The organism is Arthrobacter sp. R4, assembly GCF_051365025.1.
Taxonomy (GTDB): Bacteria; Actinomycetota; Actinomycetes; order Actinomycetales; family Micrococcaceae; genus Arthrobacter.
This window is the reverse complement of record NZ_JBLWIJ010000010.1, coordinates 1-112,918: the sequence shown is the minus strand read 5'-3', so window position 1 is coordinate 112,918 and position 112,918 is coordinate 1. Positions and strand designations below refer to the sequence as shown.

Below are 112,918 nucleotides of genomic sequence, written 5' to 3'. Positions count from 1 at the left end.
GACGGTGCGGAGGTCGCCGCTCTTTTGGCCCTGGGCGGCGGCCCACCCAAGACCGATCAGCCACGCCCCGATCGCCCTCGCGGTGAGCTCGGACAGTGGCCACGGCCACCACGTCGCGGCAGGAATGGGTACTGCCAGGAGCGCCACGCCGTACAACAGCAGTACGCCGGCAATTCCCACCAGGAGCACCCGGAGTGCAGGCGGTAGCACTGGCCGTCCCGCCGTTATGGACTTCGGGACAGGACGGCGGGACCGGACCTGTCTCCAGCTGATGACGACCATTGCCACGGGCACCATGGCGTAGATTGCCAGCCACGCCCACGTGGCTATCTGGGCAGTGGGAGCAGCGTCTGGTGACAAGTGGAATCGATCAAGATGAAGCAGCGTGACTCCGAGGGTCAATGTGGTGAAGACGAACACGGGCCAGACTGCCAGCCTCGCTGACTCCCAACTTGCTGAGCGGGCGCCGGTTACCTCAAGGCCGGCGGCCGACCAGTATGCCGCACCGAGGAAGACCGCGGTCATGGGCGGATTAACTGTCCACGCGAAGAATTCATCAGTCTGCAGAGTAAACACGAACAGCACGAGCCCGGCAAGAAACACGAGGAACGCAGCGACGTAGAGCAGCCACCGCATCGGCGGAATCAGCGGTGTGACCTCACTTGAAGCGGACATCACCGGGCAGTTCCTCTCGCGAGGCCGCCTCACCAGGGGCGGGGGGCGGGACAGGCAGGGGGTTCTCCGCCAAGTAGGTGTGAAGCATCGAGACCACTGTGGCGCCGTCCCCGACGGCGGTCGCCACTCTTTTGATCGAACCGGCCCGGACGTCACCGATTGCGAAAATGCCGGGCATGCTGGTTTCCAACGCCAATGGCTGCCTGTCCGGCCTGACGGACCCGGCATCCCTGTTTTCCCGGCTGACGCCCGTGCGCAGAAAACCGGCCGGGTCACGCTCTACGGTGTCGGGCAGCCACGAGGTCCGCGGCACCGAACCGATAAGCACGAACAAGCCACCCGCCTCGATCTCCTCGCTCGGGGTTGCGTCGGGAGCTCCGGGCGCGGCAACCTCGACGGCGGCAAGGAATCCATCCCGATCGCGGGCCCCCACGATCACACTGCCATAGCGGATCGCAACGTTCCGGGTGGCCTCAAGTTGGGAGATGAGGTAGTCCGACATACTGACCGAAAGAGTGGGTCCTCGCACCAGGAGCGTCACGTGCTTAGCGTACTTCGCAAGGTGCAGAACCGCCTGGCCGGCCGAGTTGCCCCCACCCACGACGCAGACGTGCTTTCCGGCCATCGACGGCGCCTCGGAGACTGTGGCCCCGTAGAAGACGCCTCTGCCGACCAGATCCTCCAGCTGAGGCAGGCCGAGGCGACGGTAGTCCACGCCGGTAGCTACCACCACTGAGCGGCACCGTACGACGCTGCCATCGGAAATCGACACGGGGTAGCATGCTCCGTCTACGCCAATCCCCTCCACCTTCCGCAGGAACAGAAAATCCGTGCCCAAAGTCCAGGCCTGGTGAAATGAGCGGTAGGCCAGGTGGGCGCCGCTCACACCGCGGGAGAAACCAGGGTAGTTGCGGATCAACGAGCTCGTGCCGGCCTGGCCTCCCACAGCCTCGCCCTCCACCACCATGGTGGAGAGGCCCTCGGAGGAGGCATACACGGCGGTCGCAAGACCGGAGGGGCCAGCTCCCACGACCACCACATCGAAGATCTTGTCCGCTGGTGGCGGCCGCGTCACCCCCATCGCTTCGGCGATCTCCAGGTCGCTGGGGTTCTCGAGGACAATTGGTGGGACGGTGAACTCCAGCACCATGACCGGCAGCTTGGGGTCGCGCAGGTCCACGCTCTCCAGCGTCCGTTTCGCCGTCTCTGACCCGGCAGGGTGGAAAACCACCGGAATGTGGTTTCGACTCAAGGAGTCGCGCAACGTATGAGTTCTTTCGTCGCCTACATCCCCGATCAGCCGGACCGCCTCAAACCCGACCCCTTGGGCCAGGTGCCAGTCGTCGAGGGCGTCGGTAATCGCCCCATGGAATTCTTCGTCGCGCAATCGTTCGGGACGTATGATCACCAATTCGGCGTATCCCTGCGCGATCGCCCGGAATACAGTGGGGGCGCTGGCGAAGTCACCCCATATCACCACAACGCCACGCTTGGCGGCCGGGTGATAGCCATAAGCACGGCGCAGGAATTCCAGTCCACCGCGGTCAGCCGGTCCGTAGCACCCGAGTATGAGGGCGACCTGGCGATTCCAGCGCCGGAGCCCCTCCAGCACCGCCCTCCCGTGGGCGTAGTCGGCGCAGGTCACCACCTCGTAGTCGGCACCGTACCGTCGACGTAACTCATCTCCAAGAACGCGCCGAGAGGTCGGGTCTGTGGTGGCAATCAGCATGATCGGAACCGAGGGATCCATGGCCGCCGTCTTTCCGGTTCAATGGTTCGGTGGCGCTCACGATACTCGCGCCATGACATTGGGGACAAGGGCCTTTGTTCCCCCGATTCCGCCATTCCGAGGGCGCTGGGATTCTGCCAGAATAGCTCCCTACAGTGGGCAAGCTGGATGCAGAACCGGAACGATGGATGGAGGACCCCATGGAGGATCGCCCAATTCCGGGAATCAACCTCGCCGCCACACCCAGCGGAACAGGGTGCCAGGAGTGCCTTAGCGGTGACGGCCCGGGGTGGTGGCTGCATCTTCGCCGCTGCGCCCAATGCGGCCACATCGGATGCTGTGATTCATCACCCTCACAACATGCCAGTGCCCACGCGCGCACCGCTGGTCACCCCATCGTGAGGTCCTTCGAACCTGGGGAGGACTGGTTCTATGCGCACACCACGAAGAAGTTCTTCCGCGGCCCGCGGCTTCCGGATCCTCAGTCCAAACCAGCGGACCAGCCAGCGCCTGCGCCGGCAGACAAGGTACCGGCAGACTGGCGGGAGCGCCTGCACCGGTAACCCCTGACCGGGCATCAAACGTGCTGTCGCCAAGGTTCGGCGAAGGATGCTGGCTAGGCTGGGTGGATGGCAACAGTTATCCTCGTGCGGCATGGCCGCACCACGGCCAATGCCGCCGGCCTGTTGGCGGGTCGGGCGGCCGGCGTCAGTTTGGACCAGCTCGGGCGCGAACAGGCAGCCTTGACCGGAGACCGGCTCGCGGCCGTGCCCGTAGTTGGGGTGGTATCGAGCCCCCTCGAGCGTTGTCAGCAGACCGCCCAGCTCATCCTTGATCGCCAGGCTGGCACTCCGTACGCGCCGTTGGAACCCGATCTTACCGAGTGTGATTACGGCCAGTGGCAGGGCCGCACGCTCAGTGATCTCGCAACCGAAGATCTGTGGTCAGCTGTGCAATCGCAGCCGTCCTCCGTCATCTTTCCCGGCGGTGAATCCATGGCCGCAATGCAGGCCCGGGCGGTAGCAGCAATTCGACGCCACGATGCAGCCTTCGAAGCAGAGTACGGGCCAGGGGCCGTATGGGTGGCGGTGAGTCACGGTGATGTCATCAAATCAATTGTCGCGGACGCGCTCGGCATGCACCTCGACCTGTTCCAGCGAATTAACGTGGGCCCTGCCTCCGTATCGATCGTCCACTATGGTGCTGTTCGGCCGACCGTCTATGCGACGAACACCGACGCCGGCGATCTGTCCTGGCTGTCGAAGGGCATCAACTCCGGCGATGCGCAGGTGGGCGGCGGCGCAGGGCAGAAGTCGCAGTAAACCTCGTGTGCCTAAAATACTGTCATGCCCACACTTGTTCACGAGTTTGCCTGGCCTGACCGGGTTGTCATCGGCACTATCGGCGTTCCGGGGGCGCGCACGTTCTACCTGCAGGTTCGCTCAGGTAAGCAAATCGTGAGCATCGCACTGGAGAAGCAGCAGTCGGCTCAGCTCGCCGAGAAGATTGACGAGATCCTCGATCAGCTCATCACCCTCGAATCCAACCCCTTCAGCGTTCCCAAAGGAACTCCCATCGAGCTCGTCGACAATGACCAACTCGAGGCGGTCACGGAGCAATTTCGAACAGGGGCCATGACCTTAGGCTGGGACCCGACGACCGCGCAGGTGGTTATAGAGGCATACTCAATCACCGAAGTCGATGCTGATGACCCCGTCGAATCACTTGCGGAGAACGGCGCTGATGTGCCCGAAATGTTGCTGGTGCGGATGCCGGTTGGCACCGCCCGGGCATTCGCCAAGCGGACCCGGGAGGTGGTCGGCGCCGGGCGCCCGGCATGCCCGCTCTGCGGTTATCCCGTGGACCCTGACGGGCACGTCTGCACCCTGCCGGAAGTCTGATGCCGGCGTCCGACCTGCTGACTGACGAACTGCTCCTCATTGGGCGCATCACGACGGCGTCGAACGCCACCTTCCTGGGCAGCATCGGCGACACCACGGTCGTTTATAAGCCGATAGCCGGGGAGAAACCGCTGTGGGATTTTCCCGATGGTTTTCTTGCCCACCGGGAGGTCGCCGCCTACCTGGTTTCTGAGGTCCTCGGATGGAACGTTGTGCCACGCACATGGCTGCGGGACGGTCCGTTAGGCAGGGGAATGGTGCAGCTGTGGCAGGAGTCAGACCCCGACCAGAACGCAGTGGAACTCATTGCGGCGGACGACGTACCGGAGACCGGGTGGAAACAAGTCCTTGAGGGTCAGGATGAGGACGGACGGATGGTGGCCCTCATCCACGAGGACTCTCCGGCGCTCAGACGCATGGCGGTGTTCGACGCGGTCGTGAACAACGCCGACCGCAAAGGCAATCACGTGCTGGCCATGAAGGACGGACACCGGCACGGCGTGGACCATGGGCTCACTTTCCACCGTGACCACAAGCTGCGGACAGTGCTGTGGGGGTGGCTGGGAGACGCTCTGACCGTCGAGGAACTTGAGGGCATCGACCGTGTCACCGAAGGACTGGACGGTGGGCTGGGCCGAAACCTGGCGGACTTGCTCAGCGCCGAGGAAATCGCTTCGCTCACTGCACGCTGCACCCGGTTGCGGTCGACCCGGCAGTTTCCGGCTCCGAGTGGTGAGATGCCCGCGGTGCCTTGGCCGCTGTTCTAGGCATGTTTATGTACACGAATGCCCCGCACGCTTGGCGTACGGGGCATTACAAGGCTGAGGGGACCTTGTCGTGTGCTAGAAGTCCCAGTCCTCGTCTTCTGTGTTAACGGCCTTGCCGATCACGTAGGACGAACCTGACCCCGAGAAGAAGTCGTGGTTCTCGTCGGCATTCGGGGACAGGGCCGAGAGGATTGCCGGGTTCACGTCGGTGACGGAAGCCGGGAACATGGCCTCGTAGCCCAGGTTCATCAGCGCCTTGTTGGCATTGTAATGCAGGAACTTCTTGACGTCCTCGGCCAGGCCCACACCGTCGTAAAGATCGTGCGTGTACTGGACTTCGTTTTCGTACAGCTCGAAGAGCAGTTCAAACGTGTAGTCCTTGATTTCCTGCTTGCGTTCCTCGGACAGGCCTTCGAGGCCCTTCTGGAACTTGTAGCCGATGTAGTAACCGTGCACGGCTTCGTCGCGGATGATTAGGCGGATGAGGTCAGCTGTGTTCGTCAGCTTGGCCCGCGAAGACCAGTACATGGGCAGGTAGAAGCCCGAGTAGAACAGGAAGCTTTCCAGCAACGTGGACGCTACCTTGCGCTTCAGGGGGTCATCGCCCTGGTAGTAGTCCATGACGATCTGAGCCTTCTTCTGAAGGTTCTCGTTCTCGGTGGACCAGCGGAATGCCTCGTCGATCTCCTTGGTGGAGGCCAGCGTGGAGAAGATGGAGGAGTAGCTCTTGGCGTGCACGGACTCCATGAAAGCGATGTTCGTGTACACAGCTTCTTCATGCGGGGTGAGCGCATCCGGAATCAGGGAGACGGCGCCGACGGTGCCCTGGATGGTGTCCAGCAGCGTCAGGCCAGTGAAAACGCGCATGGTGAGCTGCTGCTCAGCCGGCGTCAGCGTATTCCAGGACTGGACGTCGTTGGACAGCGGCACCTTCTCGGGCAGCCAGAAGTTGTTAACGAGGCGGTTCCAGACATCCACGTCCTTGTCGTCCTGGATGCGGTTCCAGTTGATTGCCTCGACATGCGTCAGCAGCTTGACCTTCTCGGTCATGTCATCCCCTAAACGTTGGGTTGTTCTTTGAAGTTAAGCGTACGACGGCGGGCGGGCGCCCGCCGTCGTACTGTCACAATTTAGTTGAACCTACAACTACAGCATGCAGGAAACGCAACCCTCAACCTCAGTTCCCTCCAGCGCGAGCTGGCGGAGACGGATGTAGTAGATGGTCTTGATGCCCTTTTTCCAGGCGTAGATCTGGGCCCGGTTGATGTCGCGCGTGGTGGCGGTGTCCTTGAAGAACAGCGTCAGGGACAGGCCCTGGTCCACGTGCTGCGTGGCAGCGGCGTAGGTGTCGATGACCTTCTCGTAACCGATTTCATACGCGTCCTGGTAGTACTCCAGGTTGTCGTTGGTCAGGTACGGCGCCGGGTAGTACACGCGGCCCAGCTTGCCTTCCTTGCGGATCTCGATCTTGGACGCCACCGGGTGGATCGAGGAGGTGGAGTTGTTGATGTAGGAGATCGAGCCCGTGGGCGGAACAGCCTGCAGGTTCTGGTTGTAGATGCCGTGCTCCATGACGGAAGCCTTCAGCTCACGCCAGTCATCCTGGGTGGGGATGTGGATATTCTTGAACAGCTCCGCAACCTTCTCGGTCTGCGGCACCCATTCCTGTTCGGTGTACTTGTCGAAGAACTCGCCCGAAGCGTACTTGGACTTCTCGAAACCGCCGAAGGTCTGCCCGGTCTGGATAGCCAGCTTGTTCGAGGCGCGGACTGCGTGGAACACCACCGAGTAGAAGTAGATGTTGGTGAAGTCCAGGCCCTCTTCGGAACCGTAGTGGACCCGCTCGCGGGCCAGGTAGCCGTGCAGGTTCATCTGGCCGAGGCCAATGGCGTGGCTCTGGTCGTTGCCGCGGGCGATGGACGGCACCGAGGTGATGTTGGACATGTCGGACACTGCAGACAGCGAGCGGATGGCCGTCTCGATGGTCAGGCCGAAGTCCGGGCTATCCATGGTCTTCGCAATGTTCAGCGAGCCCAGGTTGCACGAGATGTCCTTGCCGGTCTGGTCGTAGGACAGGTCATCGTGGTACGTGGTGGGCTGGGAGACCTGGAGGATCTCGGAGCACAGGTTGGACATGATGATCTTGCCGTCGATCGGGTTGGCCCGGTTCACGGTGTCCTCGAACATGATGTACGGGTAGCCGGATTCGAACTGGATCTCGGCGAGGGTCTGGAAGAACTCGCGCGCCTTGATCTTGGTCTTCTTGATCCGGGAATCGTCCACCATCTCGTAGTACTTCTCGGTGACCGAGACGTCGGAGAACGGCATGCCGTAGACGCGTTCGACGTCGTACGGCGAGAACAGGTACATGTCCTCGTCCTTCTTGGCCAGCTCGAAGGTGATGTCCGGGATGACAACGCCCAGCGAGAGGGTCTTGATGCGGATTTTCTCGTCCGCGTTCTCGCGCTTGGTGTCCAGGAAGCGGTAGATGTCCGGGTGGTGCGCGTGCAGGTACACGGCGCCGGCACCCTGACGGGCACCGAGCTGGTTGGCGTAGGAGAAGCTGTCCTCGAGGAGCTTCATCACGGGGATGACACCGGAGGACTGGTTCTCGATCTGCTTGATCGGGGCGCCGACTTCGCGGATGTTGGTCAGCGCGAACGCCACTCCTCCGCCGCGCTTGGACAGCTGCAGCGCGGAGTTGATGGACCGGCCGATCGACTCCATGTTGTCTTCGATGCGGAGCAGGAAGCAGGAGACCAGCTCGCCGCGCTGGCGCTTGCCGGCGTTCAGGAACGTGGGAGTGGCCGGCTGGAAGCGGCCTTCGATGATCTCGTCCACCATCTGCAGGGCCAACTGCTCGTCGCCACGGGCGAGGTGCAGGGCCACCATGCAGACGCGGTCCTCGTAGCGCTCAAGGAAGCGCTTGCCGTCGAACGTCTTCAGCGTGTAGGACGTGTAGAACTTGAACGCGCCCAGGAAGGTCTCAAAGCGGAACTTCTTCTTGTACGCGCGGTTGAAGAGCTCGCGGATGAAGTTCATCGTGTACTGGTCGAGGGTTTCGCGCTCGTAGTACTGGTTCTTCACCAGGTAGTCGAGCTTCTCTTCCAGGTCGTGGAAGAACACGGTGTTGTTGTTCACGTGCTGCAGGAAGTACTGATGCGCGGCTTCGCGGTCGGCCTCGAACTGGATCTCTCCGCTGGGGCCGTACAGGTTCAGCATGGCGTTGAGCTCGTGATAGCCCAGACCCTTGTAGGCGGCCGGCATCTCGGGCTTTTCGACGGCGGCACTCCGCTTTTCAGCGGCGGTGCCCTGGCCTTCGGCCCTGGTTACTTCTGTATCTGCGACAGTCGTGTCCAAAACGTGTCCAATCCATTGTTGACGCGGGCAACGTCGTCTGGCGTGCCCATAAGTTCGAAGCGGTAAAGCGTGGGAACTTTGCATTTGGCGGCGATGATGTCCGCAGCCATGCAGTAGTTGTCCCCGAAGTTTGTGTTGCCTGCACCGATGACGCCGCGGATCAGTTTCCTGTTCTGCGGGTTGTTCAGAAAGCGGATGACCTGTTTGGGCACCGATCCTTCTCCCCCGGTGCCGCCATAGGTCGGCACCACCAAAACAAAGGGCCTGGTGGCGAGAAGGGGTGCGTCTTTCGGGTAAAGCGGGATCCTGCCCGATTCACGGCCAAGCTTCGCAACGAAGCGGCTGGTGTTCTCGGAGGTGGAGGAAAAATAGATGAGCTGGCTCTGCGTTGTGACAGTATCCGGCGAAAACGCCTGGTCCTTGCCGGCACCATCCCGTCCGGCGCGCTGAGCCGCGTCAACGGGATGGTCGGTTTCACCAGTTGCTGTGAAGGAAGCCCCGGCTGTTGCCAGTGCCACGGGAGTCACCTCAGCTGCATCGAAGGTTGCCTGACGGCAGGAAAAAGTAAGGCCTAGGCCACGGAGGAGACGGCAGAGAGTGCCAGTTCCTCGATCTTGTCCGGGCGGAAGCCTGACCAGTGGTCCTGGTCCGTGACCACAACAGGAGCCTGCATGTAGCCCAGCGCCTTCAGGCGATCGAGTGCCTCGGCATCCTGGGAGATGTCCACGCTCTGGTAGGCGATGCCCTTCTTATCCAGTGCGCGGTACGTTGCGTTGCACTGAACACAAGCCGGCTTTGTGTAAACCGTAACGGTCATGGTCCCTGTCCCCTTTGTCGAAATATCGCTCTTCTTAGGCGGGCCGTTCCGAACTGGAATCCATGTCCGTTACTGCCGGCCTGCATTGCCGCTTCCGCGGCCCGTCTACAGTTTGATGTCCTGCGCTGGTGTCCCGCTCAAGCTGTATGTAGATACTACATGTAGTGCAGACGGCTCTTCGGAACCCCAAGATGATGTATTACAAGTATGTCATTTAATGCACTTTTAATCCACAGGCAGGACCCCGCAAAATGTCCGGAAATCCGCTGATTTCAGGGACGAAATCCACACCCTGTGGAGTACTTAGCCACATTTAAGCCCCAGCGTGTCGTTCCGTGGACGGCGTGTCGCGCCTTGTGCCGGGGGCACTACATGTTGTGTTGGACACGCCAAAAGGGGCCCCGAAGCGACCTTCGGAACCCCTCAGGGTGATCAATCCCACGGACAAGCAAGGCCATCCGCGTGATCGTGGCAACTAGAGCTGCGCCTCCCGGCGGTCAAGCACAATCTGCTGGACGTCCAGGTAGCCAGACTGGAACCCCGCCCGCGAGTAGCAGAGGTAGAACAGCCACATCCGTTGGAAAACCGTGTCGAAGCCGAGCCCGGCCACTTCCTGCGAACGGGCCATGAAGCGTTCCTCCCACAGCCGCAGGGTGGCCGCGTAGTGGTCCCCCATGCCCATGCGCTCCCGGACCCGGAGGGTGGTGTGCTGCTGCGTCACGCCCTCGATGGCCCGCACCGAGGGAAGGAAGCCGCCGGGGAAGATGTACTTATGGACCCACGTGTAGGCGTTGCGGGTAGCCAGCATGCGCCCGTGCGGCATGGTGATGGCCTGGATGGCCACCTTGCCGCCGGGGGCCAGGACGCGGTCAATCGTCTGGAAGTAGATGGGCCAGTATTCGTATCCGACGGCTTCGATCATTTCAACCGATACGACGGCGTCGAACTCGCCTTCCACGGCCCGGTAGTCCTGTAGCCCCACTGTCACCCGGTCCGCGTAGCCGGCAGCGGCGATCCGCTCCTGGGCCAGGGCCTGCTGCTCACTGGAAAGGGTGACGCTGTACACGGTGGCGCCGCGCGCCGCTGCCCGCAGTGCCAGCTCGCCCCAGCCTGTGCCGATCTCCAGCACACGCGTCCCTTCCCGCACTCCCGCCTTGTCCAACAGCCTGTCGATCTTGGCCTGCTGTGCTTCCGCCAGCGAATCCCACGGCACGGACGTCAATGCTCCGGCGTCCGCCGGGAACAGCGCCGACGAATAGCTCATGGTGGCGTCCAGGAATTTTGAGAACAGTTCGTTGGAGAGGTCGTAGTGCCGGGAGATGTTGCTGCGGGTGTTCTGCTCGTCGTTGCGCTCCTGCCGCGGCGTCCGGGGCAGGTAGAGGGTGCGCAGCTTTTGCAGCGGAGTCGGGATCAGCGTGTCCACGGACGCCGCGAAGACTTCCAGCACGCCGGCGAGGTCCGACGCCTCCCAGTCCCCGGCCATAAACGATTCCCCCAGCCCGATCAGGCCGTTGTCCCCGATCCGGGCCTCAAACGCCTCTGGCCTGACCATGGTCATGACGGGCGCGGCGGGACCGCCGGTCCCGAGGACTGAACCGTCCGGGTAGGCCACACGCAGGGGCAGATGGCGGGCGGCACCCCTGAACAGCAGGCCCGCGGCCTTGCCCGCCACTAATGCTTTAGTGCCCGACGGCGCGTGGGCCACTCCGGGCCAGACGTCCGGATCGATGGTGGCCGGGGCTGCCGGTACCCCGGCAATGTTCCAATCAGTCACCCGGGAATGGGTTGCGGGCTTGGGGTTGGAAACCTGCGCGGCTGCAGCGGTTCCGTTCTCATCGGTCATTGTCATTGAACTGCCTCCTGTGAGGGGTGATGTGGTCTTTTGACGACGGGCAGGCGTTTTGCCCAGAGCTTCACGCCCTGGATCCTGATCAGGGCGGAGACCAGCAGCGGCGCCGCCGGAACCGCCAGTGCCGCTGCAAGGATGTTCCTCGTGGTGGCGGGGCGCCTTTCACCGTCCATGGTGGCGATGAACGGCCGGTGTCCTTCGCGCTCCAGCACGATCGCTACAGCCAGCCGCTCATGCGGTGCAGGCAGCTTCATCCGGTACTGCCCGTCAACGTCGTTGAACGGTGAAACATAGAAGGCCTTGGGCACCCTGGCCCGGCCGGAGGAGTCGGTCTCCAGGAGGTAGCAGTGCCGTTCGCCGTAAGTGTTGTGCACTTCGGCGATGACGCACTGCAGGTCCCCGGACTGCCGAAAGCACCAAAAGAGCGTGAGCGGATTGAAGACGTACCCCCAGACCCTGGCGCTGGTCAGCATCCGGATGTTCCCGCCGTCGGGCTCAATCCCCCGGGTCCGCAGGAACCGCTCAACATTGGCCCGGATGGTTGCCGACGGGTCACCCAGGTGGTCGCCGGCCCGGAAGACGGCCAGCGGCTGCAATAGCCATGGCAGCCGAGGGAGCCGGTCGACGTCAACAAACCAGCTGTAGCTCCGGTACGTGAAGGCGTTCTTCAGCGGGGTTTGACGCACATGGGATATGGAGGTGCGGTAGATGGCTGCCGATGAACTCATGCGCCCTCCAAAGCCAGCAGTCCTGGCTCCCCCGCCGTCCCGGCCGCAGCCCAGGTCCGGCCCAGCATGGCAGCGGCGCGGACGCCGGACAGGGCACCGTCCTCATGGAAACCCCAGCCCAGGTAGGCTCCGGCAAAAGCGATGCGGTTGTTGCTGAGTGCCCTGATGCGCTGCTGGGCCTGCAGGGAGTCGGGCGTGTACTGGGGGTGTTCGTAGACCATCCGTTCGAGCACCTGGTCATCGGCAATGAGTTCGGACTCGCCCAGGCTGACCAGGTAGGGCCGGCCGTCGGCGGGCTCAAGCCGCTGCAGCCGGGTGAGGTCGTAGCTGACAAGGACCTTGTCGGGGCGGGCGTCGCAGCCGGGGAGCCGGTAGTTCCAGGACGCCTTGGCATTGTCGGCGCCGGGAAGGACCGCCGGGTCGCGGTGGAAGACAGTGTGGTTGACGGAATAGGGCATCCGGCCGAGGGCTTCCTGCTCCTCCGGAGTGGCGTCCGCGAGGAACCCGAGTGCTTGGGCGGGATGAGTGGCTATAACCACGGCGTCAAAGTTTTCCACGCCGTTCCCGGTGGTAACTTCCACGCCGTCGTTATGCCTGCGGACGGATGTTACCGCCGTTCCGAGCCGGATGTCCGGTAGTGTCGCGGCAAGCTTCTCCACGTACCTCGCTGAGCCGCCCGTCACGGTGCGCCACTGGGGCGAGCCCTTGACGCCCAGCATGCCGTGGTGCGCCAGGAAGGTAAACAGATACCGGGCCGGGTAGGACAGCGCTGTGGTGGGGTCGCAGGACCAGACGGCGCTGACCACAGGAGTCATGAAATGCGAGATGAAGTAGGGGCTGAAGCGCTCCCGCTGCAAAAACTGGCCAAGAGTCAGCTCCGGCGTGGCGGTGTCCGGGAGAACGGGCGACTCCGGCTCTGCCTGGATGAGTGACCGGGCCCGGCGGTAGAAGCGCATGACCTCCACCAGCATCCGGAGGTAGCGTCCACGCAGCAGGCTGGACGGGCGGGCAACAATCCCCCTGGCGCCGTCGCGCGCCCCGGCGTACTCCAGGCCGCAACCGTCGCAGCGGATGGACATGCTCATTTCGGAATCCTGGGTTTCCACGCCCAGCTCGGCGAACAGCCTCAGCAGCGTGGGGTAGGTCCGCTCGTTATGGACGATGAAGCCGGTATCAATCCCCAGGGCTTGGCCATCCTGCTGAGGCACGCTGTGCGTGTGGGCATGGCCACCCAACCGCGTGTCCGCTTCGAAGAGGGTCACGTTGTCCTGCCGGTTAAGGACGTAGGCCGCCGTCAGGCCGGCCACGCCGCTGCCGATGACCGCTATGCGTCTGCCCGCGCCGCCACTTCGGGTGGGGATCAGTGACAATTTTTGCTCCTCTGCTGAACATTGCCGTTGGGTAGTCAAGGGCAGTTCGGAACGGTGAGAGGCCCGGATGGGTAAAACTGCCGGCTTCTTTTTCGCCGGCAACCCGGCAGAGTAGTGTGGGCGGGTGGTTAATCCCGTACATCTGAAGACACTGCTCGAAGTGACGCGGCTCGGCTCATTTGCGGCAGCAGCAGCCCGGCTCGGGTACACGGCGTCGGCGGTTTCACAGCAGATGTCCGCCCTCGAACGGGACACGGGGGTAGTCCTCTTCCAGCGCTCGGCCCGCAGCGTGGTCCCCACGGAGGCAGCCGAGGTGATGACCCGGCACGCCGCCAAGGTCCTCACGGACATCGAGGCGCTGATGGCCGCCGCTTCAAGGACCCAGGACAGCGCCAGCCAGGAGCTCAGGCTGGGAATCTTTCCCAGCCTGGCTACCTACGTCCTCCCCCGGATCCTGCAGAATCCGGCCTGGAAGAACCTGGGGATCGACCTCAGGGTCTCAGTGGCGGAGCCGTCCCAGACCATCCAGGGACTGCGGACCGGCGGGGATCTTGATGTGGCGCTGGTCTTCCAGGTGGGCCAGTCCGGGCTCGCGTGGCCGCACACCATCAACAGGCAGTGGATCGGTGACGACAACTTCCGCGTGGTGCTGCCCGCCGGCTGGGGTTTCCGTTCCGATGCCAAGGTCGCCGCGGACCATCTGTCCGAGATGCCGTGGATCATGCACCACCCCGGCACTCCCGACGCGGTGGTGATCGAGCGGCTCTTCGCAAGCTGCAACCTGCATCCGCGGGTGGTGGCCCATAGCGACGACTTCCATGCCAGCCTGGAGATGGCGGCGGCCGGACTGGGCGCCGCCCTGGTGCCGGAACTGGCGCTGCGGCACCGGCCGGCCGGGGTGGTGGTGCTGGACGTTCCGGAGATCCGGCTGGCCCGCAACGTTTTCGCGCTCCTGATCAATGAGAAGAAAACCGCCCGCGTGCAGCTGTTCGTGGACCTGCTGGCCGAAACATTCGCAGGCCTGGGGACAACAGGCAATTAGGGCCGAATGCTGGAACGGACCGCTTTTCGGGTCTATGTTGAAGATATGAACAGGGTAGCGAGCCAGCACTTTGGAGAAATCGAGCTCAACCACGGCGAGGATCACAACATTGCCGCTAAACATGAGCTCGGCGGAACCACACTGGAACTCGACCTGAACATCAACGCGCACGACCACTTTGACGAAGCAGCCATGCACAAGGTGGACTACCGGCTCCGCTACCTCCCAGAGCTCGTTGACGAGGTCCGCGACATGATCGCCGAAGAGCTGGAGCAGGAGGGCACCAGCCCCCAGGAGTACCTGCGCTTCCACTGCAACGCCCTCAAGGACGAGCACCTGAAGAAAGTCTTCGGCGTCGAAGACCGCAGCCAGCTCACCAACGCTGTGTTCCTCAAGGCCCTGAAGCTCGGCCATGTCGGCATCTATCCGGGGCAGCCGGAGCGCTATTTCGTCCTTGATTTCACGCTCGGCTCGCACTTCACTGACGAGGTCCTTGTGGTGTCAGCCGACGAGGACGGCGTGGTTGACGACGAAATCCTCTGGGAATCCTGAACAAAACCACTGCATAAAGCCCGACGGCGGCCGGTCACTTAGGTGACCGGCCGCCGCTTATTGGGGTGCTTTAGTTACTTGGCTGCTACTGCTGTGCTGCCTGCAGCAGTTCGGCGCGGACCGTCTTGGTGGCCTTGACCAGGTTGCGCAGGGACTCTTCGGTCTCGGCGTAGCCGCGGGTCTTCAGGCCGCAGTCCGGGTTGACCCAGAGCTGGCGGGACGGGACGTGCTTGACGGCGGTGCTGAGCAGTTCGGTGACTTCCTCCTCGCCGGGAACGCGCGGCGAGTGGATGTCGTAGACGCCCGGGCCCACGCCGCGGCCGAAGCCGTGGGACTCGAGGTCGTGGACAACCTCCATGCGTGAACGGGCGGCCTCGATGGAGGTCACATCCGCGTCCAGTCCGTCGATGGCGTCGATGATGGCGCCGAATTCGGAGTAGCACAGGTGGGTGTGGATCTGGGTGGCGTCAGCAGCACCGGCGGTGGACAGGCGGAACGAGTTCACGGACCAGTCAAGGTACGCTGCGTGGTCTGCCTTGCGCAGCGGGAGGAGTTCGCGGAGGGCCGGCTCGTCCACCTGGATGACCTTGATACCGGCCGCTTCGAGGTCAGCGATCTCGTCGCGAAGCGCCAGTCCAACCTGGTTGGCGGTCTCGCCGAGCGGCTGGTCGTCGCGGACGAAGGACCAGGCCAGGATGGTGACCGGACCGGTGAGCATGCCCTTCATCGGCTTGCTGGTCAGGGACTGGGCGTACTCGGCCCAGGCAACCGTGATGGGGGCGCTGCGGGTGACGTCGCCCCAGAGGATGGACGGACGGGTGCAGCGGGAGCCGTAGGACTGGACCCAGCCGTGGACCGTGACGTCAAAGCCTTCGAGGTTCTCGGCGAAGTACTGCACCATGTCGTTGCGCTCAGGCTCGCCGTGTACCAGGACGTCGTAGCCGAGCTCTTCCTGCAGCTCCACAACGCGCTTGATCTCGTCCTTCATGAGCTGCTCGTACTGCTCGTTGGTGAGGTCACCCTTGTTGTTGCGGGCTCGGGCCGAGCGGATTTCGGAGGTCTGCGGGAACGAGCCGATGGTGGTGGTGGGAAGCGGCGGAAGGTGCAGGGCCTCTTCCTGGGCGGCTTCGCGGACCGAGTACTCGGAGCGGTTGAAGTCTGCGGCGGTCAGTGCTTCGGTGCGGGCGCGGACGTCGTCGCGACGGACTCCTTCAGCGGTTGCACGGGAAGCGATCACGGCGGAAGCTTCATCGATGGCGGCCTTGGCCGAAGCGGGCTCGGCGAGGTAGGCGGCGAGAGTCTTGACTTCCACGGCCTTCTGGTCGGAGAACGCAAGCCAGCTGCGCAGCTGCTCGGACAGCTGGGTTTCCTCAGCGACGTCGTGCGGGACGTGCTGGGTGGACGTGGAGGTGCTGACGGCAAGCTTGCCGGCTGCGGCCTTCAGCTCGTCCAGCTTGGCAGCGGACGCGGCGAGGTCGTTGCGCCAGATGTTGTGGCCGTCAACCACACCGGCAACCAGGGTCTTGTCGCCGAGGCCGGCGAGGGCTGCTGCAGACGGTACTGCGCCCTTGAAGATGTCAATGTGCAGAGCATCAATGTTGGTCGCGGCAAGGGTGCCGAGCTGCCCATCAAGCGAGCCGTACGGCGTGGAGACGAGGATCTGCGGACGCTTCGCAGCCGCGGTGAGGACCTCGTAAGCCCGGGCGACGGCGGCCTGGATCTCCTCGGCGGAGGTGTCCTGGTCGACCACCAGTGCAGGCTCGTCGAGCTGGATCCAGCTGGCGCCCGCTTCGGCGAGCTTTTCGAGCAGCTGGACGTAGACGGGCAGGATGTCCTCGAGTCGGGACAGCGGCGCGAAACCGGCCGGTGCGTCGTCTGATGCCTTGGACAGCAGGAGGTACGTGACCGGGCCAACGATGTACGGGCGGGTCTCGATGCCGTTGGCAAGGGCGAAAGCGAACTCTTCAACCTTGGCGGTGGACGCGAGGGTGAACTCGGTCTCCGGGCCGATCTCCGGAACCAGGTAGTGGTAGTTGGTGTCGAACCACTTGGTCATTTCCAGCGGCTGCTGTTCCTTGTTGCCGCGGGCCAGGGTGAAGTAGCCGTCGATGTCCAGCTGTCCCTCAGCGTTGAGGAGCTTGCCGAAGCGGGCCGGGACCGCACCGAGGTGTGCCGTGGTATCCAGGACCTGGTCGTAGAAGGAGAACGTGCCAGGCACGGCGGCAGCCTCGGTCAGGCCGAGTTCCTGCAGGCGCTTGGCGATGGTGAGCTGGATGTCCTTGGCGGCGGCGTCGAGGGCAGCGGCGTCGATTTTGCCGGCCCAGTACGCTTCGACGGCCTTCTTCAGTTCGCGGCGGCGGCCGATGCGCGGGTAGCCGAGGAGCGAGGCAGCTGGAAACGGAGTGTTAATTTCAGTCATGGAAGATTCCTTGGAGTGGTGAGACGGTTCGGGAGGTCTTGGCAGATATCTGGGAATCAGCTGGCCAGCTGGCGCCGGGCAACGGCGCTGCGGCGGCTGGCTGAGCGTGAGTGGCGCGGAAGAGCCAGTTTGTCCAGCACCTCAAGCGCGCTCTGGTGTTCGTTGAAGGTGTAGAGGTGGATGCCCGGTGCACCGGCTTGGAGGGCCGCATTGGCCAGGTCCACCGTCGCCCGGACGCCGATCCGGAGCCGTTCGGCGTCGGTGTCGGCTGCGGCGAGGCGTTCCATGAGCTCGGGGGACGGCTCAACGCCGGTCAGTTCACCAAGCCGTGTGACGCGGCGGAGGCTGGTGAGGGGCATAACGCCCGGAATGATCGGGATGGTGACGCCGGCCCGGCGGGCCCGGGTGACCAGTTCCGCGTACTGCCCCGCGTGGAAGAAGACCTGGGTGATGGCAAAGTCTGCCCCGGACCGCTGCTTGGCCAGCAGCACCTCAACGTCGTGTTCCTCGCTGGGCGACTCCGGATGCCGCGTGGGATAAGCGGCGACGCCGACAGCGATCTTGCCAGCGCACAGCAGGGCCGAACGCCGCTGCTCCACACGCCTGATCAGTTCAATCAGATCCTGCGCGTAGGTCAGCGATCCCTCCGCGGGCTTCCCGCCGTCCTTGGGCATGTCGCCGCGGAGGGCGAGGATGCCGCGCACGCCGGTGTCCAGCAGTTCACCGATGATCTCAGCCAGTTCCAGCGGGGTGTTGCCGACGCAGGTCAGGTGGGCCAGGGGCCGCAGCGTGGTTTCCTGGACCAGCCGGTGGATGAGTTCGAGCGCTGTGTCCCGGTTGGAGCCGCTGGCACCGTAGGTGACGGCGACGTAGTCCGGGTCGGTGGTCTCAAGCTCACGGATGGTGTTCCACAGCGATTCCGCGGCAGCCGGGGACCGGGGCGGGAAAAGCTCATAGGAAAGCGCCACCGGGGCGGTATCTGAGAGGTTGGGATGGGTGTCAATAAGGCTTGGTGGTGACATTTGCGTCCTTGGCTTTGGGCCATTGGCGGCAATATACGTCGACGTTGCGACTGTATTGCCGTCAATGAATTGAGTTTGGGGAACACGGAAGGAACTCCACTAGGACGCAGCCGCGACTGTTACGCCTGGAATGAAGTTGTCCGTGAGCAAATGTCAGGCCCACATGGGGGCACCCACACCCTCCGCAACGGAGGATCGCTGACACGTTACCGCGGTAACTTGTATAGAACTCTAGGAGTCCTTCCGGAAGCGTTCAAGTTGACCGCCGAATTAAGACGCAGCTTTACGCCGTATTTCACCGTGCCGCAGAATTTTGTTCGCCACTGTGGCGGCTACCAGGGCTTGTCCGGTCCTGCACCGTAATCGCCGTCCCTGAGGTACTCGTCGCGCTCCTGGCCGTTGTTGCGTTCCAGCTGGGAGTTCCGGGCGCTGTCTTTGAGCTCCTCGAGCTGGGTTTGCTGCCCAGGATCGGGCTCTGCCGGAGCTTGCGGCTTTTCGCCTTCGGGCTGCTCCCCCGCACCCTCCCCGGCCCTGGCGTCCTCGGATTTTTGCCGGAGCCGGGCTTCTGCCTGGTCCAGCTTCTCTCCCGGGGCCGGGGCGGCCGACTGGTCGGAGGCCGCCAGGCAGCCGTCAGGCGCGGCGTCCACAACGGCCAGCGCTTCGGCGAAAAGCTGCCCCGCCGCCGTCGGGTCCTTGGCAGCCAGCCGGGCATCACCAAGCCGTTCGATGCTGAGTACCAGGTTGACGCGGATGACGCAGTCATCATTTGGCCCGGTGAGCGCCAGGGCCTCCTCAAAACGCTTCCGTGCTGCCTCGAAGTCCCCGGCCAGGGCCCGGGCGTCCCCCTCGGCGAAAGGTGCCTTGTGCGGTTCGATGACATTGACGGTGCCCAACCCCGCCGCCGCGGAGCCCACCGCGTCGGCGTCACGGTGTTCAAATCCCGTGGCCGCCTGGCCCGCGAGAACGCCGAGGCTAAGCAGCTTAAGTGACAGGCAAAGGACCAGGAGCACGGGCAAACCGGACCAGAGAAGAAGGAGCCTCCGGCGCCTGAGCATGGTAGGTGCCGTCGAAGAATGATCCGGGTTCACTTAGATGCCCCCTGCACAGGTTGACGGTCACGGCTGGACGGCGAAGTTTGTGACGGCCCGGGCTGGCTTGGCGGCCCTGTGTGACCCAACTTCCTGTGCTGACTCAACGGCCGGAGTTCACGCAACTGCCGCAGCAGCAGGACCGTTTCCCGGAGGGCCAGCAGGAACGCCCCGGCCGCCAGGATCCAATACAGTTCCATCCGCCCTTCAAGGCTGTTGCCCCCTTCCCCGCGGTGCAGGGCGCCGGGATTGGCGTCCTGCAGCATGGGCGCGGCAGCGTCACCTGCCGAACGGTGCACATAGGGAACCTCGAGGTCGGCTGCGATGCGCCGGAGCTGGGCCTCGTCCAGCATGGAGAGGGCGTCCCGGCCGGTCCCGCCGCTTCGGTCGCGGATGTAGCCTGCGTCGTCGGGGCCTGGCCCGGTGTTTTCCTTCATCCGTCCGCCCTCGGCTGTCCCGTAGCCCAGCACGGCTCCCCCGCTGACCAGCCCCGTGTCCACGCGCATCGGTGCTGGAACCTTTCCGCTGGTCTGTTCCCCGTCACCGAGATAGAAAACGATGCGCGGCCGTTCGGGATGGCTGTCGCGGGCAGCCCGGAGCCGCTCGTCCAGCAGTTTCGCCGCCACGGTGACGCTGCTTCCTTTGGAATAGGCCGCGACCTGCGGTTCCAGCACGGTGACGAGGGTGTCCAGTGCGGACGTGTCAGTGGTCAGCGGCATCCGGACGGCAGCGTTGGTGTCAAAGGTGATCAGCGAAAAGCGCGCACCGGCCAGGCGTTCGGCAATGGCACTGATGTCCGCACGGACTCCCTCCAGCCGTGGCAGGGAATCTCCGTAGTCCTCGGCTGCGATGCTGCTGGTGGTGTCGACAACAAAGAAGACGTTGATTTCCGCCGTCGCCGCCTCCGCGCTTCCGCCCGGGATGCCGGGCCGAAGCGCCGCCCCCACAACGAGCAGCACGAGTATCCCGCGGAGCACCCCGTCGCGGCCTGAGCCCGGCCCCCGGCGGGGGTTCCGCCGTCGGACACTGATGACCTGCCAACCCAGGAACAGCACGACGGCGGCGGCCAGCGGCAGCATCACCCACGCTGGCAGTACCGGAAGCAGCGTCATGGCCTGAGCCGCCAGGACGCGCCGGCCAGGACCAGGCCGGAGAGGAGGGCGAGCGCCAGGGGAAGGTCCGGACGGTCCGAGACCACGGCACGGGGCGCACCCTGGATGGCGGCTGTTTCTGTTGCCTGGACATCCCGGACGATGCCTGCCACGGCTTCCGGGCTGTCCAGCGCGTAGTAGGCTCCGCCGGTCGTTTCGGCCGTGGCCCTCAGCAAGGCACCCGGCTGTTTGGAGTCAGTGCCGTAGTCGAAGTCGCCGGGGTTCAGGGCGTAGACGCGGATGTCCCGTTCCTTGGCGAGCGCACCCGCCTGTTCCAGCGTGAAGATCGGATCGCCGGAAAGAAAGTTGTCGGTCGCCAGCACTACTGACCGCGAGCGCGGAGGCGTCTTGGCTCCAGGCATTTTGCCCTGGGGCGTGGCGTCGGTAGCAGGGAAGCTCTCCACGCAGCTGGCCAGTCCGTCGCCGATCAGGGACGAGCCGCGCCCATTCCAGGTGCCGTCCAGGAAGCCTGAGCTCCCGGCTTCACCGTTGAAGGCGTCCTTCGCCATTGTCAGTTGCTCCTGCACATAGCTGTAGTCATCGGTTAGGGGAAAGACCTGGACCGCGCTGCTGTCGAAGATCGTGAGCCCAATCCGTTCACCGTCGAAGTCGGCGGCTAGTTCGGTGAAGACCTCCACCACTTCGGCGTCGGCGCTGCTCATGGATCCGGACGCGTCCAGGCACAGGATGATGTCCCGGTTGTGTTGCTCGGGCCGGATGGTGGTCATGTTTACGGGCCGGGCCGCGGCGATGGCAGCCGAGACCACCAGGGTCAGGGCGGCGACCGCCGCGACCGCAAGCCAGCGCCGGTACCGCCGGAGGGCGCGCTGGTACTCGGGCAGCGCGGTGAGGCGGTCCGCGTTGGCAACGGGCCGCCGTCGGGCGTTGTCCCGGGAGTCTTTGCGCAACACCAGCCAGGCGGCACCGGCTGACGCGGCCGCTGCGATCGGAAGGAGCCACCAGAACATCAGTTCCATGCGCGCACCGCCTGGCGGGCCGTCTCGGCTGACCGGGCCAGCGGCGGCAGCGGTTCCGCGCCGAACTCGCCGGGGTAGAGCCGGCCAACGGCTGTGGCCGCTGCGGGCAGGGGATGGCTGTCCAGCTCCGCCAGCGTCATCCTGGGGGCATCAACGCCCGTGACGTCGCGGGTAAACTTCCGGACCAGGAGGCTGAGTTCCTGGTGGGATGCCCGGGACGTCAGCCGTCCTGCTGCGGCATCGGTTTCCACGGCATCGATCCTCTGCAGGTACGCTTCCTTGAGGCTGTGGATGTCCGACGGCGGCGTGAACCGCGGCGCTGCCGCCGGCACCGGGCGTTTACGGGTGCTCAGGTAAACGAAGAAGTACCAGCCCACGACGAGGACCAGCAACCCGATCCCTGCCCACAGCCAGAGCGGGCTGTACTGGAGCGGTGCGTAGAACCCGCCGTTATCCTGCACGCCGGTGCCGTTCCAGCAAGGCAAACAGTTCCGTCATGACATCCTGGCTGTTGGCCACGTGGCCCTCCGAAATCCCGACGCTGCGCAGCATGGCATGCCGGCCGGCGTCCCGTCCCGCTGTGGCCGTTGCGTATGCGGCAGCTACTGCGGGTGACTCGGCGATCCGGCTGGGCAGCGGCGAAGTGTCCGCCACACTGAACGCATCTCCCGCCCGCCCGGCGCCGGCAAGGTCGGCGTCGCGGATGGTGAGCCAAAGGATCTCGTGCTGCGCCCGCAGCCGGCGGAGCAGCTGCTCCAGGCCAGGGTTCGCGGCCAGCTCGTCTCCGACGACGAACAGCAGCTTCCGTCCTTTAACAGTGCGCGCCACATGGCGCAGTTGCTCTTCGAGCCGGCTGGGACCGCTGTCCAGGCTGGCCCGGGAGCGGACCTCCTGCAGCAGCCGTTCCAGGTGGGCTTCCCCAGCCTTGGCCGGAATGGTGCGGGAACCAAAGGCATCGCCACAGACCAGTCCCACCACGTCGCCGTGCCGGTGTGCCAGGTAAGCCATGACGCCAAGGGCCATCACGGCGATGTCCTTCTTGGGTTCGCCGTCGCGGGATCCGGCCGCCATGTTCCGGCCGGTATCGGCAATCAGCATAAGGGTCTGCCGCCGTACGGCCACATACCGCTTGATCAGCGGGGAGCCGTGGCGGGCGGAGGCCTTCCAGTCGATGTCCCGGACCTCATCCCCCGGAACATATGCCCGGAGGTCATCGAAGTCCAGGCTGCGGCCCCGGAAGACTGAACCGTATTCGCCGTCAAGGATGCCGCGGGCTTTCCGGTGGGCGAAGATGGACATCTTCGACTTCACGCGTGTAAGCAGGCTGGTCACCTGGGGCTCAGGGTATCTGGACGGATGCCACGATGGCATCGACTACGGTCTCGACCGGTACTTCCTCCGCCACTGCTTCGAAGCCCAGGATGAGGCGGTGCCGCAGTACCCGGTGCGCGAGGGATTTGACGTCCTCCGGGATGACGTGGTCGCGGCCGTTGATGAGGGCCACCGCCCGCGCCGCCTGGCTGAACGCGATGCTGGCGCGGGGGCTGGCGCCGAATTCGATGAAGCCTGCCAGCCGCCGGTCGATGTACTGCCCGGCATTACGCGTCACGAACACCAGGCCCACGATGTAGTTGATAATGGCCGGATCGATATAGATGCGCTTCACCAGTTCCTGGACCCCCACCACGGCATCCAGGGACGCAGCCGCCGCCGGAATCTGCTCCGGAGTGTAGACCCCTGCGTCGATGCGCCGAATGATCTCTGCTTCCTCTGCCGGTGAGGGGTAGTCCAGCACGTCCTTGAGCATAAAGCGGTCCATCTGGGCTTCGGGCAGCTGATAGGTGCCCTCCTGCTCGATCGGATTTTGCGTCGCGAGCACCAGGAACGGCGACGGAAGCTTGTACTCCTGTCCCCCGATGGACGTCTGCCGCTCCTGCATGGCTTCCAGCATGGCGCTCTGGGTCTTGGCGCTTGAGCGGTTGATCTCATCGAGGAGGACGATGTTGGCGTGGACGGGCCCCAACTGGGTAATGAAGGTTCCCTTGGCGGCGTCATAGATCTGAGTGCCGACGATGTCACTGGGCAACAGGTCCGGGGTGCATTGGATCCGGCGGAACTCGGCGCTCACGGACTCCGCCACCGTCTGCGCCGCCGTGGTCTTGGCCAGGCCCGGCACGCTCTCCAGCAGGATGTGCCCGCCGGTCATCAGGCCTATCAGGAGCGATTCACGCAGCCGGGACTGCCCTACGACCTTCGCGTCGAAGCTTCGGGAGATGTTCGCCACGACTTGCTGCGCGCGGGCCAGTTCCGCCGGTTCTATTCTCGCGGATGTACTGGTCTGAAGCACTGGATTCCCCCTGGTTGGCCGGGGCGGCAGGCCGTTGCCTGCCGACTGCACCCCGCCCGCCATACTATCCAAGCCACCAGTGGCAACCCGTGCAATGGGGACCCCTCCCCATCCGTGGCCCTCAGGTCTATTCTGTTGCAATGAGCGAGCTTCCAGCCAGTTACAAGCAGTTCCTCGCCGACAAGAGCGAGAGCTTCATCCTTGCCGTCAAGCCTGTCCTGCAGCAGTCCGCTGCCGACCAGTTGCACGGGGTCCGGGTCACCTACAACGTGGGTCCCACCGGCCATCAGGCCCACCTCGACGACAGCATTCCTTTTGGAGTGGTGGTCGAGGATATCGACTGAGTGCCACGCACCGGAAGCCAGCGGCTTCCGGAGCCTATGCAGCGTTCCTGCCCGGCACTACTATTTGGCATATACGCCACGTGTGGTCTCACGCCCGTTGTCCGGTACCCGCGGACTGAAACGGGCGTCTCAGCCCAGCTCGGGCCTTGGCACCGGACTTGCGCCGGAACTCCGGGTAGTAGGAGTCCGCTATGGGCAATGGCAGATTTGCAGCCGTCGCAGTGGCCAGCGCGGCTTTGATCCTTGGATCGCTTCCAGGGCTGAGCGTGTGGCAGACAGCATCGCCTGAGCTGCAGGCAGCGCCCGTCGTCGTCGACGGAGAAGCTTCGGCGCTGGCGGCAGTGATCCCGGCAGTTCCCGGACAGCTGCACGTGACCACGGCGGGTGACTATTCCTCGAGTGCGGCCGCTGCGGGTGTCCTGGCAAGGATCGGTGCCATCGCGCCCGACCTCCATTTTGCCCTCGGTGACCTGTCGTACGGGGCCACGGGCGCGGAACAGGCCTGGTGCGATCTTGTGACGTCGAATGCAGGTGCGGGGTTTCCGTTCGAACTGGTGTCAGGAAACCACGAAAGCAACGGCCAGAACGGAAACATCAACGACTTTGCCGCATGCCTGCCAAATCAATTGCCGGGCGTGATCGGTTCTTATGGCCGTCAGTACTATGTGGATGTCCCTCAACAGGACCCCGTCGCCAGGTTCATCATGATATCCCCGGGTATTCCCTTCTCCGATGGAACCTGGAACTACTCGGCCGGCAGCACACGCTACAACTGGACGTCAGCAGCCATCGATGGCGCCAGGGCCGCCTCCATCCCCTGGGTCGTTGTCGGAATGCACACGCCGTGCCTGTCCGTGGGGCAATACAGTTGCGTAGCCGGGGCCGACATCACCAACCTGATGGTGACTAAAAAGGTGGATCTGGTGATGAACGGCCACGAGCACCTGTATCAGCGCAGTAAGCAACTTGCCACCGGGACCGGCTGCACCGGGCTCGTCCCGGGTACCTATGACGCTGACTGTGTGCGGGACGCCGACAACGCACTTTCCAAAGGCACAGGAACCGTCTTCACGACGGTGGGCACCGGCGGAGTGGCCTTGAGGGATGTCAACGCCGCGGATCCTGAGGCTCCCTATTTCGCTGCCTATTCGGGGCTCAACGCCAGCCCAAGCCACGGGTTGCTGGACCTGCAGTTCACTGAGACCTCACTCACGGGACGTTTTGTAGCCACGGCAGGCAGCTTCCAGGATGATTTCAGCATCGTTCCCGGCACTGGAAACGCTTCACCCGTAGCTTCCTTCACCAGCAGCTGCACGGCGCTGCAGTGCAGCTTTGACGGCTCCGCGTCCTCGGATCCGGATGGATCCATAACGTCGCATGCGTGGGACTTCGGTGATGGAACCACCGCGAGCTCTGCCACGGCATCACGGACCTATGCCGCAGCCGGGACGTACACTGTCACGCTCACCGTGACTGACAACGCCGGTGCCACGGCCTCCACCGCCACGCAGGTGACCGTCGGGGCCACGCCCCTGTTGGCCTCGGACGCGTTCGGCAGGACAGTCACCAACGGGCTTGGTTCCGCAGACGTCGGCGGGCCCTGGACGACTACCGGCAGTTCCTCTGCGTACTCCGTGTCCGGCGGAACGGGCAGGATTCGCATCTCTGCGCCCGCCGTGGGGAACAACGCGTACCTTGGCTCGGTCTCGTCAGCTGCCACGGACTTTTACATTTCTCTGGCAACGGACAAGCCCACGACCGGCAGTGGACTTTACGCCTCCCTGATCGGGCGCCGGGTCATCGGCAGTGGTGAATACCGGGCCAATGTGAGCCTCAAGTCCACCGGTGCCGTCAACCTCAGCCTTGTGCGGGCTGCCGCCAACGGCGCGGAGACTACTATTGCGAGCGCAGTGACAATAGCAGGCCTGAACTATGCGGTGGGCGACCGCCTGGGCATCCGGCTGCAGGTCACGGGCACTAATCCCAGCACCATTCGAGCCCGGGTGTGGGAACTTGGAACAGCCGAGCCGACCACCTGGCAGCGTACGGCCACCGATTCGACATCGGCTCTGCAGGTGCCGGGCAGCATAGGGATCGTGACATACCTCTCCGGCAGCGCGACGAATGCCCCTATAACTGTGCTGCTTGACGATCTCCGCGCAGCTGCGCCGTAGGCGGGCTTGACGACAGCGGGGGCTCTCGCTGCGCCGGGCAGGTTCACCCCTTCATGGCCCCCGTCAGTGCGAAGGAACTGCCGGCGCCCCGCGCCACGATGACATACAGGGCGAGGACCGGAACTGAATAGAGGATGGAGAACGCCGCCAGCTGGCCGTAGGCCACTGCGCCGTGCTGTCCGAAGAAACTGAAGATGGAAACTGCGGCGGGCTGCCGAGCCTCGGACAGCAGCAGCACAAACGGGACGAAGAAGTTCCCCCACGCCTGGATGAAGACAAAGATGAACACCACGCCCAGGCCTTGGCGCATGAGCGGAAGGACGATGGTGCGCAGGGCGGTCAGCCCGGAGGCGCCGTCGACCCACGCGGCCTCCTCGAGTGAAAGAGGCACTGCGTCCATAAAATTCTTGGTCATCCAAATGGCCATCGGGAGCGTGGTTGTGGCCATGAAGAAAATTGTGGCTGGCATGGAGTCCAACAGTTCGAGCTGGACGAACAGCCCGTAGACCGGCACCATGATGGCGGTGACGGGAAGGCACGTGCCAAACAGGACGGCGTACAGGAACGGCCTGTTAAACCTGGACTGGTAGCGGGAGAGCGGGTAGGCCGCCAGCACTGCGGCGGCGAGGTTGACTGCCGCAGTGCCTGCGGAGAGCACCATGCTGTTCCACAGGGGCTGGAACAGCAGGCCCGGCGTCATGACCGCGACAAAGTTCTCCAGCGACGCTTCGCCCGGAACCCGCGTCTGGTGGCCCGCACCCGCGTCCACGGACGCGAACACCAGCCACAGCAGCGGCAGCACAAAGCATGCCCCGATCAGCAGCAGGGCTGCGTCCGCCGGAAGCCTGGCACGCCGGCGGCTGCGGGAGGGCCTGGCCTGCCGTGCACGCCGGGAGGCCTGTGCCGCCGTCGTCATGGCTTGCCCTGACGGAGGAGGCGGACGTAGGCCGCGCCGAAGATAGCCCCGATCAGGATCAGCACGGACGCCACCGCCGTGCCATAACCGATGTCCCCGAACTTGAATGCCTCAACGTACGCCAGCACGGGCAGCGTTGTGCTGGAATTCGAGGGCCCGCCGGCTGTCATGACCCAGACGAGCGTGAAGACGGCCAGTGTCTGCAGCGTGATGAGCATCAGGTTGGTAGCTATACTGCTCCGGATCATGGGGAGCGTGATGAAGGCCAGGCGCTGCCAGCCCCCGGCACCGTCCATCAGCGCCGCCTCTGTCACGTCCGCAGGGATGTCGTCGAGCGCGGCGCGGTACACCAGCATGGAAAAGGCGGTCCCCCGCCAGACATTGGCCAGCATGATCGCCACCATCGGGAACGAGTAAAGCCAGTCCGGCTGGCCAAGGCCCAGCCAGCCCAGCAGCTGGTTCAGCGTCCCGTCGCGGCTGAAATACGCGTACGCGGCAAACGCTGCCACAATCTCCGGAAGCACCCAGGCGGCCACCACCGCAGTTCCGACGACGGCGGCAATGGGCTTCCGCGCCTGCTTCATCAGCACCGCGATGGTGAGTCCGAGCAGGTTCTGCCCCAGGATGGCCGACCCGCCGACGAAGAGAACGGTCAGGCCAAGCGAGAGCGGCAGGACCGGGTCCGTCACCAGCCGCTGGTAGTTATCCAGGCCCACCCAGCCGGGACTGCGCGCGTTGCGTCCGGTCAGTGCGGCGTTGGTGAAGGATGCGTGGAACGCCCACAGCACGGGACCGGCCAGGAATACCAGCAGGAGCAGGATTGCGGGAAGCACCGGCAGCAGGCGTGCCTTGCGCCGCAGCCGGCCGGGCATCCGCGGTGTGGACCGCGGACGCTGGAGGGGAAGAACCGGCACAGGCTACTTCTGGACGGTCTTGTCGCCGCCCACGATGCCTTCCACTGCGGCGTCGTAGTCCGCAGAGGCCTGTTCGGGGGTCTTCGAGCCGGTGATCACCGCTTCGGTGGCTTCCTGCACGGCGGCGGAGATCCGCGGGTAGTCGGCTGTTGCCGGACGGTAATGCGTGACGGACACAAGCTCGGAGACGTCTTTCACGAACGGATTTGCCGACTGGTAGCCGGCGTCGGACGCGACGTCCTCGCGGACCGCGATCTGGGAGCTGGCGACGTTGAATGCCAGCGAGTTCTTCTGGTTCAGCGCGGTGGCCAGGAAGTCAAAGGCCAGGTCAGGGTCCTTGGTCCCTGCTCCCACGGCCAGAGTCCAGCCCCCGGACATGCTGACCCCGCCGGGTGCCTGGCCGTCCTTGGTGGGGAACGCCGCCACGCCCATGTCCGTGCCGTACTCCGGCCATTCGTAGCTGCCGCCTTCCTGCCAGAACGACGGCGCGTAGGACCCTTCCACGGTGGCCCCCATCTTCCCCTGCGGGAGCCATTCCCCGAACACCTTCTTCCACACGTTCGCGTCGAGTGCTTCGGCCGGGGAAACAGCCAGTTGTTCGTCGTAGAGGGTCTTGAGGAACGCCAGAGAATCCGTAAAGCCGTCCGAGCCCACTACCCATTTTTTGGCGTCTGCGTCATACAGTTCGTCGCCGGTGCCGTACAGCAACTCATAGAAGCTCTGCATCACGGTACCTTCCCCGGTGCCCTTGCCCGCATACATGTTGAAGGGCACCACCGTGGGGTCGCTGGCTTTGATTTTCCGCGCGGTCTCAAGGATGTCTTGCCAGGTCCGAGGCTCCCACGGGAGGCTGACGCCGGCAGCGGCGAGGACTTTCTTGTTGTACCAAATGGCACGCGTATCGGTGCCGAGCGGCACCGCGTACGTGCCGCCGTCGTCGCCCAGCCCCGCAGCCTTCGCGGCGTCGTCGAAGGTGTCCCAGTCCTTCCAACGCGCCAGGTGGTCGTCAAGCTTCAGCAGGAAGCCCGCATCCACGTCGGAGCGGACTTTGAAGGTGTCCTCGTAGAAGACATCCGGAGCGGTGGACGGCGACCGGAGGGCAAGGGCCAGCTTCGTGCCGTAGTCGTCATCGTTGGCCTGGATGGGCTGCAGTTCCACTGTGACGCCGTCGTTGGCGGCTTCGAACTCAGCCTTGGCTGACTGGAAGAGGTCATCCAGTGCGACGAAGGAATCCGTCTTCTGGTAAACCACCTTCAGGGTCTTGGCCTGGTCAGCGGGGGCCGCCGGGGAACAGGCACACAGCGCCAAGGCTGCGGCAGCGATCAGGGAGGTTATGCTCAGGGCCCGGCGACGCATGGTGCTCCATTCAGTAAATGGCTGCAGTCCCCGTTGTCTGCGGGCCCCCAGCCGCGGCGATATCCAAATGCTAGATGTGCACCCTGCCGCGGGCAAGGCGCCGCGGGTTCAACTCTCCAAAAGGAGGCGCTGTGCCCGGGGTGCCAGCGTATGCTCCAGGACGAGGCAAGCCGCACCGATGGCGCCCACGTCCTCTCCTACCCCGGTTCCTACTACCTCGATGGTGTGGATGAGGCGGGCTGCGCTGTTGGCGTCCAGGAGGGCCGGGATCTTATCCAGGTACCGCTCAGACAGCCGGCTCCAGTATGGCCCGCCGAAGACAACGCGCTCCACATCAAGGGTGTTGGTGACCACCGATACGGCGCGGGCCACGAGCACTGCCGATTTGTCGATGATGGCGAGGGCCTGCGTGTTTCCTTCATCAGCGAGGTCGCAGAGCCGCGAGAAGCTCTGCTGGACAACGGCACCGCTGTTGTCCGTGCGGGAACCGTCGAGAATGCCGGCGGCTTCTGCCTCAGCCACCAGCACCTGCGGGATCGCCGAGGACTTCACGCAGCCACGCAGGCCGCAGTCGCACACGGGGCCATCTGGATCCACCACGATATGCCCGATTTCGCCGGCATTGCCCGACGTTCCACGGACCACCTCATCATTGAGCACAATGCCGCAGCCTATACCGGTACCCATGTACATAAAGATGAAGCTGCCCGCGCCGCTGGGGCCGCCCGCCCACGTTTCGGCGACGGCGGCGCTGGTAACGTCCTTATCCACCAGGACCGAGTAGCCGGTGGCCTCGGCCAGTGCATTGCGGAGTTCAACCCTGTCCCACCCAGGCAACAGCGGCGGATCCACGACCGTGCCGTTGTCGAGGTCGATGGGGCCGGGAGCGGCCAGGCCCAGACCTGCGATCTTGGCAGTATCCACTCCGGATTCAGTGACAAGCTGCCCAATCTCCATGGCAATGGTTGAGATCACGGCTGCAGGATCGTTCCCGCCCGGCGTCTTGATCCGTGAGTGCTGCACCACGGCGCCTACGAGGTCGAGCACTACGAAGGTTGTCACGGCGGGGTCCAGGTGGACTCCGATCGCGTACATGCCCGAGGGGTTCAGGCGCAGTATGGTGCGCGGCTTGCCCGGGCCGCTGCCTTCCTTGCCGGCTTCCACGATCAGGTGCTGGTCCAGCAGCCGGCGGGAGATGTTGGAAATTGTCTGCGGTGAGAGGCCCACAATCTGTGCGAGCTCCACCCGGCTGAGGCCACCGGAGGACCTGCGGATGGCGTCAAGAATGACCGTGAGGTTGAAGTCCCCCATCCGCGGCAGGTTGGTGCCGCGCCTGGGCGATGGCTGCCGGATCTCGGACACGGATTTCCCCTAAACGTCTTCGTCACTAAATGATGTCTGAATGGTACGTTACCCCTTGTCATCCGCCCATATGTGGAGGCGGGGTCGCGGCGCGGCCCCTTGCTGCCGGGATGACCGCCTCGTGCTGACCGCAACCGTGAACTTCGGGTTTTGGCCCTTGACTGCGGTGGGGCCCACCAGCCGTTCGAGCGCGGGCAGGTAGTTCAGGTGCCGGTTGAAGACCGTCCATAGTTGACCGCCCGGGGTGAGGACCCTGCCTGCAGCTTCAAACATCTTGATTCCGGCGCCCGCATGGACAGTGGCGCCAAGGTGGAAGGGCGGGTTCAGCAGGATGAGGTCCACGCTGGCGTCCGGGAGCGTGCTCATTGCATCGTCCTGGAGGACTTTCACGCGGTCCGAAAGGCCGTTGGCTGCAGCGGTACCCGCGGCGGATGCGACGGCGGCGGCCGACTGGTCGGTGGCGGTGACCACGGAACCCGGATTCTGTCTGGCGTACATGGCGGCCAGGATCCCCGTGCCACAACCCAGGTCCACTGCGTGCCCGGCAGCGGGCATCGCCGGCAGGAACGTCAGCAGGAACCTCGTGCCGATGTCCAGCTTGGGCCCTGCAAAGACGGCGCCGTGAGCGGCGACGTCCAGGTCGAGTTCGGCCAGGTGCTCCACCACGGGAACCGGCTCCGGCCCTGACGCTTCCCTTGCGTCCGCTGCGACGATGACTCGGGACTTCTGCCGGGCAAGCTGCGGCTGGACGGACCCGAAATGCCGTTCCAGCACTGCGTTCATGCCTAACGACATGTGCTTGGCCCGGCCCCCGGCCAGGAGCACCGCCCCGGGTGCGGCGTATCGTGCCACTGCCCCGGCGATGTGGTCCAGTTCTGCCAGGGTCTTCGGCAGTTGCAGCAGGACGAGGTCTGCGCCGGTGAGCAGTTCCTTCCCCAGCGGCAGCTGCTCGAAACGCTTCCCCGTCCCCGGTTCCGGCGGCGTTGAGTCCAGGCCGAGGGCCGCGGCGTTATTCCTGAGGGCCCGCTCGCCGGTGATGAGGTCCTGGTGGACGCGCACCGTGCGTATACCCAGCGTCGCCAGGGCACCCAGCGTGAGGGCACCATAGCGGTCACCGATGACGGCCACGTTGCTGCCGGCACCTGCCCGGTCCGCCGCCGTCTCCAGCAGGAGCCTGTCCGTGGCATCCCAGGCCTGGAGATTCGGGGCCTCCACGTCCGGTCGCCGCCGGAGCGCCCCGAAAACATCCTCAAGAGTGTTTTGTACCACTGGCTGGTGCCGCCTTTTCACTGGATAGGGCCGTAGAGGTTTCGTAGTGAACTCCGGGCAACTTCAGGATGGCCGCCACAGCTGCCCGCCCTGCCCGGTTGGCGCCGATGGTGGACGACGACGGCCCATAGCCCACCAAGTGGACGCGGGGTTCCGCCGCCACTTGCGTGCCGTCCATGGCGATGCCGCCGCCGGGACCACGGAGATGCAGCGGAGCGAGGTGTTCGAGTTCGGCGCGGAACCCGGTAGCCCACAAGATCACGTCAGCGACGAGCAGTTCACCATTCGGCAACCGGACGCCGTCGGGTTCGATGGACGTGAACATCTGACGCCGGTCCAGCGCACCCCTCCTGGCCGCGGCGCGCAGGGCGGGCGTCCAGATCAGGCCGGTGACCGCCACCACGCTTTGCGGCGGCAGCCCCTGGCGCACCCGCTCCTCCACCAGCGCTACGGCGTTGTGGCCAGCCTGGGCGTCGAACTCGGCGTCCCTCCATTCTGGCTCCCTGCGGGTAAACCAGCTCGTGGTGGTCACTTGGGAGATTTCGTCCAGGAGGCCGACGGCGGAAATACCTCCGCCAACCACGATGACGTGCCGGCCGCGGAACTCCTCCGCTGCAACATAATCGGCCACGTGCAGTTGCCTGCCCCGGAAGGTGAACTGTCCCGGGTAGATGGGCCAGAACGGCCTGGTCCAGGTGCCCGTGGCGTTGATGACCGCTTTCGCGGACCAGTCGCCGTCGGAGGTGGTGATACCCAGCCGGCCGTGGGGGTCTGCGTCTTCCCGCGTGACCCCCGTGACTTTGACCGGCCGCCTGATGGCTAGTCCGAGGTCCTGCTCATAGCCGGCAAAGTAGCGTGCCAGGAACTCCGAGCTGGGTTCTGCCGGGTCCACCACTGGCTTGGCGATGCCCGGGAGGTCGCTGATACCGTTGACCGTGGCCATCCGGAGGCTTTTCCAGCGGTGCCGCCAGGCACCTCCCGGGCCCTCCTCGGCGTCGAACACGGCATATGTCGCGGCGCCAAGGGCACCGGCAGGGCTGAATCCCCGGCGCTGCAGGTGATATGCCGCCGAGAGCCCGGCCTGCCCAGCACCGATCACCGCAACGTCCACCAACTGCTTCTCCATCGCTTCGGGCTCCCGGCTAGGCCTTTTTCACCACGGAGGATTTGAGCTGCATGGGACCGACCCCGTCCACTTTGCAGTCGATGTCGTGGTCACCCACGCCATCCAGCAGCCGGATGCCGCGCACTTTCGTGCCTACCTTGATAACACTGGAACTGCCCTTGATCTTGAGGTCCTTGATGACGGTGACTGTATCGCCGTCGGCCAGGACGTTGCCTACCGCGTCCTTGATCACTCGCGCTTCCGTCGCTGCCCCGTCGTCGTCGCCGACGGCTTCTGGGGCCCACTCATTGCCGCATTCCGGGCAGACCAGGAGTGCGCCCATCTCGTAGGCGAACGGGCTTGAGCAGGCAGGACAAGGAGGAAGCGTGTCAGTCACCTCCCAATGATAATCGGGCTTCATTACTTGCCAGCGCAGACAGAAAAGTGTCCCGCAATCGCTGACATGTGCCCACCGCCGCCGTACTGTAGGCGCATGGCGGAAGAGAGGTCACCCATCATGAAAAACACCACTGCTGCATCAAGGCTGGCCAGGGCGCTGGGCATTGTCCTGGGAACAAAGGAAATCCCGTTCCGGCTCAAGGCGTGGGACGGATCCGAGGCTGGCCCGTCTGCGGCCCCCGTGCTGGAGTTCCGTAACCGGCGCGCCCTTCGGCGGATCCTCTGGTCCCCGGGCCAGCTTGGGCTGAGCCGGGCATACGTTGCCGGCGACATCGATGCGCCAGGGGACATCTTCGCAGCCTTCACGGCCCTCAGCTCCATGGGAAAGTTCGCCGAGCCAGGACCGTTCAAGCCCCTCACGCCGGCTGAAGTCTGGACATTGCTGAAGACGGCTATCAGGCTCGGGGCCTTGGGACCCAATCCGACCCCTCCGCCGGAAGAGGCGCGTGTCCGGAAGGCAGGGCGCATGCACTCCAAGCGCCGGGACGCCGCCGCGATCTCGCATCATTACGACGTCGGCAACGACTTCTATGCACTGGTTCTGGGACCGTCCATGGTCTACTCCTGCGCAGTATGGGGCACCAGCTTAGGGTCGGATCCCTCAGGTGATGGTCCCGGGGACGGCTCCCCCGACAGCCTGGTGGCCGGGCTCGACGCCGCCCAGGAAGCCAAGATCGACCTCGTGTGCCGCAAGCTCGGGCTGCAACCAGGCATGAGGGTGCTGGACGTCGGCTGCGGCTGGGGCAGTTTCGCCCTCCACGCCGCGGAACGTTACGGGGTCAGCGTGGTCGGGGTAACGCTCTCGAACGAACAGGCAGTCATGGCGCGCAAAAGAGCAGCGGACGCCGGCCTGACGGAAAGAATCGATATCAGGGTCCAGGATTACCGCGACGTGGACGACGGCCCCTTCGACGCCATCAGCTCCATCGGCATGTCCGAACACGTGGGCCGCGAACAGACCCCCCGTTACGTTTCCCGGCTGTACAGCCTGCTCCGGCCCGGCGGCCGGCTGCTGAACCATGCCATCTCGTGGAATGCCGGGCCTACCAGCCCGGACCCGGACTCATTCATTCCCCGCTACGTTTTCCCGGACGGCGAAATGATCAGCCTGGGCGAGATGGTCAGCGCCCTGGAGGCCGGCGGCCTGGAAATCCTCGACGTCGAGGCCCTGCGCAGGCATTACGCGCTGACGCTGCGTGCGTGGGTGCGCCGTCTCGAGGCCAACTGGGATGAGGCTGTGAGGCTGACGAGCCTGGGGCGGGCGAGGATCTGGCGGCTTTACATGGCGTCCAGCGCCCTCGGCTTCGAAGCCGGAATTACGGGCGTAAACCAGGTTCTCGTACAAAGGCCGGGTGGCGCCGAACCCCCGCTTCGCCGCTCCGACTGGACCTGATTCCGACTGGACGCGATTCCGACCGGACCTGATGTGGACCGGCGGGAACCCAGCCGAGACCCCGGCAACAAAAAAACCACCCGCCGGGTGGTTTTTTTGTTTTTGGTGGAGCTGAGGGGACTCGAACCCCTGACCCCCTGCATGCCATGCAGGTGCGCTACCAGCTGCGCCACAGCCCCAAACTTCTGTTTCCTGGGAACTCTCGTTCCCGGAAGCAACCTGATTAGCTTAATGCAGATTTGCCGTAGACGCCAATCGAATACGTTGCTTCCGGGTGCGGCGCGCCCAACGCAGTTCCGCAGGCTGGACGGCGGGACACATTCCGTGGCCGGAAACAAAAACTGGAGTCCAAGCCTCATCGATAAGCTCCAACTCAAGCCCCCGGGGAACCGAATGAACAGCCGCTCCCCCTCCGGCATCTGACTGAACAGCAGGTGCCGCGCCTAGGGGGTGCGGCACCTGCTGTTTGACTCGACGCAGGAAGGGTCAGTGCGCTCCGAGGGTGATGGCGATTTCGTTGGGCACTACGTCCAACTTGGCCGATCCGGTCACCTTGCCGGTGGTCAGATCAACCGAATGTACGGTGCTTGCTGCCGGTTCGGTGACGTAGGCGGTGTTACCTTTGACGACGATGGCGGGGTGGGCGTCCTGCCAATCGACAGGACCTTCCCAAGCCCCGATCACGGGGAATTCGTTGACGATCTTCCCGTCCTTGGGATCCAGAACATGGATCGATCCGTTCGTGGAAAGTATGTAAGCCAGATCCCCGGGTCCACGGGCAATATCCCGGAACGTGTACTTCACTGTCTCGGGAAGCTTGACGACGTTGAAGCTGTGCTTCTGGGTGTCGATGAGGGCTACTGAGTTCAGGAGGTAGCCCTCAGCGTCTGGATCGGTTTTGTAGTCCCCGACCACAATAGGGCTTGTTTCGGAGACGAACGCGTTGCCCATCCGGCCGTACTTATCCGGCGCTTGGAACTTTTCGAACTTGCCTTCGTGGAACAGCAAGGCACCGTCCTCGCAGCCAAAGATCACAGCTTCGCCTGCTGCAGTACCTTCGCCATGGATGGCGGGGCATTCCTTGCTCTCAGCTAACTTGTCCCAGTGGCCATCGTGTGATTCGAGTGCAACCGCACCGGTGCGGGAGGTCTTGTCACCGACGGTGGTAAGAAGTTTCCCGTCCTCCAACACGATTGATACTCCATGGTGCGGAGCGTCAGCTTTGTAAGTTTGCGTTTCGGGCAGGGCGCCGTCTGCTTTGGCCAGGTCTGCAGTTTTCAGGATGGTTGTGGTACCCGTGCCGTCGTCGAACAGGACGGTGTTGCCTGCATGCCGCACGACGTGGCCGGGAGCCGATGCCTCCACTACGAGATCCGTGAGTTTGGGTTCCACCGTGTCCAGTAGTTGGAAGCCGGCTTTCGTGGTGACGAAAACGTGCCGCCCGTCGCCAGCGGCATTGAGCCTGGTGAATTCCTCCGAGTCGAACTTCTTGACGACGTTTAGAGTCTTCCCGTCGAGGATGCTGATGCCTCCCGGGTAGGAGATGGCGACACGTCCGAGCGCGTCAGCCGAAGCGGAGGCGGCAGGGGTTTGGGTATTACTGGCAGGCGTGCTGTTGGCGCAGGCGGACGCCAAGAGCGTCATCCCTGCAACAAGGGCGATGCCTCCCAGGCGCGTATTTCGTTTGCAGATCATATTTCGGTTCCTCATTCTATTTTTGTCAGGCAGGGTTCTGCCTGGGCGTGTGTTATTCGATGTGGTCAAGTCCTGAGTCCTTGGACAATCCGCTCCGTGTTGGCACGCATCATGTCCAGGTAGGTTGCTGCGCCTCCGTCGGGGCCGGTCAGCGATTCGGTGAACAGTTCAGCGACCCGCACATTGAGGCCAGCCTCGCTGGCGAGTACTTGCACCAGGCGGTCGGGCTGGGACGATTCGGCAAAGATGGTTGGGACACCGGCGTCACGGACGGCCTCGCTGAGCTTGCGCAGATCGGCAGCGCTGGGGGCTGCCAAGGTGGTCCCCCCAGGGATGACGGCGCCAACAACGCGGAAATCGAACCGTTCTGCGAGGTAGCCGAAAACATGGTGGTTCGTCACCAAGGCCCGGCGCTCCTTGGGAATGGCAGCAAAAGCATCTGTCATCTCGATGTCCAGCCGGGTGAGTTGATCCCGGTAGGCGTCTGCGCTGGCAGCCAGCCGCCCGGCGTCGATTCCTTCAATGTTCCGCGCGGCGGTTTCCATGGCGTTGACGACATCGAGCATGGCGGCAGGATCGGTCCAGAAATGGGGGTCAGGGGTGCCTTCAGCATCTCCGGAGCTGTAGGGCAGGACCTCGACCACGTCCCCCGCCACCAACATTGGCGCACCGGCCTTTGCAGCCCTGTCGAGGTGCTGTTGCAGCCCTCCCTCCAGGCCGAGGCCGTTGGACACCACCAGGTCCGCACTGCCCATGAGGGACGCTTCCTGGGCCGATATTTCAAAGGAGTGCGGATCAGCATTTGGCTGCATGAGAGTAGTCACCTGGACCTGGTCTCCAAGGACCTGTCGCGTCACATCACCCAGAATGTTGGTGGTCACCACAACCTGGGGCTTCTCCGGCGTGATCGGTTGTGAGCAACCGGAAAATATCAGCGCAGCCGCAGCGGCGAGGGCAATCAGCGGCGCGCGCTTCATCGACCGGTCTCCACGAGATGCACGGGCTTTGTGGGCAGCTTGAGGGTCCGGGCAATCCGTGCGTCATCGGCGTAGTCAATTTCATAGACAATGCCCTCCGCCGGTGCGCTGACGTAGGCGCGCTGGCCATCGAGGGTGAGCTGCACTTTTCCAGCCAAGGCTGAATCCGCGAGGGTTGCCGCCAACAGCGGTTCGGTGACCGCGATGCGCTCTTTTGTCGATGCGTCATATACCTGGACCGTGCCGTCAGCGCCAACGACAACTACATGGTGGTCAGGGTCGTCAACTGTTGCCGCGGCGAGTACCGGGGTAGAGGTCGGCAGCCACTCCCAAGCCCGCTGGCGGGTGTTCAGCAGCCAGACTCCGGCATCAGTACTGAGCCCGGCGACCGTGGGCCTGCCCTTCCGTCCATCGAATTCCGTTGCCGGGGCCGCCCCGGCCGGGTAGGGAACCCGTTCGAAGACCGGTGTCACCCCCTCCGTCGTGGCGATCACTGCGCCATCCGCGCAACCGATGACCAGACCCAGCCGGGTGGTGATGCTTCCTGCTGCCGCCGGGCATTCGGTGGTAGCCAACTCCTTGCCGGTAGCGTCGACGGCACGCAACCGCGCAGCCTTCCCTGTGTTGTCGGGCTCGGAGACTACGGCCCCCTCACCCAGGGGGGCGAGGATGCCGGCGTGCGGTTCGGTCTTGAGGCGAAGGGTTTCGGAGATAGTCCCATTGGAGAGCGCCGAGTTATCCAGCAGGATAGCCTCCCCGGAAGAAGGGAAGAACAGCCCCGTTGTACCGGCCGTCGAAAGCATGCCTGTGGCGATAGTGGCTGTGCCCTCGCCTGCAACCCTTCCCAGAGTCTTGGGTTCTGTCCGGTAATAGTGGAAGTGGTCCACGTGATCCCAGGTCCATACGCCGCTATCCACAATGTCCACGCCGGAGCTGGTGGCTGCAAAGACGTAGCGGCCATCAGTACTAACATGGGCCGGCGGACCTACGTGCCCCAACCGGGACTCTGTTCCGGTGAGGAGGTCCAGCATCGAGGCTTCGCCTTCGGCGTCGATCGCCACAAGATGAAGCTGCGGTTCAGCGACCTCGGCCACTCCCGCAATCGCTCCATGCCCATCACCACCGGAGGCCGATTTGCTCGTGTCAGGTTGCGGTTCGGGCTGGGTTGGCGCACTGCCACACCCCGCGACAAAAAGAAGGGCCAGGGCGGCCAGGACTGTTTGCGCTGTTCGGAGATTCATTATTACTTTCCAGTGAGGGATAGAGAAGCGGGGGCCGGCGTAGGCTCGTGAGTGGTTGCCTGCCTGCTTCGCCAGCCGTACAGGCGAGCTCCGGCAGTGGAAAAGACAGCCAGTGTGATCGCGGCTGCGGAGATGGAAGCGCCTGCCGCAGTGCCGGCGTACCAGGAGCACAGCAGTCCGAGACCCACCGCCAATGCGCCAAAAGAGGATGCGCCCACCATGCGGGCGGGAATGCTGCGCGTCCAGGGGCTGGCAGCTACTGCGGGTGCGAGCAACAGCCCAACCACAAGCAAAGATCCGACGGCCTGATATGAAGAAACAACAGCAAGGGTCACGAGTCCCACCAGTGCCAGCTGGGCGAAATGGGGACGAAGGCCCAACGTCACGGCAATCCGGGTATCAAAAGCAGCGGCGACGAAGTTGCGATGGAGGACGACGGCGATAGTGACTGTGATAGTCGCGGCGGCGAGAAGTCCAAGCAAGTCCCCATCGTCCAAAGCGAGAATGTCGCCAAAGAGCATGGCTGTCGCATCGGTAGCGAAAGAGCGTGAATGGGACACGATGATGACGCCGAGGGAGAGCATCGCCACGAACAACAGACCGATGCTCGTGTCGTAGGAAAGGCGACCCCGCCGCTGCAGCGCGCTGATCATCGCGCTCATGATGATGGCGCTCACCGCCCCACCAACGATGGCAGGGGCACCGGTAACTGTTGCCAGAGCTACGCCGGGCAGCATGCCGTGACCTATCGCTTCTCCAAGGAAGGCCATGCCGCGGATTACCACCCAGGTGCCTACGACACCACAGATGAGGGCGACGAGGACGCCGCCAAGGAGAGCCCGCAGAAAGAAGTCTGCGGTAAAAGGTTCGGTCAGCCATTGCACGTGACCACCATAGCCACTATTGATAATGATTATCAATTTCAGCTAAGGTTGAAGAGTGATCCCTTCCGACTATGCCCTTCGCGCTCGACACCTTTATTTCAATTTCGGAGAATCTCCCGCCTTGGCGGACGTTGACATCGATCTGCGATGGGGAACGGTAACGGCGATCGCCGGGCCTAATGGTGCAGGCAAATCCACGCTTATCGAGATCCTTGCAGGCGTACGTAAGCCTCTCCGGGGCACTCTTCATCGCGCCGACGACGTGGCGCTGATGGTCCAGCGGGTCACAACTCCTGATGCACTCCCGCTCACGGTTCGTGACGTGGTGATGATGGGTACGTGGGGTGCATCACCAGGCCGTGCCTCCAAAATCACCAAAGAGGAACGGACAATACGAGTTGCCGACGCCCTGGAACGGGTCCAGCTCACAAACCTCGCATCTTCGCCATTCAACGCCCTTTCCGGCGGCCAGCGCCAACGCGCGTTGCTGGCTCAGGGGATCGCCCGTCAGGCGCGCATCTTCCTGCTCGATGAGCCTGCCGCCGGACTCGACCTCGAGAGCCGCGAGCGGACACGGTCCATACTTGCAGGAGAGGCCAATCGCGGAGCGGCTGTGGCCTGCGTCAGCCACGATGAAGAGTCAGTCGCTGCGGCCGACTGCGTTGTCAGCCTGGAAGGTGGACGCAGAGTCATCTGAGAAGTCGGGTCAGACCGTTGCGGAACGAACCGCTGAAGCCCCACTCCCGATTCCGTGCATGGCCCACTGCACCGATGATCCGCAGATAACCAAAAACCAAAAAAGGAGAGCTACCAAGTTTGGTAACTCTCCTTTAGGTTTTGCTACTGGCCCATTCCGCACCAAGTGTTTGCGGATGTTTCGAACAAAACCAATATGGTGGAGCTGAGGGGACTCGAACCCCTGACCCCCTGCATGCCATGCAGGTGCGCTACCAGCTGCGCCACAGCCCCAGATTTCTTCATTGCTCCAGCGTTTCCCCCGAAGCAACTCAAATATCTTAGAACAGCATTTCCGAAAATTCCAAATCGGGCATATTCGGCCTGCCAGTGCTGCTCCCGGCGTTTTCGCGAAGCGCCTACTCCGCCTCGGAAGCAGCGGCAGCCTTGGCGGAGGTGTCCTCGCCCAACTGGAGGTCCACCACCGGGCAGTCCTTCCACAGCCGCTCCAGGGCGTAGAAAACACGGTCTTCCTCGTGCTGGACGTGGATGACGATGTCGGAGTAGTCCAACAGCACCCAGCGGCCGCCGGAGCGTCCTTCACGACGGACGGGGCGGAGGTCCTGCTTGGACAGTTCCTCTTCAATGCCGTCAACGATGGCGTTGACCTGGCGTTCACTCGGTGCGGAAGCAATGAGGAACACGTCGGCCAATGCCAGGCGCTCACTGACATCCAAGGCCACGATGTCCTGGGCTATCTTGTCCGCGGCCGCTTTGGCTGCGTGGCGGGCTGTGGCGATGGATGAATTTGATGCAGTCACGGGACTCCTTGTAGTTTTCAAAAACGATGATTGGTGGCCGCAGCCAGGTCAGCGCGTGATGCCGCTGATAATAAGCATGATCCCGGAGACCAGGGCGAGGATTCCGAAGGCCAGGACGCAATACTGAATGACACGCATCCTCTTGGCACGGGCGAGCCCTGCTGTTGCCGCGTCCAGCGGCTCCAGTCCGTACGCCGAACTTGCCGGTATCCGTGGCAGGTCATCAAAAAGATCTTCCGACTGCCCGGCCGCTTCAGCCGGGCTGAAGATCACCGGCTTTGGCCGGGTGGAAGCCTTGGCTGCGGCCTCTGCGCGTGCGATCACTCGTGAGCGGCCACTTGCACCAGGGGCGTCGGCGTCGTCGGCTGTCCGCGGGGCCTCAGCCGGACGGCGACCCTTGCCGGCTGATGGCTGGAGTGTGGGTCCCGGATTGGTGACGACCGGGACATAGGACGTTGCCGGCGGCTTCATAACGGGACGGTCAATGCCCGGTACCTTGACGAACTCCAGCGGCGTGACCATGGCGAGGTTGCTTGCCGCGGAAGGGGCAGGGCGGGGCGGGGCGTCCTGAGCCGGCGGGGCTGCCTGTTCTGCCAGTTTCTGCTTGGCCATGGCACGGCGGTTCAGTACAGCCGCACGCTCGGCCAAAGCAATCTGCTCAGCAAGGATTTCCGGGTCCACAGCCTCCGGGTCCAGGGAGGCGATGTGTTCCATTTTGGCCAACTGGTTCTTAGCCTGTTCGGCGATCAGGGACCTGGCCGCCAACGCCTGTTCAACGCTCATGCCATCCGGGATACGTGGGCTGGCAGGCGAAGCAGGGGACTTACGGGACGCGGCAGCTTGTGGTGCTGCCGGAACCGGTGTGGCCTCAGGTTGAGGTGTTTTCGAGGCAGCGCTTTGGCCGGACTCGGGAAGCGCAGGAGCAACAACAGGGTTGGCAGAGGTAACGGCCTGTTCCTTGAGCTGCTGGAGCCGCAGCTGCCGGCGGGTGGGCGGTCCGCCGGCCGCGAGCTGTCCCTCTTTCTCTTCGAGTTCCTTGATGGTGCGCAGGGCCGCCCTGTCCCGTGCCCTGATCTGCGAGGAGCGCTGCGCCTGTGCATGGTCAGCTGCAGGGCTTGCCGGAGGTTGTTTAGAGGCAGGCGAAACCTGGCCCGGACCGGTGGATCCGTTAGCCTGCTTCTCATCTCTGGCCCGCCGAAGTTCACGGCGGCTGCGGACGGGGGGCTGTTCCTGACTCATTGAGAACTCATTCAGTACTGGCTGGTTCGTCTGTTTTGGTAGTTGGTTCACCATTGGCGGCGCCCTCGGCATACAGTCCATATTTGGCGATGTACTGAACCACTCCGTCCGGCACGAGGTACCAGACAGGATTGTGCTGGGCTACCCTGGCGCGGCAGTCCGTGGAGGAGATGGCCATGGCCGGGACCTCCAGGAGACTGACGTCCTTCCGTCCCATGCCGTCCAGCACGTGCCCGGGCCTGGTTACCCCAACAAAATGTGCCAGCGACCAGAGCTCGTCGATGTCTTTCCACGACAGGATCTGCGCCAGGGCGTCGGCGCCGGTGATGAAGAAAAGGTCGGCGTCCGGACGCTGGGTCCGAAGGTCACGCAAGGTATCAATGGTATACGTTGGACCGGGCCGGTCCACATCCACCCGGCTCACGGTGAAACGCGGGTTGGATGCCGTAGCGATCACCGTCATCAAGTAGCGGTGCTCCGGCAGGCTGACCTGCTTGTGCGTTTTCTGCCATGGCTGGCCGGTGGGGACGAACACCACCTCGTCCAGGCCGAATTTGGCGGCTACTTCGCTGGCCGCGACCAAGTGGCCGTGATGGATCGGATCGAAGGTCCCACCCATCACGCCCAGCCGCAGCCGCCCTTCGGCACCTTGATGGCGCAGAATGCGGGAAATGTTAGTGGCCCTGGCCGTGATCGTGCTTGTTGGGGTGCTGGCGGTGCGGATCAGCGTGCTCTTCCGTGGCGGTGTGGCGGTTCCCGAGGTTGGAGTAGGACAGCGTGACGAACATCAACACCAGCAGGATGGCGAAAATGGCCACACCGAAGACCCACGGTTCAGCCCACAGCGGGGCGAGTTCGTGTTCTTCGCCTTCGGCGATGGTCGTGGCGATCTGCTGGAGCAGCATGTTCTCCCCTAGGGTTCAAAGGATGTGGCAGCGGATATCCCCGCCGTTCCGGACTTCTGTCTATGTTACCGCGTTGCTACCCGCGGACTTGGCCCTCGCCCTGCACGATCCACTTGGTGGTGGTGAGCTCGGTCAGCCCCATAGGCCCGCGGGCGTGCAGCTTTTGGGTGGAGATTCCCACTTCGGCGCCAAGGCCCAGTTCGCCGCCATCAGTAAAGCGGGTGGATGCGTTGACAATGACTGCCGCGGAGTCCACCTCCGCGATGAACCGCTCGGCGTTGGCGAGATCGTTGGTGAGGATGGCTTCGGTGTGGCCCGTGGACCAGGTGCGAATGTGCTTGACGGCCTCGTCCAGGCTGTCCACCATGGCTACCGCCAGGTCCAGGTCCATGTACTCCGTGCCCCAGTCCTCGTCCGTGGCCGGCTCGGACACAATCGATGCAGGCAGTGCCGCCCGGATGCGCTCGTCCGTGTGCAGCGTGACGCCGGCCTCACGGAGGGCCGCTGCGACCGCGGGGAGCACGGTGGATCCCGAGTGAACCAGAAGCGTCTCCACGGTGTTGCACACGCTGGGACGCTGGGTCTTGGCGTTCAGGAGGATTTCCACGGCCATGGTTTCACTGGCCGATTCGTCGATGAAGATGTGGACGTTGCCTTCGCCGGTCTCGATGACGGGCACCGCGGAGTTGGTGACCACGGTCTGGATGAGTTCCCGGCCGCCGCGGGGAATCAGGACGTCGACCTTTCCGCGGGCGCGCATCAGGGCATTGGCGCCTTCGCGGCCGTACTCGTCGACGGTTTGCACGGCGTCGGACGGAAGTCCGACGGAGTCCAGGGCTTCGCGCAGGACCTGGACGAGGGCCTCGTTGGTGGCTGCAGCGGCAGTTCCGCCGCGCAAGATCACAGCATTGCCACTTTTGAGGGCGAGGCCGGCGATGTCCACGGTGACGTTGGGGCGAGCCTCATAAATGGCTGCCACTACCCCCATGGGAACGTTGATCTGGCGCAGGCGCAAGCCATTGGGGAGGGTCTGCCCGCGGACGACGTTTCCCACGGGATCAGGCAGGCTGGCGAGTTTTTCCAGTGCGGCCACGAGTCCATCGATCCGGCCGTCCGTGAGGGTGAGCCGGTCCAGCAGGGCAGCGGAGGTGCCGTTGGCTTTCCCAGCGGATATGTCCTTCGCGTTAGCGGCAAGGATCACGTTCCTGCGCTCCAGCAGGGCGGCACCGATAGCCCGCAGGCCACGATCCTTCCACGCGCGGTTTGCCCGCGCCATCCTCCGGGCAGCCTGGCGTGAGCGGTCTGCGATGGCATGGACCGCGGCTTCGACGTCCTCCACGGACAACGGCACGGCAGCGGCGTGCGGCAGGTTGCCGGGCTCAGGAGCAGCGGGGGCAGCAGAGATGTCCCCGGACGTCGCAGCGGTGTTGTGGATCAGTGCCTCAGTCATGTTCCAAGTTTAGGCGAGGTCAGGCTCAGACAAGCACCAGGTCATCAACATGAACAACTTCACGGTCATAACCACGGCCCAGGGCCCTGCCCAGTTCCTTGGTGGAACGGCCAAGCATCTGCGGCAATTCGGCAGCTGAGTAGTTGACCAGTCCGCGTGCAATCACGGTGCCGTCCGCGCTGACCATCTCAACGGCGTCGCCTGCTTCAAAATCGCCGTCGACGCCGGAGATGCCGGCCGGGAGCAGCGATGTGCGGCGGTGCCGGACCGCTTTGACGGCGCCGTCGTCGAGGATCAGCCGGCCATGGACCGATGCAAGGTGTGCCAGCCACAGGAGGCGGACGGGCTTGCGGGCGCCGTTCACCGTGAACCAGGTGCCTACGTCTTCCCCGGCCAGAGCGGCGGCGGCGTTGGCCGTGGAGGTGACCAGTGCGTGGATGCCGGATCCGGCGGCGATGGTGGCTGCTTCGACTTTCGTGGTCATGCCGCCGGTGCCAACGCCGGCTTTGCCTGCCTTGCCGATGGTCACGCCGTCGAGGTCGTGCGGGCCCTCCACCAGGGGAATCCGTTTCGCCCCGTGCGACGGCGGTCCGTCGTAGAGCGAATCGACGTCGGAGAGCAGGACAAGGGCATCGGCCCGGACCAGGTGCGCAACGAGGGCGGCGAGGCGGTCGTTGTCGCCGAAGCGGATTTCATGCGTGGCGACGGTGTCGTTTTCGTTGACCACCGGGACCACACCGAGGTTGAGGAGCCTGTCCAGGGCACGGAAGGCGTTGGTGTGCTGGCTGCGGCGCATCAGGTCGTCAGCGGTGAGGAGCACCTGGCTGACCGTGACCCCGTGCGCTCCGAACGCCTGCGTGTATCGGGCCATGAGCAGGCCTTGGCCGACACTCGCCGCAGCTTGCTGCGTAGCGAGGTCACGCGGCCGCTTGGCCAGCCCCAGCGGGGCCAGACCGGCAGCAATGGCACCAGAGGATACGAGGATGATCTCGGTGCCGGAGTTCCGCTTGGCTGCCAGCGCGTCGGCGAGTCCGGTCAGCGACTCCTCGGAGATGCCTCCCTTAATGCTGGTCAGCGACGACGAACCGACTTTGACAACGATCCGGCGCGCGCCCGAGAGCACGCTCCTGTCCGCGATGCCCCGGGCGGGCACAGTGGTGGCGGCGCTACTGGTCATCTTCTGCGCCCAGTCCACTCTCCTTGAGCGGCTTCGCAACGCGGCGGCTACTGACGGACTCGGTCCAGATCCCGGCCTTGCGCTCGGCTTCGAGTTCGGCGCGGGCGGCCGCCTTGGCGTCCTTGCGTTCCTGCTGCTCGTCTCGCTTCTGGCCGCGCGTGGGGCGGTCGCCGATGTCGGCGAAGCGGACGTCCGTACCGCGGGGCGAAGCCAGAAGCTCCGCGCCGGCCATCATGGTGGGCTCCCAGTCGAAGACGACGCCGTCGTCCTCGCCGATCACCACGGTGTCGCCGGGCTTGGCGCCCTGCTTGAACAGTTCGTTTTCGACGCCGAGCTTGGCCAGGCGGTCCGCAAGGTAGCCGATGGCTTCCTCGTTGGTAAAGTCGGTCTGCTTGACCCAGCGCACCGGCTTTTCGCCCAGGACGCGGAACAGCGGCTCGAGGTTCTTCTCTTCACGGCGGATCTTAAAGCCGGACTCGTTGACGGCCCGCGGCTTGAGCACAACCGGCTGGACCTTCGGCGGCGCGGAAGCAAGGGAGTCGCGGGCGGCCTTAACGATTTCAGCCATGGCGAAGCCCAGTTGGCGCAGGCCTTCGTGGCTGGTGGCGGAAATTTCGAAGACGCGGTAGCCGCGGGATTCAAGTTCAGGCCGGACAAATTCCGCCATGTCCTTGCCGTCCGGGAGGTCCACCTTGTTTAGGGCAACCAGGCGGGGGCGGTGGTTCAGCGGGACCACTTCACCGTCCTGCCCGGCGTAGCTCATATCGACGGCGTACTTCTCCAGTTCGGCCTCGATGACGGCGAGGTCGGACAGGGGATCACGGTCCGATTCGAGGGTTCCGCAGTCCAGGACGTGCACCAGCGCGGCGCAGCGTTCCACGTGCCGCAGGAAGTGGTGGCCCAGGCCCTTGCCCTCGGACGCGCCTTCAATCAGGCCGGGGACGTCGGCAATGGTGAAGCGGACATCGCCTGCCTGGACAACGCCGAGGTTGGGGATCAGGGTGGTGAAAGGGTAGTCGGCGATCTTGGGCCGCGCCGCGGACATGGCGGCGATCAGGCTCGACTTGCCGGCGGACGGGAAGCCAACCAGGGCGATGTCCGCAATGGACTTCAGCTCCAGCACGACGTCGCTGGACTCACCTTCGATGCCCAGCAGCGCGAAGCCGGGCGCACGGCGCTTCTGGGAGGACAGCGCGGCGTTGCCGAGGCCGCCCTGGCCGCCGGCCGCCGCGACGTATTCCGTTCCTTCGCCGACGAGGTCCGCCAAAACGGTGCCGTCCTTGGACTTGACCACGGTGCCGTCCGGGACGGGGAGGATGAGGGTTTCACCGTTTTTGCCGCCGCGCCAGTCCCCCATGCCTGGTCCGCCGTTGGTGGCGTGCCGGTGCGGGGCGTGGTGATAGTCCAGCAGGGTGGTGGTCTGGTGGTCCACGCGGAGGATGACGTCGCCGCCGTCGCCGCCGTTGCCGCCGTCGGGCCCGCCCAGGGGCTTGAACTTCTCGCGGTGGACGGAGACACAGCCGTGGCCGCCGGTACCGCCGGATACGTGCAGTACTACCCGGTCTACAAAGCTCGCCACGTGGATCTCCTCAGTGCTGTTTCCTGGACGCTGCAAAGCGCCAAGACGATTGTAATGCGGTTAAAAGAACAGTGGAGCGGACCAAATGGCCCGCTCCACCGCTTCAGAACTATGAGTTACTCTGCAGCTGCAGCAGCAACGATGTTGACAACGCGGCGACCGCGGCGGGTGCCGAATTCAACGGCGCCCGGGGTCAGTGCGAACAGGGTGTCGTCGCCGCCACGGCCTACGCCGGCGCCCGGGTGGAAGTGGGTGCCACGCTGGCGGACGATGATTTCGCCTGCGGAAACTACCTGGCCGCCGAAGCGCTTGACGCCGAGGTACTGGGCGTTGGAGTCACGACCGTTGCGAGTGGAGCTCGCGCCTTTTTTATGTGCCATTTGAAATGCCTGCCTCTAAATTCTGGGGAATCTGCTGAAAACCTGAACAGTAACGAAGGTTACTTGATACCAGTGATCTTGACCTTGGTCAGTTCCTGACGGTGACCCTGGCGCTTCTTGTAACCGGTCTTGTTCTTGAACTTCTGGATGACGATCTTCGGACCACGGAGGTCATTGAGGATCTCAGCCGTAACAGTTACCTTGGCCAGGTCCGCAGCGGCGGAGGTGACCTTGTCACCGTCTACCAGGAGCAGTGCGGGCAGCTGAATGGTGCTGCCGGCTCCACCGGGGACGCGGTTCAGGGTAACGAAGTCTCCAACGGAAACCTTCTCTTGGCGGCCGCCTGCGCGGACAATCGCGTACACCACTTGGGAACTCACTTCTCTCGACGTTTATTACTAGATTTGCGTGCGGAACCTGGGCCTATATTTGGCTGGGCTCTCGCTGTGCCTCAACGCCGTGGGGTCGTAACCCAAGTGTTGGCGTAAGCACCGAAGATCTAGAATACGCTAATTTTGCCTTCGGCCGCAAATGAGGCTGGTTCCGGCGGGCTGTCCGTGATAAGCGCCACAAGCGTGCGCAACACTGACAATCCGGAACCGTGCCCGACTATCGTACCGGCTGGATGCGCCGGGGAGCGTCAGGCGTGCAGCCGCGGCGCGTCGAAGAAATCAACTTCGAAACGGCACGACTGGTTGAAAGCGACGACCATGGCAGCACGCTCGTCCTCCGAGCCCCGGCGTCCGGCTTCGTCGGCCAGGGCAATAGCTGCACGGGTGGCCTGCGCGAAGTCCTCGTCGGCGTACGTCCGCAGCCACTCGGCGTACGGGTGGTCCGCCGGGGCGCCCGCAGCAAGGAATTGCGCGTGGAGGGTCTGTCCGACTTCGGCGTAGAGCCAGAAGCAGGGCAGGACCGCTGCCACCAGCACCGCGTAACTGCCCGATGCGGAGGCGGCCAGCAGGTGGTCCACATACGACTTCGTGACAGGACCGAGGACGGGCTCCACGGTTCGCGTACTGAGCCAGGTCCGATGCAGCTCCGATTCAACCTCCAGGCATTGCTGGGCTGATCGGGCCCAAAACAGCTGTGCGGCTTCGGTGGGGGCCAAGGCGCTGGCCCGTGCCAGCACCCGTGAGTACCCATTGAGGTAGATGGCATCCTGGGCCAGGTAGTAGGCGAACTGCTTTTCGGGCAGGCTTCCTGCCACGAGGTTCCGGATGAACTCGAGCTCATAGATGGCGGCGAGGTCTGCGGTGGCCTCCGCACGGAGGAGCTCGGCGAAGCCGCCCTCGCCGAGCTGGGCCGGTTCCAGGGCAGGCCCTGTGGCCGCCTGCAGGTGGTGGAAGTGGTGGACGGGACCGTTTCCCGCACCGACGTCCAGGCCGTCCGAGGACACCAGGGCACCTGCCAGCCAGGGCTTGACGTGCCGCAGTGAGGCCTCCCAGTCCCCCAGGCGGGCCTGTGCCGTTGCCATGGCCGACGAGAGCGAGCAGCCCGTCCCGTGGCTGTTCCGGGTGGGGATCCTGTCCCCCGGAACCTCCACAATTTCCTGGGCAAGCAGTCCGCCGGTATTGACGAGGGCATCCGGGCAGGCGGCGCCGTCGAGATGTCCCCCCTTCACCAGGATGGTGGAGCCGGTGTCCGCCGCCAACCGCCGGCCCTGTTCCAGCGCTTCTGGCCAGGAGCCGGCCTGGGCCTCTCCGAGCAGCATGGCCAGTTCAGCGAGATTGGGCGTGATCAGGTCCGCCAGCGGGAGCAGTCCGCGGAGGGCAGCCTCGGCAGACGCCTGCAGGAGCCTGTCGCCGCTGGTAGCCACCATGACGGGGTCAAGGACTACGACGCCGGGACGCACCTTTTCGAGCCAGCTGCGGACCGCGGCCACCACCTCGGCATCGCCCAGCATGCCGATTTTGACGGCATCAATGGTGATGTCATCGCTCACGGCTTCCAACTGCTGGACCAGGAAGGCGGCCGGCGGTACGTGCACCGCGCGGACGCCCTGAGTGTTCTGCGCTGTCAGCGCGGTGATCGCGGCCATCCCGTAACCGCCAAGGGCTGCGATGCTTTTCAGGTCGGCCTGGATGCCGGCGCCGCCGGACGGGTCAGACCCTGCGATGGACAGCACCCGCGGAACGTCCCGGAGGACCGGGGCCGGCGCTGCCGGGCTGAGTACAGGTGCCAGGGGCAGGACAGTAGTTGAAGACAAGGAAGACATCCCTTCGCCGGTGCTAGCCGGACAGGTTCAACGGGTGTGGATCTCAGCCGGCCCTTGCGCGGCACCCCGTGTCGGTAACCAAGCCTAGCGTTTCAGTGCCCGGCCCGGTGTCAAATGGCCCTGTCGAATGAAGCCGTTAACGCGCGATGCCCGGACGCGCCCCTGCGAAGGGTCGTGTCCGGGCATCCTGGCTGATGTCCTTTGCGGAGGATCAGAGCTCGGAAGCAGGTACTCCTACCCCGAGGATGATGGGCGCCTCTGCCTGTTTCTTGTCGCCTGCGGCCGTTGTGGCCGGCTCAGGCGCCTTGGCCGCGTGGGAGTGGCCGCCGGCTGCTGCGTGCGTTGCCTCGTGGTGTTCTACCGAGGTTGCGTTTGCCGCGCCCTGGGCCCGGCTGGCGCTGCGGTTGCGGCGGGGCCTGCGGGTACGGGACTGCTCAGCGGTGTGGTCTGAGTAATCCTTCTCCTCTACCGCAGCATGCGGCACATCGGTGCTTGGCTGCGGGGCAGCCTGCGCAGGCTCCGGAGCGGCAACGGCGGGCTCGCCGAGGTGCGCGAAGGCTTCAGCGAGCCTGTCGAGCGTCAGGGCCGGCTGCTGCGGCTGGTCTGCCGCGTGCTCCACGAACGGCAGCACCACCTGTTCCCCGCCAAAAGTGAGCACGGCAGCAGGACGTCCGGACGCGTCGGCGTCATGCTGGCGGGCTGTTGCCGGTGCCTGGCCTGTTTGTGCCTGGCCTGTTGCTGCCGGGGCGGCGTGGGCCTGCTCCGTCGTCGTCCGTGCTGCCGCTGCAGCAGGGCTTCCGGCCGCCGCGGCTCCAGCAGCGTGGGCTACCTCGTCGTCGTGCAGGTGCGCTGCGTGCGCCGCCGCGGCGATGTTGGCCAGGGCCAGCCTGGTGGCCTCAGCCTTGGCGTGCCGCTCGGCGTCGCTGGGATCCGGGTGGACTGTGTGGACCTGGACCGGTGCGGACGGTGCCGCCTCCAAGGGAACGCCTCCGCGTCCACGGCGCCGCTTGCGGTCGCCACGTGCACCGGGCTGGCTGTCAGCCCGCTGGCTTTCCGGGCGCTGGTCGGGCCGCGGGGTGTCCGTGCGGTGAGTGTCCGTACGCTGCACGTGGTGTTCGGCAGCCACCGTGTTGGCGCGACGGTGCTCCACGGGATCGTCGTGGGTGACCACGCCGCGGCCGGCACAGGTTTCGCACTGCTCGCCGAAGACCTCCAGCAGCCCGGTGCCCATGCGCTTGCGCGTCATCTGAACGAGCCCCAGGGACGTTACTTCTGCCACCTGGTGCTTGGTGCGGTCGCGGCCCAGGCATTCCACCATGCGGCGCAGGACGAGGTCGCGGTTGGATTCCAGGACCATGTCGATGAAGTCGATGACGATAATGCCGCCGATGTCGCGGAGCCGCAACTGGCGTACAACTTCTTCGGCAGCTTCGAGGTTGTTCTTGGTGACCGTTTCCTCGAGGTTGCCGCCGCTGCCGGTGAACTTGCCGGTGTTGACGTCCACCACGGTCATGGCTTCGGTTCGGTCGATAACCAGCGAACCGCCAGACGGCAGGAAGACCTTGCGTTCGAGTGCCTTATGGATCTGCTCGTCGATCCGCCAGGCCGCGAAGATGTCCTGGTCCTTGGTCCACTTTTCCAGGCGGCCCACCAGATCGGGGGCCACGTACGTGACGTAGGCCTCGATGGTGTCCCAGGCCTCCTCACCGGAGACGATCAGCTTGGAGAAGTCCTCGTTGAAGACGTCCCGAACCACCTTGATGGTGAGGTCCGGTTCGCCGTAGAGAAGTTCCGGGGCAAGGATCTTCGTGGACGTGGACTGGCTTTCAATGCCCTCCCACTGGGCGCGCAGACGGTTGATGTCGTGCGTGAGCTCCTCTTCCGAGGCGCCTTCTGCGGCCGTGCGGACGATGACGCCGGCATGCTCCGGCAGGCGGTCCTTGAGGATGCGCTTGAGCCGGTTGCGTTCGACGTCGGGCAGCTTACGTGAGATTCCCGTCATGGAGCCGCCGGGTACGTAGACCAGGTAGCGGCCGGGGAGGGAGATCTGGCTGGTCAGGCGCGCGCCCTTGTGACCCACGGGGTCTTTGGTGACCTGGACCAGGACGGTGTCGCCGGACTTCAGGGCGTTCTCGATCCGGCGCTGCTTGCCTTCGAGGTTGACGGCTTCCCAGTTCACCTCACCGGCGTACAGGACGGCGTTGCGGCCGCGGCCGATATCAACGAACGCCGCTTCCATTGATGGCAGGACGTTCTGCACCTTGCCGAGGTAGACGTTCCCGATCAGGGAGTCCTGCTGCGTCTTGGAGACAAAGTGCTCGGCCAGGACGCCGTCTTCCAGGACTGCGATCTGGATTCTGTCGTCGCGTTGCCGGACGATCATCTGGCGGTCCACGGATTCGCGGCGGGCCAGGAACTCTGCTTCGGTGATGACGGTGCGGCGGCGGCCGGTATCGCGGGATTCACGGCGGCGCTGCTTCTTGGCTTCCAGCCTGGTGGAGCCCTTGACGGACGTCACGCGGTTGTTGACGGGCGCTTCGGTCACGGCGCGGGGAGCGCGGACACGGGTCACTGTGTTGGGCGGATCGTCATCCCCGCCACCGGTCAGTTCCAGGTCCTGGTCACCACGGCGGCGCCGACGACGACGACGGGAGGTTACGCCCTCGTCTGGCTGGCCCGCTGATTCCTCGTCAGCTTCCTCTGTTTCATTGTCGCTGCCCTCGCTGTCGCCCTCGAGGTCGCGGTCGCCTGCGCGGCTGCGCCCGCGGCGACCACGGCTGCGCCGCCTGCGACGGCCGTTGGCGTCGTCCTCTTCGGTGAGTTCGGCGTCGTCCTCTTCCGCTTCCTCCGCCGCCGCGGCGGGTGCCGGGGCGGGACGGACCACGGTGCTCAGGTCCGGTGCCTGGAACAGGACGGAGGTTGCCGACCCTGGCTCCAGGAAAAGGGAGCCGAACGGGCTGGCCGGTGCTGGCTGTGCGGGTTCTGCGGCTTCAGCGTCAGGCGCGGTGGTTTCGGAAACTGCGGGTGCCGGCGTTTCCACCGTTGCCGATTCCGGCACCTGGGTTTCCTCCACTGCGGCCTCGGGCTCGGGAGCGTTCGACGCCGGGGTTTCCACTACGGGAGTTTCAACAGCTACTGCAGCAGCCGCAGGCGCCGCCTCGGTTCCGGGGACGGCTGCGACGTCAGGAGCCGACGTCTTGCGGGTTGCGACGCGGCGGCGACGGACCGGCTTTGCCTCCGGCTCTGCTTCGGGGGCGGCAACGGCGGACGCGGCGTCGTCGGCGTGGCTGGAGCCTGCCTCAGCGACCGTTTCCGGGGCCGCTGCCTCGGCTGCGAACGCAGGCAGTGGCTCGGCGGCGTCTACCTTTTTGCGCGCACGGGTGCGGCGGACCGGCGGAGCCGCCTCAAGCGCAGGTTCTTCAGCGCCGGGCGACGCAGAGGCATCCGCTGCGGTCACTTCCGGGATGGCTTCCGGCTTTGGCGCGGCCTTCCGCCGGGTCCTCGTGGCCTTCTTCGGCGCGTCCGGAGCCTCGGCTACCGCTTCATCGTTGTTAACGGCAAATACTTGTTCATTTTCCATATGTGGCAACACTCCTGCCCCTGACGTACCGCCACATCCGGCACCCATTGGGGCACATATTTGTCAAAACCCGCAGGCATTGACAGAAGTCAAGTGGATACTCCCAGGTTCGCACCGGCAGTGGGGTGCGGCAGCCCGTGGGAGCCGGCAGCAGCATTCTGAAACCCGTTGTTCTACATGCCACAACCAGGTGCCGACCAATGGAATGGCGGGAAGACGGATCAGAGAATCCGAAGCCTGCCAGCTCATCATTGGCGGTCTTGGGAACAAAGCCACCGGACCGGAGTCCGAATGTGGGTCGGCCTCCAGCCAAGTTCATTCTCTCACACGCCGACTAAAAGACGGGGGAAGCAAGATCGGCCGATCATTGCGAGCCTGCCTGCCTGCTGGGCGGACAGCCCGGTGCCGACGGCGCTGACGGGCAGAAAGCTAAGCTGGGCGCCGGATTCAGGCTCCGGCGTTACAATCGGGGCAAAGAGCACCCGATGAAAAGGACGCCTGAACCATGCCAAGCATTTCGCCCGTCAGCGGCGCCGAAACCGGCAGCCCGGCCTCCGCGCGCCCGGCGACGGCCCCGGAGACTCAGGGGACAGTTCCTCCGATGACGCGCAACCGGCCACTTGGCTGGCTGATGGTGGCCACCGGAATCATCGGCTGGCTCGCTTCGGGAACGCTCGTCCTGGAGAAGCTCGAAGTACTCAAGGACCCGAACCACACCACCGTCTGCGACGTGAACCCATGGATTTCCTGCGGGCAGGTGATGCAGACCTGGCAGAGTTCCGTCTTCGGATTCCCCAACATGTTCATCGGCATTGTGGCGTTCGCGGTGATCATCACCACGGGCATGGCGCTGCTGTCCGGCGCTACGTTTGCCCGGTGGTACTGGGCAGGCCTTCAGGCCGGAGTGACCCTGGGCTTCGCTTTCGTAGTGTGGCTCTGGTCCCAGGCCCTGTACGAGATCCACATCCTGTGCCCCTTCTGCATGATTGTCTGGGCCGCCATGATCCCGCTGTTCGTCTGGGTGACGGTCAGGAACATCACCCACGGAGTCCTCCCCCTTCCCTCAGGGGTGGCGCGGGTGCTGGGCGACTCGGGCTGGATCATCACGGCGCTGCTCTACGTAGCTGTTATCGCAACCATCTTCTTCGCCTTCATCCAGGTGTTCGCGGGCACGTCAGGCTTCTGACGCCTGCCGCAGACCCACCGAAGTGACACTTAAGGCCAATGTCCGCGCCGGACATTGGCCTTAAGTGTCACCTCGATGAGGCGTGTGGGTACAGGACGTTAGTCCTGGAACCAGATCTTGATTTCGCGCTCAGCTGAGTCCACGGAATCCGAGCCGTGCACCAGGTTCTGCTGGACCTTCAGGCCCCAGTCGCGGCCGAAGTCGCCGCGGATGGTGCCCGGGGCGGCCGTGGTGGGGTCCGTGGTGCCGGCCAGGGACCGGAAGCCTTCGATGACGCGGTGACCTTCGAAGATCGCTGCCACAACCGGGCCGCTAAGCATGAATTCCACGAGGGGTTCGTAGAAGGGCTTGCCGACGTGCTCTTCGTAGTGCTGTTCCAGGAGTTCCCTGCTGGCATCAACCTTCTTCAGCTCGGCAAGGGTGTAACCCTTAGCCTCGATGCGGCTCAGGATGGCGCCGCTGAGGTTGCGTGCCACGCCGTCGGGCTTGATCAAAACGAGGGTGCGCTCAATGCTCACGGTTGCTCCAATGCGTTGGTGGGGTTTCGGGTCAATTCTACGAGGCTTCCGGGTGGGCGGCGTTCCACTCTGCCTGCTCGCGTTCGCGCTGGGCGGCCTCGGAGTCGATCCGGATGCCGGTCCTGATCCCGTACCACCAGGCAAGGCCGAACAGCCCGCCCACCAGGAACATCAGGGGCTCCACGAGGCCGGTCAGGATGAGTACAATTTGCAGGATCCAGCCGAGCGCCACGCCCCAAGGCTTGGACAGCACGGCGCAGGCAAGGATCATGATGACGCTCAGGCCAATGCCGACTCCGAGGATCAGCGCCGGGGGCAGTTCCCCGCGCTTGAGGCCGAAGACCGCGAGCGTGGCAAAGAACGCCACAAAGGCCTCCAGCAGCAGAACAGTGGAGGCGAACATCACCTTGGTGGAACGGCGCTTCTTGGGCATCCCCGGGCGCCATTCCCGCTGGGCCCTGGTCAGTTTGGCCACGAGCTACACCTCCGTCTTTCCCAGGAGGATCCGGGCTTCGGCCACCAGTGTGATGGAACCGGTCACGAGGACCCCGCCAGCGAGGTCATCGTTGGACTCCGCGCGTTCAACTGCCCATTCCAGGGCGTTATCCAGTTTCTCCTCGATGTGGATGTTGTCCTCCCCGAAGCCCAGCTCCACAGCCAGTTCGGCGAGTTCGGCAGCTGGTACTGCACGGGGCGAGTTGGACTGCGTGAAGCAGTATTCCTCAGCGAGGCCTGCCAGGGAGTCCTTGAGCTGGCGCAGGATTTCTTCCGCGTCCTTTTCCTTCAGCACCCCGACCACCGGAACGAGCTTGCTGAAGCTGAAGGCCTCCTGGATGGCTTCGGAGGAGACACGGATGCCGTCGGGGTTGTGCGCTGCGTCAACGATGATGGTGGGTGCGGTCCGGACAACCTCCAGCCGTCCCGGCGAGGTGACGGATGCGAAGGCTTCCTGGAGCACGTCGGCGTCGAGTTCCTTTTCGCCGCCGAAGAATGCCTCCAGCGCGGCCACCGCAACGGCAGCGTTCTGGGCCTGGTGGGCACCGTGCAAGGGGACCATCAGTTCCGGATAACGTCCGGCGATCCCCTGGATGCTGACGATTTGGCCGCCGACGGCCACGGTCCGGGATTCGACCCCGAATTCCACGCCTTCAAAGCGGAACGGAACGGACACTTCCCGGGCCTTTTCCAGCAGCACCTGGGCGGCGTCAACCGGCTGCGCCGCACTGACGAGGTACCCGCCCGGTTTGATGATGCCGGCTTTCTCGTAGGCGATGTCCTCCGTGGTGTCGCCCAGCAGGTCCGTGTGGTCCAGGGAGATGGGTGTGACCACGGAGACCTGTCCGTCGCCTACGTTGGTGGCGTCCGTGATGCCGCCGAGGCCTACTTCAATGACGGCAACGTTCACCGGTTGGTCGGCGAAGACCGCGAAGCCGAGGATGGTGAGGCACTCGAAGTAGGTGAGCCGGGGCTCCCCCGCAGCGGTGAGTTCGTCGTCGACGATCTGCAGGTAGGGGCGGATCTCATCCCAGATGCGGACAAACGTCTCATCCGACACCGGGGCGCCATCGATACTGATCCGCTCAGTGACCTTGGATAGGTGCGGGCTTGTGTAGCGGCCCGTGCTCAGTCCGTGGGCGCGCAGTCCGGCCTCGATCATCCGCGCCGTGGAGGTCTTGCCGTTGGTGCCGGTCACGTGGATGATCGGGTACGCCTTGTTGGGCTCCCCCAACACGTCCATGGCGCGGAACAGCGGCGCCAGCCGTGGTTCCATCTTGTTTTCGGGGGCACGCCCCAGGAGCTCGGCGTAGACGCTTTCCACGGAAAATTCGTCGGTCATGTCCTAGGCCTCGATCTTTTCGACGGTGATCTGCAGCTCGGTGCCGTCTCCGTTGGAGAACAAGCCAAGCTCCAGGGTCAGGGTTTCGGTGACTACAAGGTTTTCGTGGGCTTTCACCGCGTCCACAACATCCATCGTGGCGGTGACGTGTGTCCGGATGCGGTCACTGACGTTCAGCCCGGCATCCTTGCGCGCCTGCTGGATGGCACGGACCATGTCGCGGGCCGTGCCCTCGGCCTCGAGCTCGGGGGTAACCTCGGTGTTGAGCACCACAAATCCGCCACCTGGCAGAACGGCCGCCGCGCGCGAGCCGGCGCCCGCCGCCGCTTCTGCCACCACGGTTTCCAGGGCGTATTCCTGCGGTTCCAGTTCCAGGCCGCCGGCAGTAACCACGCCGGCGTCGGAAACGGACCAGTCGCCGGACTTCGAGCCCTTGATGGCCTGCTGGACGTTTTTGCCCAGGCGCGGGCCCGCGGCCCGGGCGTTGACGACGAGCTTCTGCTCGATCCCGAACTCCTCCGGGGAGGCGCTATCGGCGTCGAGCAGGCGGACCGAGCGAATGTTCAGTTCGTCCGCGACGACGGCGGCGAAGCCTTCCAGCGCATCCGCGCCGGGTGCCACCACGGTCAGTTCCTGCAGTGGCAGCCGGACGCGAAGGTTTGCGGCCTTGCGCAGCGAGGAGCCGGTGGAGCAGATCTGCTGGACACGGTCCATCGCTTCGACCAGCGTTGCGTTGGATGGGAACAGGTCAGCATCCGGCCAGTCGGCCAGGTGTACGGAACGGCCGCCCGTCAGGCCGCGCCAGATCTCCTCGGAGACCAGCGGGAGCAGCGACGCCGCCACCCGGGAGACGGTTTCCAGCGCGGTGTACAGCGCATCGAAGGCGTCAACGCTCTCGTCGAAGAAGCGCTGGCGGCTTCGGCGGACGTACCAGTTGGTGAGCATGTCAAGGTAGCTGCGGAGTTCGTCGCAGGCACCGGAGATGTCGTAGCTGTCCAGCTGGGTGGTCATGTTGCGGACCAGGTCGCCGGTGTTTGCCAGCAAGTATTGGTCCAGCGTGTCCGCGTAGCCGTCGTACCGCAGCTTCGCTTCGTAGCCCTTGCCCCCTGCCGCGGCGTTTGTGTACAGCGTGAAGAAGCTGTACACATTCCACAGCGGCAGGATGACCTGGCGGACGCCGTCGCGGATGCCCTGCTCGGTGACCACCAGGTTGCCGCCGCGAAGGATGGGGCTGGACATCAGGAACCAGCGCATGGCGTCGGAGCCGTCGCGGTCCAGGACCTCTGAGACGTCCGGGTAGTTGCGCAGGCTCTTGGACATCTTCTGACCGTCCGAGCCCAGCACGATGCCGTGGCTGATGACGTTCCGGAAGGCCGGACGGTCAAACAACGCCGTCGAGAGGATGTGCAGCATGTAGAACCAGCCGCGCGTCTGGCCGATGTACTCCACGATGAAGTCTGCGGGGTTGTGCGTGTCGAACCAGGCTTCGTTCTGGAAGGGGTAGTGCACCTGGCCGTACGGCATGGAGCCGGAGTCGAACCAGACGTCGAGGACGTCTTCGACGCGGCGCATCACGGACTGTCCCTCTTCGGGGGTCCGGGGGTCGTCGGGGTTCGGGCGGGTGAGTTCGTCGATGAATGGGCGGTGCAGGTCAACCTGGCCATCCGCATTCAGCGGCAGGCGGCCAAAGTCGGCTTCGATCTCGGCCAGGGAACCGTAAACGTCCGTCCGCGGGAATTCGGGGTCGCTGGACTGCCACACGGGGATGGGGCTGCCCCAGTACCGGTTGCGGCTGATGGACCAGTCGCGGGCGTTTTCCAGCCATTTGCCGAACTGGCCGTCCTTGACGTTGCCAGGGATCCAGTTGATCTCCTGGTTCAGTTCGGACATCCGGTCCTTGAATTTGGTGACCTCGACGTACCAGGACGACACTGCGCGGTAGATCAGCGGGTTCCGGCAGCGCCAGCAGTGAGGGTAGCTGTGTTCATAGCTGGCCTGCCGGACCAGGCGGCCCTGGGCGCGGAGCACCTGCGTGATGGGCTTGTTCGCCTCGAAGACCTGGAGGCCTGCGATGTCATGCAGGTCGCCGTGCTTGAACAGTGGCAGGAATTTGGCGCCCTCGTCCACGGACAGCACCACGGGGATGCCGGCCTCTTCACAGACCTTCTGGTCATCCTCGCCGTAGGCCGGTGCCTGGTGGACGATGCCCGTGCCGTCGGTGGTGGTGACATAGTCGGCCACCAGGATGCGCCAGGCGTTCTGGGTGCCGAATTTTTCGGTGTCGCTGAAGTCGTTCCACAGCGGCTGGTACTGCAGGCCCTCCAGCTCTGCCCCGGTGTGGGTGGACGTGACCGCGGCCTCGGCGGCCTCAACATCCTCGTAGCCAAGGTCCTTGGCGTAGGTGGCCAGCAGGTCCGCGGCCAGGAGGAAGCTTCCCGTAACGGGCGCCTCCGGCGAGGCGGCCTTGACGCCGTTGGGTCCGGCGGGCAGTACGGCGTAGGTGATGGAAGGCCCGACGGCGAGCGCCAGGTTGGTGGGCAGGGTCCACGGGGTGGTGGTCCAGGCAAGCGCCTGCACGCCGGCCAGCTGCCGGGAAAGGGCGGACTCCCCTGCCGTGATGGGGAACGTCACGGTGACAGTCTGGTCCTGGCGGTTCTTGTAGACGTCGTCGTCCATGCGCAGTTCATGGTTGGACAGCGGGGTTTCGTCTTTCCAGCAGTACGGCAGCACACGGTACCCGTTATACGTCAGGCCCTTTTCGTGCAGTTGCTTGAAGGCCCACAGGACCGACTCCATGTACTCGACGTTGAGGGTCTTGTAGTCGTTGTCAAAGTCCACCCAGCGGGCCTGCCGCGTGACGTAGCTCTGCCATTCATCGGCGTACTTCATGACCGACGCCCGGCAGGCGTCGTTGAACTTGTCGATGCCCATGGCCTCGATCTGGGTCTTGTCAGTCATGCCGAGCTGCTTCATCGCTTCCAGCTCAGCAGGCAAACCATGGGTGTCCCAGCCGAAGCGGCGTTCCACGCGGCGGCCGCGCTGGGTTTGATAGCGCCCCACCAGGTCCTTCGCGTAGCCGGTCAGGAGGTGTCCGTAGTGCGGCAGGCCGTTGGCGAACGGCGGGCCATCATAGAAGACGAATTCGTTGCTGCCGGGTTCGCCGCCGGGGGCGTCAGCGCTTCGCTGGTCGATGCTTGCCTGGAACGTGCCGTCCTCGTCCCAGTACTTCAGGATGCGTTCTTCGATTTCCGGAAACTTCACGGAAGCGGAAACACCTGCGCCCGGTGCGGCCGAAGGGGAGGCTGAGGCTTTGGGGTAATACGTCATTCTCGACATCCTGGGTTGAGCTGGTGAACCGTCCAGCCGTTGCTGTCGGGCTCCGTTCAGGATGCGAGGACGGCTCCTGCGCAGTCCGGGGACTGCACGCTTACCGCGGTACCACCTCACTTACCGGCACCCCGTCACGCTCCGTGGAACGTGCTGTTGCGCCGGCCGCTCATTACTGCTGTGACGGGCTTACCCGTCCGGTTCTACTGACACTGGCCGCCAGGTGCCTGGCGATACGTGCGTTCTTCCGGAAGCTCACCGGTGATAGCCGGGTCATAACCGTCTTCAAGTCTACTATCGCCCGGCGGCCCACCGCCATTCCCGGTGCGGGAAGTGTTATTGCCTAGACTCAGGACCATGACTGCTTCCGCCCGCGGCTCCACAGCTGCACCTGGACAACAACCGAAGGCAGCTGCAGTTCCTGCCCAAACTATGCCGCCTGCGCCAGGTCTGGCCAGGAAAATCCTCGCCGCGGCCTGCCGCTGGCTGTCGCTCCTGGCTGCCTTGCCAGTGCTGGCTATGTCGGTGGTCCGGGCGGTTCCAGGGGAATGGCCGGTCCTGGCAGTCCAGCTGGTTTCCTTTACACCGTGGCTGGCCGTGCCTGCCACGGTGGCGCTGGTCCTGGCTCTGCTCGGCCGGAGCAGGTGGCTTCAGGTGGGCACTGCGGCGTTGCTGCTGTGCCAGGTGTTCTGGCTCTTTCCGTTTGATGCGGCCCGGCCGTCCGCAGCACCCGGCGCCGCAGCCACGGTGGAGCTGAAGGCCATGACCATCAATGCGGAGTATGGCCAGGCGGACGCCACCCGGATCATGGAGCTGGTAAGGGATAACGGGATAGGGCTCCTGACCGTCCAGGAGCATTCGCAGGCCCTGCAGGACCGGCTGGCGGCCGCAGGCCTGGACACCCTCCTGCCGCACCGGATCAGCGACCCCACCGATGACGCCGCGGGCGGTGCCGTCTATTCCAGCCATCCCCTCGAACAGGTGGGCCTCATCCCGGACACGCCGTTCCGGATGCCGACGGTCCGGCTCACAGCGGAGGCACGAGGATCAGTCGCGGTTCTGGAGGTAACGAATGTCCACGCGCTGCCGCCGGTGGATGTCCGGGTGGACCAGTGGCGCAGCGACCTCGCGTCCGTGGGCAGGCTGGCCGGGCGTCCTGGCAACAGGCTGCTGGTCGGTGACTTCAATGCCACATATGACCATTCCGAGTTCCGGCAGCTTCTGGGTGCAGGCCCAGGACTTGTCGATGTGGGGACAGCCTCGGGTTCCCGCCTGGTGCCCACGTGGCCTATGGAAGGGGTCTGGCTGCCCGGGATCACCCTCGACCATCTGGTGACCAGCCGGCAGGTGGGCAGTTCGGGCTACCAGGTCCACAAGGTGCCGGGAACGGACCACGCGGCCGTCCTGGCCACGCTCGCCGTACCGGCCACCTGATCAGCCTTTGCGGATGAGCTTGTAATTGGCGGCCTGCGCCACAGGGCGGATGACAATCTGGTCCAGGTTGACGTGGTGCGGCGCGCTGACGGCATACCGTACTACGTCAGCCACATCAGCCGCGGTCAGCGGCTTCTCCACGCCCTCGTATACCTTTTTGGCCGCCTCTGGATCGCCGAGCCTGTTCAGCGCGAACTCCTCCGTATAGACCAGTCCGGGGGCCACTTCAATAACGCGGACATTGTGCTCGGCCTCTTCCAGCCGGAGCGCGCCGGTCATGGCGTGTTGGGCGAACTTGGCCGCGTTGTAGCCTGCGCCGCCTTCGTAGGCCGCCAGCCCGGCCGTGGACGTGAGGTTCAGGACGGTGCCTTCACCATTGGCGCGGAGCATGGGCAGGAAGGCTCGGGTGACCTTCATGGTGCCGAGCACGTTGACCCGGTACATCCAGTCCCAGTCCTCGGTGTTGGCAGCGCCCACGAAGTCGGCTCCGCGTGCTCCGCCTGCGATGTTGATGAGCGTTCCCACGCCCCCTGCTTCGGTGACGTGGGCAAGGAGCCGGGCGACGTCGTCGTCCTCCGTGATGTCGGCGGGAACCCCGACGGCGCCCGTCTCGGCTTCGAGCGCGGCCAGCCGTTCGGCGCGACGGGCTACAGCGAAAACCGTCCACCCCTCAGCGCGCAGCGCGCGGACGGTGGCCTCGCCGATACCGGTACTCGCCCCCGTAACTACTGCTGCACTATTCTGCCTTGCCGTGGTGCGTGAATCCTCAGTCATGGCACCACCCTAACGGCCCCGGCAGGGACCATGCCCCAACCGATGTCGCATGATGAAGTCCGGGCCATGAAACAATTGGCAGATGGCTGAAGCACATCAGGGTACAGACACGCCCTCCACCGCCCCTATCAACGTTCCGGACAAGCCCGCCCTTGAGGGGCTTGAAGCCGCCCTCACGCAGCGCTGGCTTGCCGAAGGGACCTACAAGTTCAACCCGGACACCACCCGGGAGCAGGTCTACTCGATCGACACTCCCCCGCCCACCGCGTCAGGTTCGCTGCACGTGGGGCACATGTTCTCCTTCACGCAGACCGACGTCCTGGCCCGCTACCAGCGCATGATCGGCAAGAACGTCTTCTACCCGATGGGCTGGGATGACAACGGCCTGCCCACCGAGCGCCGCGTGCAGAACTACTACGGCGTGCGCTGCGACCCGGCTATCCCCTATGACGCCGCGTACCGGCCGCCTGCCCAGCCGGCCAAGAACCAGCGCGATTTCGACGTCGTCTCGCGCCGGAACTTCATCGAGCTCTGTGAAGAGCTTGCCGTTGAGGACGAGAAGGTTTTCGAGAGCCTGTTCCAGCAGCTCGGACTGTCCGTCGACTGGAAGCTGACGTATCGGACCATCGACGACGCCTCGCGCGAAGTCTCCCAGCGTGCCTTCCTCGCCAACCTCGCAGCCGGCGACGCCTACATGGCAGAGGCCCCCACGCTGTGGGACGTGACGTTCCGCACGGCCGTTGCGCAGGCCGAACTGGAAGACCGCGAAGTGGCCGGGCACTACTACCGGTATCCGTTCTTCACGGAGGACGGCGAGAAGATCTACATCGAGACCACCCGTCCCGAACTGTTGGCGGCCTGCGCTGCCCTGGTGGCGAACCCCGACGACGAACGGTACCAGCCGCTGTTCGGCAAGAAGGTCACGTCCCCGGTCTTCGGCGTTGAGGTTGAAGTCAAGGCCCACCCGCTGGCCAAAGCGGACAAGGGGTCCGGCATTGCCATGGTCTGCACCTTCGGTGACCTCACCGACGTCACCTGGTGGCGCGAGCTCCAGCTGCCCACTCGGGCCATCGTGGGCCGTGACGGACGCATCATCGGCGACACCCCGGACTGGATCAGCACCGACGCCGGCCGTACGGCGTTCGAAGCCATCGCGGGCAAGACTGTCTTCAGTGCCAAGGAAACCGTGGTGGAACTCCTGGCCGCCGAGGACCTGATCGACGGTGAGCCGAAGAAGATCATGCACCCCGTGAACTTCTACGAAAAGGGCGACAAGCCGCTCGAAGTGGTCACGTCCCGCCAGTGGTACTACCGCAACGGGGGCCGCGAAGAGGACCGCCGCGAACGCCTCATCGCCCGCGGCCACGAGATCGACTTCCACCCTGCCTTTATGCGGTCGCGCTTCGAGAACTGGATCTCGGGCCTGAACGGCGACTGGCTGGTTTCCCGCCAGCGCTTCTTCGGCGTTCCCATCCCCGTCTGGTACCCGCTCGACGCCGACGGCAACCCGCAGTACGACACCCCGATCGTGCCCTCGGATGAGCAACTGCCCGTTGACCCCGCGGCAGATGCAGCACCGGGCTACGACGAGGCCCAGCGCGATCTTCCAGGCGGCTTTACCGGTGACGCCGACATCCTGGACACTTGGGCCACGTCCTCTCTGACGCCGCAGATCGTCGGCGGCTGGAGCCGGGACGAGGACCTTTTCGCCAAGGTCTTCCCGTTTGACCTGCGCCCCCAGGGCCATGACATCATCCGCACGTGGCTCTTCTCCTCGGTGGTCCAGGCGGACTCGCTGCAGAACACCGCGCCGTGGAAGCATGCCGCCATCTCGGGCTGGATCCTGGATCCGGACCGGAAGAAGATGTCCAAGTCCAAGGGCAACGTGGTGGTTCCCACCGACGTGCTCGACGAGTTCGGCTCCGACGCCGTCCGCTACTGGGCCACATCGGCCAAACTCGGCGCTGACACAGCGTATGAGATTGCCCAAATGAAGATCGGCCGCCGCCTGGCGATCAAGCTCCTGAATGCCTCCAAGTTCGTCCTGAACCTGGGCGCCACGGAGAATTCGGTGGTGTCCACCGATCTCTCCGTGCTCACGAATCCGCTGGACCGTGCAGTCCTGGCACAGCTGGCCGACGTCGTGCGGCAGTCCACCAAGGCGTTCGAGAATTACGACTACGCCCGGGCACTGCAGATCACCGAGAGCTTCTTCTGGCAGTTCACGGACGACTACGTCGAACTCATCAAGGACCGCTCGTACGGCGCGGCCGGCGAAGAGGAGCAGGCTTCGGTCCTTGCCGCCCTCGCCACGAGCCTGGACACCCTGCTGCGTCTTTTTGCCCCGTTCCTCCCCTTCGCCACTGAAGAGGTCTGGGGCTGGTGGCGCAACGGGTCAGTGCACCGTGCCGAATGGCCCACTGCTATAGAGGTCGACGGCGACACCACCCTGCTCGCCACCGTGGGCACTGCCCTCAGTGGTGTCCGCAAGGCAAAGTCCGAGGCCAAGGTGAAGCAGCGGACCGAGGTCCTCTCTGCCACCATCACTGCCTCCGAGTCGCTGACCACCCAGCTCAAGGCCGGCCTGGCGGACCTGAAGGCGGCGTCGAACGCCCGCGAACTGACGCTCGTAGCCGGAGAAGGCGAACTGACGGTCAGCGACGTCATCCTGGCTGCGCCGGAGGAGCCCGCACAGGGCTGACAGGATCCGGGCCTGTTTCAAACAGGCCCGGATCCTGACGGGGGCGTTTTTGGGCAAAGGGGAAGCCCCATCAGCGTTTTGCCGTTGGTGGGGCTTCGACTTTTCGGCCATCTGGTGACGTCTTTGATGGTCTGGCAGGATCCGCTGATCTTCAGGTCTTCCTACCTCGTCACTGGTAGCTTGTACCTGGCTTTGCCGAAGGCTGCGTCAGATACATATCACTGAATCTTTGGTTCCTGCGTCCCTCTTCTTTCGAAGTGGGTAAAAACCATTCTGGTCCCGGAGGTGGGGATACGCAAGGGCCCCGGAAGAACTACATCAGAGTAGTTCTCCCAGGGCCCTTTTCGTTGCGTCTGGACGCAGGAATTCAGTCGAACCGGGGACGTTCGGTACGGCTCCGCTTAATCTCAAAGAAGTGCGGATAGGAGGCCAATGCCACGGTCGCGTCCCACAGCTTGCCAGCCTGCTCGTCCCGAGGAATACGGGTCAGCACGGGGCCAAAGAAGGCCGTTCCGTTAAACGCGACCACCGGGGTTCCGACGTCCTGGCCCACCAGCGAAATGCCCTCCTCGTGGCTGGCGCGCAGTTGGGAATCGAACGCGTCCGACGTGGCGGTCTCGGCCAGTCCGGCTGGGAGGCCGCATTCTGCCAGCGCCTTGCTGATCACAATGGCGAAGTCCTTCTGCCCGCCTTCATGGATCTGCGTTCCCATGGCGTCGTACAGCGGCTTAATGACGTGATCGCCGTGCTGCTCCTTGGCTGCGATGATGACGCGCACGGGGCCCCAGGCGTTGTCCATGGACTTCCGGTAGTCGGGGTCCAGGTCGCGGCCCTCGTTGAGGACTGCCAGGCTCATGACGTGCCAGGCAGTCTTGATGTCGCGGACAGCCTCCACCTCGCCGATCCATCGTGAGGTGATCCACGCGAACGGGCATACGGGATCGAACCAGAAGTCGGCCTGGTTCGGGGTGGTTTCAGTCATGCGTCATTCCTCTGCAACGTTCAGCGTGATGGGTGTGTGGCGGCGGGTGCTGTCAGGCTGACTTACGGCGTTTGGTCACGTGCGGAATCATGGTGGGCTCAGCCTTGCTGAGTACCACGTCCGCCGTGATCACCACGCTGGCGATGTCTTCGCGGCTGGGCAGGTCAAACATGACGGGAAGCAGCACTTCCTCCATGATGGCGCGGAGGCCGCGTGCGCCCGTGCCCCGCTCAAGGGCCTGGTCCGCGATGGCATTCAGGGCGTCGTCATCGAAGGCGAGCTCCACGCCGTCGATCTGGAACATCTTCTGGTATTGCTTCACCAGCGCGTTCTTGGGAGTGGAGAGGATCTGGATCAGTGCGTCACGGTCCAGGTTGGATACCGTCGTGATCACGGGAAGCCGGCCGATGAATTCCGGGATCAGACCGAACTTCAGGAGGTCCTCCGGCATTACTTCGCCGTAGGAGTCGATCTTGTTGCTGGCCTCGTTAAGCGGGGCGCCGAACCCGATTCCCTTTCGGCCGGAACGGGAGCCGATGATCTCTTCCAGGCCAGCGAACGCGCCGGCAACGATGAAGAGCACATTGGTGGTGTCGATCTGGATGAATTCCTGGTGCGGGTGTTTGCGGCCGCCCTGGGGCGGGACCGAGGCTACCGTTCCTTCGAGGATTTTCAGCAGTGCCTGCTGGACGCCTTCGCCGGACACGTCCCGGGTGATGGAGGGGTTCTCGCTCTTGCGGGAGATCTTGTCGATCTCGTCAATGTAGATGATGCCCTGCTCGGCCTTTTTGACGTCGTAGTCCGCGGCCTGGATGAGCTTGAGGAGGATGTTCTCCACATCCTCACCCACGTAGCCGGCCTCGGTCAGGGCGGTGGCGTCAGCAACGGCGAAGGGGACGTTGAGGCGGCGGGCCAAGGTCTGGGCGAGGTAGGTCTTGCCACAGCCCGTAGGACCGATCAGGAGGATATTGGACTTGGCGATCTCGACGTCGTCGTGGTGGCCGCCGTCGGCGAGGCTCCCGCTCTTGGGCGCATGGCCCGCCTGGATCCGCTTGTAGTGGTTATAGACCGCGACGGCGAGGGACCGTTTGGCCGGCTCCTGGCCGATGACGTATTCCTGCAGGAAGTCGAAGATTTCCCGGGGCTTGGGCAATTCAAAACTTCCCAGATCCGCGACTTCGGCGAGCTCTTCCTCAATGATCTCGTTGCAGAGTTCAATGCATTCGTCGCAGATATAGACACCGGGCCCGGCAATGAGCTTGCGTACCTGCTTCTGGCTCTTTCCGCAGAAAGAACACTTCAGCAGATCCGTGCTCTCGCCAATCCGAGCCATATGTGAACCCCTTAGTATCTTGCTGCCAGGCAGCTGTGCACCGTTGCTGGAATCTGTTCCGGCCTGGGAGGGCCGGCTGTGACAACATCCACTCTAGGTCACATTCGGCCCCAAGGGTGGAAAGCGAAGGCCGGTGCGGCCCAAATGAACTGGACCGCACCGGCCTGAAGCAGAGCCGTACTACCTGGTAATTGCCTGCGGCTTGATCTTGCGTGAATCCAGGACCTGGTCGATGAGGCCGTAGTTCATGGCCTCTTCCGCTGTCAGGATCTTGTCGCGCTCGATGTCGTTGTTGACCTGCTCTGAGGTCCGGCCCGAGTGGTGGGCGAGGGTGTCCTCGAGCCAGGACCGCATCCGCATGACTTCAGCGGCCTGGATCTCAAGGTCCGATGCCTGGCCGCCCTGACCGCCGGACAGTGCCGGCTGGTGGATCAGGACACGGGCGTTGGGAAGCGCCAGTCGCTTGCCGGGCGTTCCGGCCGCCAGCAGCACTGCAGCGGCGCTGGCAGCCTGTCCGAGGCAGACGGTCTGAATCTCGGGGCGGATGTACTGCATGGTGTCGTAAATGGCCGTCATGGCCGTGAACGAGCCGCCCGGCGAGTTGATGTACAGCGTGATATCGCGGTCCGGGTCCGTGGACTCCAGAACCAACAGCTGCGCCATGACGTCGTCGGCAGAGGCGTCGTCCACCTGCACGCCGAGGAAGATGATGCGGTCCTCGAACAGCTTGGTGTACGGGTCCTGGCGCTTGAAGCCGTAGGGCGTGCGCTCCTCGAACTGGGGAAGGACGTAGCGGCTGGTCGGAAGATTACCGGCAGTCGATCCGAAGTTGTAAGTCATTGTGTTGCTCCTGATCTAAGTGTTCTAGTGCCGGGTTACTTCTCGGATGCTGGCTCGCCGGACGAACCGTTGGCGGTTCCGCCGCCGCCGGAAACAGAACCGGCGTGGGCCGCGATCTTGTCAAAGAAGCCATACTCCAGGGCTTCCTTGGCGGTGAACCACTTGTCGCGGTCGTTGTCCTTGAGAATGGTGTCCACAGTCTGGCCGGTCTGCTCGGCAGTCAGCTCAGCCATGACCTTCTTCATGTGCAGGATCAGCTCGGCCTGGATCTTGATGTCCGAGGCCGTACCGCCAATGCCGCCGGAAGGCTGGTGCATCAGGACGCGGGCGTTCGGGGTGGCGTAGCGCTTGCCCTTGGTGCCTGAGGAAAGCAGGAACTGTCCCATCGAAGCGGCAAGGCCGGTGGCCACGGTGACAACATCGTTCGGGATGAACTGCATGGTGTCGTAGATGGCCATTCCTGCGGTGACGGAGCCACCGGGAGAGTTGATGTAAAGGTAGATGTCCTTGTCCGGGTTCTCGGCGGACAGGAGCAGCAGCTGCGAGCAGATCGCGTTGGCGTTGTCATCGCGCACCTCGGAACCCAGCCAGATGATCCGCTCTTTCAGGAGGCGGTTGTAGATGTAGTTGTCCTGGGCTGCAGGATCGACTGTCGCCATTCGTGGGGCCTCTGCGTGCTGTGACATGTGTACTTACCTCTCGCTGGTGACGGTGACATCACTGAACTTCACTACTTGGACACTAACCGTTTTGACGGCCGATTTGTTCGCCCGAATCGCGCTGTTCGCTGACGGCGCACGAGCCGGAAACCGGCTGTTAAAGCACCCAGCCCCTGGACCGGTCGGGTCCAGGGGCGGGTGGCGGAAACTAATTCCGTACTAGAACTTCACAGCAGCGGGGTCGTCGTTCGCTGCTGATTCGGCCTTGGCCTCTTCAGCTGCGGCTTCCGTAGCTTCTTCCTCGACGGCGGGAGCTTCCTCTTCGCCACCGGGACGCACGAAGTCGCTCAGGTCAACGTTGTTGCCGGCGGTGTCGGTAACAGTTGCCTGGCCCAGCACAACGGCCAGTGCCTTACGGCGGCGCACCTCGGAAACCATCATGGGAACCTGGCCACTCTGATCGATGATCTGGGCGAACTGGTTCGGGTCCATGCCGTACTGGCTGGCAGTGGAAACGATGTAGTCGATCAGCTCGTTCTGGCTGACGTTGACTTCTTCCTTTTCGGCGATGGCGTCAAGGATGATCTCGTTCTGGAAGGCGCGGGCGGTGTTGGCCTTGACCTCGGCGCGGTGCTCCTCGGTGTCGTGCTCGCCTTCACCGTGGCCGCTGCCCTCCTTGAAGTGAGCTTCGAGCTGCTCTTCAACGACGGAGTCCGGAACCGGAACCTCAACGAGCTCAACGAGCTTGTCCAGGACCTTGTCGCGGGCTTCGACGCCCTGCTCAACAACCTTGGAGTCCGCAGCCTGCTTGGCCAGGTCCTCGCGGAGTTCAGCCAGGGTGTCGAACTCAGAAGCCAGCTGGGCGAAGTCGTCGTTGGCCTCGGGGAGCTCGCGCTCCTTGACGGCCTTCACAATAACCTTGACCTGGGCTGCTTCGCCGGCGTGCTCGCCGCCAACCAGCGTGGTGTCGAAGATGGAGTCTTCATCGGCGCTCAGGCCGGTGACTGCCTCGTCCAGGCCCTCGAGCATGGTTCCCGCGCCAACCTGGTAGGACAGGCCTGCAGCGGAGTCCACCTCGGTGCCGTCAACTGTGGCGGTGATGTCGATGGTCAGGAAGTCGCCATCGGCGGCCGGGCGGTCCACGGACTTCAGCGTGCCGAAGCGGCCACGGAGTTCGTCCAGGGCCTTGTCGACGTCTTCATCGGAGGATTCCGCAGCGGCAACCTCAACCTTGATGCCGGCGTAGTCAGGCAGCTCGATCTCGGGGCGGACGTCAACCTCGGCGTGGAACTTCAGTTCCCCGTCCGTGGACGTGGGGTCCGGAACTTCGGTGATCTCAACCTCGGGGCGGCTCAGGGGGCGGATGCCCGATTCCTGCACAGCGGCCTGGTACCAGCCGTTGAGGCCCTCGTTGATTGCGGTCTCCAGGACGTAGCCGCGGCCAACGCGCTGGTCGATCAGCTTGGACGGGACCTTGCCCTTACGGAAGCCAGGGACCTGGATCTGCGAAGCAACAGTCTTGTATGCCTCGTCGATGCTGGGCTTCAATTCCTCAAAGGGGACCTCAACATTGAGCTTGACCCGCGTGGGGGTGAGGTTCTCGACAGCGCTCTTCACGGTCTAAGTACTCCTGGGATTGTGGGATGGGTTTCTGCAAACGCTAATGTGTTCTGTCCAGGCCGTCCGGTCCGGGCCGCAGAGTCGGGGTGACAGGATTTGAACCTGCGACTTCCTGCTCCCAAAGCAGGCGCTCTAGCCAAGCTGAGCTACACCCCGTAAGTGCACAGGCAAGTCTACGGTCAAACCGGCCGTGATTGCACATTTGACACGTGGGGCATGAATTAGGTTTAGTTATATCCGGCTTGATCAGCCAGCCCGAAAGACCGGCAGTAGCATTGACAGTGCAGGACATGTTAATGCAGGACCGCTGTTCTCCCGGGGACGTAGCTTAATGGTAAAGCCTCAGTCTTCCAAACTGATTACGCGGGTTCGATTCCCGTCGTCCCCTCCATAACGAGTCCGTTCAACGGACCAACACTAAAAGGGCCCCTCGCTGAGGGGCCCTTTTTTGTGTTGGCGTGTACCCGAAACGCACCGCCAGTCCGTGGCCCCGGCAGACTCCGGTGGAGCCCGTCACGTACTGACCGTGGGCGGCGGAGCGTTCGGCCTGCAGGCCCCTAGTTCTCCTGGCAGCCGGGACACCAATAAAGTTTCCGGCCTCCCAGCTCTGCCAGGGCCACCGGGACGGCGCAGACCCTGCACGGCAGCCCCTGGCGTTTGTAGACGTAGTGCGCTTCGTCCCCCGCAGGCAACGCGGCATCCCCTGACCAGTACGACGGCGGCGTGGTGATGATCCTGCCGTCGCGGACGCCGTCACCCATCACCGCTGCGGTGTCATCCCACAACATTTCCGCGGATTTCCGGGGCAGCGAACTGCCCGGCAGCAGCGGATCGATCCGTTGGCGGAAGAGGACTTCGGCCCGGTAGACGTTTCCGACGCCGGCAATCACCTTTTGGTCCATCAGCAGCGCCGCGATGGGCGTCTTTCGTGCCTGCACGCCCGTCACAAAGCGTTCCCGGTCTGGCGGCAGATTGCGCAACGGATCCGGTCCCAGTCTCGCGAGCACGTCGGCGGCTTCGGCCGTGGTGATGGCAGCGCAGGTAGTGGCGCCGCGCAGGTCCGCCCAGCCGTGCCTGCCCACCAGCCTGACCCGAACTGCGCCGACCGGAGCAGGCGGGCCGGCGTAGTGAAGCCCGCCGCCGTCGTCGAACGTTTCCCGCTCCCCCACTTTCCGGGGCGCGCCAATGCTGGAGGCACCCCGGAAGGCGGCGTCGCCGCCGAAATCCCATGCCCCGTAAAGACCCAGGTGGACATGGAGCACCAGGGCGTAGTCAAAATGCAGGAATAGGTGCTTGCCGTGGGCCTGCGATTCGGTCAGCATGTGGCCATCGAGCAGGGCGGCGCCGGCCGCGAACCGCCCCTGCGGACTGCTCACTGCCAGCGTCTCGCCGCCGAAAACATCGCTGAACTGGCGCGCGAGCCGGCGTACCGAGTGGCCTTCTGGCACTACTCGATGACCTCGCCGGTGGCTTCGTAGGCGGCAATCTTGCCGATCCTGCGCACGTGCCGTTCATCATTGCTGAACGGTTCCGCCAGGAAAGCCTCGATCAGCGCTGTGGCTTCTTCGACAGTGTGCTGCCGGCCGCCGACTGCCACCACATTGGCGTCATTGTGTTCACGGGCCAGCGTGGCAGTGGAGTGGTTCCAGGCCAGCGCTGCGCGAACGCCCTTGACCTTGTTCGCGGCGATCTGCTCACCATTGCCGGAGCCGCCCAGCACGATTCCCAGTGCGTGGACGCCGGCTTTCTGGTCAGCCACCACGGCCAATGCGGCGTTGATGCAGAAGGAGGGGTAATCGTCCTGTGCGTCGTACTCCTTGGGACCGTGGTCCACTACGTCGTAGCCCTTTGCCGTGAGGTGGCTGACGAGGTGGGCGCTGAGTTCCATGCCTGCGTGGTCGGTGGCGATGTGTACCCGCGGGAAGGCAGGGGAAGAAGTCACGACAGTATCCGTTCGGTTTAGCGGTGATGGGCAGAAATGTTGGCTCAGCGGCGCCGGCTCGAGCCAGGGTCAGATCAACAGGGACAAGAATACTAGGACTCTGCGCCCGCCGCGCCGGAGGCGCCGCCATGTGCCCGTGCGGCCACCCGGGTCAGGACTTCGGCCAGCCGGGCAGCGGATGCCGGGCTGCCGCCGCTCACTGCGAGTCTGTGGCCGTCTGTTTTCCGCACGACGACGGCGGGGCCGCTGCTTACCAGCATTGCGGCGGTGCCGCTGTGGTTCCGGTAGCCCCACCCGCCGTAATCAGCTGCCTTCACTTCCGAGGCGTTGGCCTCCGAGATGGCCGCTGCGGGCACGTCCATCACCGGGAACACGCCGGCCACCAGCACCCGCAGGCCGCTGCGGTCGGCCTTGACCCTGGCGCAGAGGAACGCCGCGGCCACGACGGCCAGCCCTGCGAGGACGGCTCCCAGCCACGGCAGGGCAATAGTGATCAAGGCTGCGGGAAAGAGCGTGGCCACGGTGATCATGACAAAAACCGAACTGCGCGCGTGGACCCAGAACCGGATCGAATCGCGGGCGAGGTCAGGGTCCAGTTCCCTGGCGAGGGCCAACTCGAAGGCCCTGTCGTCTTCCGGCGACCACTGCCTGTCGGCCTTGAAAACAAAACCCATGATGACCCCCAGTGAAAGCGCTGCACCGCTTCCCAGGGCCAGGACTGTCAGGTCCACCCGGGATTCGCGGGCGTCTGCGAGTCCAGCCTGGCCCACCAGCCCGGCTGCCAGGACGCTGGTAATGAAGAGGCTCAGGAACAGTCCGGCCCCCATCATGATCCTGCGCATCACGGCCGGACGGGAGACCGGAACGGCCTGGGACAGGACCAGCCAGCCCGCTGCCACGATGATCAGCGCCCCTCCCCACACATAGGCGGAAAACGACGCAAAGGAGGCGCCGCCGTCGGCCGTCCAGCTCACGGCGAGCGGTTCCGGAAGGTCAGGCCGCAGGAGGAAGGCACAGAAAACAAAAGCTGCTGCCAGTACCACCGGAAACCCGACGGCAAACCGCAGCGCCTTGGCATCCACCGCATCCCTGAACTTGCCCATGCATTAACGCTACTCCCGCCGTGTCCGGATGTGATCGCGGTAACTTGCCAACCGCCCAAGAAATGAAAGAATGACTTCACAGTGCCCGGCGCAGGCCATCACCCGCCGGCAACAGCAACCCTTCTGGAGGCCCCCTTGCCAGGTATTAACCTGACGCGCACCGAAGCCCGCGAGCGCGCCGAACTGATCACTGTCGATTCCTACGCGGTCAGCCTGGACCTGACCAGGGGCGAGAAGGTCTTCGGGAGCACCACAACAGTAAAGTTCGAAGCCGAACCGGGTTCCTCCACGTTTATCGACGCCATTACCCACACGGTCCACAGCGTCACGCTCAACGGGCGTGCCCTGGACCCCGGCACCGTCTCCGACGGCATCCGGATCCAGTTGCCGGATCTGGCGGCCACCAACGAGCTTACGGTGGTTGCCGACGCCCCGTACATGAATACTGGCGAAGGCCTGCACCGGTTCGTGGATCCGGTGGACGGCGAGGTTTACCTGTACACCCAGTTCGAGGTGCCCGATTCGCGCCGCATGTTTGCCGTCTTTGAGCAGCCGGACCTCAAGGGCACGTTTACCTTCAACGTCACCGCACCGTCCCACTGGGACGTTATTTCCAACTCCCCCACCCCCGCGCCGCAGGAAACCACTCCCGGGGACAACGGCGGGGCGCGCTCCGTCTGGTCCTTCGCACCGACGCCCAGGCTTTCTTCCTACGTCACCGCGCTGATCGCAGGCCCCTACCAGTCGGTCCGGAGTGAGGTGGCCAGCTCTGACGGACGGGTCATCCCGCTGGGCGTCTTTGCCCGAAAATCACTGATGCAATACCTCGATGCCGAAAACATCTTTGAGCTGACCCGGCAAGGCTTTGAATTCTTCGAGGCCCAGTTCGGCTGCCCGTACCCGTTCGAGAAGTACGACCAGCTGTTTGTGCCCGAGTTCAACGCGGGGGCCATGGAAAACGCAGGCGCGGTCACCATCCTCGAAGGGTACGTCTTCCGTAGCAAAGTCACCGGCGCGCAGATCGAACGCCGGGCCATCACGGTGCTGCATGAGCTCGCGCACATGTGGTTCGGCGATTTGGTGACCATGCGCTGGTGGAACGACCTCTGGCTCAACGAATCCTTCGCCGAATACATGTCCCACCTCGCCGCCGTGGAGAATACGTCCTTCACCAGTGCGTGGACCACCTTCGCCTCCGTGGAGAAGTCCTGGGCCTACCGCCAGGACCAGCTGCCCACCACGCACCCGATCTTCGCCGAGATCAACAACCTGCAGGATGTCGAGGTCAACTTCGACGGCATTACCTACGCCAAGGGCGCCTCCGTGCTGCGCCAGCTGGTTGCCTGGGTCGGTCCGGAGCAGTTCATGGCGGGCGTGCGGGAGTACTTCAGCAAGCACGCCTGGCAGAACACCGAGCTCAGCGACCTCATGGTGGAGCTGGAGAAAGCCAGCGGCCGCGATCTCGACCGCTGGGGCCAGCTGTGGCTGGAAACGGCCGGCGTCAACACGCTCAAGCCCGAGCTGGAGGTGGACGGCGACGGGAACCTCACCTCCTTCGCGATAGTCCAGTCGGCCGTTGAGGACTGGCCCACCATCCGTCCACACCGCCTTGCCGTTGGCTTCTACAACCTCAACAGCGCCGGCAAGCTCGAGCGCGTGCACCGGGAGGAACTCGACGTCGACGGCGGGCGCACCGAGGTGCCGGCCCTGGCCGGACTGGCGCAGCCGGACCTGATCCTGGTCAACGACGACGACCTCGCCTACGCCAAGGTTCGGCTGGACGAAAAGTCCCTGGCGACGGCCACGGCACACCTGAAGGACTTCAGCGAGAGCCTCCCGCGCACCCTGGTGTGGAATTCCGCCTGGGATGCGGCGCGCGACGGCGAGACTCCGGCACGCCGCTACGTGGACCTGATCCTGGCCAACGTCGCCGCGGAATCGGATTCCTCGGTGATCCTGGTCCAGCTGCGCCAGCTGGCCACCACGCTGAGCTTCTATGTCGCTGAGCAGCACCGCGAGGCCACTGCTGTGGCAGCGGTGGACACGCTGTGGGAACTCGCCAACACTGTGCCGGGCGGATCCGACGCCCAGCTGCAGTTCGTGAAGTCTTTTGCCCTCCTGGCCCGCAGCACCGGGCAGCTGGATACCGTTGCCGGCCTTCTGTCCGGCGCAACAACCCTGGACGGGCTGGCCGTGGACCAGGACCTCCGGTGGGAGCTCCTGGCATCCCTGGTAGCCGGCGGCCGCCTCGGCACGGAGGACATCAACGCCGAACTGGAACGGGACAACACCGCCAGTGGGCAGAACGCGGCGGCCCTGGCCAAGGCCGCGATCCCCACGCCCGAGGCCAAGGCGGCCGCGTGGGAATCGATCGTGGTCAAGGGCGAACTGTCCAACGCACTGCAGGGCTCTGCAGTGACCGGGTTCACCCGGGTCCTGGACCGGTCCCTGCTGGAACCGTACGCGGAAAAGTACTTCGAGGCGGTTCCTGGGATCGTGGCCACCCGCACCCACGCACTGGCCCAGCAGATCGTCGTCGGGCTCTACCCGGCCCTGCTGACCACCCAGGCCACCATCGACCGGACTGACGGCTTCCTGGCCGCCCTCCCGGCAGAAAGCGCCGCGTTGCGGCGGATGATGCTGGAAAACCGCGACGGCGTTGCCCGGGCACTGCGCGCCCGTGCGGCCGACGTCCTTCCCGGCGATGCCTAGGCGTGCGGCATGAGCCTGGGTGAGCACCACTATGAACTGACCGTGCAGTGGACCGGCAACCTTGGGGAGGGAACGTCGTCCTACCGGGGCTACTCTCGGGACCACGACGTCCTGATTCCGGGGCTGCCGGTGCTCCCGGGCTCCGCTGACCCGACGTTCCATGGCGACAGGTCACGCTACAACCCCGAGCAACTTCTCCTCGCCGCTCTCGCCCAGTGCCACATGCTGTCCTTCCTGCACGTGGCGGTACGGCACGGCGTCATTGTTACGGACTACCGGGACGAAGCCACGGGCACGATGCGTTTGAACCGGGACGGCAGCGGGCAGTTTGAGTCAGTGACCCTGCACCCGAGGGTGACGCTGGCGGACCCGGCCCACGTGGCTCTGGCGGAGCAAATGCACCACGAAGCCAACCAGGTCTGCTTCATTGCCCGGAGCGTCAATTTCCCCGTGCACCACGATCCCGTGACCCTGACGGCCTAACCCCAACTGAGTAGCAGCAGATGTCGTTTTGAGGGCTCAGAACAACATCTGCTGCTACTCAGTTGGGCGGGCGGGATTCATACGCTTCGGCGGAGCTCCTCCACGAGCCGGGCTTCCGTGGCGGGGGCAAGCCCGGCCTTGCGGCGGCGGTTCAGTCCGCGGCGGCGCTCGTCCTCGAGGGTGTCCGCCACCGTCTCCTGCCAGGGGCGCGTCGTCAGTCCGGCGGCGCGGGCAGCCATGTTGCTGCGAGTGCAGAAGCCGTCGTGGCCCGGCGGCAGCCACAGCGGGAGGGAATCAGGCCCGGCCCAATAATCGACTCCATGGTCCACGAGCCAGTCCTCCGGCGCCGTTAGGACCTCGCCCTGGTAGCCGGCGGCGGCTTTCGAGCCCTCAAGGTAGTCGGAGAAGGGCACCTGGTCCCCCAAGGCGTTCAGTGCGCCCGTGACACCCTTCTCCGCGGCGTGGAGAATCCATAGGGCCAGGTCGCGGACGTCGATGACCTGGGTGGCGTGGCCGGGTATGTCGGGGACGACGACGGGTCCATTGTCCCGGGCGAACCTCGCCGGCCAGTAGCCGTAGCGGTCCGTTGTGTCGCCGGGACCGCTGATGAGTCCGGCCCGACAGAGATGCGCCTTGGCTGCGGCCGCTGCCAAGGTTGCCTGCTCGATGGCCGACTTCGACTCCCCGTAGTTTTCGGGGGCGGATACCGTACCGGCGGGCAGGGGAGGCAGGAGGGCAGCGTCCTCCGTCTCTCCCGGGGTCGAATGGTCGGCGTAGACCGAACAGCTGGACACAAACGTCCAGTGGCCGGCTCTGTCTGCCAGTGCGTCCAGAGCGTCCGTCGCCTGGACGGTATCGCGGGCCACGTCAATGACTTCGTCCCAAACTCCGGTGGCCCCGTCATAAGCGTTCGCGCCCAGTGAACGGTCCGCCCTCAACCATTGAGCGCCCTCCGGCGGTTGAGCCGCCGAACCGCGGGCCAGGCACGTAACATCATGCCCCGCAGCCACTGCTTGCCGGACTATTTCTGCGGACAGGAAGGCAGTTCCGCCCAATACAAGGATGCGCATGGGTCCACGCTACGGCGCTAGGGTTGAAAGAGAACAGAGCCTTCCGCGCCGGGCGAAACCCGAGCGCCGGCGAGCACCATCCCGGCCCCCGCCGGAGACCCCCAAGGAGTTTTACCGTTTATGTTCAGCACGTTGTCGATCACCCCTTCCCTCGCCTCCGAGCCCGACGGCGTCAGCGTCACCGGCATTGTCATCAGCCTGGGCGTCGGCGTAGCTATCTGGTTGGTGGCAACCTTCGTGATTTCGCGGATCAGCAGGCGGGTGGCTTCCGGGAGCAACTTCTTCAAGAAGGCCCACTTCAAGTGGGTGGCCCCGGCGATCCGAGCCTTGGATCATGAGCGCCGCGTCCAGCGCGCGGAAACCATCGGATCGCTGCTCAACAGCATCGTAGGCGTGCTGGTGGCCGTCATCACCAGCATGTACGTGCTCCAGAACCTGGACATCAACATCGCCCCGCTGCTGACAAGCGTGGGAATCCTGGGTGTGGCCATTGGCTTCGGCGCCCAGCAGCTGATCCGGGATTTCCTGGCCGGCATCTTCATCACCATCGAGGACCAGTACGGCATCGGCGACATCATCGAAACCAGCGAGGTGGTGGGGGTTGTGGAATCCATGGGCCTGCGCATCACCCGGGTCCGGTCCGAGGACGGCGCCATCTGGTACCTGCGCAACGGCGAAATCCTCCGGGTCGGCAACCGTTCCCAAGGCAACTACGCGCCGGTGCCTGATGCGCCCGCCGCCGGCCCGGAAACTGCACTGCACGAGCCTGCCACCAACACCGAGACTAAAAAGACTGACCAGAAAGCCGGAGAATAGGGACATGAGCACACCCGCCGAGTCGCAGCAGCCGCGCCAACTGATGCAGAACGACCCTTTCAGCCAGCCGGGCTACACGGACAACTTCTACGATGCCGTGGGCGGCCATGAAACGTTTGTTCGCCTCATCGATGTCTTCTACGACGGCGTGGCTACCGACCCGCTGTTGCGTCCGATGTATCCGGAAGAGGACCTTGCGCCGGCCAAGCGCCGTTTCCTGATGTTCCTGGAGCAGTACTGGGGTGGCCCCACCACGTATGGCGAGGAACGCGGCCACCCCCGGCTGCGGATGCGGCACATGCCCTTTCGGGTCACGCCCGAGGCGAAGGACCGTTGGCTCTTCCACATGCGCGCGGCCGTGGACTCGTTGGGGCTGCCGCCCTTGTACGAAGGCACGCTGTGGGACTACATGGAGCGTGCGGCACTGTCTATGGTGAACAGCCCGTCGGACAGCTGAGCCCGCGTCCGGGCTGATCCAGGCCGGACTGTTGGTAGGCCGGGCTGTGTGTAAGCCGGACCTGTTGCCAAGCCGGGCCTAGCCCAGTCCGCTCCCGGTGCGCGCAAGGACGTGCCCGCGGGCGCCGGTAAGGCGGAACCAACGGCCAGTGCGGTAGAGCTTCTGGTCACCCTCGCCAAGGAACCCCAGCGTCAGCGCGGCAAACGCGGCTCCAGCCGGAAGCCCCGAATCGTCCAGGGGCCGGCCCCAGACTGCGGCCCGGGCATTATTGACGATCAAGGCGCCCGGCTTGTCCGGCACGATGCCGGCAACTTCGGCGATGCCGGCTTCGGCGGCCTGGCGCAGTTCAGCATCCGGTACGGACCGGATCAGTTCCCAGCCTGTCCTGGGGGCGCCGACTCCGGTCCAGGATTCGGTGACGGTGGACGGCGGAACCGGCAGCTCGACGTCGCCCTCCCCTGCCCTGGCGAGACGATCCAGGACCGCAGAAAGCGGGACTGTGACATCAGTTTCGGAACGTTCAGCGAGCCCCATGGTGCGCAAACCCAGGATGGTGGGGGTTGGTTCGCCCAGCAGCCTAGGCCTCAGCACGCAGACGTACGCCGCCAGGACTGATCCTGCTGCCTGAAGCCGAATGGCGCCGTCGTCGATCGTCTTGGCGCGCGTGGCGAAGGTACGCAGGTCGGCGAGATCACGCGGATCGGCGAAGCGGAAGGACTGGGTGAGTAGATCAGACACACTAAGAACACTACCGGCTGTACGTTGTTTGAGCGGTGCCGGGGTGGCGTCTAGAGTCGAACCATGACTGAAGCCGACGCCGGATTGCTGGCCCCGCCCAGCGGTGACCCCACCACATCACTGATCAAGCTCCTGGACCTGGGAGAACTGGAGGGGGCCCGCACCGACGAGGACATTTTCCTGGGGCCTTCACAGCAGCAGCCGCACCAGCGGGTCTTCGGCGGCCAGGTCCTGGCCCAGTCCCTTATCGCCGCTACCCGGACAGTGGACCCTGAGCGCCACGTCCATTCCATGCACGGCTACTTCCTGCGGCCAGGCGATGCCAACAAAACCATCACCTTTGGCGTCCAGCGCCTGCGCGATGGCCGCTCGTTCTCCGCACGCCGGGTCCATGCCTACCAGGAGGGTGTGCCCATCCTGTCGATGATCGCGTCCTTCCAAGGCGAGGATGAAGGCATCGAGCACGAATCAGCCATGCCCAAAGGAATCCCGGATCCCGAATCGCTGCCGAGCACAGCCGACCTCCTGGGCAAGTTCGACCACCCGGTGGCCCGGCACTGGGCCTACGAGCGGCCATTCGACATCCGCCACGTGGATCCGCCCCTGTATGTGTCTGCCAAGGGCAAGCGGGAAGCGCGGAATGCCGTGTGGATGAAGACGTTTGGACCGATGCCCGACAACGCCAACCTTCACCGAGCCGCTTTGGCCTACGCCAGCGACTACACACTGCTGGAGTCCATTCTCCGCCGGCACGGGCTCAGCTGGATCACCCCCGGCATGAACGTGGCCAGCCTGGACCACGCTATGTGGTGGCACCGCCCGGCCCGCGTGGACGAGTGGCTGCTCTATGTCCAGGAATCCCCCAGCGCCCAGGGCGCCCGGGGGCTGGCCACGGGCAAGATCTTCAACCGGGCCGGCCAGCACGTGGCATCCGTGGCGCAGGAGGGGATGGTCCGGGTTCCCACCGACCTCAAGAACAAGGTGGTGGGGGCTTTCCAGTCCAAAGTCCTGGAGCACCAGATCCGCAAGGCCGGGCGCGACTAGCTCGCTTCGCCTCTCACTGACTTTCACTTAACGAGGAAAGGCCGGCACCCTGCGGGGTGCCGGCCTTTCCGCTTCGTGTCGTCAGCGCGCGGTTGTTCAGTCGCGGGTGAGGCGGCGGTGCGTGACCCGGTGCGGCTTCGCGGCGTCCGGACCCAGGCGCTCCACTTTGTTCTCTTCGTAGGATTCGAAGTTGCCCTCGAACCAGTACCACTTGGAGGGGTTTTCCTCGTCGCCTTCGTAGGCAAGGATGTGGGTGGCAACCCGGTCCAGGAACCAGCGGTCGTGCGAAACCACCACGGCGCAGCCGGGGAATTCCAGCAGCGCGTTCTCCAGGCTGCTGAGGGTTTCAACGTCGAGGTCGTTGGTGGGTTCGTCAAGGAGCAGCAGGTTTCCGCCCTGCTTGAGCGTCAGTGCCAGGTTCAGCCTGTTGCGCTCACCGCCGGAGAGTACGCCGGCCTTCTTCTGCTGGTCCGGGCCCTTGAAGCCGAACGCGGCGACGTAGGCGCGGGACGGCATTTCCACGTGGCCCACCTGGATGTAGTCCAAGCCGTCAGAGACGACCTCCCACAGGGTTTTGTTGGGGTCGATGCCTCCGCGGCTCTGGTCCGCGTAGGAGATCTTGACGGAGTCACCGATCTTCAGCTCGCCGCCGTCGAGCGGCTCCAGGCCCACGATGGTCTTGAACAACGTGGACTTGCCCACACCGTTGGGGCCAATGACGCCGACGATCCCATTGCGGGGAAGGCTGAACGAGAGTCCGTCGATCAGCGTGCGGTCGTCGAAGCCCTTCTGCAGGTTCTTGGCTTCCAGGACCAATCCGCCCAGTCGCGGTCCTGGCGGGATCTGGATCTCTTCGAAGTCAAGCTTCCGGGTACGGTCCGCCTCGGCGGCCATTTCCTCGTAGCGGGCCAGGCGGGCCTTGGACTTGGTCTGCCGGCCCTTGGCGTTGGAGCGGACCCACTCAAGTTCTTCGGTGAGGCGCTTAGCCTGCTTGGCGTCCTTCTTGCCCTGGACTTCAAGGCGGGCGCGCTTCTTCTCCAGGTACGTGGAGTAGTTGCCCTCATACGGGTAGAGGTGGCCCCGGTCAACCTCGGCGATCCACTCTGCAACGTGGTCCAGGAAGTACCGGTCGTGGGTGACGGCCAGGACGGCGCCGGCGTAGTTGGACAGGTGCTGTTCAAGCCACAGCACGCTCTCGGCGTCCAGGTGGTTGGTGGGCTCGTCGAGCAGCAACAGGTCAGGCTTCTGCAGGAGGAGCTTGCACAGGGCCACGCGGCGGCGTTCACCACCGGAAAGGAGCGTGACGTCAGCATCGGCGGGCGGGCAGCGGAGTGCGTCCATGGCCTGCTCCAGCTGGGAGTCCAGGTCCCAGGCATCGGCCGAGTCAATGGCCTCCTGCAGGTGGCCCATCTCTTCGAGGAGGGTGTCGTAGTCAGCGTCGGGGCTGGCCATTTCCTCGGAGATCTCATTGAAGCGCTGAATCTTGCCGTAGATCTCGCCCACGCCTTCCTGGACGTTGCCGAGGACGGTCTTTTCTTCGTTCAGGGGCGGTTCCTGGAGCAGGATCCCCACCGTGTAGCCAGGGCTGAGCCGCGCTTCGCCGTTCGACGGCGTGTCCAGTCCGGCCATGATCTTAAGAATGGTGGACTTACCGGCACCGTTCGGGCCAACAACACCAATCTTGGCGCCCGGGAAGAAGGACATGCTTACGTCGTCGAGAATAAGTTTTTCGCCAACGGCCTTACGGGCCTTGGTCATTGTGTAGATAAATTCCGCCATGGTTCCAAATCTAGTGGGTTGGCGGGGATAACTCACATTCGTCCGTCAGGCGGGAGCCCCTACAAAGCATTTGCCGCTCGCCAGCACCGGCAGCACCGTGACTGTGACGCTGCCGTCGCGGATTTGCCCGATAACGCAGTCCGCGCCCTGCAGGACAGCCGCTTCGATGGCGTCGGCATCAAGCCCGGTGGGTGTGCGGCTTTGGGAAACCTCCAGGGCCGCCTCCGGGATACCCTCACCGGCAAGTGCATCCGTTACCTGGGCCGTGGCGGGCTTTGGAGTGCTGGCGGCCAGGCGGTTCAGGGCGTCGGCAAGGGTCTGCTTCAGCGTGGATGTGGCAGGGTGTTCTTCCGCTGCCGGGCGGGTTGCCTGGGCAGCGGCAGGCGCCGTGGTACCCACCGGCATCGTGGCACTCGGGTCGGCTGTGGATGTCCCGGTGCAAGCCGTCAGTGCTGCGGCACCGGCAAGGCAGGCGACAACCGCGATGAGAACCTTGCGGGAGGAAGCGCCGGATGATGACGGAAATCCCGGCCGGGGAGCTTCTTGATGGTTCGGCCGGTGATTCGTCGTGCTCGTCATGCCGCCATTCTGCCACGCCGCAACGCGGGGTTGTTGCGGCGTGGCGGGCCGTGGAGCGGCCGCCCGGCGTGGCATGAAGCGAGTGCCCTTAGGTCGCGGCCCCTGCGAGCTCGCCCGTTTCGGTGTCCAGGGTGACGTAGTCGCCATTGGTGTCCTGGATGGTGACGTCCTTCGGGATTCCGTCTTCCTCCGTGTAGTCATCAGGCTCAGGGTCCCCTCCTGTCCCGTCATAGCCGTCCCCGCCGGTCCGGTTAGCCACCTCAGAGTCCGGCAGCTCGTTCTTCGGGTTCCGGATGTAGTTAGCAGAGCCCCACTTCAGATCGTGGCCCACGGCGTCGGCGTTTATTTCAGCAGTGTGGAAGACCCGTCCGTCCCGTTCCCAGCTCGCCAGCTTCAACCGGCCAACGACGATGACCCGCTGGCCCTTCTTGATGCTGCAGCCCATATTGCCGGCCAGTTGGCGGTAGCCCTGGACCGTGAACCAATTCATGTGGTCCTCGACCCATGTGCCCGAAGTTTTGTCGAAATGACGGGAGGGGGATCCAAGCCGGAATGAGGCCGTCCCAACGCCGGTGGTGGTGGTCGACGTGGTGACGTCCGTGGCCACAAAGCCCCGGATGGTGATGATGTCGCTCATGATGAAGTCCTGTCTCGAAGGTGGTGCCCAACCGGGCAAAACCAGCTTCGCGTGGACTCCATGCTCCCGCGAGGGGCAATTTTGCGTATGTGCACAACGCTTCCAAGAAAGGCGCTGTGGAGGACGGGTGCCTGCGTGAGCGTCGCAGCAGCCGGGGGCATGTAAACTTTTGATGCGCCCGGAATACAGGCTCCGGACACCACGTGCCCCAGTAGCTCAGGGGATAGAGCAGCGGCCTTCTAATCCGCCGGTCGGGGGTTCGATTCCCTCCTGGGGCACTAAGAAAAGCGGTCCTGATCTGCGGTACTTTCCGCTGGTCAGGGCCGCTTGCTTTGTGCAGACAGCCATCATGAACGCCGGAATCCCAAGGCCTGCAGCAGAACGGACAATGCCGAGCCATACTGCTCGTAACCAAGCCATCGCTCCTCGGTCTGTGCATGCTTGCCTTGATTTCCCTGTTCTGATTCTTCATGCCGTCAAAACCATGGTTTCGAATAAGGAAGAAGCCCGACCAGAACTAAGCGATCTGCTGTGCCGGTAATTGGCGAACCACTCCAGCGACCCCAGAATGACGGCCAGACCGGGCAAGCACTCGCCTAAGGAGCCTGATCCTGGAGCCGGTGTGGGGCCTCAACCAGGGAACGGACCACGCTGCCGGCAGCACCCAGCAGCGCTCCGGCCTGGCCCACGGCGGACAGGCTGATGTTCCCGGCCGGGACTTTTCCAGGGGCGTATCGAGCCAGGCTTTCCGCTAGTGCGGGCCTGATCCACTCGCCCAAGATAGCGAAGTGGCCACCCAGGACCACTGACGGGATATTAAGCAGCCGGACCGTGGACGCCACTGCCACGCCCAGGTAATGACCGGCGCGCGCAACGGCAGCTAGTGCGTCCACGTCACGGGCGGCGAGCGCCGTGAGCAACTGCGCCAGGCTCTCGGATCGGGCGGGGCCATATCCGGATGGACCAGCCGTTAGACCCGAAGCGGCCGGTCCGGGCCCCGGCTGCGTGGGAATTCCCGCGGCAACAAAGATCGCGTCCTGGCCCGCCACCGTTTCCAGGCAGCCCGTGCCACCGCACGAACACAGCGTTCCCTCGGGCTGGACGACAACGTGCCCCAACTCCCCAGCATGCCCGTGGGGTCCAGTGAACAGTTCGGAGCCGATCACCAGCCCGCCGCCCACGCCCACTTCGCCGGAGACAAACAGGAAGTCCGCGTCCCCTGCTGGCCTGTAGCGCAGCTCGGCAAGGGCTGCGGCGTTGGCCTCATTGAATAGCGTGGTTCCCAGCGGCACGTCCGGCAACACCACACCTAAATCCAGGGTCGCGGAATTCCACCCGAGGTTTGGAGCCGTGATGACCGTTCCGGTTTTGGCATCAACGAGCCCCGGGACGGCCAGGCCGCCGCCGAGGACGCGGACCCCTTGGGCTTCCGCCGTGTCCCGCAGCCCGGCCGCCAGGTCCGCCAAGCCCGCGGACACCGAATCGGGCGTGGCACGGCGATTGTCCTGCTCGCGCGTTTCCTGGAGCAACAGGTTTCCTGCCAGGTCCGTCACTCCCGCGGAAATGTAGTCGACATTGATTTCCATGCCCATCACGCCTCTTGCGGGATTCAGCTCCAGCCCGACGCCCGGACGTCCGCGCTCCCCCTGCGGATTCAGCCCGATTTCCCTCACGATGCCGGCGTCCAGGAGGTCCAGCACCAGGCTCGAGACGGAGGCCTTGGTGAGGCCCGTGGCGGCGGCAATCTGGGCCCGGGTCAGGTGCGTGCCCGCCCCCGACAGCGCTATGCGCCCCAGCACCAGGGCCAGGTTGCCGCGGCGGACGTCACCCATGCTTCCCGGTGTCCCGGCCTCCGGGGTGCCGGCAGCCGGCGCTGAACTGGCCATGCGGCCTCCTTCTCGAAGTTCATGCCCTTGGGCAGCCTCATCCTATTGACCTTAGCTCATCCCCGCCTATATAGTTCAAGCGATAAACTAACTCTCGGGTTCCACGGTTCCCCCAAATGCAAGGACGCATCATGACTCTCACGCCCACACCCGGCGACAAGTTCACCTTCGGCCTCTGGACCGTCGGCTGGACCGGAGCAGACCCTTTCGGCGTCGCCACCAGGAAGCCCCTGGACCCCGTGGAAGCGGTCCACAAACTCAGCGAACTCGGCGCCTATGGCATCACGTTCCACGACAACGACCTCGTCCCGTTCGATGCGACGGCCTCAGAGCGCGAACTGATCCTCAAGAACTTCAAGGCTGCCCTGGCCGAGACCGGCCTCAAAACCCCCATGGTGACCACCAACCTGTTCAGCCACCCGGTGTTCAAGGACGGCGGCTTCACCTCCAATGACCGCTCCGTCCGCCGGTTCGCCCTCAGCAAAGTCCTGCAGAACATCGACCTCGCAGCCGAGCTGGGCGCCGAAACGTTCGTTATGTGGGGCGGCCGCGAAGGCAGCGAATACGACGGCTCAAAGGACCTGTCCGCCGCGTTGGACCGCATGAAGGAAGGCGTCGACACCGCCGCCGCCTACATCAAGGACAAGGGCTATGGCCTGCGGATCGCCCTGGAGCCCAAGCCCAACGAGCCCCGCGGCGACATCTTCCTGCCCACCGTGGGCCACGGGCTGGCCTTCATCGCCCAGCTCGAGCACGGCGACATCGTGGGCCTCAACCCCGAGACCGGACACGAGCAGATGGCAGGCCTTAACTTCACCCACGGCATCGCGCAGGCCCTCTGGGCCGGCAAGCTCTTCCACATCGACCTCAACGGCCAGCGCGGCATCAAGTACGACCAGGACCTCGTCTTCGGCCATGGCGACCTCACCAGCGCGTTCTTCACCGTGGACCTGCTCGAGAACGGCTTCCCCAACGGCGGCCCCACGTACGACGGACCGCGCCACTTTGACTACAAGCCCTCCCGTACCGATGGTTACGACGGCGTTTGGGAGTCCGCGAAGTCCAACATGTCCATGTACCTCCTGCTCAAGGAACGCGCGCTCGCCTTCCGTGCAGACCCTGAAGTCCAGGAAGCGCTCAAGGCCTCCGGTGTATTCGAGCTCGGCGAACCGACCCTCGCCGCCGGTGAGACCACCGCGGACCTGCTCGCTGACGCGTCCGCCTTCGCGGAATTCGACGCCGACGCCGCCGCAGAGCGGTCCTTCGCCTTCGTGCGGCTCAACCAGCTGGCCATCGAGCACCTGCTCAACGCACGCTAAGCCGCAGGCACCCTACCACCAGCACCACGGCGCCGCCGGATCAGGACATGATCCGGCGGTGCCGGCGCATCAGAAGGAACCTCATGGCCCTCGTTGCCGGAATCGACAGCTCCACCCAGTCCTGCAAAGTAGTGATCCGCGACGCGGACACCGGCGAGCTGGTGCGCCAGGGCCGTGCCAGCCACCCCGACGGAACCGAAGTCCACCCCGATCATTGGTGGAACGCCCTGCAGGCCGCAATCACCCAGGCAGGCGGGCTCGCGGACGTCAGCGCCATCTCCGTCGGCGGACAGCAGCACGGCATGGTTTGCCTCGACAGTGCCGGAGAGGTCATCAGGCCGGCACTGCTGTGGAACGACACCAGGAGTGCTCCCGCCGCCCTCGAAATGATCCGGGAGGCCGGCGACGGCGACTCCGCAGCCGGTGCCCGCTACTGGTCGCGCGCCACGGGAACTGTACCGGTTGCCTCCCTGACCGTCACCAAGCTGCGGTGGCTCGCAGAGAACGAGCCGGCGAACGCTGAACGGGTTGCCGCTGTGTGCCTGCCGCACGACTGGCTCTCCTGGCGCTTGGCTGGCTTCGGTCCCGGCAGCGGCGAGGCGGGCCTGGCCGCACTCCGCACCGACCGCTCAGACGCTTCGGGCACCGGCTACTACTCAGCCTCCTCCGGCGCGTACCTTCCCGACGCCCTCGAAAAGTCCCTTGGCCGCGTCCCGCGCCTTCCCGCCGTCGTCGGTCCGTTGGACATCGCAGGGAAAACTCCGGAAGGGGCCCTCATCGGACCGGGTGCCGGGGACAACGCCGCCGCCGCGCTGGGCGTCGGAGCGGGCGTGGGCGACGTCGTGCTTTCACTTGGCACGTCCGGAACCGTGTTCGCCGTGTCAACGACGCCGGCTGCCGATGCATCGGGGCTTGTTGCAGGATTTGCGGACGCCACGGGCAACTACCTGCCGCTCGCCTGCACGCTCAACGCAACCCGGGTCTTCGACGCCACTGCCGCGTTGCTCGATGTCAGCCTCGAGGAATTCAACGACCTTGCCCTGTCGGCTGCCGCGGGGGCCGGAGGCCTTACCCTGGTCCCCTACTTCGACGGGGAGCGGACACCCAACCTGCCGGAGGCGGCAGGATCACTGCACGGCATCACCCGGACGAATTACACCCCCGCGAACCTGGCGCGCGCCGCCGTCGAAGGCGTGGTTTGTTCCCTCGCCGACGGCCTGGCGGCCCTCCTGTCGCAAGGGGTGGACGCGCAGCGTGTCATTCTGGTGGGCGGCGGTGCGCAGTCGCCTGCTGTGCAGCTGGCGGCCAGCCAGCTGCTCGGCCTTCCTGGCTTTGTTCCGACCCCCGGCGAGTACGTGGCCGACGGCGCCGCGCGCCAGGCAGCCGCCGTGCTGGCCGGGGCCTTCCCTGAGTGGACCCTCAGCGGTACGGAATTGCCGGCAGAACCGTCCGACGGCGGCGTGCTGGCCAGGTACCGCAGGCACGCCGCCGCCTACTTGGGCTGAACCCGCGGCAGATCCCCGGATCCGAAGCCAGGGCAAAGCGAAGGACCTGCACCGTGACGGCGGTGCAGGTCCTTCGCAGTGGGGCGCAGGCGCCTGCCGTGACGTAGCAGGCGCCCGCGGTCTGGATCAGGTCAGGCGTACGGCAACACGAGTTCCGCGTAGCGTGCCTTGATGGTCTCCAGGACGGCGTCGCCGTCAGCGTCCCAGATGTCCTGATTAAAGATTTCAACCTCGATATCACCCGTGTATCCGGCGTCCCGGACCCAGGTGCCGATGGTGGCGAAGTCGATCACGCCGTCGCCCATGAAGCCCCGGGACAGCAATGGATCCGCCGCAATGGGCATGTTGAAGTCGCACACCTGGTAGGAAGCGATGCGGTCCTCCCGGCCTGCGCGTTCAATCTGTGCCTTAAGTTCCGGGTCCCACCAGACGTGGAACGTGTCGACGGCGACGCCCACATCCTTTGTGTCAAACGGCGCCGCGAGGTCAAGGGCCTGCCCGAGCGTGGAGATCAGCGCACGGTCCGCGGCGTACATCGGATGCAGGGGTTCGAGTACGAGCCGGATGCCGTTCTCGGAGGCGAACGGGACAAGATCGGCAAGGCGGTCTGCCACGCGCTGGCGGGCAGCCACCACGTCTTTCTCCCCCGGCGCCAGTCCGCCGACCACCAGGAAGAGTTCCCGTGTGTCCAGCGCCACTGCCTCGAGGATCGCCGCGCGGTTGTCCGCCAGCGCGGCGGCCTGGCCGTCGGCGTCGGCAGCGGTCAGGAAGCCGCCTCGGCAGAGCGAGGAGACCCGGAGGCCGGCGTCCTTGATAAGTTTTGCGGCCTTGTCCAGCCCTGCTTCTTCCACGCGGTCACGCCAGGGCCCGATCGCGGGGATTCCGGCGCGGACGCAGCCCTCCACAGCCTCGGCCAGCGTCCATTTCTTGGTGGTGGCACTGTTCAGGGACAGGCGTGAGAAGTCGCTCATACTCCCACCCCGTTGATGCGCAGGTAGTCGGACATCCGGAACGCGGCGAGGGCCGGGTCCTTCAGCAGCCCCGCTTGATCCGCCAGCTCGAAGGTTTTGGCCAGGTGCACCACGGAACGGCCGGAGTGCAGCCCACCCACCATCTGGAAGCCTGGCTGCTTGCCGTTGAGCCAGGACATGAACGCGATCCCGGTCTTGTAGTAGAACGTGGGGGCGCTGAAGATGTGCTTGCCAAGTTCGCGTGTGGAGTCGAGGATGGCCCGCGCCTCCGCAGCGTTGCCGGCGTCGTAGTGCTGCAGCGCAACGGAAGCCGCGGGGTAGATTGCCGCGAAGATGCCCAGCAGGGCGTCCGAGTGGTGTGTGCCGTCGCCGTCGATCAGTTCCGGGTAGTTGAAGTCGTCGCCGGTGTACAGGCGGACGCCTTCGGGCAGGACCGCGCGGAGGGCAACTTCGTGGCTTGCGTCCAGCAGGGACACCTTGACGCCGTCCACCTTGTCGGCGTTGTCGCGGATCAGCGAAAGGAACGTCTCGGTAGCCTGGGCGACGTCGTCCGAGCCCCAGTAGCCGGCCAAGGCGGGATCGAACATGGTTCCGAGCCAGTGCAGGATGACAGGCTGGTCCACTTCCTGGAGCAGGGTGGAGTACACCTTCAGGTAGTCTTCCGGACCGGCGGCAACGCGGGCCAATGCCCGGGAGGCCATCAGGATGACCTTGGGTCCGGCTTCACTGACGACGGCGATCTGCTCGCGGTAAGCCTCGAGGACGGCTGCCAGTCCAGCCTCGCCCGTGGGCAGGGTGGCTATGTCCAGCTGGTCGGTGCCAGCGCCGCAGGAGACGAGGTCCCGCACGGTTTTGCCGGCGGTCGCGGCGTTGCCGGCAGAGACCACCGACGCGGCCTCCACACCCGTGCGCTTGATGAGCTGCTGGGTGGCGGCCCAGTCAAGGCCCATGCCGCGCTGCGCGGTGTCCATGGCATCGGCAACGCCCAGGCCATAGGACCAGAGTTCGTGCCGGTACGCCATGGTGGCGTCCCAGTCCAGGCGTGCCGGGGCGCCCGGTGTGTTGTCTGCCAGGACCTCTGGAATCACATGCGCCGCTGCGTAGGCGCGCCGGGCTGTGAGCGGGGCGGCGGGGCGGGCCCAGGATGCACCGCCCTGGAGGCGGTACTCCCTGGTTCCGCCGTCGTTGGAGGGAAGGATCAGGGAAGTCATCAGAGCGTGATCTCCGGGATGTCGATGGTGCGGCGTTCGTCGTTGGACTGCAGGCCCAGCTCGGCGAGCTGCACGCCACGGGCGGCGGAGAGCAGGCCGAAGCGGTGTTCGCGGCCGGCGACGACGTCGCGGAGGAATTCTTCCCACTGCAGTTTGAAGCCGTTGTCCAGTTCGGCGTTGGCGGGAACTTCCTGCCACTGGTCCCGGAAGGATTCCGTGACAGGCAGGTCCGGGTTCCAGACCGGCTTGGGGGTGTGGGCGCGCTGCTGGGCAACACACTTGTTCAAACCGGCAACCGCGGAGCCGTGTGTGCCGTCAATCTGGAATTCGACCAGTTCGTCACGGTAGACACGAACGGCCCACGAGGAGTTGATCTGGCCGATGACTTCGTCGCCGCCCGGGGTTTCGAGTTCGAAGATGCCGTAGGAGGCGTCGTCCGCGGTGGCCTTGTATTCCTTCCCTGCCTCGTCCCAGCGGGCCGGGATGTGCGTGGCGGTCTTGGCGTTGACACTCTTGACCTTGCCAATAATGCCTTCGAGGACGTAGTTCCAGTGGCAGAACATGTCCGTGGTCATTCCACCGCCGTCTTCCTTGCGGTAGTTCCACGACGGGCGCTGGGCAGCCTGCACATCGCCTTCGAAGACCCAGTAACCGAATTCGCCACGGATGGAGAGGATGCGGCCGAAGAAGCCTTCGTCCACCAGGCGGCGCAGCTTGACTAGGCCGGGCAGGTACAGCTTGTCATGCACGACGCCGGCGGTGACCCCGGCTTCCTTGCCGATGCGCGCCAGTTCGATGGCCTCCTCGAGGGTCTCTGCCGTGGGCTTCTCGGTGAAGATGTGCTTTCCGGCCAGCATGGCTTTCTTCAGGGTGGCCGCGCGGAGGCTGGTCATGGAAGCGTCGAAGACGATGTCCACGGTGGGGTCGTTGATCACGGAATCGAGGTCCGTGGTCCACTCCGCCACTTTGTGCAGTTCCGCGAGTTCGCGGATCTTGGCTTCGTTGCGGCCTACCAGGATCGGTTCGATCTGGACTTTGGTGCCGTCCTCCAGCGTGAAGCCTCCCGCATCACGGATGGGGAGGATGGAACGCAGCAGATGCTGGCGGTAACCCATCCGGCCGGTGATGCCGTTCATGGCGATACGGATCGTCTTTGTTTCGAAGCCCATGTGTCCTCCACGGTGAGTGAGCATTGTTACTCAAGCTGTTTGGGAAAGCGCATTCCCACTGCCACTATTCTGCACCCCGCGACACGGAATTGGCAAGCGCTTTCCGGTAAGTCCCTAAAACTGCCATAATGTGCTCAACGCCATTGGCGACTGAGTCCCGCGCGAAATACCGTCTGAAAAGGAGATCCCGTGGCTGCAAGTACCCTCACCGAGGTGGCCCGGCTGGCTGGGGTCTCACCTGCTACAGCCTCCCGAGTGCTCAACGGTTCGGCCCGGAAACCGGGGCAGGACATCGCCGACCGCGTGCGGCAGGCGGCGGACTCCCTTGGCTACATTCCCAACGCTCAAGCCCAAGGCCTGGCCAAGTCAAGCTCCGGCCTCATCGGACTGATCGTGCACGACATCGCGGATCCCTATTTTGCCGCGATCGCCCGGGGCGTCCAGGAAGCCGCCCGGGAGCAGGGCCGCATGGTCCTGCTCGCTACTACTGCCGGCGCACCCGCGGACGAAAAAGAGGCTGTCGCCGCCTTCGCCGCGCGCCGGGCCGATTCAATCGTGATCGCCGGTTCCCGTTCCTCCCGCGCCGAGGACACCAAAGGCAACGCCGATCTGGCCGCGGAGCTGGACAGGTATTGCCGCAACGGCGGCCAGGTGGCAGTGGTGGGCCACCCGGTAGTAGGGGCCGAGGTGACGGAGGGCTACCACGTGGTGGAAGTGCCCAACGAGGAGCTCGCCGCAAGCCTTGCCTCCGAGCTTGCCGCCTCCCGGCAGGATGACCACTTCGTGATCATCGGCGGCCCGGAAGGACTCTTCACCTCCGATGACCGGATCCGCGGCTTCCAGAAGGGCCTTGCCGACGCAGGCAGGCCTCCGGCGGAGATTCTGCGCAGTTCCTTTAACAGGGCCGGCGGGTACGAAGCCGGGATCACCTTGGCCGAACGGATCAAGGCTGCCGGCCGGGACGGCCAACGGGGCGAAGGGAACGCGAACCAGGGTCCGGCCGCGGGGCTGTGCATCTTCGCCGTCAACGACGTCATGGCAATTGGGGCTGCCGCCGCCCTCCGCAGCAAAGGCCTGCGCGTCCCCCGCGACGCCACCATCGCCGGCTTCGACGACATCGAGACGCTGCGCGATTTCCGTCCGGCCTTGTCCACCGTGCACCTTCCGCTTGAGGACATCGGCAGGATCGCCACACGCAGCGCCGCCGGCTCCGCCGCAGCCGAAGACGCCGCAGAACCGTCTCCGGTGACCGGACGCGTGACGCTTCGCCGCAGCACCGAGATGGCCTCCTGAGGTGGCGACCGCCTCCCTCACTGCTGTCCCTGCCCGCACCGACGGGCCGCGGCCTGCCGTCCTTGTCCTTCCAGGCGGAGGTTACGGCCATCAGGCCGACCATGAGGCTGAGCCGGTTGCCGAGTGGCTTGCCTCGCTGGGGATCCACGCCTATGTGCTCCGTTACCGGGTTGCACCGCACCGCCACCCGGCACCCCTCGAGGATGCCAAAGCTGCGCTGCTGCAGATCCGCGCCGGAGGCATGGGCCTGGCCGTGGACGGCACCCGGGTGGGCGTCCTCGGCTTCTCCGCTGGCGGCCACCTGGCGGCCACGCTGTCAACAGCGGTGGCTACCGGCGATGCAGCGCTCGACCTCCAGGCTGCCGTCCCGGACCTGACAGTGCTGTGCTATCCCGTGGTGTCCTACACGGACGAAGTGCATCAGGGGTGCGTGGACAATTTGCTCGGGACGTCGCCGTCGGAAGCGCTGCTCCGGGAAGTTTCCGCCGATCTCCACGTGACTGCCACTACTCCCCCGGCATTTGTGTGGCACACGGCCGACGACGCGGCGGTGCCGGTCCATCACAGCCTCGCCTACACCGGGTCATTGGTCAGCGCCGGCGTGCCGGCCGAACTGCACGTGTTTCCGCATGGGCGGCACGGCCTCGGACTCGCTCCCGAGGATCCGGGACCGGACCAGTGGACGTCGCTGTGCGCGGCGTGGCTGACGCGGATGGGATGGACTCAGTCCTCGCCCAGGGCGATGTGATTCAGGAAGTCCGCATCATGGCTGACGTTCTCCGCGAGGTCCTCCGCCACGAACTCAAGCATCATGTCCACTGGCCGGCCCGACTCACGCACGGCATCGGCCACTGACTGCCACAGCTGCTTGCGCCCACTCAGGGGTAGCCGCTCCTGCTGCGGCCACCACGAAAAGCAGTGCACGCCGGAAACAAACGGAAGCACCTTGCGCAGGCTCGCCAGGGCGGCCTGGTCGGAGAGTCCGACGGCGGGCTGCCAGTAGGTCCCCACGTTGTCCCGGCCAACGTCCCGGAGCAACTGGATCGTGGACTCGGGCGTGTCCGTGAACGTGCCGCCGTGGTACTCGAAGGCAAGGTCCAGACCCTGGCGGCCGGCGATGTCCGCGATCCGCAGGGTGTCCCGGACGACTTCCGCCCGCAGACCGCCGTCGGATTCGGCCGAGCCGAGTTCGCCCGCCCAGATCCGGACTCTTGGCGCTCCCAGGCGAACGGCCAGTTCCACTGCGGCTTCAAAATCGGTGAAGCTGCCGGCACGGTAATAGGAGCCCAGGGACAGGATCTCCAAGCCTGCGGCCAGGGTAGCTTCGCGGGCTTCGTCTGCGGAGGCGCCATCGCGGATATGCACGTCCGTTCCCCACTCGATTCCGGCCAGGCCGGCCTCGGCCGCTATCCGGGCAACGTCTGCAATGCTGCTGTTCCGCAGCGTCACCGAACATAGGCCAGGGGTGAGCGCTGATCGGTTCCAGTCCGGCAGTTCCGTCTGCTGTCCAAGGGTCATTGGCATTCTTTCCGTTGCGGCGGCCCGATCAACTGCTGGGCCGGGGTGGGATTGCCTCCCAGCGTAGCGGGAATGCGTTTGCCACGTTAATCATTTCGTGGCAGGCCGCGTCGGGCGGACTACCCTGTAGGCATGGAAGACGAGCCGGTTCATGGCCTGACCACGGCACCTGCAGAATGGGCCGAGGTCGAGAGCCTCTTCAGCCTGCCCGGTGAACCGTCGCGCTGCTGGTGCCGGTACTTCGCGCTCACCGGTCCCGAGTACTCCGCGCTGGAACCGGCCGCGCGCAAGGCGCAACTGCGGGAAAAGTTCGACGCCGGGTCCCCCGCCCCCGGTGTGCTCGCCTTCCGGGCGGGGCGGCCGGTGGGCTGGTGCGCGGTTGAACCGCGAACGTGCTACCCGCGGGTGCTCCGTTCCCGGGTCCTGCGGCTCGCGGAAGCATCAGCACCGGCCGATACCGGGGCCGATGCCGTGGCCACTGATCCCGCGCCACGCCACGTGTGGTCCGTGACCTGCTTTGTGGTCGCTCCCGGCCACCGCCGCAGCGGCGTGGCGGATGCCCTGCTGGGCGCCGCCGTCGACCACGCCCGGGTCCATAGTGCTGACGTGGTGGAAGGCTATCCGGTTGACCGCGGCCTCAGGCCCAAGGCGTCGGCTGCCGACCTGTATCACGGCACATTGAACCTGTTCCTGCGCGCAGGGTTCCAGGCGGTCAGCTCCGCCGTCCCGGGGCGGGCCGTGGTGCGCCTGGACCTTCGCGGAGGCCCGGCTAACTGAGCGCCCTGATGGTCCAGCCGGCCTCGTGGGACTCCCCGGGCGCCAGGTGCACCAGGTCCGTCCCTGAATTGAACGCGTCCGGCGGGCAGGTCATGGGCTCCACGGCAAGGCCCAGCCTGTCCTTGCCGCTGGGCTTGTCCGCAGTGTGGACCTGGACCCAGGGCCAGGTTCCGTCCCACTCCAGCTCAACACCGGTTCCCGCCGGATCAAGGACGCGGACAGCTGCGAGGCCATGTTCCCCGCGGATGATCCCTGTGAAGGCGTGGTCGATCTTGATGGTGCCCAGAGGGCGGGGGGTGCGGAAATCGAACTCATGGCCTTCAACCGGATGGATGCCTTCGGGCAGCAGCCGGTCAGCAGACACAGCCAGGAACTCCCGGGCGGGAAGCTCCATGGTCCAGTGGTCCAGCGGCGAGGTGCCGGCCACGAGGTAGGGGTGGGGGCACAATCCGTAGGGCGCGGTTTGGGTGCCGGTGTTCCGCGTCCGGACCATGGAATGGAGGCCGTCATCAGAGAGCCGGTAGGTGACGCAGACTTCAAGGCCGGACGGATACGCGGCACTGGCCTGGACGTTGCCGGCGAGCGTGATGGCATCCGTCGAGTGCTCCAGCACGTCCCAGTCCGCTCCGGTCAGCAGGCCGTGGAGTGCCGTACCGCGCTCCGGTTCGTTGATGTCGGCCCGGAAGGAGCGGTCACCGTAGCTGTAGGTGCCATCGGCGAGGCGGTTGGGCCAGGGGGCGCAAATGACGCCCCGGTAGTCGGGAATCCCGCCGTCGGGCCCAAAGGTAACCACCAGGTGCCGACCCTGGTACTGAAGTTCACGCAACGCGCCGCCGCGGGCCGTGACGATGGCCGAGTAGGACCCGAAGGCGATGCTGTGTTCCGTACCCGACATGATGGATCCTCTGCGTTCCAGCTGGTTGTTAGCGCTAACTAGCCTATTGTATCCATGTTCGTTCTCGCCTCCTGTTACGTCACAGTGAGGATCCGGCTCGCTAAAGTTGCAGGATGGTGAACCGCGAGGTGCTGGCCACTATCAGTGCGGCCTTGGAAGAGCAGGCCGACGCCGAACGCGGGGCGGGCGCGCAGGCCTATATGAAATCGTCCATCCCATCGCTGGGCGTCAGGGTGCCGGAGGTCAGGCGCCTGACAAAGGCCGCAGCCGCTGCCCACCCCTTCGAATCCCCCGAGCAGCTTCGAGCGACGGTGCTTGAGCTCTGGCGCGACGCCAAGGTGCGGGAGGAACGCTACGCGGCCATAGACCTCACCGGTGTGAAGATGGCAGCCAAGGACCTGGCGATGCTCCCTGTGTATGAGGAAATCATCCGGACCGGCGCCTGGTGGGACTTTGTGGACGGCGTGTCGGACCGGATCTGCGCCCTGCTCCAAGCACACCGGCCGGCCATGACTGAGATCCTGCTTGGCTGGAGCCGGGACGAAGACCTCTGGATCAGGCGGGCCTCCATCACCGCCCAGCTCAAGGCCAAGGCCCACACTGACCGCAGGCTACTCAGGAACGTCATTGAAGCCAATCTCGCGGATCGAGAGTTCTTCATCCGCAAGGCCATTGGCTGGGCACTGCGCGAGTTTGGCAAAACCGATCCGGAATGGGTCCGGACTTTCGTCGCCGAGCACGACGAACGCCTTAGTCCGCTGTCCCGCCGGGAAGCGATCAGGAATCTCCCGTCAGATGACGGGGCGTGAGGTAACCGGCTGGTCCGACTTGCTGAAGAGCTGTTTGGTGCGAGGGTCCAGGAAAATCAGGTAGAGCGCGAACATCAGGGCGATAACGGCGGCAGCGTTGCGCGCCAGGGCGAGCGCAAGGCCGAGGTCCTCCGTCTGCAGGTACGGAAAGACTTCCAGCTGGTCCGAGATCGCATAGACCATAAAGAAGGACACGATGAAGTAGAGGGCCTTGACCTGCCAGTCGTCCCGGATGCCTGTAACTGCGAACAACGGGATCAGCCAGACCACATACCAGGACTGGATCATGGGGGCCAGCAGGACGATGGCGGCAAATGCCAACGTCAGCCGGCGCATGAGGCGGTCGTGGTCTCCCTTGAAGATCTGCCAGGCGACGATGCCCACGGCCAGCAGCTTCCCGGCGTCGTACACCCATTTGGCAAGCCCCCAGCCGTCGAGGCTGAACGCGTTGGCGATGGAAGCGACCACCAGGCCCATCAGCCCGATAGGCGCGTACCAGATCCAAATGCTGCCGGGAGCCGAGAGGCCATTAATCCAGCCAAAACCGAAGCCGTTGACCCTGCTCATGGCAAAAAGAATCCCCACGCTCAGGCCGGCAGTGAGTGCCCAGTACAGGAATTTCCGCGGCCAGCTGGCGTCCTTGCCGGCCCAGAGCAGGCCGATGAAGGGCAGGAAGACGATGGTGATCGGCTTGACCGAGATGGACAGCGTGACCAGCACGATGCCCAGCACCACACGCCGGGTGGCGCAGTAGTACAGGCCAGCTAGGGCCAGCCCGATCATCAGGGCGTCGTTGTGCACGCTGGCAATGAAGTTGGTGAGGAACAGTGGATTGGCTGCCGTGAGCCAGAGGGCCCGGTGCGGGTTGACACCATGGAGGTCCGCCAGCTTGGGCACGTAGATGATGCACAGCACGATGCCCACCAGAGCAGCCAGCCGGAACAGCATCACGCTGGCCTCCGGGTGCACGTTGGTGGACCAGACCACAAACTGCTCAATCCACAGGAACAGCTGGCCATATGGAACCGGGGCCTCGGTCCACATCTTGTCGGCGCCGAGCTGGAAATAGTTGGACAGCGCGGAAATGCCGTTTTCGTAGGGATTGAAGCCTTCCACCATCAGCCTGCCCTGGCCGATGTAGGCGTACACATCCCGGCTGAACAACGGCACTGTGAACATCATCGGCAGGCCCCAAAGCACCACCGCCTGAAGGGTGGCTTTGCGCGCCGCCAGGCCCCAGATCCGGACGCGTTGGCCCAGCCTGAGCCAGGCGCGGACCAGGAGCATGCCGCCGACGGCCAGGAGGATGATGGACAGCGCAACACCGATGGCCTCGGTCCGCATCCAGATGAAGAGCGGCATCCGCCGCAACTCCGAGACGGGCGCAAGCCAACCGACTCCCAGGGAACCGACCATCATCAACACTGAACCGATAAAGCCGGCGATCAGCGGGGACCGTGCGTTGTCGACCTCGGCCTCTGGCAGCTTGAGGATCGTGGCGGCCTTCTCCCCCGCTGCAGGCACAGGCCCCGTCATCTCAGGATTGTCCAATCTGTTGCATTCCACGCTTCCGCCCTGCGGGCCTCACCGGACCGGCCGGGGCATAGTACAACGACGGAAAATTCACCGCCGCGTTTCCGAAATCCTAGCATCGGACGGCCCGGACAGAGCTAAACGGTAGGCTTGTCAAGTGCCTATATCTAATGAACGCATCGTCTGGATCGACTGCGAAATGACCGGCCTGGACATCAAGAACGACGCCCTGATCGAGGTGGCGGCCTTGGTGACGGACTCGGAACTGAACATCCTGGGCGACGGAGTGGACGTGGTGATCAAGCCGGAGGATTCCGCGCTGGCCCAGATGAATGATTTCGTCCGCGACATGCATACGCGCTCGGGGCTGCTGACGGAACTGCCGCACGGCAAGACCATGGCCGAGGCCGAGGCCGCCGTCATGGAATACATCGAAAAGTGGGTCCCGGACCCCCGTAAGGCGCCGTTGGGCGGCAACTCGGTGGGCACAGACCGTGTGTTCCTGTCCCGGGACATGCCCTCAGTGGTGGAACACCTGCACTACCGCGTGATCGATGTCAGCACTATCAAGGAACTCTCACGCCGATGGTTTGCGCGAGCCTATTTCCAATCCCCCGCCAAAAAGGGCGGTCACCGCGCCCTCGGTGACATCAAGGACTCCATCGACGAACTCCGTTACTACCGGGAAGCCGTGTTCGTCCCGGCGCCAGGCCCGGACAGCGCAACGGCCCAGGCCATCTCCAAACGGATAGCCGCCGGCGCGGAAACCACCGCCGCTGATGCAGACCCAGCGGTCCCAGGGACGTAATCTGCACCACGTTTGCTTCGAATTTTGGCCAAAAACGGGAAAAGTGGCAAAAGCACACGCGAACAGCAGGTAAGCTATTTGAGTTGCCTTTCCAGAGAGCCGGTCGCCCGGTAGACCTGCAAGGCACATGGTGGGCTTAGCTCAGTTGGCAGAGCGCCTGGTTGTGGTCCAGGAGGTCGCGGGTTCAACCCCCGTAGCTCACCCGCACAGGATGGTTCTAGCAGCCGTTCGAGAAGGAGGCCGCACCGGATATCCGGTGCGGCCTCCTTTGTTTTGCATCCTTGTTTTACGCACAACGGCCGGCCATGCGCCGCATCCCGAAGGACCCGTCTGACATGACAGTTATGCCAATCACCATTTGGGGGGAACCGGTCCTGCACCGCCGGGCTTCCGAGGTGGAAGTGTTCGACGACGAGCTCAGGACCCTGATTGCGGACATGTTCGAAACAAACGACGCCGCAAACGGCGTCGGACTCGCGGCGCCGCAGGTTGGGGTCGGCAAGCGGATATTTGTCTACAAATACGCCAACGATGACGGCGCACCTCCCGCAGGCGTATTGGTCAACCCTGTCCTGACCCTGTCCAAAATCTCCGGTGCCCTTCCCGATCCCGATGAGGAAGAGGAGGGCTGCCTGTCTTTTCCGGGCGGACAGTACCCTTTGAAGCGTGCCGAGTGGGCCAGAGTGCGCGGCTTCGACGGCTATGGGCAGCCGGTTGAATTTGAGGCCACAGGGTGGTTCGCGAGGGTAATCCAGCACGAGTACGACCACCTGGACGGAAAACTTTACGTCAACCGGCTGATCGACCGCTATGCACGCAAGGCGATGAAGCAGGCCAAGAAGAGCGGTTGGGGCGTTCCGGGCCTAACCTGGATGCCCGGCGTCGACCCGGATCCTTTCGGCCACTAGTCGACGAGTCGGACGTCAGCCCGCAGTAACAGTCAGCTGCTGTGGGCAGCTGTCCAGGACCCTCTTCATGGCGTCCTTCTCCGGCTGCGTCACCCAAAGCCCGTAGGCGGCCTTCACCGAGATCTGCCTTGCAACATAATGGCAGCGGAAGGCCTTGTTCTTGGGCAACCAGGTGGCGGCGTCACCTGCACTCTTCTGCTGGTTGGCTGGCCCGTCCGCGGCGATAAGGTTCAGGGGGTCGTTGGCCAGGCTCTGGCGCTGCTGCGGTGTCAGGCGCTGCGCGCCCTTTTGCCAGGCGTCGCCCAGGGCCACCACGTGATCGATCTGGACCGCCTTGCTGCTCTCCGAGCCTCGCCGGAAGTCCACGGGAAGTCCTGTGTAAGGCTCGTGGAAATGGCCGGCCGCCACTCGGCATTTTGAGCCTTCGGTGAAGACCACGCCCGCGAGGTCACGGCGAAGGACGTCGTTGCGGGTGTCGCAGCCATTCCGGTCCAGGTCCTGCCACGCCTGCCCGAAGGCTTCGCGCTCATAGTTGTCGTTAGGTGCACGCCCCTTGACCGGCAGCCCGTCGAGGGCTTCACGGGCACTCCCCCGCGGCACAGCATGCACCGGGACCACCGGTTTCATAAAGCCCGGATCGAAAACCGGCGCCTCCGTAGGTCCTGCAATGGCCGGTTCCGCCGCCGCGAACTGGCCGGCAGTGAAGAACCACACCACCGACGCTACAGCGGATACTCCCAGGAGAATGACCAGGGCCCATGCCTGCCGCGAGCGGTGGCGTGCCCGTCGGTACGCAGACCAGCTGACGGTCACGGGCAACCTGCCCTTCCGGAAACGTAATGCACCAGAAGAGCCTAGGACACTCCTCGGACAACGTGGCCGATATCCACAGTGTTGGGGAGGAGTGGGAAGCCGGGAAAGAGCTTCCTATTGTTCCCGGGTCACCCTCCGGAGATCTTCGGCGGCAACCTGGAGCAGCTCTTCGAGTTGGCGCACGCGCTCTTCGCTGATATCTCCGGCCTTGTAGCCCGCCTGGGCCTCCTCCAGGAGGCGGATGGCCCGTTTGTGGTTGGCCTTGGCTACATCCAGGGCGTGTTCGAGCGTGGTCTCGTGGAGAGTTTCGTTATTCATGCCACCAGTGTGGTCCCGTTTCCCGGCTGATTCCAGAGAACCAGCCGGGAAATTGCCTCAGAGGAGGGAATCAGACGGCGATGGCCGCCAGCGCCGCGGCAGGTTCCTTGGCGGGGAACGACGGCGGGTTGACCCCTGCCATCTCTTCCATGACCCGGACCACCTGGCAGGAGTAGCCGAATTCGTTGTCGTACCAGACGTAGAGGATGACGTTCTTGTCGTTGGAGATCGTTGCCAGGCCGTCCACGATGCCCGCACGGCGGGATCCGACGAAGTCGGTGGACACAACCTCGGGGGAATCGATGTAGTCGATCTGCTTGCGCAGGTCCGAATGCAGGGACATCTGGCGCAGGTAGTTGTTCACCTCATCCTTGGTGGTGCCGTTTTCAAGGCTCAGGTTCAGGATGGCGAGGGAGACGTCGGGGGTGGGGACGCGGATGGAGCTGCCGGAAAGCTTGCCCTGAAGTTCGGGCAGCGCCTTCGCCACAGCAGTGGCCGCACCGGTTTCGGTGATGACCATGTTCAGCGCGGCGGAGCGGCCGCGGCGGTCGCCCTTGTGGAAGTTGTCGATCAGGTTCTGGTCGTTAGTGAAGGAGTGGACGGTTTCCACGTGGCCGTGGATCACGCCGAACTTGTCGTTGATGGCCTTCAGGACCGGGGTGATGGCGTTGGTGGTGCAGGACGCCGCGGAGACGATCTGGTCAGTATCCTCGATGCTGCCGTGGTTAATGCCGTGCACGATGTTCTTGAGCGCGCCCTTACCCGGTGCGGTCAGGAGAACACGCGAAGCACCCTTGCTCTGAAGGTGCTGTGACAGGCCTTCGGCGTCGCGCCAGCGTCCCGTGTTGTCCACCACCAGGGCGTCGTGGATGCCGTAGGACGTGTAATCGATCGTGGCGGGGTTGTCCGAGTAGATGACCTGGACCTGGACACCGTTCGCGGTGATGGTGTTCGCTTCCTCGTCCACGCGGATGGTGCCTTCGAAGGACCCATGGACCGAATCGCGGCGCAGCAGGCTGGCGCGCTTGGAGAGATCCTTGTCCGATCCACGGCGCACCACGATGGCGCGCAGGCGAAGGCCGTGGCCGCCACCAGCCTTTTCGATCAGGAGGCGGGCCAGGAGCCGGCCAATCCGGCCGAAGCCATAGAGCACAACGTCAGTGCTGGTGCGGTCGTCGGCGCCGCGTTTGCCCACTACCTCGGCCAGTTCGGCGCGCAGGAACTCTTCCAGCGTGGCGCCGTCGCCCTCGGCCTTGAACTTCTGGTTCAGGCGGGCAATGTCGATCGCGGCCGCGCCCAGTTCCAGGCCGGCGAGGGTGTTCAGCAGCGGGGCTGTTTCTTCCAGAAGCAGCTCATCCTTGCTCATACGGCGGGCGAACCGGTGCGCCTTCAGGATGTTCATGGTGGACTTGTTAATCAGGCTGCGGCCGTGGATGGAAGTCACCACGTTGTTTTCACGGTACAGCCGGCCGATCACCGGAATCATGGCCTCGGCGAGGGCCTCCCGGCCCATCCACGTATCAAGACAAGAATCTGACGTCTGGCTCACAGAACTACCTTCCTTGGGTCAACCACATACGTCCTCGTACGCGGAGGGCGGCCGCCGGAGGTGTTCCGGGGCGCAAGCGTCGGCGGGGATTCGGTCCACCCCGGACACCTTGGAGAAGCGCAAAGAAAAACCACCGGCTGCGAACGCAGACCCGGTGGCAGAACTTCTACGTTCGCTCTCTATTCTAGGCGGGAGGGGCGCCCTGGACTGCCCCGTCCGGCGTGAAGTCACTCACATGACTTGAGCTGACGTTGTGTGGATGGGTTGACCGATACGCCGGGTTCTGTGCTCCCGTGCCGTTACCAGCGCGGGAGTAGCGGCCATCCATCTACGGACGCCGTTGCCGACGCCCTCCAGCGGCCTACCCGGACACTCGGGCGGGCAGCCCTCAAACGTGTCCTGTCTGGCCTTGCTCCGGGTGGGGTTTACCTAGCCTTCCCGGTCACCCGGGAAGCTGGTGGTCTCTTACACCACCGTTTCACCCTTACCTGTTTCGTGCCGCTTTCAAACCGGCGCGACACAGGCGGTCTGTTCTCTGTGGCACTGGCCTGCGGGTTACCCCGAGTGGGCGTTACCCACCACCCTGCCCTGCGGAGCCCGGACGTTCCTCGAGCCACTTGCGTGACGCGCGGCCGCCTGGTCAACCCATCCGGCACCCAGTCTACCGGGCAAGGGGGCGCCGAAGTCGCCGGTAAGATCGTACGGTGCTGATTCTGCTTCCCCCCTCCGAAGGCAAGACCCCCGCAGCCCGGGGAACCGCCGTCGACTGGCCTTCCCTCAGCTTCCCGGCACTGAACACCTACCGGGCCAAAGTCCTGGATGCCCTGGGAACGGTGAGTGCACACGAGGACGCCCTCGCGCTGCTGGGCGTCGGGGCATCGCTGCGGGACGACGTCGAACGGAACACCCGGCTGCACGCCGAACCGGCGGCGCCTGCCCACCAGATCTACTCGGGGGTTTTGTACGACGCCCTGGGCTACAAAACGCTGACGCCCGCGCAGCGCCGGAAGGCCGACGAGGCGGTGCTGGTGGTATCCGCGCTGTGGGGTGCCATCCGCTTTGCCGACCGCGTGCCCGCCTACCGGCTGTCGATGGGGACCGCACTGCCCGACGTCGGCCGCCTCGCCTCGTTCTGGAAGCCGCAACTGTCGGAGGCCCTCACGGAGGCTGCGGCCGGTCAGCTGCTGGTGGACTGCCGCTCAAGCACGTACGCCGCGGCGTGGGCACCTCCGCCGGCGCAGACCGTCGCCGTCAACGTTTTCACTGAAGTGGATGGCGTGCGCAAGGTGGTGAGCCACTTTGCGAAGCACACGCGCGGCGAACTGGCCCGGCACTTGCTGGTCCGCCGCGGCAACGCCCCGCAGACCCCGGCGCAGCTCCTGAAGGCGGCGCGCGAAAAGTGGGACGCGGAGCTGGTTGACGGTTCAGCCCGTAAGCCGCACGCGTTGAACATCATCCTGGGTTAGTTGGTCGGGCTGGCCGTGTTCCACTCGGCGGAGCGCACCAGGATGGCACCGGAGTCCGGACAAAAGACGATGTCGTCCTCGGCGGCGGCCTTGATCTCGGCGAGGTCGCCGGGGCTGAGCTTCATTCCGGAAGCCTCGGACGTTCCATGGAACAACCGTGCGGCGCCCACTCCTCGCTTGGCCAGCGTCTTTTCGTAGAGGGCCAGCATCCCGGCGTCCAGTCCGGCGGCGAACTCAGCGCGTTGGCGTTTGACCTCCGCTGCTTCGGCATCCACTTCAGCCAGGGCTTTGTCCAGTTCGGCGCGGATGCCGCCGAATGAGCCCTGGATGTTGTCCACGATCAGCTGCTGGGCCGCCTGCCTGGCGCGGAGCGAATCCAGCCGCTCCATGACTTCGAGTTCCACGTCCTCAAGGTCTGAGCGGCGCCTGTTCAGCGACGCGATGTCCTTCTGCAGGGCCACGAGGTCCTTGGAAAGCCCCGTTCCGCTGTTGAGCCGGGCCTCGTCGCGTTCAATGCGGGCGGTGACCTGTTCGACGTCGGACTCTGCCCGCTTCAGCTCAGCCTCGGCGTCGTGCACGGCCATCTTGGCGGCACCCAGCTCACCGTTGGCGACCGACAGCGCCGACTGGAGATCCGTGATCCGGGGGTCGGTGTCCAGGGCACGGCGCCGGTTGGCGAGCGACTTCAGCTTGGCGTCCAGTCCCTGCAATTCGAGCAACTTCAACTGTTCCGCCGGTGCTGCCTTGGCCACTGTTACCTCCGCTTGATCCCACCGGCCGGAGCCGGGCACCGAACCGGCGCTCTATAGACTCTAGCGCCTGGCCTGCTCCCCTGCCTCGCTTCGCTCGCCCGGGCCCCTTCGCACTCCAGGCTTAGCCCGGAGTCAGGATGAAGTCCCATGGATCACTGTTGGTGGTGCTCACCTGGATCTCCACATCGTGGCCCTGGTCGGCGAGCACGTTACCCAGCGCAGATGCTGCGGCCGGCAACCACAGCCACTCACTGGCGAAGTGGGAGACGTCAATCAGGTAGGGCCGGCCATTCACGGCGTCTTCGCGGGCCTCAGATGCCGGATGGTGCCGAAGGTCAGCGGTGACGAAGACGTCCGCATTGCTGGCGCGCACCTCGTCGAACAGCGAATCGCCGGCCCCGCCGCACACCGCGATGCGGCGCACCAGGCCATCCTTGTCACCTGAGACCCGCACTCCCCCGGCCACGGACGGCAGGATGCCAAAAACCCGTGCGGCGAAGTCTCCGAGGCTCATTACCTCCGCCAGGTGACCCACGCGGCCGATGCCCTCCTCGGGAAGGCCGTTGCTTGCGAGGGTCAGGGGCGATACATCCTCCAGTCCCAGTGCGTCTGCCAGGACATCAGAAACACCGCCGACGGCGGAATCACCGTTGGTATGGACGGTCAGCAGTGCGGTTCCAGACTCGATCAGCCGGTGGATTGCCTTGCCTTTGGCCGTGGTGGCGGCCACCGAGGTGACGCCTTTCAAAAGCAGCGGATGGTGGGTGATGAGCAGCTCGGCTCCCCATTCCACGGCTTCCTCAATGACTTCCAGCGTGGGATCGACGGCGAACATCACCCGCGTGACCGGCGAGGACGGCCGTCCGGCCACCAGGCCCACTTCGTCCCAGCTCTCGGCCAGGGATTCGGGCCACAGTTCCTCTACCGCCAGCAACACCTGCCCCAACGTGGGCGGGACTGTCTGCTCTGCCGCGGGGGCTTCCTCCCGGGAGGTCCCGTCGTGGCGCGGTTCCGCATCTGCAACGCCGGTGTCTACAGGTTCCATAGTCTCAGTTTTACCCCATTCGGCGCCCTCCCCTGCATGTGGCAGAGTCCTTATAGGGTTGTCAGGGAATCATCCGGGGCTCCCAACCATTGAAGAGGTCATGAAAACTTTTGTTCTTGGCGGGGGCTGCTTCTGGTGCCTCGACGCTGTCTACCAAAAAACCAAGGGCGTCAGTTCAGTGGTTTCCGGCTACACCGGCGGCCACGATCCGAATCCCGACTACTACTCCGTTTGCAACGGGACCACCGGGCATGCCGAGGTGGTGGCCGTGACCTTTGACGAGGACGTGATCCCCGCCGAAGTCATCCTGGACATGTTCTTTGTCCTGCACGACCCCACCACGCTCAACCGGCAGGGATATGACGTGGGCACGCAGTACCGCTCGTCCATGTTCTATGAGACCACCGAGGAAAAAATACTGTTCGAGGAGGCGATCGAACGGAACCAGGCGCTGTGGTCCCACCCCATCGTCACCGAGGTCAGCCGCCTGCCCCGGTTCCACGTAGCAGAGGACTTCCACCAGGACTACTACGCCAAGCACCCGGAACAGGGGTACTGCCAGGTGATCATCAACCCCAAGCTGGCCAAGGCCAGGAAATATTACTCTGCATGGCTTAATGCTTAGCAACGGTTGCGCCGCCATCGTTAGGCTGACCTCAGTATTCACTCTTGAGAGATAGGCATACCTACATGGCACGGATCTATGACGACGTAACGCAGCTGGTCGGCGGCACTCCGCTGGTCCGCCTGAACCGCCTGAGCGAAGGCCTCGGTGCCACTGTCGCCGTCAAGCTTGAGTTCTACAACCCGGCCAACAGCGTCAAGGACCGTATCGGCGTGGCCATCGTAGACGCCGCCGAGAAGTCCGGCGCCCTCAAGCCTGGCGGAACCATCGTGGAAGGCACCTCCGGAAACACCGGCATTGCCCTGGCCATGGTGGGCGCTGCCCGCGGTTACAAGGTCATCCTGACCATGCCGGAAACCATGTCAACGGAACGCCGCGTTATGCTCCGGGCGTTCGGTGCCGAGATCGTCCTGACACCCGGCTCCGAGGGCATGCGCGGCGCAGTGGAGAAGGCCCAGGAAATCGTGGCCAACACGGAGAACTCCATCTGGGCACAGCAGTTCGCCAACGAGGCCAACCCCGAGATCCACCGCACCACCACGGCTGAAGAAATCTGGTCCGACACTGACGGCAAGGTTGACATCTTCGTCGCCGGCATCGGCACCGGTGGCACCATTACGGGCGTCGGCCAGGTCCTGAAGGAACGCAATCCCGATGTGCAGATCGTGGCCATCGAGCCGAAGGACTCCGCCATCCTGAACGGCGGCGCCCCCGGCCCGCACAAGATCCAGGGCATCGGCGCCAACTTCGTGCCGGAAATCCTCGACACCAACGTCTATGACGAAGTCCTGGACGCAACCCTGGAGGACTCCGTGCGGGTGGCCCGTGACCTCGGCATCAAGGAGGGCATCCTGGGCGGCATCTCCTCCGGCGCCATCGTCTGGGGCGCCCTGGAACTGGCTAAGCGTCCCGAGAACGCCGGCAAGCTGATCGTCGCCGTTGTCTGCGACTTCGGCGAGCGTTACATCTCCACCGTGCTCTATGACGATATCCGCGGCTGATTAGTCCGCTCTCCGCCCGTTTCCTGTAGAAAGAACTTTGTGGGCTTTTTCGCAAGATTAAAGGAAGACCTCGACGCCGCCCGGTCCCACGACCCGGCGGCTCGAGGTTCTTTTGAGAACTTTTTCGCCTATTCAGGGCTCCATGCCATCTGGATCCACCGGCTGACGCACCGCCTGTGGCAAAACCCCGGGCTGCGCTTTCCGGCACGCCTCGTTTCCCAGCTGGGCCGTTTCCTGACCGGGATCGAAATCCACCCTGGTGCCACCATTGGACGGCGCTTCTTCATTGACCACGGCATGGGCGTGGTCATCGGCGAGACCGCCGAAATCGGTGAGGACGTGATGATCTACCACGGTGTGACGCTCGGCGGCCGCTCGCTGGCCAAGGTCAAGCGTCACCCCACCATCGAAGACAGGGTGACCATCGGGGCCGGAGCCAAGATCCTGGGACCCATCACCATCGGCCGGGACAGCGCCGTCGGTGCCAACGCAGTTGTGGTGAGGGACGCACCGCCCGAATCAATCGTTACCGGCGTGCCGGCCAAGTGGCGCCACCGGGACGCCCAGCGTGAGACCACGCCTGCGGTGGATCCGGCCGAGTACGACATCGAATACCTCATCTGACGGTTACCGGGCCGCCACCCGCTTGAGCACGAGCATGACCACGGGGTCAAACAGCCGGTCCGGCAGGAGCCGCCGCAGTGTCAGGATGGCTCGGGCCCCGCGCCCCACGGGGTAGCGGGTCCGCGGCCGTGCGGAATTGGCCGCGTGCAGCACCGCGTCAGCGATGACCTCCGCGGCCGTTGACGTCGCGGGCCTGTTAGTGGAATCCAGCGCGCCGGCCATCTGCCGCGCCTGTGCGGCGTAGGGCCCTGTTCCGCTGGTGGCCAGCAGCCCCTGGGCCGCGATCCCGCCCCATTCGGAGACGGTACTCGCAGGCTCAATGATGGACACGCTAATGCCATGCGGCTTCAGCTCGAGCCGCAGTGCGTCGCTCATGCCCTCCACCGCGAACTTCGTGGCGTGGTACCAGGCGCCGAGCGGCTCATAGAATTTGCCACCGATGGATGAGATATTGATGATCCGTCCTTGGCCGGCCTTCCGCATCGCCGGCAAAACAAGTTGGGTCATCCTCGCCAGCCCGAAGACATTGACGTCGAACTGGCGCCGCCCTTCGGCCAGTTCCACATCTTCCAGGGCGCCGAATGAGCCGTACCCGGCATTGTTCACCAGGACGTCGATCCGTCCACGTTCCTCCAGGACACGGCCGACGGCGGCACTCATCGATTCCTCGTCTGTCACGTCGAGCGGCAGGACATGGACTCCGAGGGCTTTCAATGGTTCCATCCGGTCCACGCGGCGGGCTCCGGCATAGACCGTGAAGCCGTGGCCGGCCAGGTTCTTGGCGGCTTCGAAGCCGATCCCCGTGGAAGCTCCGGTAACGAATGCTACTGGCTGGGCCATGCTGGACTCCCTCGCTCGGCGGATACAGCAGTTGCCCCCCGGAAACAGCAACGGCCGACAGCTCCCAGAGTAGCGGGAACTGCCGGCCGGAGGTGCCCTGGCGTGACGCCGTGGCCCTTGCCGAAACTAGTGCGTGTCTACTGCTTCAATCTCGGACTTGTCTTCGCCCCACAGGGTGTGGAATGTGCCCTCAGCGTCGACACGGCCGTAGGTGTGGGCTCCGAAGAGGTCCCGCTGGCCCTGGATCAGGGCGGCAGCGACGCGCTTGCGGCGCAGGCCGTCGTAGTACGCGAGCGAGGAGGAGAACACCGGCACGGGAATGCCCAGCTGGACGGCGGTGGCGACCACGCGGCGCCAAGCCGGCAGTGCCTCTGCGATGGCTTTGGTGAAGGCCGGCGCGAACAGCAGGTTGGCGGGCTTTTCGTCAGCGGCGTAGGCCTTGGTGATGTCCTTGAGCAGTTCAGCACGGATGATGCAGCCAGCGCGCCACAGGGAAGCAATTTCGTCCAGCTTCAGGTCCCAGCCGTACTCCTTGGCGGCGGAGGTCAGCATGTCCAGGCCCTGGGCATAGGAGACCAGCTTGGAAGCGTACAGCGCCTGGCGGACGTCCTCGACGAAGGTGTCGGGGATTTCCACGGAGGCTTCCTCGCCGGCCAGCAGTTCCTGCCCGAGCCTGCGCTGTTCAGCCTGGGAGGACAGGGCGCGGGCGAACACGGACTCGGCGATTCCGGAGACCGGGGAGCCGAGTTCCAGGGCGGAGATGACGGTCCAGCGACCGGTACCCTTCTGGCCTGCGGCATCGACGACAACGTCAACGAAGGGCTTGCCGGTCTTGGCGTCGACATGGCCCAGGACCTCGGCGGAGATTTCGATCAGGAAGGAGGAGAGGTCGCCCTTGTTCCACTCGGTGAAGATCTTGGACTGTTCGGCCGGCTCGATGCCTGCACCCGAGCGAAGGAGGTCAAATGCCTCGCCGATGACCTGCATGTCGGCGTATTCGATACCGTTGTGGACCATCTTGACGAAGTGGCCGGCGCCATCAGTGCCAACCCAGGCGCAGCAGGGCTCGCCGTCGACCTTCGCGGAAATCTTCTCCAGCAGCGGGCCAAGGGCCTTGTAGGACTCCTTGGAACCACCTGGCATGATGGACGGTCCATTCAGGGCGCCTTCTTCACCGCCGGACACGCCAACGCCCACAAAGTGCAGGTCCTTTTTGGCCAGGGCGGCTTCGCGGCGACGGGTGTCCTCGTAATGGGAGTTGCCGGCGTCGATGATGATGTCGCCGGCTTCCAGCAGCGGCTCCAGCTGCTCGATGACGGAGTCAACCGGCTTGCCTGCCTTGACCATGATGAGGACGCGGCGCGGCTTCTCCAGGGAGTCGACCAGTTCCTGCAGCGTCTCGGTCCGGACAAAATCGCCGTCCGTTCCGTGCTTCTCCAGCAGTGCGTCAGTCTTTTCTACCGACCTGTTGTGCAGGGCAACCGTGAAGCCGTTCCGGGCCAGGTTACGCGCCAGGTTGGCTCCCATCACCGCAAGGCCGGTGACACCGATGTGTGCTGACATCAAAAACTCCAATTCATTTCTGTGCAATGGATGTGCAGGTGGCCCCGCGTTTGGCAGCGGAGCATGCAGTTACGAACCAAGGGATCCGAATAAAGCATATATATTCGGACGCCATTCAGGAAAGTGGCGCCCACTTTGTGGAATGCCGGGTATCACAGCCAGTGTAGGACGCCTGCTCCCGCGAGGCTCCCCGGCTGTCCTTACTGGCAGATCGGGCGGCAGGAATCGCACTAGGCTTATGTTCATGTCGACCAGCCTGCACCACCGTGCCATTGAGAACCTCGGCACCCGGATTGTCGCCGGCGAACTTCCTGCCGGCCACATCATGCTGGCGGAGCAGTTGGAGGACGAACTGAAGGTCTCCCGTTCAGTCATCCGCGAAGCAGTGCGCGTGCTGCAGTCCCTGGGGCTTGTCGAGACGACCAAACGCGTCGGAATAAAGGTCCTGCCGTCGAACCGCTGGAACCCCTTCGACGCGCAGGTGATCCGGTGGCGGCTCTCCGGCGAGGGCAGGGGCGCCCAACTGCGCTCCCTTGCCGAGCTTCGCTCCGCCGTCGAACCGGCAGCGGCGGAACTGGCCGCCCAGAACGCGCCGGCACACCTCCGCCGGGAACTGGTGGACATTGCCCACGACCTGCGCGACGCCGGCCACTCGGGCGACGTGCCGCGGTTCCTGGAACTGGACATCGCCTTCCATTCGGTCCTGCTCTCCGGGTCCGGCAACGAAATGTTCGCCAACCTGATGGGCCAGGTGGCCGAGACGTTGACGGGCCGGACAGTGCACGGCCTCATGCCGGACCATCCCCATGAGGGCGCGCTGCAGTGGCACGTTGACTTGGCCGAGGCCGTAGCCGCCGGGGATGCCCCTGCGGCCCGGGCGGCCTCGGAAAGGATCATGCGCCGCACGATGTCGCGCATGTCGGACACCTGGACGGACCAGCCCAGGGTTTTCATCCCCGTCCGCCGGGACTGAACACGAACACTTTCTAGGCCCCGCCGAAGCTGAGGAGTACTTTCCCGGATTCGGCGGAGTTGCGGGCTGTTTCGAAGGCTTCGAGGGCCTGGTTGAGGGGGTAGGTGTGGGTGATGACGGGGTTGATGTGCAAGGTGCCGTCGGTGAGGGCTGTGATGACGTTGTCGATCTCGTCATTGAACCGGAACGAGCCTTTGAGGTCCAGTTCCCGGGTGATGGCCAGGGAGATCAGGACCGGCTGGGGTCCGGTGGGCAGGAGCCCGACCATGACC

General features: G+C 64.6%; 102 protein-coding genes, 6 tRNA genes, 1 other RNA gene, 1 pseudogene and 1 riboswitch (1 of these 111 cut by a window edge). Of the genes and pseudogenes, 34 read left to right on the top strand and 76 right to left on the bottom strand.

What is annotated here, in order from left to right; translation table 11 throughout:
* Positions 1-675: the 5' portion of a hypothetical protein gene (locus ACLKOZ_RS06340; RefSeq protein ID WP_436473673.1), read on the bottom strand. The gene continues 192 nt to the left of window position 1, outside the view; 675 of the gene's 867 nt are visible here — the first part of the coding sequence; its start codon is at positions 673-675; its stop codon lies off the left edge, out of view.
* On the bottom strand, positions 659-2,425 hold the full coding sequence (locus tag ACLKOZ_RS06335) for an FAD-dependent oxidoreductase (RefSeq protein ID WP_436473671.1): 1,767 nt from the start codon (positions 2,423-2,425) through the stop codon (positions 659-661). The genes ACLKOZ_RS06340 and ACLKOZ_RS06335 overlap by 17 nt, the downstream gene beginning before the upstream one ends.
* Positions 2,426-2,604: 179 nt before the next feature.
* Here ACLKOZ_RS06335 and ACLKOZ_RS06330 point away from each other — a divergent pair, with 179 nt between their 5' ends.
* From ACLKOZ_RS06330 to ACLKOZ_RS06315, 4 genes are all read left to right on the top strand, one after another.
* Positions 2,605-2,967, top strand: a complete 363-nt coding sequence (locus tag ACLKOZ_RS06330; RefSeq protein ID WP_436473669.1) for a UBP-type zinc finger domain-containing protein — start codon at positions 2,605-2,607, stop codon at positions 2,965-2,967.
* 66 nt (positions 2,968-3,033) lie between these two features.
* Positions 3,034-3,726, top strand: a complete 693-nt coding sequence (locus ACLKOZ_RS06325) for an MSMEG_4193 family putative phosphomutase (protein ID WP_337351118.1) — start codon at positions 3,034-3,036, stop codon at positions 3,724-3,726.
* Between the two features lie 24 nt (positions 3,727-3,750).
* A complete protein-coding gene (locus tag ACLKOZ_RS06320) occupies positions 3,751-4,305 on the top strand; it encodes a DUF3090 domain-containing protein (protein WP_436473667.1) in 555 nt (184 codons plus the stop codon).
* Positions 4,305-5,072, top strand: coding sequence for an SCO1664 family protein (locus ACLKOZ_RS06315; RefSeq protein WP_436473665.1), 768 nt, complete (start codon positions 4,305-4,307; stop codon positions 5,070-5,072). The genes ACLKOZ_RS06320 and ACLKOZ_RS06315 overlap by 1 nt, the downstream gene beginning before the upstream one ends.
* A 75-nt stretch (positions 5,073-5,147) precedes the next feature.
* Here ACLKOZ_RS06315 and nrdF read toward each other — a convergent pair whose 3' ends face one another.
* The 7 genes from nrdF to ACLKOZ_RS06280 form a co-directional block, all read right to left on the bottom strand.
* Complete coding sequence (gene nrdF / locus ACLKOZ_RS06310) at positions 5,148-6,122, bottom strand: class 1b ribonucleoside-diphosphate reductase subunit beta (protein WP_066291871.1); 975 nt, start codon at positions 6,120-6,122, stop codon at positions 5,148-5,150.
* 96 nt (positions 6,123-6,218) lie between these two features.
* Entirely contained in the window at positions 6,219-8,339 is a 2,121-nt protein-coding gene (nrdE, locus tag ACLKOZ_RS06305; protein ID WP_337351259.1) for a class 1b ribonucleoside-diphosphate reductase subunit alpha, read from the bottom strand.
* A 62-nt stretch (positions 8,340-8,401) separates the two neighbouring features.
* Complete coding sequence (gene nrdI, locus ACLKOZ_RS06300; RefSeq protein WP_337351258.1) at positions 8,402-8,806, bottom strand: class Ib ribonucleoside-diphosphate reductase assembly flavoprotein NrdI; 405 nt, start codon at positions 8,804-8,806, stop codon at positions 8,402-8,404.
* Positions 8,807-9,003: 197 nt separating this feature from the next.
* Positions 9,004-9,249: a glutaredoxin-like protein NrdH gene (gene nrdH, locus ACLKOZ_RS06295; RefSeq protein WP_337348171.1), complete on the bottom strand. Its 246-nt coding sequence runs from the start codon at positions 9,247-9,249 to the stop codon at positions 9,004-9,006.
* A gap of 475 nt (positions 9,250-9,724) precedes the next feature.
* Complete coding sequence (locus ACLKOZ_RS06290) at positions 9,725-11,098, bottom strand: class I SAM-dependent methyltransferase (RefSeq protein WP_436473662.1); 1,374 nt, start codon at positions 11,096-11,098, stop codon at positions 9,725-9,727.
* Positions 11,095-11,826: a DUF1365 domain-containing protein gene (locus ACLKOZ_RS06285; protein WP_436473660.1), complete on the bottom strand. Its 732-nt coding sequence runs from the start codon at positions 11,824-11,826 to the stop codon at positions 11,095-11,097. The genes ACLKOZ_RS06290 and ACLKOZ_RS06285 overlap by 4 nt, the downstream gene beginning before the upstream one ends.
* A complete protein-coding gene (locus tag ACLKOZ_RS06280; RefSeq protein ID WP_436473658.1) occupies positions 11,823-13,196 on the bottom strand; it encodes an NAD(P)/FAD-dependent oxidoreductase in 1,374 nt (457 codons plus the stop codon). The genes ACLKOZ_RS06285 and ACLKOZ_RS06280 overlap by 4 nt, the downstream gene beginning before the upstream one ends.
* A 124-nt stretch (positions 13,197-13,320) precedes the next feature.
* Between ACLKOZ_RS06280 and ACLKOZ_RS06275 the strand changes: the two genes are divergently transcribed.
* Both ACLKOZ_RS06275 and ACLKOZ_RS06270 read left to right on the top strand, forming a co-directional pair.
* Positions 13,321-14,238, top strand: coding sequence for a LysR family transcriptional regulator (locus ACLKOZ_RS06275; RefSeq protein ID WP_337348175.1), 918 nt, complete (start codon positions 13,321-13,323; stop codon positions 14,236-14,238).
* 45 nt (positions 14,239-14,283) lie between these two features.
* A complete protein-coding gene (locus ACLKOZ_RS06270; RefSeq protein ID WP_337348176.1) occupies positions 14,284-14,790 on the top strand; it encodes a DUF2004 domain-containing protein in 507 nt (168 codons plus the stop codon).
* A gap of 85 nt (positions 14,791-14,875) precedes the next feature.
* Here ACLKOZ_RS06270 and metE read toward each other — a convergent pair whose 3' ends face one another.
* The 8 genes from metE to ACLKOZ_RS06230 all read right to left on the bottom strand — a co-directional run bounded on the left by metE (position 14,876) and on the right by ACLKOZ_RS06230 (position 23,794).
* Positions 14,876-17,209, bottom strand: coding sequence for a 5-methyltetrahydropteroyltriglutamate--homocysteine S-methyltransferase (gene metE, locus ACLKOZ_RS06265; RefSeq protein ID WP_436473655.1), 2,334 nt, complete (start codon positions 17,207-17,209; stop codon positions 14,876-14,878).
* Between the two features lie 56 nt (positions 17,210-17,265).
* The gene (locus tag ACLKOZ_RS06260; RefSeq protein WP_337351077.1) at positions 17,266-18,231 is read right to left on the bottom strand and encodes a methylenetetrahydrofolate reductase; all 966 of its coding nucleotides are present in this window, start codon (positions 18,229-18,231) and stop codon (positions 17,266-17,268) included.
* Positions 18,232-18,563: 332 nt separating this feature from the next.
* On the bottom strand, positions 18,564-19,241 hold the full coding sequence (locus ACLKOZ_RS06255) for a hypothetical protein (protein WP_436473653.1): 678 nt from the start codon (positions 19,239-19,241) through the stop codon (positions 18,564-18,566).
* A gap of 74 nt (positions 19,242-19,315) precedes the next feature.
* Complete coding sequence (locus ACLKOZ_RS06250; RefSeq protein ID WP_436473651.1) at positions 19,316-20,431, bottom strand: VWA domain-containing protein; 1,116 nt, start codon at positions 20,429-20,431, stop codon at positions 19,316-19,318.
* Positions 20,428-21,447, bottom strand: a complete 1,020-nt coding sequence (locus ACLKOZ_RS06245) for a vWA domain-containing protein (protein WP_436473649.1) — start codon at positions 21,445-21,447, stop codon at positions 20,428-20,430. Before ACLKOZ_RS06245 ends, ACLKOZ_RS06250 begins: the two co-directional genes overlap by 4 nt.
* Positions 21,438-21,908, bottom strand: a complete 471-nt coding sequence (locus tag ACLKOZ_RS06240) for a hypothetical protein (protein WP_436473647.1) — start codon at positions 21,906-21,908, stop codon at positions 21,438-21,440. Before ACLKOZ_RS06240 ends, ACLKOZ_RS06245 begins: the two co-directional genes overlap by 10 nt.
* Positions 21,898-22,779 (bottom strand): DUF58 domain-containing protein, encoded by an 882-nt coding sequence (locus ACLKOZ_RS06235; RefSeq protein ID WP_436473646.1) that lies wholly within the window; start codon positions 22,777-22,779, stop codon positions 21,898-21,900. Before ACLKOZ_RS06235 ends, ACLKOZ_RS06240 begins: the two co-directional genes overlap by 11 nt.
* Before the next feature lie 7 nt (positions 22,780-22,786).
* On the bottom strand, positions 22,787-23,794 hold the full coding sequence (locus ACLKOZ_RS06230; protein WP_337351070.1) for an AAA family ATPase: 1,008 nt from the start codon (positions 23,792-23,794) through the stop codon (positions 22,787-22,789).
* Between the two features lie 140 nt (positions 23,795-23,934).
* On the opposite strand from ACLKOZ_RS06230, the gene ACLKOZ_RS06225 reads away from it, so the two are divergent.
* A complete protein-coding gene (locus tag ACLKOZ_RS06225) occupies positions 23,935-24,138 on the top strand; it encodes a hypothetical protein (protein ID WP_066294296.1) in 204 nt (67 codons plus the stop codon).
* Positions 24,139-24,329: 191 nt separating this feature from the next.
* The gene (locus ACLKOZ_RS06220) at positions 24,330-26,312 is read left to right on the top strand and encodes a PKD domain-containing protein (RefSeq protein WP_436473643.1); all 1,983 of its coding nucleotides are present in this window, start codon (positions 24,330-24,332) and stop codon (positions 26,310-26,312) included.
* Between the two features lie 43 nt (positions 26,313-26,355).
* On the opposite strand, the gene ACLKOZ_RS06215 is transcribed toward ACLKOZ_RS06220, so the two are convergent.
* The 7 genes from ACLKOZ_RS06215 to ACLKOZ_RS06185 form a co-directional block, all read right to left on the bottom strand.
* Positions 26,356-27,228, bottom strand: coding sequence for a carbohydrate ABC transporter permease (locus tag ACLKOZ_RS06215; protein WP_436473641.1), 873 nt, complete (start codon positions 27,226-27,228; stop codon positions 26,356-26,358).
* Positions 27,225-28,100 (bottom strand): carbohydrate ABC transporter permease, encoded by an 876-nt coding sequence (locus tag ACLKOZ_RS06210; protein ID WP_436474253.1) that lies wholly within the window; start codon positions 28,098-28,100, stop codon positions 27,225-27,227. Before ACLKOZ_RS06210 ends, ACLKOZ_RS06215 begins: the two co-directional genes overlap by 4 nt.
* A gap of 45 nt (positions 28,101-28,145) precedes the next feature.
* Complete coding sequence (locus ACLKOZ_RS06205) at positions 28,146-29,498, bottom strand: extracellular solute-binding protein (RefSeq protein WP_436473639.1); 1,353 nt, start codon at positions 29,496-29,498, stop codon at positions 28,146-28,148.
* A gap of 108 nt (positions 29,499-29,606) precedes the next feature.
* Complete coding sequence (locus tag ACLKOZ_RS06200; RefSeq protein ID WP_337348227.1) at positions 29,607-30,809, bottom strand: ROK family transcriptional regulator; 1,203 nt, start codon at positions 30,807-30,809, stop codon at positions 29,607-29,609.
* A 99-nt stretch (positions 30,810-30,908) separates the two neighbouring features.
* On the bottom strand, positions 30,909-32,129 hold the full coding sequence (locus ACLKOZ_RS06195) for a class I SAM-dependent methyltransferase (protein WP_436473637.1): 1,221 nt from the start codon (positions 32,127-32,129) through the stop codon (positions 30,909-30,911).
* Positions 32,110-33,255 carry an NAD(P)-binding domain-containing protein gene (locus tag ACLKOZ_RS06190; RefSeq protein WP_436473635.1) on the bottom strand — a complete coding sequence of 382 codons (1,146 nt, stop codon included), beginning with the start codon at positions 33,253-33,255 and terminating at the stop codon, positions 32,110-32,112. Before ACLKOZ_RS06190 ends, ACLKOZ_RS06195 begins: the two co-directional genes overlap by 20 nt.
* Before the next feature lie 16 nt (positions 33,256-33,271).
* Positions 33,272-33,631, bottom strand: coding sequence for a zinc ribbon domain-containing protein YjdM (locus tag ACLKOZ_RS06185; protein ID WP_436473633.1), 360 nt, complete (start codon positions 33,629-33,631; stop codon positions 33,272-33,274).
* A 96-nt stretch (positions 33,632-33,727) separates the two neighbouring features.
* Here ACLKOZ_RS06185 and ACLKOZ_RS06180 point away from each other — a divergent pair, with 96 nt between their 5' ends.
* Positions 33,728-35,086, top strand: a complete 1,359-nt coding sequence (locus tag ACLKOZ_RS06180; protein ID WP_436473631.1) for a class I SAM-dependent methyltransferase — start codon at positions 33,728-33,730, stop codon at positions 35,084-35,086.
* Between the two features lie 103 nt (positions 35,087-35,189).
* On the opposite strand, the gene ACLKOZ_RS06175 is transcribed toward ACLKOZ_RS06180, so the two are convergent.
* The 5 genes from ACLKOZ_RS06175 to aztB form a co-directional block, all read right to left on the bottom strand.
* Positions 35,190-35,265, bottom strand: a tRNA-Ala gene (locus ACLKOZ_RS06175).
* 307 nt (positions 35,266-35,572) lie between these two features.
* On the bottom strand, positions 35,573-36,796 hold the full coding sequence (gene aztD, locus ACLKOZ_RS06170) for a zinc metallochaperone AztD (RefSeq protein ID WP_436473629.1): 1,224 nt from the start codon (positions 36,794-36,796) through the stop codon (positions 35,573-35,575).
* A gap of 50 nt (positions 36,797-36,846) precedes the next feature.
* On the bottom strand, positions 36,847-37,758 hold the full coding sequence (gene aztC / locus ACLKOZ_RS06165) for a zinc ABC transporter substrate-binding protein AztC (RefSeq protein WP_436473627.1): 912 nt from the start codon (positions 37,756-37,758) through the stop codon (positions 36,847-36,849).
* Positions 37,755-38,999: an ABC transporter gene (locus tag ACLKOZ_RS06160; protein ID WP_436473625.1), complete on the bottom strand. Its 1,245-nt coding sequence runs from the start codon at positions 38,997-38,999 to the stop codon at positions 37,755-37,757. The genes aztC and ACLKOZ_RS06160 overlap by 4 nt, the downstream gene beginning before the upstream one ends.
* A gap of 2 nt (positions 39,000-39,001) precedes the next feature.
* Positions 39,002-39,883: a zinc ABC transporter permease AztB gene (gene aztB, locus ACLKOZ_RS06155; RefSeq protein WP_436473623.1), complete on the bottom strand. Its 882-nt coding sequence runs from the start codon at positions 39,881-39,883 to the stop codon at positions 39,002-39,004.
* A 121-nt stretch (positions 39,884-40,004) separates the two neighbouring features.
* Between aztB and ACLKOZ_RS06150 the strand changes: the two genes are divergently transcribed.
* Positions 40,005-40,580, top strand: coding sequence for an ATP-binding cassette domain-containing protein (locus ACLKOZ_RS06150; protein WP_436473621.1), 576 nt, complete (start codon positions 40,005-40,007; stop codon positions 40,578-40,580).
* Positions 40,581-40,776: 196 nt separating this feature from the next.
* Here ACLKOZ_RS06150 and ACLKOZ_RS06145 read toward each other — a convergent pair.
* The 12 genes from ACLKOZ_RS06145 to ACLKOZ_RS06090 all read right to left on the bottom strand — a co-directional run bounded on the left by ACLKOZ_RS06145 (position 40,777) and on the right by ACLKOZ_RS06090 (position 53,904).
* Positions 40,777-40,852: transfer RNA gene (locus ACLKOZ_RS06145), tRNA-Ala, on the bottom strand.
* Between the two features lie 125 nt (positions 40,853-40,977).
* Positions 40,978-41,379 carry a ribosome silencing factor gene (gene rsfS / locus ACLKOZ_RS06140; RefSeq protein WP_436473619.1) on the bottom strand — a complete coding sequence of 134 codons (402 nt, stop codon included), beginning with the start codon at positions 41,377-41,379 and terminating at the stop codon, positions 40,978-40,980.
* Positions 41,380-41,427: 48 nt separating this feature from the next.
* A complete protein-coding gene (locus ACLKOZ_RS06135) occupies positions 41,428-42,618 on the bottom strand; it encodes a hypothetical protein (RefSeq protein ID WP_436473617.1) in 1,191 nt (396 codons plus the stop codon).
* A gap of 7 nt (positions 42,619-42,625) precedes the next feature.
* Positions 42,626-43,291: a nicotinate-nucleotide adenylyltransferase gene (gene nadD / locus ACLKOZ_RS06130; RefSeq protein ID WP_436474251.1), complete on the bottom strand. Its 666-nt coding sequence runs from the start codon at positions 43,289-43,291 to the stop codon at positions 42,626-42,628.
* Position 43,292: 1 nt separating this feature from the next.
* Positions 43,293-43,523 (bottom strand): hypothetical protein, encoded by a 231-nt coding sequence (locus ACLKOZ_RS06125; protein ID WP_337348199.1) that lies wholly within the window; start codon positions 43,521-43,523, stop codon positions 43,293-43,295.
* Positions 43,524-43,599: 76 nt separating this feature from the next.
* The gene (locus ACLKOZ_RS06120; RefSeq protein ID WP_436473615.1) at positions 43,600-44,973 is read right to left on the bottom strand and encodes a glutamate-5-semialdehyde dehydrogenase; all 1,374 of its coding nucleotides are present in this window, start codon (positions 44,971-44,973) and stop codon (positions 43,600-43,602) included.
* A gap of 25 nt (positions 44,974-44,998) precedes the next feature.
* Positions 44,999-46,150 (bottom strand): glutamate 5-kinase, encoded by a 1,152-nt coding sequence (proB, locus tag ACLKOZ_RS06115; protein WP_337348201.1) that lies wholly within the window; start codon positions 46,148-46,150, stop codon positions 44,999-45,001.
* Complete coding sequence (gene obgE, locus ACLKOZ_RS06110; protein ID WP_436473613.1) at positions 46,140-47,729, bottom strand: GTPase ObgE; 1,590 nt, start codon at positions 47,727-47,729, stop codon at positions 46,140-46,142. Before obgE ends, proB begins: the two co-directional genes overlap by 11 nt.
* 116 nt (positions 47,730-47,845) lie before the next feature.
* Positions 47,846-48,109, bottom strand: a complete 264-nt coding sequence (gene rpmA / locus ACLKOZ_RS06105) for a 50S ribosomal protein L27 (protein ID WP_009372867.1) — start codon at positions 48,107-48,109, stop codon at positions 47,846-47,848.
* 59 nt (positions 48,110-48,168) lie between these two features.
* Positions 48,169-48,477, bottom strand: coding sequence for a 50S ribosomal protein L21 (gene rplU / locus ACLKOZ_RS06100; RefSeq protein WP_066291943.1), 309 nt, complete (start codon positions 48,475-48,477; stop codon positions 48,169-48,171).
* A gap of 272 nt (positions 48,478-48,749) precedes the next feature.
* Positions 48,750-50,324, bottom strand: a complete 1,575-nt coding sequence (locus ACLKOZ_RS06095; protein ID WP_436473610.1) for a bifunctional hydroxymethylpyrimidine kinase/phosphomethylpyrimidine kinase — start codon at positions 50,322-50,324, stop codon at positions 48,750-48,752.
* Positions 50,307-50,403, bottom strand: a riboswitch (TPP riboswitch). (Overlaps the previous gene by 18 nt.)
* Positions 50,404-50,535: 132 nt before the next feature.
* Entirely contained in the window at positions 50,536-53,904 is a 3,369-nt protein-coding gene (locus ACLKOZ_RS06090; protein ID WP_436473608.1) for an Rne/Rng family ribonuclease, read from the bottom strand.
* A gap of 505 nt (positions 53,905-54,409) precedes the next feature.
* Here ACLKOZ_RS06090 and ACLKOZ_RS06085 point away from each other — a divergent pair.
* Positions 54,410-55,090 carry a vitamin K epoxide reductase family protein gene (locus tag ACLKOZ_RS06085; RefSeq protein WP_337348205.1) on the top strand — a complete coding sequence of 227 codons (681 nt, stop codon included), beginning with the start codon at positions 54,410-54,412 and terminating at the stop codon, positions 55,088-55,090.
* A 98-nt stretch (positions 55,091-55,188) separates the two neighbouring features.
* Here the strand turns inward: ACLKOZ_RS06085 and ndk are convergent, their stop codons facing one another.
* The 4 genes from ndk to ileS are packed head-to-tail and all read right to left on the bottom strand — an operon-like array spanning position 55,189 to position 60,772.
* Positions 55,189-55,608, bottom strand: a complete 420-nt coding sequence (gene ndk, locus ACLKOZ_RS06080; protein WP_267275371.1) for a nucleoside-diphosphate kinase — start codon at positions 55,606-55,608, stop codon at positions 55,189-55,191.
* Between the two features lie 37 nt (positions 55,609-55,645).
* Positions 55,646-56,083, bottom strand: a complete 438-nt coding sequence (locus ACLKOZ_RS06075) for a DUF4233 domain-containing protein (protein ID WP_337348206.1) — start codon at positions 56,081-56,083, stop codon at positions 55,646-55,648.
* Between the two features lie 3 nt (positions 56,084-56,086).
* Positions 56,087-57,445 carry a bifunctional folylpolyglutamate synthase/dihydrofolate synthase gene (locus ACLKOZ_RS06070; protein ID WP_436473605.1) on the bottom strand — a complete coding sequence of 453 codons (1,359 nt, stop codon included), beginning with the start codon at positions 57,443-57,445 and terminating at the stop codon, positions 56,087-56,089.
* A 3-nt stretch (positions 57,446-57,448) separates the two neighbouring features.
* Entirely contained in the window at positions 57,449-60,772 is a 3,324-nt protein-coding gene (ileS, locus tag ACLKOZ_RS06065) for an isoleucine--tRNA ligase (RefSeq protein ID WP_436473603.1), read from the bottom strand.
* Positions 60,773-61,129: 357 nt separating this feature from the next.
* On the opposite strand from ileS, the gene ACLKOZ_RS06060 reads away from it, so the two are divergent.
* Positions 61,130-62,206, top strand: a complete 1,077-nt coding sequence (locus tag ACLKOZ_RS06060) for an endonuclease/exonuclease/phosphatase family protein (RefSeq protein WP_436473601.1) — start codon at positions 61,130-61,132, stop codon at positions 62,204-62,206.
* Here ACLKOZ_RS06060 and ACLKOZ_RS06055 read toward each other — a convergent pair whose 3' ends face one another.
* The gene (locus ACLKOZ_RS06055; RefSeq protein WP_337352331.1) at positions 62,207-62,980 is read right to left on the bottom strand and encodes an SDR family oxidoreductase; all 774 of its coding nucleotides are present in this window, start codon (positions 62,978-62,980) and stop codon (positions 62,207-62,209) included.
* Between the two features lie 82 nt (positions 62,981-63,062).
* On the opposite strand from ACLKOZ_RS06055, the gene valS reads away from it, so the two are divergent.
* Positions 63,063-65,681: a valine--tRNA ligase gene (gene valS / locus ACLKOZ_RS06050; protein ID WP_436473599.1), complete on the top strand. Its 2,619-nt coding sequence runs from the start codon at positions 63,063-63,065 to the stop codon at positions 65,679-65,681.
* 367 nt (positions 65,682-66,048) lie between these two features.
* Here valS and ACLKOZ_RS06045 read toward each other — a convergent pair whose 3' ends face one another.
* The 6 genes from ACLKOZ_RS06045 to ACLKOZ_RS06020 all read right to left on the bottom strand — a co-directional run bounded on the left by ACLKOZ_RS06045 (position 66,049) and on the right by ACLKOZ_RS06020 (position 71,271).
* Positions 66,049-66,663 carry a mycothiol-dependent nitroreductase Rv2466c family protein gene (locus tag ACLKOZ_RS06045; RefSeq protein WP_436473597.1) on the bottom strand — a complete coding sequence of 205 codons (615 nt, stop codon included), beginning with the start codon at positions 66,661-66,663 and terminating at the stop codon, positions 66,049-66,051.
* A gap of 52 nt (positions 66,664-66,715) precedes the next feature.
* On the bottom strand, positions 66,716-67,996 hold the full coding sequence (gene clpX / locus ACLKOZ_RS06040) for an ATP-dependent Clp protease ATP-binding subunit ClpX (protein ID WP_337348213.1): 1,281 nt from the start codon (positions 67,994-67,996) through the stop codon (positions 66,716-66,718).
* A 180-nt stretch (positions 67,997-68,176) separates the two neighbouring features.
* Positions 68,177-68,836 carry an ATP-dependent Clp protease proteolytic subunit gene (locus ACLKOZ_RS06035; RefSeq protein WP_267275380.1) on the bottom strand — a complete coding sequence of 220 codons (660 nt, stop codon included), beginning with the start codon at positions 68,834-68,836 and terminating at the stop codon, positions 68,177-68,179.
* A gap of 35 nt (positions 68,837-68,871) precedes the next feature.
* Positions 68,872-69,495, bottom strand: coding sequence for an ATP-dependent Clp protease proteolytic subunit (locus ACLKOZ_RS06030; protein ID WP_337348229.1), 624 nt, complete (start codon positions 69,493-69,495; stop codon positions 68,872-68,874).
* Between the two features lie 219 nt (positions 69,496-69,714).
* Positions 69,715-71,112 (bottom strand): trigger factor, encoded by a 1,398-nt coding sequence (gene tig, locus ACLKOZ_RS06025; protein WP_337352333.1) that lies wholly within the window; start codon positions 71,110-71,112, stop codon positions 69,715-69,717.
* 84 nt (positions 71,113-71,196) lie between these two features.
* A tRNA-Pro gene (locus ACLKOZ_RS06020) sits at positions 71,197-71,271 on the bottom strand.
* Positions 71,272-71,432: 161 nt separating this feature from the next.
* On the opposite strand from ACLKOZ_RS06020, the gene ACLKOZ_RS06015 reads away from it, so the two are divergent.
* A tRNA-Gly gene (locus ACLKOZ_RS06015) sits at positions 71,433-71,506 on the top strand.
* Between the two features lie 166 nt (positions 71,507-71,672).
* Here ACLKOZ_RS06015 and ACLKOZ_RS06010 read toward each other — a convergent pair.
* From ACLKOZ_RS06010 to ACLKOZ_RS06000, 3 genes are all read right to left on the bottom strand, one after another.
* Positions 71,673-72,563, bottom strand: coding sequence for an Fpg/Nei family DNA glycosylase (locus ACLKOZ_RS06010; RefSeq protein WP_436473593.1), 891 nt, complete (start codon positions 72,561-72,563; stop codon positions 71,673-71,675).
* Positions 72,563-73,057: a ribose-5-phosphate isomerase gene (locus ACLKOZ_RS06005; RefSeq protein WP_436473591.1), complete on the bottom strand. Its 495-nt coding sequence runs from the start codon at positions 73,055-73,057 to the stop codon at positions 72,563-72,565. The genes ACLKOZ_RS06010 and ACLKOZ_RS06005 overlap by 1 nt, the downstream gene beginning before the upstream one ends.
* Positions 73,058-73,149: 92 nt before the next feature.
* On the bottom strand, positions 73,150-74,160 hold the full coding sequence (locus ACLKOZ_RS06000; protein ID WP_436473589.1) for a hypothetical protein: 1,011 nt from the start codon (positions 74,158-74,160) through the stop codon (positions 73,150-73,152).
* Between the two features lie 135 nt (positions 74,161-74,295).
* On the opposite strand from ACLKOZ_RS06000, the gene pepN reads away from it, so the two are divergent.
* Entirely contained in the window at positions 74,296-76,872 is a 2,577-nt protein-coding gene (gene pepN, locus ACLKOZ_RS05995) for an aminopeptidase N (protein ID WP_436473587.1), read from the top strand.
* Positions 76,873-76,881: 9 nt separating this feature from the next.
* On the top strand, positions 76,882-77,355 hold the full coding sequence (locus ACLKOZ_RS05990) for an OsmC family protein (protein WP_436473585.1): 474 nt from the start codon (positions 76,882-76,884) through the stop codon (positions 77,353-77,355).
* A 77-nt stretch (positions 77,356-77,432) separates the two neighbouring features.
* Here the strand turns inward: ACLKOZ_RS05990 and ACLKOZ_RS05985 are convergent, their stop codons facing one another.
* A complete protein-coding gene (locus ACLKOZ_RS05985; RefSeq protein ID WP_436473583.1) occupies positions 77,433-78,425 on the bottom strand; it encodes an NAD-dependent epimerase/dehydratase family protein in 993 nt (330 codons plus the stop codon).
* Positions 78,426-78,545: 120 nt separating this feature from the next.
* Here ACLKOZ_RS05985 and ACLKOZ_RS05980 point away from each other — a divergent pair, with 120 nt between their 5' ends.
* A complete protein-coding gene (locus ACLKOZ_RS05980) occupies positions 78,546-79,241 on the top strand; it encodes a mechanosensitive ion channel family protein (RefSeq protein WP_436473580.1) in 696 nt (231 codons plus the stop codon).
* Between the two features lie 4 nt (positions 79,242-79,245).
* Positions 79,246-79,698, top strand: a complete 453-nt coding sequence (locus ACLKOZ_RS05975) for a globin (RefSeq protein WP_436473578.1) — start codon at positions 79,246-79,248, stop codon at positions 79,696-79,698.
* Between the two features lie 78 nt (positions 79,699-79,776).
* Here ACLKOZ_RS05975 and ACLKOZ_RS05970 read toward each other — a convergent pair whose 3' ends face one another.
* Positions 79,777-80,436: a hypothetical protein gene (locus ACLKOZ_RS05970; RefSeq protein ID WP_436473576.1), complete on the bottom strand. Its 660-nt coding sequence runs from the start codon at positions 80,434-80,436 to the stop codon at positions 79,777-79,779.
* Positions 80,437-80,499: 63 nt separating this feature from the next.
* On the opposite strand from ACLKOZ_RS05970, the gene ACLKOZ_RS05965 reads away from it, so the two are divergent.
* The gene (locus ACLKOZ_RS05965) at positions 80,500-81,480 is read left to right on the top strand and encodes an acyl-CoA thioesterase (protein WP_337352339.1); all 981 of its coding nucleotides are present in this window, start codon (positions 80,500-80,502) and stop codon (positions 81,478-81,480) included.
* Between the two features lie 96 nt (positions 81,481-81,576).
* On the opposite strand, the gene ettA is transcribed toward ACLKOZ_RS05965, so the two are convergent.
* From ettA to ACLKOZ_RS05950, 3 genes are all read right to left on the bottom strand, one after another.
* On the bottom strand, positions 81,577-83,259 hold the full coding sequence (gene ettA / locus ACLKOZ_RS05960; RefSeq protein WP_337349033.1) for an energy-dependent translational throttle protein EttA: 1,683 nt from the start codon (positions 83,257-83,259) through the stop codon (positions 81,577-81,579).
* Positions 83,260-83,304: 45 nt separating this feature from the next.
* A complete protein-coding gene (locus ACLKOZ_RS05955) occupies positions 83,305-83,838 on the bottom strand; it encodes a DUF6993 domain-containing protein (protein WP_436473573.1) in 534 nt (177 codons plus the stop codon).
* A gap of 88 nt (positions 83,839-83,926) precedes the next feature.
* On the bottom strand, positions 83,927-84,475 hold the full coding sequence (locus ACLKOZ_RS05950; RefSeq protein ID WP_436473571.1) for a single-stranded DNA-binding protein: 549 nt from the start codon (positions 84,473-84,475) through the stop codon (positions 83,927-83,929).
* A gap of 205 nt (positions 84,476-84,680) precedes the next feature.
* On the opposite strand from ACLKOZ_RS05950, the gene ACLKOZ_RS05945 reads away from it, so the two are divergent.
* Positions 84,681-84,753: transfer RNA gene (locus tag ACLKOZ_RS05945), tRNA-Arg, on the top strand.
* Between the two features lie 318 nt (positions 84,754-85,071).
* On the opposite strand, the gene ACLKOZ_RS05940 is transcribed toward ACLKOZ_RS05945, so the two are convergent.
* Complete coding sequence (locus ACLKOZ_RS05940) at positions 85,072-86,361, bottom strand: ROK family protein (RefSeq protein ID WP_436473569.1); 1,290 nt, start codon at positions 86,359-86,361, stop codon at positions 85,072-85,074.
* Positions 86,362-86,492: 131 nt separating this feature from the next.
* On the opposite strand from ACLKOZ_RS05940, the gene xylA reads away from it, so the two are divergent.
* Together xylA and ACLKOZ_RS05930 are read left to right on the top strand one after the other, a co-directional pair.
* Positions 86,493-87,680, top strand: a complete 1,188-nt coding sequence (gene xylA, locus ACLKOZ_RS05935) for a xylose isomerase (RefSeq protein ID WP_436473567.1) — start codon at positions 86,493-86,495, stop codon at positions 87,678-87,680.
* Between the two features lie 83 nt (positions 87,681-87,763).
* Positions 87,764-89,185: an FGGY family carbohydrate kinase gene (locus ACLKOZ_RS05930; RefSeq protein WP_436473565.1), complete on the top strand. Its 1,422-nt coding sequence runs from the start codon at positions 87,764-87,766 to the stop codon at positions 89,183-89,185.
* 131 nt (positions 89,186-89,316) lie between these two features.
* Here ACLKOZ_RS05930 and ACLKOZ_RS05925 read toward each other — a convergent pair whose 3' ends face one another.
* The 3 genes from ACLKOZ_RS05925 to ACLKOZ_RS05915 are packed head-to-tail and all read right to left on the bottom strand — an operon-like array spanning position 89,317 to position 92,536.
* A complete protein-coding gene (locus ACLKOZ_RS05925; RefSeq protein WP_436473563.1) occupies positions 89,317-90,156 on the bottom strand; it encodes a sugar phosphate isomerase/epimerase family protein in 840 nt (279 codons plus the stop codon).
* A complete protein-coding gene (locus ACLKOZ_RS05920) occupies positions 90,153-91,367 on the bottom strand; it encodes a dihydrodipicolinate synthase family protein (RefSeq protein ID WP_337352391.1) in 1,215 nt (404 codons plus the stop codon). The genes ACLKOZ_RS05925 and ACLKOZ_RS05920 overlap by 4 nt, the downstream gene beginning before the upstream one ends.
* A complete protein-coding gene (locus tag ACLKOZ_RS05915) occupies positions 91,367-92,536 on the bottom strand; it encodes a Gfo/Idh/MocA family protein (RefSeq protein ID WP_436473561.1) in 1,170 nt (389 codons plus the stop codon). The genes ACLKOZ_RS05920 and ACLKOZ_RS05915 overlap by 1 nt, the downstream gene beginning before the upstream one ends.
* 189 nt (positions 92,537-92,725) lie before the next feature.
* On the opposite strand from ACLKOZ_RS05915, the gene ACLKOZ_RS05910 reads away from it, so the two are divergent.
* Together ACLKOZ_RS05910 and ACLKOZ_RS05905 are read left to right on the top strand one after the other, a co-directional pair.
* Positions 92,726-93,829, top strand: coding sequence for a LacI family DNA-binding transcriptional regulator (locus ACLKOZ_RS05910; RefSeq protein WP_436473559.1), 1,104 nt, complete (start codon positions 92,726-92,728; stop codon positions 93,827-93,829).
* Between the two features lies 1 nt (position 93,830).
* Positions 93,831-94,577, top strand: a complete 747-nt coding sequence (locus ACLKOZ_RS05905; RefSeq protein ID WP_436473557.1) for an alpha/beta hydrolase — start codon at positions 93,831-93,833, stop codon at positions 94,575-94,577.
* Here the strand turns inward: ACLKOZ_RS05905 and ACLKOZ_RS05900 are convergent.
* Positions 94,553-95,347, bottom strand: a complete 795-nt coding sequence (locus ACLKOZ_RS05900) for a sugar phosphate isomerase/epimerase family protein (protein WP_436473555.1) — start codon at positions 95,345-95,347, stop codon at positions 94,553-94,555. The genes ACLKOZ_RS05905 and ACLKOZ_RS05900 overlap by 25 nt on opposite strands.
* 132 nt (positions 95,348-95,479) lie before the next feature.
* Here ACLKOZ_RS05900 and ACLKOZ_RS05895 point away from each other — a divergent pair, with 132 nt between their 5' ends.
* A complete protein-coding gene (locus tag ACLKOZ_RS05895) occupies positions 95,480-96,124 on the top strand; it encodes an N-acetyltransferase family protein (protein WP_436473553.1) in 645 nt (214 codons plus the stop codon).
* On the opposite strand, the gene ACLKOZ_RS05890 is transcribed toward ACLKOZ_RS05895, so the two are convergent.
* Positions 96,117-97,019 carry an aldose 1-epimerase family protein gene (locus ACLKOZ_RS05890; RefSeq protein ID WP_436473551.1) on the bottom strand — a complete coding sequence of 301 codons (903 nt, stop codon included), beginning with the start codon at positions 97,017-97,019 and terminating at the stop codon, positions 96,117-96,119. The two genes, ACLKOZ_RS05895 and ACLKOZ_RS05890, sit on opposite strands and share 8 nt — an antisense overlap.
* Positions 97,020-97,132: 113 nt before the next feature.
* Here ACLKOZ_RS05890 and ACLKOZ_RS05885 point away from each other — a divergent pair, with 113 nt between their 5' ends.
* Positions 97,133-97,828 (top strand): DNA alkylation repair protein, encoded by a 696-nt coding sequence (locus tag ACLKOZ_RS05885; protein WP_436473549.1) that lies wholly within the window; start codon positions 97,133-97,135, stop codon positions 97,826-97,828.
* Here the strand turns inward: ACLKOZ_RS05885 and mptB are convergent.
* Positions 97,811-99,364, bottom strand: coding sequence for a polyprenol phosphomannose-dependent alpha 1,6 mannosyltransferase MptB (mptB, locus tag ACLKOZ_RS05880; protein WP_337352399.1), 1,554 nt, complete (start codon positions 99,362-99,364; stop codon positions 97,811-97,813). The two genes, ACLKOZ_RS05885 and mptB, sit on opposite strands and share 18 nt — an antisense overlap.
* 154 nt (positions 99,365-99,518) lie before the next feature.
* On the opposite strand from mptB, the gene orn reads away from it, so the two are divergent.
* From orn to def, 3 genes are all read left to right on the top strand, one after another.
* Positions 99,519-100,169 carry an oligoribonuclease gene (gene orn / locus ACLKOZ_RS05875; RefSeq protein ID WP_337349017.1) on the top strand — a complete coding sequence of 217 codons (651 nt, stop codon included), beginning with the start codon at positions 99,519-99,521 and terminating at the stop codon, positions 100,167-100,169.
* Positions 100,170-100,299: 130 nt separating this feature from the next.
* Positions 100,300-100,372 (top strand) — tRNA-His (locus ACLKOZ_RS05870).
* Between the two features lie 132 nt (positions 100,373-100,504).
* Complete coding sequence (gene def / locus ACLKOZ_RS05865) at positions 100,505-101,077, top strand: peptide deformylase (RefSeq protein ID WP_337349016.1); 573 nt, start codon at positions 100,505-100,507, stop codon at positions 101,075-101,077.
* 15 nt (positions 101,078-101,092) lie between these two features.
* Here def and ACLKOZ_RS05860 read toward each other — a convergent pair whose 3' ends face one another.
* The 4 genes from ACLKOZ_RS05860 to rnpB form a co-directional block, all read right to left on the bottom strand.
* The gene (locus ACLKOZ_RS05860) at positions 101,093-101,890 is read right to left on the bottom strand and encodes an HNH endonuclease family protein (protein WP_436473546.1); all 798 of its coding nucleotides are present in this window, start codon (positions 101,888-101,890) and stop codon (positions 101,093-101,095) included.
* Positions 101,891-102,004: 114 nt separating this feature from the next.
* The gene (locus tag ACLKOZ_RS05855) at positions 102,005-102,208 is read right to left on the bottom strand and encodes a hypothetical protein (protein WP_337352402.1); all 204 of its coding nucleotides are present in this window, start codon (positions 102,206-102,208) and stop codon (positions 102,005-102,007) included.
* A gap of 70 nt (positions 102,209-102,278) precedes the next feature.
* Positions 102,279-103,757, bottom strand: a complete 1,479-nt coding sequence (locus ACLKOZ_RS05850; RefSeq protein WP_337349013.1) for a glyceraldehyde-3-phosphate dehydrogenase — start codon at positions 103,755-103,757, stop codon at positions 102,279-102,281.
* Positions 103,758-104,013: 256 nt separating this feature from the next.
* An RNA gene (rnpB, locus tag ACLKOZ_RS05845) (RNase P RNA component class A) lies at positions 104,014-104,405 on the bottom strand.
* 56 nt (positions 104,406-104,461) lie between these two features.
* Between rnpB and ACLKOZ_RS05840 the strand changes: the two genes are divergently transcribed.
* Positions 104,462-105,223 carry a YaaA family protein gene (locus ACLKOZ_RS05840; RefSeq protein ID WP_436473544.1) on the top strand — a complete coding sequence of 254 codons (762 nt, stop codon included), beginning with the start codon at positions 104,462-104,464 and terminating at the stop codon, positions 105,221-105,223.
* On the opposite strand, the gene ACLKOZ_RS05835 is transcribed toward ACLKOZ_RS05840, so the two are convergent.
* Positions 105,220-105,975: a zinc ribbon domain-containing protein gene (locus ACLKOZ_RS05835; RefSeq protein ID WP_436473542.1), complete on the bottom strand. Its 756-nt coding sequence runs from the start codon at positions 105,973-105,975 to the stop codon at positions 105,220-105,222. The genes ACLKOZ_RS05840 and ACLKOZ_RS05835 overlap by 4 nt on opposite strands.
* Positions 105,976-106,096: 121 nt before the next feature.
* Complete coding sequence (locus ACLKOZ_RS05830; RefSeq protein ID WP_436473540.1) at positions 106,097-107,020, bottom strand: Nif3-like dinuclear metal center hexameric protein; 924 nt, start codon at positions 107,018-107,020, stop codon at positions 106,097-106,099.
* A gap of 100 nt (positions 107,021-107,120) precedes the next feature.
* Here ACLKOZ_RS05830 and msrA point away from each other — a divergent pair, with 100 nt between their 5' ends.
* From msrA to epsC, 3 genes are all read left to right on the top strand, one after another.
* Complete coding sequence (gene msrA / locus ACLKOZ_RS05825) at positions 107,121-107,645, top strand: peptide-methionine (S)-S-oxide reductase MsrA (protein ID WP_337349009.1); 525 nt, start codon at positions 107,121-107,123, stop codon at positions 107,643-107,645.
* A 65-nt stretch (positions 107,646-107,710) separates the two neighbouring features.
* Positions 107,711-108,646: a cysteine synthase A gene (gene cysK, locus ACLKOZ_RS05820; RefSeq protein ID WP_337349008.1), complete on the top strand. Its 936-nt coding sequence runs from the start codon at positions 107,711-107,713 to the stop codon at positions 108,644-108,646.
* A 39-nt stretch (positions 108,647-108,685) separates the two neighbouring features.
* Positions 108,686-109,270 (top strand): serine O-acetyltransferase EpsC, encoded by a 585-nt coding sequence (epsC, locus tag ACLKOZ_RS05815; RefSeq protein WP_337349007.1) that lies wholly within the window; start codon positions 108,686-108,688, stop codon positions 109,268-109,270.
* A gap of 3 nt (positions 109,271-109,273) precedes the next feature.
* Here epsC and ACLKOZ_RS05810 read toward each other — a convergent pair whose 3' ends face one another.
* Both ACLKOZ_RS05810 and gndA read right to left on the bottom strand, forming a co-directional pair.
* Positions 109,274-110,110, bottom strand: coding sequence for an oxidoreductase (locus tag ACLKOZ_RS05810; protein WP_436473537.1), 837 nt, complete (start codon positions 110,108-110,110; stop codon positions 109,274-109,276).
* A 126-nt stretch (positions 110,111-110,236) separates the two neighbouring features.
* Positions 110,237-111,673 (bottom strand): NADP-dependent phosphogluconate dehydrogenase, encoded by a 1,437-nt coding sequence (gene gndA, locus ACLKOZ_RS05805; protein WP_376046713.1) that lies wholly within the window; start codon positions 111,671-111,673, stop codon positions 110,237-110,239.
* 244 nt (positions 111,674-111,917) lie between these two features.
* Here gndA and ACLKOZ_RS05800 point away from each other — a divergent pair, with 244 nt between their 5' ends.
* Complete coding sequence (locus tag ACLKOZ_RS05800; RefSeq protein ID WP_436473535.1) at positions 111,918-112,646, top strand: FadR/GntR family transcriptional regulator; 729 nt, start codon at positions 111,918-111,920, stop codon at positions 112,644-112,646.
* Positions 112,647-112,659: 13 nt separating this feature from the next.
* Here ACLKOZ_RS05800 and ACLKOZ_RS05795 read toward each other — a convergent pair.
* Positions 112,660-112,918: pseudogene (locus ACLKOZ_RS05795) on the bottom strand (L-idonate 5-dehydrogenase); the annotation flags it as partial.

Coding starts and splice junctions, on each gene's coding strand:
- ACLKOZ_RS06335 (WP_436473671.1), bottom strand. CDS start 2,425: ATGGATCCCTCGGTTCCGATCATGCTGATTGCCACCACAGACCCGACC.
- ACLKOZ_RS06330 (WP_436473669.1), top strand. CDS start 2,605: ATGGAGGATCGCCCAATTCCGGGAATCAACCTCGCCGCCACACCCAGC.
- ACLKOZ_RS06325 (WP_337351118.1), top strand. CDS start 3,034: ATGGCAACAGTTATCCTCGTGCGGCATGGCCGCACCACGGCCAATGCC.
- ACLKOZ_RS06320 (WP_436473667.1), top strand. CDS start 3,751: ATGCCCACACTTGTTCACGAGTTTGCCTGGCCTGACCGGGTTGTCATC.
- ACLKOZ_RS06315 (WP_436473665.1), top strand. CDS start 4,305: ATGCCGGCGTCCGACCTGCTGACTGACGAACTGCTCCTCATTGGGCGC.
- nrdF (WP_066291871.1), bottom strand. CDS start 6,122: ATGACCGAGAAGGTCAAGCTGCTGACGCATGTCGAGGCAATCAACTGG.
- nrdE (WP_337351259.1), bottom strand. CDS start 8,339: ATGCCGGCCGCCTACAAGGGTCTGGGCTATCACGAGCTCAACGCCATG.
- nrdH (WP_337348171.1), bottom strand. CDS start 9,249: ATGACCGTTACGGTTTACACAAAGCCGGCTTGTGTTCAGTGCAACGCA.
- ACLKOZ_RS06290 (WP_436473662.1), bottom strand. CDS start 11,098: ATGACAATGACCGATGAGAACGGAACCGCTGCAGCCGCGCAGGTTTCC.
- ACLKOZ_RS06285 (WP_436473660.1), bottom strand. CDS start 11,826: ATGAGTTCATCGGCAGCCATCTACCGCACCTCCATATCCCATGTGCGT.
- ACLKOZ_RS06270 (WP_337348176.1), top strand. CDS start 14,284: ATGAACAGGGTAGCGAGCCAGCACTTTGGAGAAATCGAGCTCAACCAC.
- metE (WP_436473655.1), bottom strand. CDS start 17,209: ATGACTGAAATTAACACTCCGTTTCCAGCTGCCTCGCTCCTCGGCTAC.
- ACLKOZ_RS06260 (WP_337351077.1), bottom strand. CDS start 18,231: ATGTCACCACCAAGCCTTATTGACACCCATCCCAACCTCTCAGATACC.
- ACLKOZ_RS06250 (WP_436473651.1), bottom strand. CDS start 20,431: ATGACGCTGCTTCCGGTACTGCCAGCGTGGGTGATGCTGCCGCTGGCC.
- ACLKOZ_RS06245 (WP_436473649.1), bottom strand. CDS start 21,447: ATGGAACTGATGTTCTGGTGGCTCCTTCCGATCGCAGCGGCCGCGTCA.
- ACLKOZ_RS06225 (WP_066294296.1), top strand. CDS start 23,935: ATGAGCGAGCTTCCAGCCAGTTACAAGCAGTTCCTCGCCGACAAGAGC.
- ACLKOZ_RS06220 (WP_436473643.1), top strand. CDS start 24,330: ATGGGCAATGGCAGATTTGCAGCCGTCGCAGTGGCCAGCGCGGCTTTG.
- ACLKOZ_RS06215 (WP_436473641.1), bottom strand. CDS start 27,228: ATGACGACGGCGGCACAGGCCTCCCGGCGTGCACGGCAGGCCAGGCCC.
- ACLKOZ_RS06210 (WP_436474253.1), bottom strand. CDS start 28,100: ATGCCCGGCCGGCTGCGGCGCAAGGCACGCCTGCTGCCGGTGCTTCCC.
- ACLKOZ_RS06205 (WP_436473639.1), bottom strand. CDS start 29,498: ATGCGTCGCCGGGCCCTGAGCATAACCTCCCTGATCGCTGCCGCAGCC.
- ACLKOZ_RS06200 (WP_337348227.1), bottom strand. CDS start 30,809: ATGGGGGACTTCAACCTCACGGTCATTCTTGACGCCATCCGCAGGTCC.
- ACLKOZ_RS06190 (WP_436473635.1), bottom strand. CDS start 33,255: ATGGAGAAGCAGTTGGTGGACGTTGCGGTGATCGGTGCTGGGCAGGCC.
- ACLKOZ_RS06180 (WP_436473631.1), top strand. CDS start 33,728: ATGGCGGAAGAGAGGTCACCCATCATGAAAAACACCACTGCTGCATCA.
- aztD (WP_436473629.1), bottom strand. CDS start 36,796: ATGAGGAACCGAAATATGATCTGCAAACGAAATACGCGCCTGGGAGGC.
- aztC (WP_436473627.1), bottom strand. CDS start 37,758: ATGAAGCGCGCGCCGCTGATTGCCCTCGCCGCTGCGGCTGCGCTGATA.
- ACLKOZ_RS06160 (WP_436473625.1), bottom strand. CDS start 38,999: ATGAATCTCCGAACAGCGCAAACAGTCCTGGCCGCCCTGGCCCTTCTT.
- ACLKOZ_RS06135 (WP_436473617.1), bottom strand. CDS start 42,618: ATGAGTCAGGAACAGCCCCCCGTCCGCAGCCGCCGTGAACTTCGGCGG.
- ACLKOZ_RS06125 (WP_337348199.1), bottom strand. CDS start 43,523: ATGCTGCTCCAGCAGATCGCCACGACCATCGCCGAAGGCGAAGAACAC.
- ACLKOZ_RS06120 (WP_436473615.1), bottom strand. CDS start 44,973: ATGACTGAGGCACTGATCCACAACACCGCTGCGACGTCCGGGGACATC.
- proB (WP_337348201.1), bottom strand. CDS start 46,150: ATGACCAGTAGCGCCGCCACCACTGTGCCCGCCCGGGGCATCGCGGAC.
- rpmA (WP_009372867.1), bottom strand. CDS start 48,109: ATGGCACATAAAAAAGGCGCGAGCTCCACTCGCAACGGTCGTGACTCC.
- ACLKOZ_RS06095 (WP_436473610.1), bottom strand. CDS start 50,324: ATGTCTTCCTTGTCTTCAACTACTGTCCTGCCCCTGGCACCTGTACTC.
- ACLKOZ_RS06090 (WP_436473608.1), bottom strand. CDS start 53,904: ATGGAAAATGAACAAGTATTTGCCGTTAACAACGATGAAGCGGTAGCC.
- ACLKOZ_RS06085 (WP_337348205.1), top strand. CDS start 54,410: ATGCCAAGCATTTCGCCCGTCAGCGGCGCCGAAACCGGCAGCCCGGCC.
- ACLKOZ_RS06070 (WP_436473605.1), bottom strand. CDS start 57,445: ATGACCGACGAATTTTCCGTGGAAAGCGTCTACGCCGAGCTCCTGGGG.
- ileS (WP_436473603.1), bottom strand. CDS start 60,772: ATGACGTATTACCCCAAAGCCTCAGCCTCCCCTTCGGCCGCACCGGGC.
- ACLKOZ_RS06060 (WP_436473601.1), top strand. CDS start 61,130: ATGACTGCTTCCGCCCGCGGCTCCACAGCTGCACCTGGACAACAACCG.
- ACLKOZ_RS06055 (WP_337352331.1), bottom strand. CDS start 62,980: ATGACTGAGGATTCACGCACCACGGCAAGGCAGAATAGTGCAGCAGTA.
- valS (WP_436473599.1), top strand. CDS start 63,063: ATGGCTGAAGCACATCAGGGTACAGACACGCCCTCCACCGCCCCTATC.
- ACLKOZ_RS06045 (WP_436473597.1), bottom strand. CDS start 66,663: ATGACTGAAACCACCCCGAACCAGGCCGACTTCTGGTTCGATCCCGTA.
- clpX (WP_337348213.1), bottom strand. CDS start 67,996: ATGGCTCGGATTGGCGAGAGCACGGATCTGCTGAAGTGTTCTTTCTGC.
- ACLKOZ_RS06035 (WP_267275380.1), bottom strand. CDS start 68,836: ATGACTTACAACTTCGGATCGACTGCCGGTAATCTTCCGACCAGCCGC.
- ACLKOZ_RS06030 (WP_337348229.1), bottom strand. CDS start 69,495: ATGGCGACAGTCGATCCTGCAGCCCAGGACAACTACATCTACAACCGC.
- ACLKOZ_RS06000 (WP_436473589.1), bottom strand. CDS start 74,160: ATGGGCAAGTTCAGGGATGCGGTGGATGCCAAGGCGCTGCGGTTTGCC.
- ACLKOZ_RS05990 (WP_436473585.1), top strand. CDS start 76,882: ATGAGCCTGGGTGAGCACCACTATGAACTGACCGTGCAGTGGACCGGC.
- ACLKOZ_RS05985 (WP_436473583.1), bottom strand. CDS start 78,425: ATGCGCATCCTTGTATTGGGCGGAACTGCCTTCCTGTCCGCAGAAATA.
- ACLKOZ_RS05980 (WP_436473580.1), top strand. CDS start 78,546: ATGTTCAGCACGTTGTCGATCACCCCTTCCCTCGCCTCCGAGCCCGAC.
- ACLKOZ_RS05975 (WP_436473578.1), top strand. CDS start 79,246: ATGAGCACACCCGCCGAGTCGCAGCAGCCGCGCCAACTGATGCAGAAC.
- ACLKOZ_RS05965 (WP_337352339.1), top strand. CDS start 80,500: ATGACTGAAGCCGACGCCGGATTGCTGGCCCCGCCCAGCGGTGACCCC.
- ettA (WP_337349033.1), bottom strand. CDS start 83,259: ATGGCGGAATTTATCTACACAATGACCAAGGCCCGTAAGGCCGTTGGC.
- ACLKOZ_RS05955 (WP_436473573.1), bottom strand. CDS start 83,838: ATGACGAGCACGACGAATCACCGGCCGAACCATCAAGAAGCTCCCCGG.
- ACLKOZ_RS05950 (WP_436473571.1), bottom strand. CDS start 84,475: ATGAGCGACATCATCACCATCCGGGGCTTTGTGGCCACGGACGTCACC.
- ACLKOZ_RS05940 (WP_436473569.1), bottom strand. CDS start 86,361: ATGGCCAGTTCAGCGCCGGCTGCCGGCACCCCGGAGGCCGGGACACCG.
- xylA (WP_436473567.1), top strand. CDS start 86,493: ATGACTCTCACGCCCACACCCGGCGACAAGTTCACCTTCGGCCTCTGG.
- ACLKOZ_RS05930 (WP_436473565.1), top strand. CDS start 87,764: ATGGCCCTCGTTGCCGGAATCGACAGCTCCACCCAGTCCTGCAAAGTA.
- ACLKOZ_RS05925 (WP_436473563.1), bottom strand. CDS start 90,156: ATGAGCGACTTCTCACGCCTGTCCCTGAACAGTGCCACCACCAAGAAA.
- ACLKOZ_RS05920 (WP_337352391.1), bottom strand. CDS start 91,367: ATGACTTCCCTGATCCTTCCCTCCAACGACGGCGGAACCAGGGAGTAC.
- ACLKOZ_RS05915 (WP_436473561.1), bottom strand. CDS start 92,536: ATGGGCTTCGAAACAAAGACGATCCGTATCGCCATGAACGGCATCACC.
- ACLKOZ_RS05900 (WP_436473555.1), bottom strand. CDS start 95,347: ATGACCCTTGGACAGCAGACGGAACTGCCGGACTGGAACCGATCAGCG.
- ACLKOZ_RS05895 (WP_436473553.1), top strand. CDS start 95,480: ATGGAAGACGAGCCGGTTCATGGCCTGACCACGGCACCTGCAGAATGG.
- ACLKOZ_RS05890 (WP_436473551.1), bottom strand. CDS start 97,019: ATGTCGGGTACGGAACACAGCATCGCCTTCGGGTCCTACTCGGCCATC.
- ACLKOZ_RS05885 (WP_436473549.1), top strand. CDS start 97,133: ATGGTGAACCGCGAGGTGCTGGCCACTATCAGTGCGGCCTTGGAAGAG.
- mptB (WP_337352399.1), bottom strand. CDS start 99,364: ATGACGGGGCCTGTGCCTGCAGCGGGGGAGAAGGCCGCCACGATCCTC.
- def (WP_337349016.1), top strand. CDS start 100,505: ATGACAGTTATGCCAATCACCATTTGGGGGGAACCGGTCCTGCACCGC.
- ACLKOZ_RS05855 (WP_337352402.1), bottom strand. CDS start 102,208: ATGAATAACGAAACTCTCCACGAGACCACGCTCGAACACGCCCTGGAT.
- ACLKOZ_RS05830 (WP_436473540.1), bottom strand. CDS start 107,020: ATGGAACCTGTAGACACCGGCGTTGCAGATGCGGAACCGCGCCACGAC.
- msrA (WP_337349009.1), top strand. CDS start 107,121: ATGAAAACTTTTGTTCTTGGCGGGGGCTGCTTCTGGTGCCTCGACGCT.
- cysK (WP_337349008.1), top strand. CDS start 107,711: ATGGCACGGATCTATGACGACGTAACGCAGCTGGTCGGCGGCACTCCG.
- ACLKOZ_RS05810 (WP_436473537.1), bottom strand. CDS start 110,110: ATGGCCCAGCCAGTAGCATTCGTTACCGGAGCTTCCACGGGGATCGGC.
- gndA (WP_376046713.1), bottom strand. CDS start 111,673: ATGTCAGCACACATCGGTGTCACCGGCCTTGCGGTGATGGGAGCCAAC.
- ACLKOZ_RS05800 (WP_436473535.1), top strand. CDS start 111,918: ATGTCGACCAGCCTGCACCACCGTGCCATTGAGAACCTCGGCACCCGG.